Source organism: Streptomyces sp. NPDC031100 (assembly GCF_055570785.1).
Genome location: NZ_JBVIGN010000020.1, coordinates 12,738 through 128,080, shown reverse-complemented (window position 1 = coordinate 128,080; position 115,343 = coordinate 12,738). Strand labels below are relative to the sequence as shown.

The following is a 115,343-nucleotide window of genomic DNA, read 5'->3' as shown; positions in this document are numbered from 1 at the left end:
CGTAGGTGTACGTGTTCGACGAGGCGCCGGTGACTCCCGTCGTCGTCTTCGACGTCAGGTTGTCGTTGTCGTCCCATCCGTAAGCGAGGGACGCCAGCACCTTGCCGGTGGGCGAGGTCAGCTTGTCGCTGGTGAGCCGCTCCAGAGCGTCGTAGGAGAAGTCACGCTTGGACTTGCCGGTGCCGTAGTCGATCTGCTTGACGTTGCTGTTGACGTCGTAGCTGTAGGTCATCGAGGAGCCGGTGGCCCCGTCGCTGACCGTCTTCAGCCGGCCGGCCGTGTCGTACCCGTAGGTCGACGTGCCCGACGCGTCCGTCCGTGAGGTCATCGCCCCGTCGCCGTCGTAGGCGAAGGACGAGGTGCCCGACGGGCCGGACGTCGACAGCAGCAGACCGCGGTCGTCGTAGGAGAAGGTGTCCAGCGTCGCATCCGCACCCGCGACCGACGTGATGCGGTCATCGGAGTCGTACGCGTAGGTGTGGTCGACCGTGGCGGCCTCCGCACCCGTACCGGCCTGCTTGGTCAGCCGGCTCTTCGCGTCGTACGTGTCGGTGACGACCACGCCGCCCGGGGAGCGCTGCTCCGCCACCCGTGCGTTCGCGTCGTACACCGTGGTGAAGGTGCGGTCGACGGCGTTGGGGTGGGCCGGGGTGGACGGCTCGATCAGTGACTCGGGCAGCCCCCAGGTGTTGTAGGTGGTGATGAACGGGTTGCCGCGGCCGTCGGTGAAGCGCGTACGGTTGCCCGCCGCGTCATAGCCGTAGGTCGTGGTGATCGACTCGGTCGCCGAGACCGGCTCCACCGCCTTGGTGACCAGACCGGAGGCATCCACCGTCAACGTGGTGGTGTGGCCGCGGTAGTCGGTCACCGACAGCGGGTTGCCCGCCCGGTCGTACGTGGAGCTGCTGGTGCGCAGCACCGCGCCGGTCGCGTCCAGGTCCTGGGTGGTGGCCAGCCGGCCGAAACCGTCGTAGGTGTTCTTGGTGACCGTGTTGTCGGGGTCCTTCGCAGTGAGGACCTCGCCGTCCATGTTGTAGGTGAACGTCGACACGTTGCCCGCGGGGTCGGTCACCTCGGTGACCTCGCCGAGAGCGTTGTACTTGTACGACTCCGCCACACCCGTCGGGGAGACCGTCCGGGACAGGTCACCGCCGGGCGCGTTGTACTCGTTGATCGCCGTGTACGCGCGCTGCGTCGGCTGACGCACGATGTCCGTGCTGGTCAGCTCGTTGCCGAGGTAGTCCCAGGTGGACTCCTCACGGGCGCCGTTCGGACGGGTCGTCGACAGCAGGTCGCCGTTGGTGTCGTACACGAACGTCGACTTGTCGCCGCCCGGCTCCGTGACGGAGGCCAGGTCGCCGAGCTGCGTGTACGCGTACGTCGTGCGGTTGCCCAGCGGGTCGACCTCCGCCGTGACCTGGCCGAGCTTGTTGTACTCGTTCCAGGACGTGGCCGTGATCGGTGTCGCGGCCCCCGGCGCGGTGTAGTTCGGCAGCTTGGTCGAGGTCTCCTGGCCCTCGGCGTCGTAGGCGGTGACAGTGACATTGCCGTTCGGGTCGGACGACTCGGTCGCCTCGCCGAAGGTGTTGTACCCCGTCATCGACACCGGACGGATGGCCGTGGCCGTGCCGCCGTTGGTCTCGGCGTTGACGACCGGCTCGGTGACGGTGGTCTGCTGGGCAGCCTCGTCGTACCCGTAGTCGGTGGTGTTGCCGTTGGGGTCGGTCGTCGACACCGGCAGACCGCGCTGGTCCAGCTTCCACGTGGTGGTGTGGACCGAGCTGCCGCTCGCGGGCAGTGTGCCGCCGTAGAGCGACGACACCTGCGAGGCGGTCAGGGCCTCACCGTAGACCTGGACGTCGGCGATCGAACCGTTGGCGTTCTCGGCGTACGTCCCGTTGTAGAGCCGTCGCCCGATCTGCAGCGGGCCGGTGGCCTCCCAGGGAGAGGTGAAGGCGGTCGTGGTCCCGGACTGGGAGCCGTTGACGTACAGCTTCAGCGACGCGGTGGCCTGGTCGTAGACACCGGTGAGGTGGGTCCAGGTGCCGGTCGTCACCGCCGACGTGCCGGAGTAGGTCCGGATGGTCGCGGCACTCGTGGTGTCCGAGCCGTGCCGGTTGAACGTCCAGCCGTACGTCGTCGAGTAGTACAGCTGGAAGCCGCTGGCCACCTTGCCGTCCTGCCCGAGGAAGGTGCTGTTCGCGGCCGTGGAGCCGAGCTTGACCCACGCCGAGACGGTGAAGCTGCCGCTGGTGTTCACCGCGGGGCCGTCCGCCTGGCCGTAGGCGTTGGTGGTGCCGTTGAAGACCGCGGAGCCGCCGTGCTCGGTGGAGCGGGTGACGGCGCTGCCCAGCGTCACCTTGCGGTTGCCGCCGGAGGAGTCGTCGGCCGTGAGGCCGCTGGTCTCCGACAGCTTCCAGCGGGCCACCGGTGCGGTGGTCCCGTCGTGCTCGGTGGTCGCGGTGACGTTGCCCAGGTTGTCGTAGAGCGTGTCCGTGGTGTCGACGTCACCGGTCGCCGGGTCGGTCTCCGTCTCCTGGACGGCGTTGTCGTCCGGGTCGTAGGAGACCTTCGTGGTGCGGTTGGCCCCGGTCGGGTCGAGCACCGACGACGTGACGCGGTCGGCCGCGTCCACCGTGAAGGTGTTCGTGGTCTGGCCGTCGTTGGACACCTGCTTGATCAGGTTCCCGGCCATGTCGTAGGTGTTGGACTCCTCGACGAACTGCTTGCCGTTCGCCGGGTCCTTGCGGGTGACGGTGGCCGGCAGGCCGTCGTCGGTGTAGGTGTACGCGGTCACCCAGCCCATCGCGTCGGTGATCGACGCGAGCCGGCCCGCCGGGTCGTACGCCCGGGACTCCTGGACCAGCGTGGTCGGCGCCGACGGGTTGTTCGGGTCGCCGGTGTAGTTGACCAGGTTGGTCGTCAGCGGCCGGCCTTCGCCGTCGAAGGTGTAGGTGTTGACGTTCCCCTCGGGGTCGGTCTCCTTCACCTTGTTGCCGTAGACGTCGTACTCGAACGACGTGACATCGGTGCCGCCCGCATCCGTCCGCGAGGCGAGACGGTTGTAGGCGTCGTACGTCATCGACGTCGTCCGCGAGGCGTCACCACCGGTGAGGTCGGCGACGGTCTGCGAGGTGACGTTGCCGTCGTAGTCGTACGCCGTGGTCGTCTTCGCCTGGTGCACCGCACCGGTGACGCGGTTGGTGACCGCGGGGGCGGTCTCGGTGAGGACCTGGTCGTTCTTGTCGTACGTCCAGGACGTGGTCAGGCCGCTCGGGTTGGCGTCGGATATCTCCTTCTTCGAGGTCTGCCGACCGAGGTTGTCGTACGTGTACGACACCTTGGCGCCGTTGGCGTCGGTGACCGAGGCCAGGTCGCCGTTGGAGAAGTAGACGTTCTTCGTCGTCTTGCCGCCCGGCGTCGTCACCGTGTCCACCAGACCCGCCGGCGTGACCGCCGGACTGCCCTCGGCCGCCGTGGTCGAGGAGGTGGTGTAGGTGGTGGTGGCGGTGCGGCCGTTCGGGTGGCCGGCCACCGGCGGGCCGGTCACCGACAGCAGGTTGCCGCCGCCGTCATAGGTGTAGGTGGTCAGGTACGTGTTGTCCGTGGCGGACGCGGAACGGGCGTCCCGCTCGGTGAGGAGCAGGTCGTTCCGGGCGTCCATCGTCGGGAACGCGGTGGTCGCGTCCGGGTAGTACGTGTAGTACTCGGTGGCGCACTTGTTCGCCGCCGTGTCCTGGCAGTCGGTCTGGGAGACCGTGTTGCCGCGCACGTCGTGACCGGTGATGCTGCGGTTGCCGTTGGCGTCGGTCACGGTGCGCAGGAAGCCGCCCGTGTCGTAGCCGTAGGTCGTCCGCTTGCCCTCCGTGTCGATCGCGGCCAGCAGACGGTTGCCCATCTCCGCGTCGTACACGTACGTCAGCGTCTTGTTGGTCGGGTCGGTGAGCGTGACCGTGCGCACCGGCGCGACGCCGGAGGACGCCTTGTACGCCGACCAGTGCTGGTCGACGTCGTCCGCGCTCAGGGCGTGGTCGTACGCCGCGACCTCGGCGATGGAGCCGTTGAAGAAGCTGACGTCGGCGGGCTGCTGGTACCAGCCCTTGCCGAAGCCCGCGCCGACGAAGGTGCGGGTGTTGGACTGGTCCTTGGCCTCGCCGCTGAAGTCGGCCTGCTTGGCACCGTCGAGGTACAGGGTCTGGGTCGTACCCGAGGCGGACAGGACCGCGTGGTGCCACTGGTTGTTGTTGACGGTGCCCGTGGATCCGAAGGCGGTGCCGCCGGAGCCCGAGACGCTCCACCAGTGACCGTGCAGCTTGCCGTCGGCGCCCACGTACAGCAGCGGGTTCCAGCTGCCGGTCGGGGTCGCGCCGGTCGGCAGGTTCTGCTGGTCGGAAAGGATCACACCGGGGCTGCTGGTCTTGAACCACAGTTCGACTGCGCGGGAGGACGAGCCGTGCCACGGGGTGAACGGGATCTCGGCGTACGACGACGTGCCGTTGAAGGACGCCGCGGTCGCGTCACCGGTGCCGAACGGACCCGCCACACCCTGGGTGACGGTGTTGTACGTGCCGAAGCCGGTGTGGATCTCGTTGGCGGCCTGCGCGGCGCCGAGGGTGTCGGCCATCCGCCAGTAGCCGGTCGGGGCGGAGCCCATCACGGCGGAGCGGTAGACCTGCGAGGAGCCGGTGACGGTCGGCGGGTTGAGCTTCCAGGTGCCGCCGTCGCCGTCCGTGGCCTGCGTGACCAGGTCGTCGGTGGGGCTGTAGGTGACCTGCGACTGGGTCTTCAGGCCGGGCGTGGTGATCTTGCTGAGCAGACCGGCGGACCGCTTCGCGGCCTGGTACTGCGCGGTGATCACCGACGGGTCGAGGGGCTCGGTGTAGATGGCGACCTCGGCCATCTGACCGGTGTAGTGCCCGAGCTGGTCGTTCGGGTTCATCGCCGGCCAGCCCTGGGTGTTCACACCCGCGCCGAGCGAGATGTAGGGCTGCTCCCAGTCGTTGATGGTGCCGGAGAGGGAGCCCTGGGACACGCCGTCGAGGTAGAGGGTCTGGCTGGTGGCCTGACCGGAGAGGACCGCGTTGTGCCACTGGCCGTCGGTGACGGTGGCGGTGGAGACGACGGTCGGGTTGCAGCTGGGCGACATGGCCAGGCAGCCACGCAGCTTGCCGTCGGTGCCGACGTACACCGCGGGGGTGTTCTTCGTCGTGTTGGCCACCGGGTTGGCGTCGCTCAGCGGCTTGTCGCCGTAGTAGAACAGCACGCCGCCGGCCGTGGTCGTCTTGAACCACAGCGAGACCGTCGTGTACGACGGCGTCGCGCCCGGCGCGGACGGCATCTCCACGTACGACGTGGTGCCGTTGAACGTGGCCGTCGTCTGGGTGGAGCCCGCGAGTACGGACGAGCTGCCCAGGGTCACGTTGTGGTAGAGGCCGTTGTAGCGGCCCTGGTTGGTGTCCACCGTGTCCGTGGCGACGGTCGCCCCGGCCGCCTCGCCCAGACGCCAGTAGGCGTACGGGTCGGCGTCCAGCACGGTGGTGCGGTAGTGGTTGCCGGTGGCGTAGGTGTACGTGGTGCAGTGAGTCCAGTCCGCCGGCGGGCAGACCTTGGTCAGCTGGTCACCGGAGTAGCTGTACTGCCAGGTCTGCACCGAGTTCGCGTCGCCGACCGTGGCCTGGTCGGTGAAGACCGTCTCGACGTGCGCGGTGGTGGCCCCGGCCGGGGTCACCCAGGTCATGCCCAGCGACCTCTTGGACGTCTCGTTGTAGATCTTGGTGAGCTGCTTGGAGGCGTTGTACGTGAACGTCTCGTTGCGGCCCGCGTAGTCCTTGATGCTGGATATCGCGTACGTGCCGGCCTTCGCGGTGGCCTGCTTGAAGGCGTACTCCGTGAAGTCCTTGTCCGTCAGCGTGTAGCCGCCGGTCGCCGACTGCAGGCGGGCGTAGCGGCCCAGCGGGGGCTGGAACGTTCCGTCGCTGTTGCGGCCGAAGGCGACCTGCTCACCGCCCGGGTAGGTGACGATGACGCTGGTGACCGTGCCCGCCGGGTCCTTGACCTCGGCAGCCTCCATGTCGGCGACCGTCGACCAGCCGGCGCCGAACGCGCCGTCGATCCGCGGGTCGAGGCTGTTGTACGAGCGGTCGATCTCCAGCGAGGGGCCGACCACCTCCACGTCGGCGTCGCTGTCGTCGGTGGTGTAGTTCGCGTCCGAGGGGTCGAACTCGTGGCCGTCGGTGTTCTGGGCCAGGCCCGAGGTCACCGGCGGCTGCGGCACGGCGGTGGTGAAGCGGCTGGAGTACGTGACCTCCTCGTAGCCGTCGCTCACCCCCACGTACCAGACGTAGTTCTTGGACCAGGTGAGCTTGCCCGCGGGGATCTTCCAGTTGCTCTTGGACAGGGCACCGGAGGTGGCCACCGGCGTGGAGCTGCCGGAGTCGGCGTCGTAGACCTCGTAGCTGTAGGTCAGGGCCGCGTTCGGCCACTTGTCCGCGTCGCTCGCGTAGACCAGCAGCTCGGGCTGCAGAGTGTGGGCCTGGAAGTTCTCCGGCGGGTACTGGGCGTTGACCTGCGGCTTGGTGTTGGGGGCGTAGGTCAGGTCCAGGGACGGGCGCCAACCGGCGGTGGCCGACTCGTCGGAGTGGAACTTCTTCCAGTGCAGGCCGTCGCTCGTCGGCGCGGCCATGGCCAGGCCGTAGTTGGCGCCGCCGGTGGCGACCTGGGTGAACCAGGAGGTCGACAGCGGCACCGGCATCTTCACGCCGACGCCGGTGCTGCCGCTGGTGTTGGTGCAGGAGGCGCCGGGGTCGACGGTGGCGGAGCCGATGGAGGAGCCGTACGTCGGACCGGGGTAGGTGGTGGTCGTCGTCGGCGACCACGACTGGGTCACCGGGTAGACGGAGAACGCCTCGGGGGTGCACGTCGAGGACCACATCGCCCAGACGTTGAGGGTCGCCGCGGAGACCTTCTGGCCGGCGAGCGTCGTACCCAGCGAGGAGAACTGCAGGAAGGAGTTCGCCTTGTTGACGCCCGAGTCGTAGGAGCCGACCTTGATCTGGTTCTCGGCGGAGCGGTCGGCGGCGTAGTCGCTCTGGACGTACGTCGCCTCGCTCGCGAGGACCGTCGTCGGGTCGACGGTGACCGGGTAGACCCGCTTGGGGTCGTCCAGCCAGGCCCGGTCGGCGGTCATCCGCAGCGCCGGCTCGCCGTCCACGGTGGTCAGCTCGTAGTGGACCTTCGCGGAGCGGGTGCCCTCACCGGAGCGCCGGCCGATCTTGGAGTCCTCCATGTAGGCATGGGGGACGGTGGCGGTCACCTTGCCGTCGGCGTCGGTGAACTGCACGTCGCCGTTCTTGGCGAGGCGCGGCGTCAGGCCCTTGGCGTCCAGCCGGAAGACCCAGGAGTTGGCCGCGTCCCGGGAGTGCAGGACGAGGTTCTCCTTGAAGCCGTCGGCGATCGGGACGAGGTGGACATCCGTCTCGGGCAGCACGTCGGCGTAGCGGACCGTGCCGTTGTCGTCCTTGGTCGCCGCCGTCTTGTGCGCGCCGTGCAGCGCGTACGCGACGGTCCGGCCGGCGCCGAAGTCGACGGAGGCCAGCTGGTCGTCGGCGGAGTTCGGGGCGAACGCGACGTCGAGGGAGTTGGCCTTCTGCTCGAACCGGCCGTCCTTGCCCTTGACCAGGCTGGTGTCGATCGGCTTCCACGTGCCGTCGGCCGCCTTGAAGTTGGCGCGGCTGTTGTAGTGGCGGATCGTGGTGGAGCCGTCGGCGTTGACGTAGTAGTCCGACGTGGCCGTGGACTTCTTGGCGTTGCGCTTGCTGGTGGCCGGGCTGAAGCTCTTCGCCGTGCCCGCGGCCTTGCCGGTCGTGACCGTCTTGGTCGGGTCGGAGGGGCGCTTGTACGGGTCGAGCTCGCCCTTGCCCTTGCCGGGCTTACGACCGCGACCGCCGTCGGCGCTGGTGGCCGCGGCCGAGGCGTGGTGACTCTTGCCGCGGGCGGTGCCGCCCTTCTGGTCCGGGGTGTCCAGCGGAGACTCGCTGGCCCACTTCCACAGACCGGACAGGGACAACTCGGGCATTTTCAGAGGCGGCAGGGTGGCCCCGGTGGCCTCCGCCGTCTCCGTGGTGAGCATGAACGAGAAGGAGATCAGGACAGAAAGAGCCGTAGCCCTCGCTCTGCGCCTGCCGGTTCTACCCGGCGGGAACAAGCGAGGGCTACGGTCCCAGCGAACACGCATGGGCAAGCCTTTACTCGAGAAGCGTCAGACAAAGCTTCGAAAGCTTGCACTTTGCGGAGTCATAAGTTCCACGTAAGAGCGGCTTTAGGCCGGCGTTGTTAGCCGATCTTTATCGAACATGCGGAACCATCTGTACTTTTGTCACGTCTTGGCCGCGCGCACGGCCTGCCGGATCGCGTCCGCCACCGTCTCCTCGAGCTCGTCGCCGGGCTTTGCAACGGTGACGTTGCCGGCTCCGGCCGCCTTGCCGTCCACCACGACGAAGCGCACGTCGGGGTGCTTCCCCGCGGCGGCCCGCGTGACCTGGACCTGCGAGGAGCCGACGGCCAGGACGACCTCGCACCGGCGCTGGATCAGGCTGTTGAAGAACGGCCGGGCATTGTCCACCGACTGTGGCCCCACGACCGGCACGTAGTTGACCCGGGCCCGCGTCTCGAGGGACGCCTTCTGCATGCCCTCCCACACGGGAGCGGCGGGCGTGCCCGGAGCGATGCCCTTCTCGCCCGTCAGCAGGCAGGCGTCGACCTCGTTGTACTGGCGCGCACGCGGATCAGGGGGTCCGTCCTGTTCGCCGCCGAACAGCCACACGCCCACCAGCGCGAGCGCGACGACAGCCGCACCGCCCGCGGCCGCCCAGCCTCTGCGGCCCCGCAGCGCACCCGCTGCCGCGGCCGTCGCACGAGCGACGAACGCTCCGAGCCGGGGGTTGCCGGACTTGCCCTTCTTGTCGTCGCGCTGGTTCTCGCGCCAGGTACGCCGGAGCTTCATCGCGGCTTGCTCTCGGACGATCTGCGCAGCAGACAGTGCAGCGCGGCGCCGACCGCGGAGACGAGCAGCAGCAGCACATCGGCGGCGAACTGCAGGCCATGGGTGTCCGTCGGGGTGAGCAGCGCCTCGGCCAGCCAGGCCACGTTGACGGCGGTGAAGACCACCGCCGCGAGCCAGTCGGCGCGCGTACCCCGCCGGGAGGCCAGCACCAGCGACGGCACCGCCCCCAGCAGCCCCAGACTCACCACCGGTACGGCCGCCAGTGCCGCCCTGGGGAGCGGCCCGGGCACTGTGCCGGTCCCCGTTCGAGCCGCGACCGCGGCATCAACGTCGTGCTTCACGGCGACTTACCTCTGCTCTCGGGATGTGCGTACGTTTGCGCAAATGCGGAAGCGACGCCGTAGAGTACATCCCTCGTCGACCGATGCCCGCGCCGGGACCCCGGGAGGCGGGCCGAGCCGGTGGTCAGCTCACAGAGGGTGGCGCATCCACACGTTGGGTTCGACGTAGACGGCGTACCCGCGCTCCGGTTCGCAGCGGACCGGGACCAGCGCGCCGGGCACCTCCACGTCACCCGGGGTGTCGAAGGGCAGCCCGGTCCAGCCGCGCCACTCCTCCAGCGAGGCGCCCACGGTCATGGAGGCCGGGGCGATCGAGTCGATGGTGGCGCCGGCGCGGGCGTGGACCCGCAGCCACGGGTCTTCCGGCAGGCCGTCGGGTCGGACCCGGTAGGCGTACTCGGTGATCGGGGTGTGCGGTTCGCGGTGCTTTGCGCTGGGGCGGACGGGGGCGACGACCTCGCGGAAGCCGCGGGCGCGGGCGCCCGCCCGCATCGCCGAGAGCATGACGGCGGACAGGCCGTGGCCCTGGGCGTGCGGCGCGATGACGACGGAGACCGCACTGACCGTGTCGGGGCGGGTGCCGCGGCGCAGGTCGGCGAAGGCCCACAGCAGGATCTGGTCCCATCCCCGGGCGGGCAGGGTGCCGCGGCCCTCGGCGGCGAGGGAGAAGGGAACGCTGAAGGCGTGCGCGACGATCTCGCCCCGCTCGTCCTCGGCGAACAGCGCGTACTCGGGCAGTTCGGTGGGGATGCGGCCGTAGTGGGCGCTGCCCACCGGGTCGTTGGTCACGAACTCGGGCCATGTGTCGGCCATCTCGAACACCGCCGGCAGCCGGTCGGGCCGCTCGGCAAGGCTGCTCACCTTTACGTCCATGCGGTCACCGTAGGCAGTACGGGCTCGGATAGGAAAGCGAATTAGCTGGTCACCGGGCCCGGAACCGCTCCGGGGCCTTTGTCGGGTTGCCGCCCGTGGGCAGTTTCTGGTTCGGGCAGGTGGCGAGGACCTGCTTCATCGCGGCCTGCTCGGCGGCGGTGACCCACAGGCCGTACTTCTTCTTCACGGCCACCTGGGCGGCCACATAGGTGCAGCGGTAGGCCTTGTTGGGCGGGACCCAGGTGGCCGTGTCCCCGTCGCCCTTGCCGCGGTTGGTGCTCGCGTCGACGGCGAGGAGGTTGAGCGGGTCGTTGGCCAGGGCTATGCGCTTGCTCGCGTCCCAGTACTTGGCGCCCTTCTGCCAGGCGTCGGACAGGGCGACGACGTGGTCGATGTCGACCTGGCTGCGGCCGCGCCGGTAGGTGATGTCCTTGCCGGAGTAGGGGTCGGGCTCCAGGAGGCCGTGGGAGACCTTGCAGGTGCCGCCGGTGAACTTCACCTCCTTCAGGTCGCGCTTGAGTATGTCGTCGCGGGTGTCGCAGGAGTTGGAGTCGGTGTCGGCCCAGGCGGTGCCGAAGCGGGCCCGGGAGTAACCGGTTTTCGGGGCCCGGCCCTTGACGGTCAGTGAGTCGACGGCGGTCAGGGCACCGCCCCCTCCCCCGCCCCCTGTCCCTTCGGGTCCGGAAGAACCCTTGCCCTGCTCGGCCGTGCAGCCGGCCACGGCGACCGTCATGACGACCACAGCGGTGACCGCCCCGCCCCTCAGACGCGTCACGTTGCGTCCCCCTTGCTCGCCCTGGTCCGCGCCGGCCATGCGGGCGGAACGTTCTTGCCCCCCAAGGTAATGGGCGTACGCCGTCCGGCAGACGACACCTCAGGGGATTGTCAGGGGCAAGCAGGACTCGACTCGGGGTACGCGGTGCCCCGGAGGGGGAGCCCGGCGGGCGGGTCCGTGCGCCCGCTCACACCTTGCCTATGCCCAGGGTGGATTCCGAGGGCAGCAGTCCGGAGGACACGACGGCGACCCAGTAGTCGCCGAGGAGATCGGCGAGGCGTTCGGTGGCGCCGAGGCCGAGGCTCTGCCAGGGGCCTACGGCGAGCCGGTCGGTGTGCTCCTCCACGCCGCGGCGCAGGGCGCGGCCCGCCTCCGTGGCCGTGCCGTCGGCGTCGACCAGGCCCCGGGTGGCCAGGCGGGCCCGGGCGGCCGCCCACTCGTCGCCGCTCCAGCCGCGGCTCTCGAAGCGCTCGACGGGCGCGGCGCCTATCGCAGCGAAGGACACCAGGGACTCGGCGGGGTCGAGGTCGGCGAGGAGCAGGGCTGCTACGTGGCCGTCGCCGCGGTGTTCGCGCAGGATCGTGGCCGCCTGCCACAGCTGGAGGTGCGGAGCCTCGGGCCAGGGCAGTTCGGCGTTGGCCGCGGCGAGCGGGCGGCCCGCGGTGCCGGCCGCCTCCGCCGCGCGTCGGGCGAGGGCGGCGGTCTCGGCGAGTTCGGGGCTGTCGATGCGGTCGCCGAGCAGTGCGTGGTAGGTCCGGTCGATGCCGCGCAGGCGCGCCGCCAGCACCTCGTGCGGGCTCGCCGTGTTCCAGGCTGTGCCGATGTGCTCGGCGACCATGCGGGGGCTGAAGCTGTAGAAGGCGGAGGCGACGCGTTCGGTGCCGGCCGGGCCCAAGGGGGCGGCGCGCAGCGGGAAGTAGCTGGGCCAGCGGTCCGCCGTGGCGTATCCGAGCGTGGCCGCTTCCTCGAACACCTCGGGCGCGTAGTACAGCACCGCGTGCAGGGGTTCCAGCAGGTGCCAGAGCCGGCGTGCGCGGGCCGGTTCCACGGGGTCCCCGTGTACCGCCTTCCCTCCGGCGGCCTTGCCGATGTGCTCGGACATGACGCGACCCTCCCCGTTATCCGGTCCCACGCGCGACCGCGCGGAACGTGACTCGGACAAGACTGCCCGAACCGGCCCGTACTTGCTCCCTCGTCCGCGCGCCGAGCGCGCCCCCCTTCGTCGGCTACGACCCCAGGATCGAGGCGAGGAACTCGCCGACCCAGCCCAGCAGTTCGCGGCCGACCAGCGGCTTGCCGCCCACCTTCGCGGTCTTCGGGCGCGGGACCAGCACCTGGTGCACGGCCGGCTTGATGACCGTGCCCGGGTACAGCCGCTTGACCCGCAGCTCCTGCGACTCGCGCAACTCCACCGGTGCGAAGCGGATGTTGGTGCCCTGCAGGACGATCTCGCCGACGCCGCACGCGCGTGCGAGCATCCGCAGCCCGGCGACCAGCAGCAGGTTCTCCACCGGCTCGGGCAACTTGCCGTAGCGGTCGGTGAGTTCCTCGCGGACGGCCTTGATGTCCTCCTCCGAGTTGGCGGAGGCGATGGCCCGGTAGGCCTGCAGGCGCAGTCGCTCGCCGGGCGCGTAGTCGTGCGGGACGTGCGCGTCGACGGGCAGCTCGATCTTGACCTCGAGCGGCGGCTCCTCCTCGATCTCGCCGGTCTCCAGCTGCCGCCGGTAGTCCGCGACCGCCTCGCCGACCATGCGGACGTACAGGTCGAAGCCGACGCCCGCGATGTGGCCGGACTGTTCGCCGCCGAGCAGGTTTCCGGCGCCGCGGATCTCCAGGTCCTTCATCGCCACATACATGCCCGCGCCCATCTCGGTGTGCTGGGCGATGGTCGCGAGACGCTCGTGGGCCGTCTCCGTCAGGGGCTTCTCCGGCGGGTACAGGAAGTACGCGTAGCCGCGCTCCCTGCCCCGGCCGACCCGGCCGCGCAGCTGGTGCAGCTGGGACAGGCCGAAGGTGTCGCCGCGCTCCACGATCAGCGTGTTGGCGTTGGAGATGTCGATGCCGGACTCGACGATCGTGGTCGAGACCAGGACGTCGAACTTCTTCTCCCAGAAGTCCACGACGACCTGCTCCAGCGTGGACTCCGACATCTGGCCGTGGGCCGTCGCGATGCGCGCCTCGGGGACGATCTCGCGCAGGCGGGCCGCGGCGCGATCGATGGACTCGACCCGGTTGTGGATGTAGAAGACCTGGCCCTCGCGCAGCAGTTCGCGGCGGATGGCCGCGCCGATCTGCTTCTCCTCGTACGGCCCGACGAAGGTCAGCACCGGGTGCCGCTCCTCGGGCGGGGTGGTGATCGTGGACATCTCGCGGATGCCGGTGACCGCCATCTCCAGGGTGCGCGGGATCGGGGTGGCGGACATGGTCAGCACGTCGACGTTGGCGCGGAGCTTCTTCAGCTGCTCCTTGTGCTCGACGCCGAAGCGCTGCTCCTCGTCCACGATGACCAGGCCGAGGTCCTTGAACCTCGTCTCCGAGGAGAACAGGCGGTGGGTGCCGATGACGACGTCCACCGCTCCCTCCTTGAGGCCCTCCAGGGTCGCCTTCGCCTCGGTGTCGGTCTGGAACCGGGAGAGCGCCTTCACGCTCACCGGGAACTGCGAGTACCGCTCGGAGAAGGTGCCGAAGTGCTGCTGCACCAGCAGGGTCGTGGGGACGAGGACGGCGACCTGCTTGCCGTCCTGTACGGCCTTGAAGGCGGCGCGGACCGCGATCTCGGTCTTGCCGTAGCCGACGTCGCCGCAGATCAGGCGGTCCATGGGGACCGACTTCTCCATGTCCTCCTTGACCTCGGCGATGGTGGTGAGCTGGTCGGGGGTCTCCGCGTACGGGAAGGCGTCCTCCAGCTCGCGCTGCCAGGGCGAGTCGGAGCCGAAGGCGTGGCCGGGGGCGGCCATGCGGGCGCTGTAGAGCTTGATCAGGTCGGCGGCGATCTCCTTGACCGCCTTCTTGGCGCGCGCCTTGGTCTTCGTCCAGTCCGCGCCGCCGAGGCGGTGCAGGGTGGGCGCCTCGCCGCCGACGTACTTGGTGATCTGCTCCAGCTGGTCGGTGGGGATGTAGAGGCGGTCGCCGGGCTGGCCGCGCTTGGCGGGGGCGTACTCCACGACCAGGTACTCGCGCGTGGCGCCCTGGACCGTGCGCTGCACCATCTCGATGTAGCGGCCGACGCCGTGCTGCTCGTGGACGATGTAGTCGCCCGGTTCCAGGGTGAGCGGGTCGATGGTCTTGCGGCGGCGGGCCGGCATCCGGGCGCCGTCCTTGCCTGCGGCCTTCTGGCCGGACAGGTCGGTCTCGGTGAGGACGGCGAGCCGGAGCGCGGGGTCCACGAAGCCGTAGTCGATCGAGCCGCAGGAGACGTGCACCAGGGCGGGGCTCAGGTCGCCGAGGTCGGCGTCCAGGCGGGCCGCGATGCCCTCGCCGCCGAGCACCTCCGCCGTGCGGGCGGCCGGGCCGTGGCCCTCGGTGACGAAGACCGTGCGCCAGCCGTCGGCGAGCCAGCCCTTGGTGTCGGCGAGGGCCTTGGCGGTGTCGCCGCGGTAGGTCTCGGGGGCGTGCATGCCCAGCTTGAGGGTGTCCGCGTCGAGCTCTTCGTCGGCCGCGAACGGGGACACCGACCACCACATCATGTCCAGCTCGCGCGCGCGGTCGCGGACATCGGCGATGGACCACAGGGAGGCGGCGCCGACGTCGATCGGGGCCTCGCCGCCGCCCGCCGTGGCCGCCCAGGAGGCCTGCAGGAACTCCTGGGAGGTGGCGACGAGGTCGGCGGCGCGCGTGCGGACCCGCTCCGGGTCGCACACGACGGCCATGGCGCCCTTGGGCAGGACGTCGAGCAGCAGTTCCATGTCGTCCACCAGGACCGGCGCCAGGGACTCCATGCCCTCCACCGCGATGCCCTCGGCGATCTTGCCGAGCAGTTCGCCCAGTTCCGGGTGCTGTTCGGCGAGGGCACGCGCGCGTGTGCGGACGTCCTCGGTCAGCAGCAGTTCGCGGCAGGGCGGGGCCCACAGGCCGTGCTCGGCGACTTCGAGGGAGCGCTGGTCGGCGACCTTGAAGTAGCGGACCTCCTCGACGTCGTCGCCCCAGAACTCGATGCGCAGGGGGTGTTCCTCGGTGGGCGGGAACACGTCCAGGATGCCGCCGCGTACGGCGAACTCGCCGCGCTTCTCGACCAGCTCCACGCGCGCGTAGGCGGCGGCCGCGAGGGCTTCCACGATCTCGTTCAGGTCGGCCGTCTGGCCCGTCCGCAAGGCCACCGGCTCCAGGTCGCCGAGGCCCTTGACCTGCGGCTGGAGCACGGAGCGTACGGGCGCCACGACGACGGAGACCGGGCCGGTCTCGGGGTCGTCGGGGCTGGGGTGGGCGAGGCGGCGCAGGACGGCGAGGCGGCGGCCGACGGTGTCGCTGCGCGGGCTGAGGCGCTCGTGCGGCAGGGTCTCCCAGGAGGGGTACTCCACGACGCCCTCCGGGGGCAGCAGCGAGCGCAGGGCTGCCGCCAGATCCTCGGCCTCGCGGCCCGTCGCCGTCACCGCGAGCACCGGGCGGGCGGCCTCGCGGGCGAGGGCGGCGACCGCGAAGGGACGGGCGGCGGGCGGGCCGACCAGGTCGACGTGCATGCGGTTGCCGTCCGCGGCCGCCGTGATCGCTTCCGCGAGGGCGGGGTCCTTGACTACGGCGTCGAGCAGACCGTGCAGGCTCATGGAGAGGCTTTCCGTCCGGGTGTGGGCAACGCGAATAGCCCGACGCGGGTGGCGACCGGGGGTGTCCAGCGTACGACGCTGTCGGCGTCGCCGTCGGAGCCTGTGGACAACCAGGGGGCTTACGCCCGAACGCCGGAGCGGCACAAAGCCCGGTGCCGGGAAGCCTCCCAGGACTTCCCGGCACCGGGTCTTCCCCCGCAACCCCCGTATGCGGTGGTCCTGTGCTCGGCCTCTGGTCCGTCAGTCCGTCGCGATGGCGTTCAGGACGTTCATCCGGCCCGCCCGGAACGCCGGGATCAGGGCGGCGAACAGGCCCACGAAGGCCGAGCCGATGAAGACGGTGATGATCGTCGGCCAGGGAATGTCCAGGATCTTCAGTCCCTCCAGGGCGAGGAGCTTCTGGGCGGTCGCGCCCCAGCCCATGCCCAGGCCGAGGCCCAGCAGGGCGCCGAAGACGGCGATCACCACGGACTCCAGGCGGATCATGCGGCGCAGCTGGCGGCGGGAGAGACCGATCGCCCGCATCAGGCCGATCTCCCGGGTGCGCTCGACCACGGACAGCGCCAGGGTGTTCACGACCCCCAGGATCGCGACGATGATCGCGAGGGCCAGCAGGCCGTAGATCATGTTCAGCAGCTGGCCGATCTGGTCCTTCAGCGCCTTCTTGTAGTCGGTCTGGTCGCGCACGGTCAGCTCCGGGTGGCTGTCGTGCAGGGCCGCCTTCAGCGCCTTGTAGGCGGCCGCCTGCTGCCCGTCCTCGGCGGTGGCGAAGACCAACGCGTCGAGCGTCTTGTCGGCGGGCGCGTACTTGGCGAGCGTGGCGAGGGAGGTGTACTTGGCGCCCTGGTCGATCACCTCGTCGCTGCTGGTGATCGCGCGGACCGTCAGGTGGGCGGTGGAGCCCTCCTTGAAGGCGACGGTGATCTTCGAGCCGAGGTGGATGCCGTGGGCCTTGGCGAACTTCTCGTGGACGGACATCGAGTCGGGCAGGTAGGCGTCCTTGAGGTTCCCGGCGACGGTCTTCTTGTGCAGGTCGGTCGCGTACGTCGGGTCGGCCGCCGTGATGTCGGTGTTCTTGAGCGTCTGGCCGTCCGGGGTGGTGAAGTCGGCCTGGGTCGGCCGGTACTCGGTGACCCGCTTGAGGCCCGGCGTGTCCTTGATGGTCTTGACGGCCTGCGGTGCGATGAGACCGTTCTGCGGGTTGTCCGGCTGGATGATGAAGTCCGTACCGACCGTCTTGTCGAGCTGGTCGGTGGCGGAGGCCACCATGGAGGAGCCGACCACCGACAGGCAGGCCACCAGGGCCAGGCCGATCATCAGGGCCGCTCCGGTGGCGCCGGTGCGGCGCGGGTTGCGCAGTGCGTTGCGCTCGGCCATCCGGCCGACGGGGCCGAAGACCCGCAGCATGACGGCGCCGAGGACGCGGACCAGGCCGCCGGCGAGGAGCGGGCCGATGACGACGAACCCGATCAGGGTGAGGACGACGCCGAGGCCCAGCCAGGACGAGCCGGCCTTGGCCTTGTCGGCGGTGGCGGCCACGTACAGGCTCGCGACGCCGGCGCCGGTGAGGACCAGGCCGATCAGGGCTCGTACGACGCCTGCCTTGGCGTCGGCCGGGGCACCCGCGTCGCGCAGGGCGGCCATCGGGGAGATCTTGCCGGCGCGCCGGGCGGGCAGGTAGGCCGCCAGGACGGTGACCACGACACCGAGGAGCAGGCCGGTCACTGGGGTCGTCCAGGCGACCGTCAGGTCGTCCGTGGACAGGTGCATGCCCATGGTGCCCATGAGCTTCATCAGGCCGACCGCGATGCCGACGCCCGCGCCGACGCCGAGCACGGAACCGATCACGCCGAGCAGCAGCGCCTCGATCAGCACGGACCGGTTCACCTGCTTGCGGGAGGAGCCGATGGCACGCATCAGGCCGATCTCGCGGGTGCGCTGGGCGACCAGCATGGAGAAGGTGTTGATGATCAGGAAGATGCCGACGAGGAAGGCGATCCCGGCGAAGCCGAGCATCGCGTACTTCATGACGTTCAGGAAGCTCGCGACGCTCTTCTGGTTGGCGTCGGCGACCTCCTTGGCGGTCTGCACCTTGTAGCCGTGGCCGAGGGCGGCCGTGACGTTCTTCTTCAGCTGGTCGTCGGTCACGCCCTTGGCGGCGGTGACGTTGACGTTGGTGTAGACGCCGGTCCGGCCGACCAGGGTCTGCTGGGCGGTCTTCGTGTCCAGGTAGAAGATGGCCGCGCCCGGGTTGGTGACCTTGAAGGCGGCGATGCCGGACACGCGCGCGTGGTGCGTGCCCACGACCGAGATCATGCCGATCTCGGAGCCGATCTTCAGGTGGTGCTTGTCGGCGGTGTCCTCGTCGACCATGACCTGGTCCGGGCCCCTGGGCGCCGTACCGGAGGTGATCTTCATGGTGCGGGCGTCGTTGCCGTTCCAGCTGCCGACGATGGTGGGCGCGCCGCTGGACGGCGACAGCTTGTCCTTCTTGGCGTCGATGACGGTCACCGAGGTGGAGAACACCGTGCCCTCGGCCTTCTGCACGCCCTGGGCCCCGCGGACCGTGCCGACGACGGAGGCCGGCAGGACCGGGGGCTTGCCGGTGCGGGAGGTCGTCTGGCCGGTGTCGGAGGAGCCCTTCGCGGTGACCGTCACGTCCGAGGCGGTGGCCTGGAAGAGCTTGTCGAAGGTGGTGTTCATGGTGTCGGTGAACACCAGCGTGCCGCAGACGAAGGCGACCGACAGCAGCACCGCGACCGCCGACAGGGCCATGCGGCCCTTGTGCGCGAAGAAGTTGCGCATCGAGGTCTTCAGGACGGTCATGACGTACGCCCCCGGGCGTCGAAGTCCTTCATGCGGTCCAGGACCTGGTCGGCCGTCGGCTGGTACATCTCGTCCACGATCCGGCCGTCGGCGAGGTAGAGCACGCGGTCCGCGTAGGAGGCGGCGACCGGGTCGTGGGTGACCATCACGATGGTCTGGCCGAGTTCGTCCACCGAGCGGCGCAGGAAGCCGAGGACTTCGGAGCCCGCGCGCGAGTCGAGGTTTCCGGTCGGCTCGTCACCGAAGATGATCTCCGGGCGGGCGGCGAGGGCACGGGCCACGGCGACGCGCTGCTGCTGGCCGCCGGAGAGCTGGGTGGGCCGGTGCTTGAGCCGCCCGGCGAGGCCGACGGTCTCCACGACCCGGTCCAGCCACGCCTTGTCCGGCTTGCGCCCGGCTATGTCCATGGGCAGCGTGATGTTCTCGAGCGCGTTCAGCGTCGGCAGCAGGTTGAACGCCTGGAAGATGAAGCCGATCCGGTCCCGGCGCAGCTGCGTGAGCTTCTTGTCCTTCAGGCCGGTGATCTCGGTCTCGTCCAGGTAGATCTGACCGCTGGTCACGGTGTCGAGCCCGGCGAGGCAGTGCATCAGGGTGGACTTGCCGGAGCCCGAGGGGCCCATGATCGCGGTGAACTGGCCGCGGGCGATGTCCACGTCGACGTGGTCCAGGGCGACGACGCGGGTCTCGCCGGACCCGTACGCCTTCACGACCTGCCGCGCCCGCGCGGCAACGGCCGTACGCCCTCCAGTGCCCCCGTGCCTGGGAATGGTCACAGCCGATGTCACGGTTTGTCTCCTATGTCGGTCGGCAAGTCGGTGCATGCGCCGCGGTGTTCCGTGGCGTCGTTCGGGTACGTCGCTGAGTCTCGCGTGCGGCGGGCGTGCCGCGCGCTGGTGCGAAGCCCCCTCTTGTACGGGGGAAAACCCCACCCCCGCGGGTTCGGTCAGCCGCCCCCCAGCGGCGTAAAGCCAGGTTAAGGAGCGCACCGGGTCCGTCTCCTCCTCCGCCGGTACGAACCCTCCCCGGGCCGTAGTACGGAGAGACCCCTAGGGGAGATCCACCGCCGGGTGGAGTCCGCCTCGGGGTCTCCTCCACCCTCCGGCCCAGCAAGGCTCCACCCTCACGTCGCGTCAGGGTCAAGTTCCACGTCCCGTGGGAAGCTGTCCTGGCGGAATAGGTGCAAGGGACACGGGGTGGGTCCGGGTGGGGACCCGAGGAGAGGGGATCCGGTGGGGAGCACGACACCCGCGATACGGGGCGGCGCCGCGACGGACCAGGGCACCCGCAGGAGAGGCGCGGTCGTCGCGGCGCTGATGCTGTCGATGGCGCTGCCCGCGCTCGACACCACCGTCGTCTCCACCGCCGTACCGCAGATCGTCGGCGACCTCGGCGGGTTCTCCGTCTTCTCCTGGCTGTTCTCCGGCTATCTGCTCGCCGTCACCGTCACCCTCCCCGTCTACGGCAAGCTGTCCGACACCTTCGGCCGCAAGCCGGTCCTGGTCGCGGGCGCCACCGTGTTCCTGCTGGGCTCGCTGCTGTGCGCGGGCGCCTGGAGCATGGGGACGCTGATCGCGTTCCGGGTCGTACAGGGGCTGGGCGGCGGGGCGTTGCAGGGGACGGTGCAGACGCTGGCCGCCGACCTGTACCCGCTGGCGGAGCGCCCGAAGATCCAGGCCAAGCTGTCCACGGTGTGGGCGGTGTCCGCGGTGGCCGGTCCGGGCCTCGGCGGGGTGCTGGCCGCGTATGCCGACTGGCGCTGGATCTTCCTGATCAACCTGCCGATCGGCGCGGCAGCGCTGTGGCTGATCGTCCGTCATCTGCACGAGCCCCAGCGGGAAAAGGCCGCACGCGCGCGCGTGGACTGGGCGGGCGCGCTCGCGGTGTTCGCGTGCGGCGGGGCGCTGCTGACCGGGCTGGTGCAGGGCGGGGTGGCCTGGGCCTGGCTGTCGGCGCCCTCGCTCGCCCTGTTCGGCACCGGGCTCGCCCTGGTGGCGGTCGTGGTGTGGGTGGAGCGGCGGGCGGCGGAGCCGATCATTCCGGGGTGGGTGTGGCGGCGCCGCACGATCGCGGCCGTCAATCTGGCGCTCGGCGCGCTGGGCCTGCTGATGGTGGCGCCGTCGGTGTTCCTGCCGACGTACGCCCAGTCGGTGCTCGGGCTCGGCCCCGCGGCCGCCGGCCTGGTGCTGTGCGTGTGGACGCTGACCTGGTCGGGTTCGGCGGCGGTCAGCCAGCACGTGTACCGGCGCATCGGCTTCCGCGACACCGCGCTGCTCGGCATCGGGCTGGGCGCGCTGATCCTGCTCGCGTTCCCGTTCCTGCCGTATCCCGGGTCCTGGTGGCAGCCGGCCCTGCTGATGCTGCTGCTGGGCGGGGCGCTGGGGCTGTTCCAGCTGCCGCTGATCATCGGGGTGCAGTCGACGGTGGGCTGGTCGGAGCGGGGCACGACGACCGCGTCGGTGCTGTTCTGCCGGCAGACCGGGCAGACCGTGGGCGCCTCGCTGTTCGGCGCGGTGGCGAACGGGGTGCTGGCCGCGCGGCTGGGCGGGGCGGGCGACCTGGAGTCCGTCACGCGCGCGTTGGACGCCGGTACGGCCCCGGAGGCGACACGGCGGGCGATCGCCGCGGCCGTCCACGCGGTCTACGTCGGCGCGTCCTGCGCGGCCGCACTGGCCTTCCTGGTGCTGCTGGTGGTGGCGCCCCGGCGGTTTCCGGTGCGGCAGGAGTAGCCGCGCGGCCCGGTACCGGTAGGGCGTTTCCTTGTCACCGGTGCCGCACCTGTCCACGGTTAACGCGGGTAACACCCGAGGTCAGACCCGTTTTTCCGTAGTAAGCGCATACCGACCGGCCAGTTCGGTGAAAACGCCACGCGGCCCGGGAACCCGCGAGTAGCGTGCGTGGACCCGCCCACCCCCCACCTCCCTGCGGTCCGCCGCCACGGACCCGAGCCACGCAAGGAGCCCCGGGATGTCCTACGACCCGCCGCACGAGCCGTCGTACCTGACCTACCCCTGGCAGCCCCCACCCCCCGAACCGCCCCGCCCGCGCCGCACGCCGACCCGCGAACCCCTCGGACACCACAGCGACCTGCGCGTGCTGCGCGGCGCCTACCGCTGGCAGCGCCGCACCGCCACCCTCACCGCGCTCGGCTACTTCACCCTGTTCCTCGTCCTGTCCGCGTTCGCCCCCGACGTCATGACGGCGACCGTCGCCGACGGCATCCCGGCCGGCCTGCTGCTCGCCCTCCTCCAACTCCCGGTCACCTGGCTGGCGATCGCCCTGTACGAGCACACCGCGCGCCGCCACGTCGACCCGCTCGCGGACCGCATCCGCAAGGAGGCCGAACTGGACGCACGGCGAGGAGCGGGCCGATGAACAGCACCCTTGGCGCCCCCGGTCTCACCGGCTCGGCGCAGACCATGTCGCTGGTCGCCTTCTCCGCCGTCGTCGCGCTGACCCTGCTGCTGTGCGTGATGACCGGCCCGGACCGCGACGACCTCGACGAGTTCTACACCGGCTACGGCTCCCTGTCCCCGCTGCGCAACGGCCTGGCCATCGCCGGCGACTACATCTCCGCCGCGACCGTCCTCGCCACCAGCGGGGTGATCGCCCTGTGCGGCTACGACGGTGTCGTGCTCGCCCTCAGTACGGCGCTGTCGCTGATGCTGCTGATGTTCCTGCTGGCCGAACCGCTGCGCAACGCGGGCCGGTTCACCATGGGCGACGCGCTGGCCCGCCGGATGCCGGGCCGCAGCGTGCGGATCGCTGCCTGCGCGGTGACGATCGCCTCGCTGCTGCCGATGATGCTGGTCCAACTCGCCGGCACCGGACAGCTGATGGCGTTCATCCTCGGCTTCTCCAACGAGTCGCTGAAGACCGGCTGCGTCGTCGGACTCGGCGTGCTGATGATCAGTTACGCCGCGATCGGCGGCATGAAGGGCACCGCGCTCGTCCAGATCCTGAAGATCGTCATGCTGCTCGGTTCCGGTGCCGCGGTCGCCGTACTGATCCTGCGCCGCTTCGACTGGGACCCGGGCGCCCTGTTCGACGCGGCGGCGCGGCAGAGCGGGGCCGGGCCGGCCTTCCTGCACTCCGGACTCCAGTTCGCCGGGCACCCGGGCGCCCGCCTGGACATGATCACCTCGGAGCTGACCATCGTGCTCGGTGGCGCCTGCCTGCCCCACATCACCATGCGCATGTACACCGCCTCCAGCGCCCGCCAGGTACGCCGCTCGCTGTCCTGGGCGGTGTCGCTCGTGGCACTGTTCGTGCTGGTCATCACGGTGATCGGGTTCGGCGCCACGGCCCTGGTCGGCCGCAGGGCGATCACCGCGGCCGACCCGCAGGGCAACACGGCCTATCTGCTGGGCTCGCGCGCCGCGTTCGGCCGCGAGGTGTCGACGGCGGAGTCCTTCCTGTTCACCATGGTGACGACGGCGATCTTCCTGACCGTGCTCGCCTCGGTCGCCGGGATGATCCTCGCCTGCGCCAACTCCCTGGCCCACGACGTGTTCGCGACCCGCGTCCGGGAGATGCCGGCCCGCCGGGAAATGGCCCTCGCCCGCCTGTCGGCCCTCGCCATCGGCATCCCGACGATCCTGCTGGCCGCCCTGGTGCAGCACCACAGCCTGCAGCCCCTGGCGACGCTCTCCTTCTGCCTGGGCGCCTCCGCCCTCGCGCCCGCCCTGGTGTACGGCCTGTTCTGGCGCCGCTACACCCGCAGCGGGCTCATGGGCACGCTGCTCGGCGGCTCGCTGACCGTGCTGCTGCTCATGCCGGGCACCAACCTCGTCTCCGGCTCGCCCGTCGCGGCCTTCCCGGACGCCGACTTCAACTGGTTCCCGTTCACCACCACCGGGATCGTCTCCATCCCGGCCGGCTTCTTCTTCGGCTGGCTGGGCACGGTCGCCTCGGGCCGCCGGGAAGCGGAGGAACAACGGCGGCAGTACGAGGCGGTGGAGGGGCGGATCCTTGCGGGGGCGGTGCGCAAGGGTGGTTGAGGACGCCGTCGGTCGGGCAGGACGGCCGCTGCTCCGGCGCCGCACGCCACTCCAGGACGGCTCCGCCGCTCCAGGGCGGCTCGGCTACTCCAGGGCCGCTCGGCCCTGCAGCGAGATGAGGCTGCTGCGTACGTAGTCCATGTGCGCCTGGACGTCGTCCCAGGTCTCGCTGTGCTCGCGCAGCAGCCGCTCCGTGTCCTGGGCGATGCACTCCTCGCGCACGCGGGCCTCGGCGAGGAGCTCGGCGGCACGCGCGTCTGCCTCCTCCTGGCAGCGGCGCGCGGACTCCTCGGCCTCGCCCAGGGCGCGTTCGGCCTCGGACAGGGCCTCCTCGGCCCGGGTGATCCGCTCGGCGTGGTCGGCCTCGAACGCGGCCGAGCGTTCGGCCTCCTCGCGCTCGGCCTCGGCCCACTGCTCGGCGTGCTCCCTGGTCTGCTCGGCGAGCATGGCGGTGGTGCGCTGCCGTACCTCGCGCAACGCGGCGAGCGCTCCCGCGCGCTCTTCTTTCACTTCGTGCCGGGTGACGACGCGCAGGTCGTCGGCCTCGGCGCGCGCCGCGAGGAGGCACTGGCGGGCGCGTTCCTCAACCTCCGCGTAGAGCGCATCCGCTGCGTCCCGCGCCGCCTGGCGTACACCGAGGGCGTACGCCTCGGCCTGCGCGACCCGCTCGTGCGCTTCGCGCTGCGCGCTCTCGCGGATGTCCGCCGCCTCCCGCAGCACGAGCTGGTAGATGCGCTCCGCCTGCTCCCCGAGGGTCTCGTACGTCTGCGGCGGGAGCTGCGCGACCACCTCACGCAACCGCGCGGCCTCCGCGCCCATGTCCTTGGCGAGCACGGTCAGCCGCGCGGCGCGCTCCCACGCGGCGTCCCGGTCCCGCGACAGCGCCTCCATGTACGCGTCGACCTGGTCGGGGCGGTAGGCGCGCCCCCGGACGGTCGGGAAGCCGTGCGGCGGAATCGATGCGCTGCTCACCCTGGGAACCCCTCTCCACCGGACATACACGACAGGATGATTTCGCGCACATCTTGATGGATCGGACGCAAGCGTGCATAACGCGACACTCCACAGAAACGTCACGCCCGAAATCCCGCCCCGCTGCCGCACTTCCCGACCCGCGCGTGTCCCCGGGGCCGCGGGCAGGCCCCGCTACAGCACGTCCTCCTCCAGGGTGACGATCATGCTGCGGACGGGCGCGAGCTGCTGGAGGTACGCCCGGACAGGGGGCGGGGAAGCGGACGGTCATCGCCCCGCCCGCCGGTGCCGCGTCGGGACGGCCGCGCCGACCCGTTCGGCCGACAGGCATTCCAGCTCGGCGGGCGGACTTCCGGCGGGGAACAGCCGCCCTGGCCCAACACGACCGGGAAGGTCAGCAGCCGCGAGTCGGACCACGCCGACAGGTCGGGCGCGGTGCGGGAGGCGACCAGCTTCGGCACGGCGTTCATCCGCTTGGCTGGGGGTCCCCCCGCTTGCGCAGGAGGATCGTCCCGCCCGGGCCACAAGGGAGCTGGGCGGAGGGGGCGCGAACGCGGCCAGCACGCGCGGCTCCGCGAACACCACGTTGCGCGCGACCCGGCCGCCCACGACACTCCAGGACCGCGTCCTCGGTCAGCAGCCTTACGAGCGCAGGGACATCGGTGGCCTCGAAGGCGCGCACATACCGCTGCACCACCGCCCGCACCTCCGGGTCGTCCGGCTCGACGACCTCACCCGCGCCGCCCCGCGCGCAAGAGCGGCGCGTGCCCGCTGCAGCGCGCTGTTGACGGCGGCCACGGACGTCCCCAGCCGGCCGGCGACCTCGGCGGCGGAGAACTCCAGCACCTCGCGCAGCACGAGGACGGCCCGCTGCCGCGGCGGGAGCAGCTACAGCGCCGCCACCAGCGCGAGCCGGAGGTCCGCGCGCCTCCACATCGGACCGCGCCTCGGGGAACGGCTCCAGCCAGGGGATGTCGAGCGCCGGCGTGAGCGGCGCGTCCGGATCCTCGCTCGGCGCCCCGAGCCCGGCGGCAGCGGGCGGCGGGCGCGGCCCTGAAGTGCCGTCAGGCAGGCGTTGGTCGCGATCCGGTACAGCCAGGTCCGCACGGACGCGCGCGCGGGGTCGTAGCGGTCCCGGGCCTTCCAGGCCCGCAGCATCGTCTCCTGCGTCACGTCCTCGGCCTCGTGGAACGAGCCGAGCATGCGATAGCAGTACGCCACCAGCTCACCCCGGAACGGCTCGAAGTCCACCCGCCCGTCATGCCCTTCACGCGCGCGTGAAGGGCATGACGCGAGATCGGACTCCAGGGGCGCGGGCTACAGCAGCCCGTCCCACATCTGCTCCAGCAGCACCGACCACCAGCTCTCCGGCGAACCGAGCGCCGCCGGGTCCAGGGCGGCCAGCTGAGCCTGGAAGTCGACGGTCCAGCGGCCCGCCTGCTCCTGGTTCAGCCCGTACCGCAGCCGCCACATCCGGCCCAGCAGCGCCAGGCACCGCGCGAACTCCGGCAGCCCGGTGTTCACGAACTGCGGCGGCACCGGCGCACCGCCCGGCCCCGCCTCCACGGGCACGGCCACGATGTTCGCCGTCCCGTACTGCACACAGATCGCCCTGCCGAAGTCCGTACCCATCACGAGGTACGAGCCCGCGTCCGAGGCCGGCTGCACCCCGCGCTCGGCGGCCAGCTCCGCCAGCGTCGGCACCGGACGGCCCGGCTGTGCCTGCGCCCAGAAGAACGGGCCCAGGTCCACCGGCAGCCCGGCCACCACCAACGTGTGCGCGACGACCGGCGGCACGCCCTGCCGGGACACCGCCTGCTGCTCGAACCGGAAGATCCCCGGCCCGAACACCGCCGCCAGCTCCTGCCCGATCCCCTCCGGCGGAATCGGCGGCACGGCCTGCACCGGCAGCAGCGGCGCCCGCACCGGCGCGGGCCGCGCGGGCCCGTCCGCCACCTGGTGCAACTCGCCCTGGTGCGCCAGCAGCTGCTGCATGCCCTGCTGCCGGCTCGCGTGGTCCGTGCCGTACGGCGCGATGCTCGTGATGCGCGCCTGCGGCCACTGCTCCCGGATCATCCGCGCACAGTACGCACCCGGCAGCTCGCACGACTCCAGCTCCGTGTGCAGCTCCAGCACCTGGTCCGGCGGCACGTTCATCGCCCGCAGCTCGTGGAAGATCTGCCACTCCGGGTGCGGCGTACCCGGCGCCGAACGCCGGATCAGCTGCTGCTCCGAACCGTCCTGCGCGCGGTAGCGCAGCACGGCCTGGTAGCCGGGGCCCACCGTCGGCTGCCCGGTGGGCTGCTGCGGATAGCCGTACGCCGGCGGCTGACCCGGCATCGGCCCGCCCGGCGGCGGCATCGCACCCGGCGGCATCGGCTGTGGGGCGCCCGGAACACCCGGCGGCATCGGCTGCGGGGCGCCCGGGACACCCGGCGGCATACCGGGAGCGCCCGGCGTACCGAGTGCGCCGGGGGCGGGCGGCGGAGGAGGCGCGCCGGGACCGCCCACGGGAGGCGCGGCCAGCACGGTCTCCGCGTGGTGCACGGCGCCCCGCGCGCCACCGGGGGCGCCGGGAGCGCCAGGAGCGCCGGGAGGCTGGGGTGCGCCGAGGGCGCTCGGGGGCTGAGGCGCGCCGGGCGCGGGGGGCATGCCAGAGGCGCCGGGAGCCGCGGGAGCGCCAGGCGGATTGGGCATGCCCGGGGCGCCCGGAGCAGGCTGCACACCCGGCGTACCCGGGGCGCCCGGGGCGCCCGGTGGCTGCGGCGCGCCCCCTCCCATCTGACTCGGGTCGGCCAGCACCGTGGCCGCGTGGTGCACGTTGCCCGGAGGCGTACCGGGAACACCCGGCGCGCCAGGCGGGTTGGGGGCGCCCGGACCATTGGGCGCGCCCGGCGCCGGCGCCAGCCCCGCGCCCCCAGCACCACCCGGAGCACCCGGAGCACCCGGAGCACCCGGAGCACCCGGAGCACCCTGCCCCTCAGGTCCCTCGGGGCCGAGCGCCGACACGAGCTGCGTCGGCACGTACCCACCGGGAGGCGTGCCCGGCGTACCCGGGGGCGGCGGAGGCATGCTCCCGGGGCGCGCGCCCGGCGCACCAGGGACGCCCGGCGGAGGGGGCGGCGTGCCCAGCCCACCGCGCGCCTTGCGCGGGGGCGGTGCGGCCTTGCTCGTCGCGGCGTCCGCGATGTCACTGGCGTTCGGCGGGAGCGGCCGCCCAGGCGCGGCCGGACCGGCCGGAGGCTGCGGCGCGTTCGGGGCAGCGCCCGGCGCCTGCGGATAGCCGTAACCGGGGGCGCCCGGCGCGCCCGGGCCCTGCGGGTAGCCGTACTGTGCGGCGCCCGGAGGCGGCGGAGGAGGCGTGCTGCCCTGCGGGGCACCCGGCGCACCAGGGGGCGCGGGCGGCGTGGCGGGCGCCGGACTGTAGCCGGGCGCTCCCGGTGGGGGCGTGCCCGGTGCCACCGGCGCCTGCGGGTAGCCGTACTGAGGGTCACCCGAAGGCGGCGGAGGAGGTGTGCTGCCCTGCGGAACGCCCGGCGCACCAGGAGCAGCGGGCGCCCCGGGTGCACCCGGCACGCCCGGCGCGTACACGGCGCCAGGCGCCCCCGGCGCACCACCCTGCGCACCACCCTGCGCACCCGGCGGGAAGTTCTGCGCTCCCGGCGCGTTCGACGCATCGAGCGCCGGTGCGACCGCCGTGGGCGGCAGCTGGCTGCCCCCCGACATCAACGCCGTCTTCGCGTCCGGCGTGGCCGCCGGCGGGCGGGGAGCCCCGTTGCCCGGGTCGCTCAACGGCGGCGCGAACACCGTCGCGGGCAACGGCACCGAACGGTCTTCACCGGCATCCGCGTTCGTGTCCGTACCGGCCCACGGCGTAGCCCCGGCAGGCACCTCCGGCGCACTCGGCACACCCTGCGCCCCACCGGGCGCCCCAGCAGCCGGCCACGACGCACCACTGCCGGACCCAGCGGCCGCACCCGTACCCGGACCAGTACCGCCGGCTCCAGCCGGCGCACCCCAAGCCGGAGCAGGAGCATCCGTCCCCGCGGGCACCCCTGCCTGCGTCTCGGCAAGCACCCCGCTCCCAGCGGAACCCCCACCGACCGCACCAGCACCAGCACCAGCACCAGAGTCAGCCGCAGCCGACGCGCCCGCGACCTCCCCCTGCCCCGACGCAGACGCGGACGCCACCCCTGACGTCGCCCCCGCCCCGGACCGCCGATCCGGAATGCCCAGCTTGTCCGCCGCCTCCTGCAGCCACTCCGGCGGACTCAAAAGGAACGACGTCTGATTCAGATCCACCCGAGCGGCAGCAGGCGCCGGCACCGCGTCCTCGACCTCGCCGGCACGGCCGTACTCCTCCTCGTACCGGCGGATCACCTCACCCACCGGCAGCGCGGGCCACAGCGTCGCCTCACCGCTGTCCCGGGCGATCACGAGCCGCTGCGCACCAGCGTCCGAACGCGGGCCCTCCGCACGGTCCTCGCCCCACACCACGAAACCCAGCTCGAACTCCCGCACCCGCACCTCACGATGCTGGTACGCCGGGACATCCCCGTTGATCCACTCCTCGGCGCGCTCCTGCGCCTGCGCGAAAGTCACCATCGCTCGCAGCTCACTCCCCCACCGGCACGGAAGACACCGGGACGGCACGCGCGAAACCGCCGTCCACCATCAGGTTCGCCACCGTCTCCAACTCCGGCGGATTGCCCGCGAGCCGCGACAGGAAGGCGTCGAAATCGTCACCGCACGGCAGCAGCAACCGCTCCACCCGCTCGGCCGGCGACCACGACGGATCCACATCCCGCACATCGTCGTACGCGCAGAACCACACCGAACCGATCCGCGCGCCCTTCACCTTCACCGCGAGCAGACCACCCTGCACAAAACCGACGCCCAGGTAATCCTTCGTCAGATGGTCGCGCAGGCACTTGTTGACGTACACCAGGTCATTGACCGCCGCCTCGTCCCGCACCGTGAAGAACGGCTGGTCCAACAGCAACCCCAACTCGGCATCCAGCGCGGCACCCACCGGCGCACAACCACCCGCGGCCTTCAGGAACGAACGGTAGGCACCCGGCAGCCGATAGCCCAGGTCCTCCTCGACGCCCTGCACCTGCGACTCCGTCACCGCCACACCCGACTTCGGCAGCCCGAAGTGCGCCGGACGCGTCTCCTGCAACGGCCGCGTACCACGCTTGCCCTGGTCCACCCGGGCCGTCGCCACCCCACCGTGATGCCGCAGCAACGCCTTCACCTCGACCGGAACCAGCTCCAGCCGCCGCGAACCCACCACGTGATGCCACGTCCAGCCGTGCGGCGTCGCCACATCCGGCACCGTGTCCCACAACTCGTGCCCCGACGCCGCGAGCGCCGCGTTCGCCGACACATAGTCCGTCAGCCGCAGCTCGTCGACGCCGAAACCCTCCGGCGGATCGGCGATCTCCGCCGCCGCGCGCGCGTACGCCGAGAAATCCGGGTAACCGCGCTCGTCGATCCGTACCCCTCTCGGGTGACGTGCCGCCCGAACCGGATCCGGGAAGTGCACGACCTGCCCGGCATAGGCCGCGTTCGGCGGCGCGGCTTGCTGCCCGAGCCGACCTGTCGTCATGGCGGTTGCCCCCTGCGGCGTTCTCTCTGGCCTGAACGGCGGTGTCGATCGCGGATGGCGACAGCCTATGCGGTACACGAACCACGGTCACCGGCCCACCACCCCACCCCTCCACTTCCCGCCTCCGCTTTCGTGACCAGCCGTCACCCCGCCGTGACAGCCCGCCCAAACCCGGGCGTGTCGCACCGCCCCAGCTTCCGCACCAGCCACGGCATTTGGCACTCTGTGTCCTTCGGGGGACGCCCGGGGGAGGGGAAGACGATCATGAATACCTTGCAGACCGGAGGTAACGACGTGCGGGCCGGCGACCCTCGCATCGGCTGGAGCGGCACCGACACACCCCCCGCCCCCACCCTCCTCCACCGCCGCGACGGCATCCTGCCCACCGTCGCCGCCGCCCTCTCCGTCCGCGGCACCACCCTCACCGGCACCGCCGCCCGCGGCGACCAGCCCCCGCCCCTCCACCCCCTCGTCCAGGACTTCCTCGACACCCTCACCAGCGCCCAACGCGACCGCTTCACCGGCCGCTGCGCCGAAACCATCCTCATCTCCCGGCACATCGCCGCCGCCGACGCCGCCCGCAGCAAGCGCGCCGCCCGCAAACCCATGACCAACGGCGAAGCCCGCAAAACCCTCAAACAGGCCAAACTCACCGCCCGCCGCATACGCGAGGACGGCGACCCCCTCCACGGCAGCTTCGCCACCCCCTGCCGCACCTGCACCGCCCTCAGCGCCCACTTCGGCGTCCGCATCGTCGACTCCACCGCAGCCGACACCTGACACCCCGCCGCACCCGGCACCCACCACAACCACCACAACCACGGCAAGCACGACGATCGAAGGGCCGATGCACCCCGACCGCCAGTCCACCACGCGCTTCCCCGTACCCGTCGACGCCACCCTGCGCACAGCAGGCTGGCAACCCGGACGCTGGGACATAAAGCAGGCAGAGATCTGGGCCGACACCCTGCGCGACCACACCTCACCCGCCGGACACCGGCACACCGTCTTCCCCGCCGCCGTCGAAGCCTGGGCCGAATTCGGCGGACTCCGCATCACCCCCACCGGCCCCGGCCGCCAGGTCGCCCCCGCCACCCTCCACCTCGACCCCCTGCACGGCCTCCACCTCGCCCGCACCCTCGGCGACCTCGGCCGCGCCCTCGGCACCGAGGTCAGCCCCCTCGGCGCGGAAACCGAAACCGCAGCCCTCCTCGCCATCGACACCGACGGCCGCGTCTACACCCTCGACCACACCGGCGACTGGTACGTCGGCCCCGACATCGACCACGCCCTGTCCACCCTCATCGGCGGCACAGAACCGGTACGCCTCACCGTCGCCTGACCCACCCCATACCTCCGGATACCTCGGGCTACGCCGCCGGAATCACCGCCGACACCCGGAAACCCCCCGCATCCGTCGGCCCCGAAACGAACACACCGCCCAGCGCCACGACCCGCTCCCGCATCCCCACCAAGCCATTGCCACCCGACGGCAACCCCGCCGCCGACGCGGACGCCGGCTCCGGCGGCGGCTCGTTCTCCACCTGCATCGCGATCTCCACCCCCCGATGCGCCAACCGCACATGCGTCTTCGCACCCGCCGCATGCTTGTGGACGTTCGTCAACGCCTCCTGCACCACCCGGTACGCCGTCTGCTCGACCTCCGCCGCATACGACCGCACCTCCCCCTCGACCGACAGCGCCACCACCATCCCGGCCGCCGCCGACTGCCCGACCAACTCCTCCAGCTCCGCCAGACACGGCCCGTCCACAGCCGCCTCCTCGACAGCCGCCTTCGACGCCGCCTCCGCAGCCGCCACCCCCACCGCGACCAACGGCACCGACGCCGCACGCCGCTCCAGACCGTCCCCCGACCGCAGCACCCCGAGCATCTCCCGCAACTCGGTCAACGCCTGCCGCCCCATGTCCCCCACCAGAGCCGCATTCTTCACGGCCTTCTCGGGATCCTTACGGGCAACCGCCTGCAACGCCGCCGCATGCACCACCATCAGACTCACCCGATGCGCGACCACGTCATGCATCTCACGAGCGATCCGAGTCCGCTCCTCACCCCGCGCCCACTCGGCCCGCTCCTCCGCCCGCTCCGCGAGCAACTGAAGCTCCCGCTCCAGACTGTCCGCCCGCTCCCGCAGACTCTCCATCAACCGGCGCCGCGCCCCCACATACAGACCCAGCAGCACCGGCGGAGCCGTCAGCCCCAGGGACGTCGTAATCGAGGCGAAGGGCACAAACCAGTCCCCGAGGGTCAGATCCCCCCGCGCCATGTCCTGCCGCACCCGCACGAACGTCACGATCATCGTGCCCAGCAACGACATCCCCGCCAGCGCCGCGATGATCCGGCGCGGCAGCTCGCACGCCGCCAGCGTGTACAGACCGACGATGCCCATCAGGAACCCCATCTGGGCCGGCGTGATCGCGATCGCGACCAGCACGACGGCGATCGGCCACTTCCTGCGCACCAGCAGAACCGAACCGGCGATCAAACCGAACACGATCCCCACCGACACCGGTATCCCGGCGTCCCGGGCGAACGGAACACCCTCCGCGCCGCACTCCACGGCGGACACCACCGCGAGACTCCCGTCGAGCACCGCACTACGCCACCTGGCCCACCACCATGGGCCGGTCAGGGCCCTGGCGTGCTCTTCCCCCGTCGTGGTCATGCCTCCAGCCTACGGGCGCGGGCAACGGCATTTCCGGTGACTTTCACCTACCGGCGCGGACCACACTCCGTAATCGAATGACCTCGAAACCAGCTGGTATCCCTCGAACTGCTGAACGTCACCCGTTCACACCCGGAAGCGAACATTCCGCCCGGACGGTATCCATATGACACATGCATCCGGCAAGAGCGGCAGGTACGGGGACTTCGAGGGGTTGCGGGAGCGAGCGGTCGCGTTGCGGCGCGAGGGCTACAGCCTCCGGCAGATCCGGGACGAGCTGAAGATCTTCAACAACGACATCCTGAACCGGCTGGTGAAGGGGGAACCGCCGCCGGAGTGGACCAAGCGACCGAGGGCCAAGGACGAGCTGCGCGAGAGGGCGCGGGAGCTACGGCTGCAGGGGTGGACGTACGACCAGATCCAGGTCGCGCTGGGCTGCTCCAGGAGTTCGGTGTCGCTATGGGTCAGGGACCTGCCGAAGCCCGAACCCAGGTACACGCCAGAGGAACAGCGGGCACTCATGCAAGAGGGACTCGCAAGGCGCCGCGCCGCAGAGCACGACAAGCGTAAGGAGTCCAAGATCGCAGCTCTCCAGGACATCGGAGAACTGACGGATCGCGAGCTCTTCATGGCGGGGGTCGCGCTCTATTGGGCGGAGGGTTCGAAGAGCAAGCCCTACGACCGACGCGAGCGAGCGATCTTCGTCAACAGCGACCCCGGCGTGATCCAGACCTACCTGGCGTGGCTGGACCTGCTCGATGTGGACCGGGAGCGCCTGACCTACCGAGTACTCATCCACGAGTCGGCGGACGTGGATGCGGCCCATCGCTTCTGGGCGGCCGTCGCCGACGTGGACGTGTCCGTCTTCGCCAAGCCGACCCTGAAGAAACACAACCCCAAGACGGTCCGCAAGAACACCGGCGACGACTACCACGGCTGCCTGGTCATCGGCGTAGCCAGGAGTGCCCACTTGTACAACCGCATCGAGGGCTGGTGGAGCGGAATCGTGGCTCAGGCGCAGGCACGTCTCGGGTAAGGTCTGAAGCGCTGTCCCCCGTGGTGTAACTGGCAGCACACTAGATTTTGGATCTAGCAGGACAAGGTTCGAATCCTTGCGGGGGAGCCACAGCACACAAGACCCAGGTTCGGGCCCTGACTGCCACCGTCAGGGCCCACTCTCATATCCCCCCAACCCCACCCCGGTATCCTTCGGCTGTCACCACCCACCCATCCAGAGCCGAAGGGCAACCCCGTGAGCGCCATTCGCCCGGCAGCCGTCGTCGTTCTTGCAGCGGGTGAGGGCACCCGTATGAAGTCGGCCACACCGAAGGTCCTGCACGAGATCTGCGGTCGTTCCCTGGTGGGTCATGTGCTCGCCGCCGCCCGCGAGTTGGACCCCGCGAACCTGGTCGTCGTCGTGGGTCACGCCCGTGAGCAGGTCACCGCGCACCTGACCGAGGTCGACCCGGGCGTGCGGACTGCCGTGCAGGCGCAGCAGAACGGGACCGGTCACGCCGTGCGGATGGGGCTGGAGGAGCTGGGCGGGGCCGTGGACGGGACCGTGGTCGTCGTCTGCGGGGACACGCCCCTCTTGACCGGCGAGACGCTCACCCGGCTCGCCGCCACTCACCAGGCGGACGGCAACGCCGTGACTGTCCTCACGGCCGAGGTGCCCGACGCCACCGGTTACGGCCGTATCGTCCGCGACGACGCGACCGGTGCCGTGACGGCGATCGTCGAGCACAAGGATGCCACCGACGCCCAGCGGTCGATCCGGGAGATCAACAGCGGGGTGTTCGCCTTTGACGGGCAGTTGCTGGCGGACGCGCTGAAGAAGGTGCGGACGGACAACAGTCAGGGCGAGGAGTACCTGACGGACGTGCTCGGGATTCTGCGGGAGGCCGGGCATCGGGTGGGTGCGTCGGTCGCGGGTGACCACCGGGAGATCGCCGGTATCAACAACCGCGTGCAGCTCGCCGAGGCCCGTCGCATTCTCAACGACCGCCTGCTGACGCGCGCGATGCTCGACGGAGTGAGCATCGTCGACCCGGCGACGACCTGGGTGGATGTGACCGTCTCCTTCGAGCAGGACGCCATCGTGCACCCGAACACGCAGCTCACCGGTTCGACGCACATCGGTGAGGGTGCCGAGGTCGGGCCGAACAGCCGGCTGAAGGACACCCGGGTGGGTGCGGGGGCGCGGGTGGACAACACGGTGTCGGACGGGGCGCGGATCGGTGACCTGGCGTCCGTGGGGCCGTATGCGTATCTGCGTCCTGGTACCCGTCTGGGGCTGAAGTCCAAGATCGGTACGTACGTGGAGACGAAGAACTCGTCCATCGGTGAGGGGACGAAGGTTCCGCACCTGTCGTATGTGGGTGATGCGACGATCGGCGACTTCACGAACATCGGTGCCGCGAGTGTGTTCGTGAACTACGACGGTGAGAGCAAGCACCACACGACCGTGGGGTCGCATTGCAAGACGGGTTCGGACAACATGTTTGTGGCTCCTGTCACGGTCGGGGACGGTGCGTACACCGCTGCCGGGTCCGTGATCACGAAGGATGTGCCGCCCGGTTCGCTGGCCGTGGCCCGTGGTCAGCAGCGGAATATCGAGGGCTGGGTGGCTCGGAAGCGTCCTGGGAGTGCGGCTGCGAAGGCGGCCGAGGCGGCGTCCCGGCGGGGCGAGGGCGAGGACTGACCGGAAACGGGTGCGTCAAACACGGCGTACCGTGATAAGTGCACATCCGCACGAGTGCATACCTGCTGCTGAGACACCTCTGAGGAGACAGTGCTGTGACCGGGATCAAGACGACCGGCGAGAAGAAGTTGATGTTCTTCTCCGGCCGCGCCCACCCCGAGCTTGCCGAGGAGGTCGCCCAGCAGTTGGGTGTCGGGGTCGTCCCGACGAAGGCCTTCGACTTCGCGAACGGTGAGATCTACGTCCGTTACCAGGAGTCGGCTCGTGGTGCGGACTGCTTTGTGATCCAGAGCCACACGGCTCCGATCAACCAGTGGATCATGGAGCAGCTGATCATGATCGACGCGCTGAAGCGTGCGTCGGCGCGTTCCATCACGGTGATTGTGCCGTTCTACGGTTACGCGCGGCAGGACAAGAAGCACCGGGGTCGTGAACCGATTTCGGCGCGTCTGATCGCCGATCTGATGAAGACGGCGGGTGCGGACCGGATTCTGACCGTGGATCTGCACACGGATCAGATCCAGGGCTTCTTCGACGGGCCCGTCGACCACCTGTTCGCGCTGCCGCTGCTGGCGGACTACGTGGGCGACAAGGTGGACCGGGAGAAGCTGACGGTGGTGTCGCCGGACGCGGGTCGTGTGCGGGTGGCGGACCGGTGGTGTGACCGGCTGGGGGCGCCGCTGGCGATCGTGCACAAGCGCCGTGACAAGGACGTGGCGAACCAGGTGACCGTCCACGAGGTCGTGGGTGAGGTCAAGGGCCGGGTGTGTGTCCTGGTCGACGACATGATCGACACGGGTGGCACGATCTGTGCGGCTGCGGACGCGCTGTTCGCGCACGGTGCGGAGGATGTCATCGTGACGGCGACGCACGGTGTGCTCTCCGGTCCTGCCGCGGACCGGCTGAAGAACTCGCGGGTGAGTGAGTTCGTGTTCACGAACACGCTGCCGACGCCGTCGGAGCTGGGCCGGGATCTGGACAAGATCACGGTGTTGTCGATCGCTCCGACGATTGCGAGTGCGGTGCGTGAGGTGTTCGAGGACGGGTCGGTGACCAGCCTCTTCGACGAGCAGTGAGGTTTCTGCGGGCCTGCTCCGCGGGCTAGCTGAAGATCCTTTTGGGTGCGGCCTCCCTTGCCGAGTAGACTGCTGCAGTTGCTCGGCGAGGGAGGCCGTACCTGTTTCCGCGGGTATCGGTGGTCCGTTATCGACGCGCTCTTCGTAGCAGGCCGTTCGTGGCCGGGTGACCCGTCCGTTCGCGATTCCTACGAGGAGTGATCCATATGTCCGAGGTGAAGCTCGCCGCCGAGACGCGCACCGAGTTCGGCAAGGGTGCCGCCCGTCGCATCCGCCGTGACAACAAGGTGCCCGTCGTTCTGTACGGTCACGGTTCCGACCCGCTGCACCTGACCCTGCCGGGCCACGACCTGCTGATGGCGCTGCGTACGCCGAACGTCCTGATCTCCCTGGACATCGACGGCAAGACCAACGAGCTGGCGATCCCGAAGGCCGTGCAGCGCGACCCGCTGAAGGGCTTCCTGGAGCACGTCGACCTGCTGCTGGTCAAGCGTGGCGAGAAGGTCACGGTCGAGGTTCCGGTGCACGCCGAGGGCGAGCTGGCCCCGGGTGGCAACCTGCTCGAGCACGTGCTGAACGCGCTGCCGGTCGAGGCCGAGGCCACGCACATCCCCGAGGCCGTCACGGTCTCCGTCGAGGGTCTGGAGGCCGGTGCCTCCGTCCACGCCAAGGACATCACCCTGCCGTCCGGCGTGACCCTGGCCGTCGAGGAGGACGCGGTCGTCCTGCAGGTCCTGCAGGCGCAGGTCGAGGAGGCCGTCGAGGGCGAGGAGACCGAGGCCGCCGAAGAGACCGCCGAGGCCTAAGCTTCGATACGGCAGCCGTATCCACAGCGGTAGCTGTTTCGCTCCAGCCGCTGCTTCCCTCGAGGGGGAGCAGCGGCTGTTGCACGTGAGGAGAGTTGGACGTGACCACCCCCGCAAGCGCCCCCTGGCTCGTCGTCGGGCTCGGCAATCCCGGGCCGGAGTACGCCATGAACCGGCACAACGTCGGGTTCATGGTGGTGGATCTGCTCGCGGAGCGGATCGGGGGGAAGTTCAAGCGGGCGGGCAAGGCGCAGGCGCAGGTGCTGGAGGGGCGGATCGGTCCGGTCGGGCCGGCGAACCGGCGGGTGATCCTGGCCAAGCCGATGTCGTTCATGAACCTGTCCGGTGGTCCGGTGAACGCGCTGCGGGACTTCTACAAGGTGCCGGTGGCGAACATCGTGGCGGTCCATGACGAGCTGGACATCGACTACGGCACGCTGCGGCTGAAGCTGGGCGGTGGCGACAACGGGCACAACGGTCTGAAGTCGATGACGAAGGCCATGGGCGCGGACTACCACCGGGTGCGGTTCGGGATCGGGCGTCCTCCGGGCCGTATGCAGGTGGCCGACTTCGTGCTGAAGGACTTCTCGTCCGCCGAGCGCAAGGAGCTGGACTATTTCGTGGACCGTGCGGCGGACGCGGTGGAGTGTCTGGTGACGGAGGGGCTGGAGCGGGCGCAGAGCGCGTACAACTCCTGAGCGTGCGAGGCCGTCGTACAACTCCTGACTTGTCCGGCCATGGTGCCCGCGGGAGTTGACCGGTCGCAGGCGTATGGCCAATGATCCCGGCCATGCCTGCCACAGCAACCGCCTCTCGTCAGGCCTCGGTGACCGCGCTGCGCTTCGGGCGGGTCACCGCCATGGGTGCGATCGCCGCGCTGATCCTGTTCGCCGGGGTGTGGGGTTCCTGGGGGACCGCGCAGCACGTGATGCTGACGAAGGGCCGCGAGCGCGGCACGATCGAGGTGACCCGGTGCGACGGGGACACGTGCAGGGGCCCGTTCACGCCGGTGTCCGAGGGGGCGAGGGCACGCCGGAGCGTGGAGATCGCGAACTCGGTCGCGGTGCGCAAGGGGCTGACGTACGCGGTGGTGGTGAAGCCGGGGACCGATGAGGTGGTGCGGTCGGGGCCGGCGGGAATCCTGTACGCCTGGATTCCGCTGGGTGGTGCGTTGCTGCTGGCGTCGGTGGTCGTGGCGGGTGGTCTGCGGCTGACCCGTGCCGCGTGGGTGCTGGCGGGGTCGGGGATCGTGCTGCTGACAACGGCTTTCGTGACCTTGTGAGGGGCGTGGGCGTTCTTCACGTCTGTGGGGGGCCTGTGTGTTGTCTGTTCGTGATTGACCGGCGGCCTGGCGGGGCCGGAAGCTGAACCGCCCCCTCCACATCTTCCCCGTTCGCCACTCGAAGATGGACCAGCCTCATGCGTACCCCCTTCCGCGCCGGCGCGCTGATCGCCGGTGTTTCGGCGGCGCTGCTGTGCGCCCCCACCGCTCACGCGACTGCTCCCGGTGACAACGGCACCGTCAAGATCCACGATGCCCGCACCGGCGAGGAGCTGCGCCGCAACGAGCCGCACGTCTGCACGTTCTACCTGGACGCCTTCGGCTTCGACGGCGTCCAGCAGGTCGCCTGGCACATCGAGGCCTGGGCCCCTACGGCCGCCACCAAGGGTGAGACCGTGAAGTCCGGTGCCCTCACCCTGGACGTGGACGGTCACGGCCGCACCGAGGACCTGTCGCTGCCGGACGGTCACTACAAGCTGTTCTGGAACTTCGCGGGCGAGAAGGGCGCGGCCAAGCACAAGGTGTTCTGGACGGACTGCGCCGGCTCGCAGGGCGGCGGGGGAGGTGCGCCGGCCCCGTCCGGTTCGGCGTCGCCGTCGTCGTCCGGTACGACGGCTGGGGCGTCCTCGGCGCCGTCGGGGACGCCGTCGTCGGCTCCGTCCTCCTCTCCCTCCGCGCAGGGCGCCGGCGGTGACCTCGCCGAGACCGGTAACGGTGCCCCGGTGGGCCTGCTGTCTGCCGCCGCTGCCGCGCTGGTCGGTGCGGGCGGCTACCTGGTGGCCCGGCGCCGCAGGGCCCGGCAGGGCTGAGGCAGCCGTACACATGAGGGTGCCCCCGGGGTCGTACGGACCTCGGGGGCACCCTCGTTGCGGCGTGGCCGTCAGCCGGTGTTGCGCAGGCCTGCTGCCACACCGTTGACGGTAAGGAGCAGGGCGCGGGAGAGCAGCGGGTCGGGCTCGGCGCCGGCGGCAGCGGCATCGCGCTGGCGCTTGAGCAGGGTGACCTGGAGGTAGGAGATCGGGTCCAGGTAGGCGTCGCGGATGGTGAAGGTCTGGCGGAGTGCGGGCTGGGCGTCGAGGAGTTCGCTCTCGCCGGTGACGCGCAGGACCTCGCGGACGGTGAGTTCGTGCTCGGCCTTGATGGTGTCGAACACGTGCTTGAGGTCGTCGGGGACGAGGGTGTCGACGTAGTGCTGGGCGATCCGCAGGTCCGTCTTGGCGAGGGTCATCTCGACGTTGGACATGAAGTTGCGGAAGAAGTGCCACTGCTCGTGCATCTCGTCGAGCACGGTGTCCCCTTCATGCCGCAGGCCCGCCTCGCGGAGAGCCTTGAGGCCGGAGCCGACGCCGAACCAGCCGGGGACGATCTGCCGGGACTGGGTCCAGCCGAACACCCACGGGATGGCGCGCAGTCCGTCGAGTCCGGCGCCCGAGTCGGGACGCCGTGACGGCCTCGACCCCAGGTGCAGGTCGGCGAGCTGGTCCACGGGCGTGGAGGCGAAGAAGTACGCGGGCAGGTCGGGGTCCTCGACCAGCTTGCGGTACGCGGCGTGGGCGGCGTCGGAGACGACGTCCATGGCGGCGTCCCAGCGGGCGAGGGCCTCGTCGGACTGGCGGGGGGCGGTGTGCAGGGCGGAGGCCTGCAGGGTGGCCGCGACGGTCAGTTCGAGGTTCTCCCGGGCCAGGGACGGGATGAGGTACTTGTCGGAGATGACCTCGCCCTGCTCGGTGACCTTGATCTCGCCCTCCAGGGTGCCCCAGGGCTGGGCGAGGATGGCGTCGTGGGAGGGGCCGCCGCCGCGGCCGACGGTGCCGCCGCGGCCGTGGAACAACCGCAGCCGCACTCCGTAGCGGTGCGCCACGTCGCGCAGTCGGCGCTGCGCGCGGTGGATCTCCCACTGCGACGTGGTGATGCCGCCGAACTTGGAGGAGTCGGAGTAGCCGAGCATGACCTCCTGGACGTCGCCGCGCAGCGCGACCAGGCGCCGGTAGGACGGGTCGGAGAGCATGTCCTCGAGGATCGTGTCGGCGGCGCGCAGCTCGTCGGTGGTCTCCAGGAGCGGGACGATGCCGATCTTGGCCCAGCCGGCGTGCAGGTCGACGAGTCCGGCTTCGCGGGCGAGGACGGCGGCGGCGAAGACGTCGTCGGCGCCCTGGCACATGGAGATGATGTAGGACTCGATGACCTCGGGTCCGAAGACCTCGAGGGCGCGCTTGACGGTCTCGAAGACGCCGAGGGTCTTGGCGCCGGCCGCGTCGACGGGGGCCGGGGTGGGCGCGAGCGGGCGGCGGGAGCGCAGCTCCTTCGCGAGGAGCTTGGCCCGGTAGTCGCGGGGCATGTCGGCGTAGCGCCAGGACTCCTCGCCGAGGCGGTCGAAGAGCTGGCCGAGGGCGTGGTGGTGGGCGTCCGCGTGTTCGCGTACGTCCATGGTGGCGAGCTGGAGGCCGAAGGCGGCCAGGGTGCGGATGGTGCGGTTGAGGCGGCCGTCGGCGAAGAGGGCACCGCGGTGTTCGCGCAGGGAGGCCTGGATGATCCGCAGGTCCTTGAGCAGCTCGCCGGTGCCGAGGTAGTCGCGGCCGTCCTCGTGCGGGATGCCCTTGGCGAGGCGCTGCTTGGTGTTCTCCAGCTTCTGCCGGATGCAGGTGGCCTTGAGCCGGTAGGGCTCCTCGGCGTTGAGGCGCTTGTAGCGGGGGCTGATCTCGGGGAGGCGTTCGAGGTCTTCGCGCAGGGACTCCAGCAGCTCTGGCGTCGCTCCGGCGTAGCGGATGGAGTTGGAGAGCAGGCCGCGCAGTTCGTCGATCATCTCCAGGGCGTCGTTGATGCCGTGTTCGTGCTGGAGGATGAGGACGTCCCAGGTGACCTGGGGGGTGACGTTGGGGTTGCCGTCGCGGTCGCCGCCGATCCAGGTGCCGAAGGTGAGGGGGCGGGTGTCGTCGGGGAGCTTGACGCCGACGCGCTCGAGTTCGGCGGTGAGGTCTTCGAGGACGTCGCCGACGGCGTCGGCGTGCAGCTCGTCCAGGTAGTAGATGGCGTTGCGGGCCTCGTCGGCGGGTTCGGGGCGGACGACGCGGAGCTCGTCGGTCTGCCAGACGAGGTCGATGTTCTCGGCGAGGCGGACGTCGTGGCGGCGGCGGTCGGAGTCGAGGACGGGGGTGTCCAGGAGTGCGGCGATGCGCCGGAGCTTGTTGAGGACCGACCGGCGTGCGGCCTCGGTGGGGTGTGCCGTGAACACCGGGCGAACGTTGAGGTGCTCGACGGTCTGCCTCAGGTGCTCGGGGTCGGCGTCCTTGAGGCGGTCGGCGGTGCGGGCGAGCAGGCCGCCCTCGGCGGCGCGCCTGGCGCGCAGCTCGCGTCCGCGGTGTACCTGTTCGGTGACGTTGGCCAGGTGGAAGTAGGTGGAGAAGGCGCGGACCAGCTGGGCGGCGGTCTGCAGTTCGGTGCCGCGCAGCAGCTCGGCGGCGGCCTCGCCGTCCTCGCGGGTGAGGCGGCGGACCTTCTCGACCAGTTCGAGGAGTTCGGGGCCTTCCTGCCGGACGAGGGTCTCGCCCAGGAGGTCGCCCAGGCGCCGGATGTCGGCGCGCAGCTCGCTGCTGGTCGTGGTGGTCTGGTCGTCGGCACTGCTCACAGGTGCGGCTCCTTGCAGTGTTGAAGCTCGTCTGGGAGGGAACCCGGGGCATCGATCCACCACGCGGCGGGTGCCGCATACGGGCCGGAGCGTCCGGGAAGGATTCAGAGCGGACCGCGCTGTCCGACCGAGTCCCAGGATAGGTGTCCGTGGGGACGCGCAGGGTCTGGGGCTCTTGCCGCGGCACGACACGCTGCCATACTTACGTCGCCGTAGGTTACGGAACCGTAGGGAAGCACCGCCTGAGTCCCGCCCGGTCCCGGCGGCCCGGCACCTGCCCCGACCCTCGAACCCCACAAGGGGACACGCATGACCTCACGTTCCGATGTGATCGAAGAATCCCGTACGGCCGACGACACTCCCCTCTCCTCCGCCACGCTGGGCGGCGAGCAGAAGCGTTCGATCGAGCAGATCACGCTGCTCCTGTTCATCATCGTGCCGTTCCTGGCACTGGTGGCGGCCGTGCCGCTGGCCTGGGGCTGGGGGGTGAGCTGGCTCGACCTGAGCCTGCTGGTGTTCTTCTACTACCTGGGGTGCCACGGCATCACGATCGGTTTCCACCGGTACTTCACCCATGGTTCGTTCAAGGCCAGGCGGCCCCTGCGGATCGCGCTCGCGATCATGGGGTCGCTGGCGGTCGAGGGCCCGCTGGTGCGCTGGGTGGCCGATCACCGCAAGCATCACAAGTTCTCCGACGCGGAGGGCGACCCGCACTCGCCGTGGCGGTTCGGCGAGACGGTCCCGGCGCTGATCAAGGGCCTGTGGTGGGCGCACATCGGCTGGATGTTCGACGAGGAGCAGACGCCGCAGGACAAGTACGCACCGGATCTGATCAAGGATCCGGCGATCCGGGCGATCTCGCGTCAGTTCATCGTGTGGACGGCCGTGTCACTGCTGCTGCCGCCGCTGGTCGGCGGTCTCGTGACGATGTCCTGGACGGGCGCGTTCACCGCGTTCTTCTGGGGTTCACTCGTCCGCGTGGCGCTGCTGCACCATGTGACGTGGTCGATCAACTCGATCTGCCACGCGGTGGGCAAGCGGCCGTTCAAGTCGCGGGACCGCTCGGGCAACGTGTGGTGGCTGGCGGTGCTGTCCTGCGGGGAGTCCTGGCACAACCTGCACCACGCCGACCCGACCTCGGCGCGGCACGGGGTGGAGCGCGGGCAGATCGACTCCTCCGCGCGGATCATCCGCTGGTTCGAGATGTTCGGCTGGGCGTACGACGTGCGCTGGCCGTCACGCTCGCGTATCGATTCGCGCCGTAACACCGGGGAAGGCGACTCTCGGCGCCGGAAGGAGGCGGCGAACGCGGCATGATTGACGCCGTGGCGACCGATCCCAGCAGCAATCCCGGCAATGACAAGCAGCGGCGGACCCGCCGTACCCGTATGACCGGTGCGGAGCGCCGCCAGCAGCTGCTGGAGATCGGTCGCACCCTCTTCGCGGCGAAGGGCTTCGAGGGCACCTCGGTGGAGGAGATCGCGGCGAAGGCCGGGGTGTCCAAGCCGGTGGTGTACGAGCACTTCGGCGGCAAGGAGGGCCTGTACGCGGTGGTGGTCGACCGCGAGATGCGCCGCCTGCTGGACATGGTGACCAGCTCTCTCACGGCCGGCCACCCCCGCGAACTGTGCGAACAGGCGGCCTTCGCCCTCCTCGACTACATCGAGGAGTACACGGACGGCTTCCGCATCCTGGTCCGCGACTCCCCCATCCCCCAGTCCACGGGCTCCTTCGCCTCGCTGATCTCGGACATCGCCACCCAGGTGGAGGACATCCTGGGCCGCGAGTTCAAGAGCCGGGGCTTCGACCCGAAGCTGGCCCCGCTGTACGCGCAGGCCCTGGTCGGCATGGTCGCGCTGACGGGTCAGTGGTGGCTGGACGTACGCCGCCCGAAGAAGGCGGAGGTCGCAGCGCACCTGGTGAACCTGGCGTGGCACGGTCTGGACGGGTTGGAGCAGAAGCCTCGGTTGATAGGGCACCGGAAGAGCTGAACCGGCCAGCGGTACGCGTGATCTTGCGGGAGCATGCCGTCGTGACCGAGATCGAGATCAACGCAGCCGGGCCCCGCCTCGAAGAACTGGTCCGCCGCGTGGCGTACGACGGTGAGACCATCGCCCTCACCGACCATGGGCACGTCGCAGCTCTCCTCGTATCACCACGCGTCATCGAGGACTTCGAAGACACCCTGGCGCTGGCCGAGTACCAGCGGCGCAAGGCAGAGGGCACGCTCGAACCGGGCATCCCGCACGCGGAAGTCAAGCGCATGTTGGGGCTGCAACCGTGAGCGTGCACATCATCCGGCTCCGTGGGGCCGCGCACTGCGGCCGTTCGGGACTCCTTCGGGATACCCCGGTCGGTGTGGTGCAGTCCTCGTCACCCACCTGCAGCTCCCCCTCCGACCCGGGCGGAGCCGCCAGCTGGACGTGGTCGACGGCGACCAGCATGCTCATGCCCCCTTCACGGCCACCGCGAACAGCCTGCGGAACGGCAGGACCGTGCCGTACGGCGCGGTCGGGTAGGCCTCGCGGAGCAGGTCGCGGTATTCGGTGAGGAACGCGTCGCGGGCCTCGGGGTCGTCGGCGAGGGCGGTCAGGGCGGGGCGCAGGCCGGTGCCCTTGACCCAGTCCAGGACCGGGTCCTCGCCGGCCAGGACGTGGAAGTACGTCGTCTGCCATACGTCGCTGTCGCAGCCGAGGCGGGCCAGCCGGTCCAGGTACACCCCGGGTGCGTGCACGGAGTCCGTGTGCCGCAGGACCTCGGCGAGGCGGGACTTCCAGCGGGGCGTGGCGGCCAGGTCACGCATCAGGGCGTGCAGCGGGGCGTCGATGTTGTCCGGGACCTGGAAGGCGAAGGTGCCGCCGGGCTTGAGGGCGGCGATCCAGTCGGCGAAGCGGTCGGCGTGGCCCGGCACCCAGTGCAGGGTGGCGTTGGAGACGATCAGGTCGTACGGCTCCTCGGGCATCCAGACGCGGGCATCGGCGTGGGCGAAGTCCAGGCGGCCGCCGCCGGGCGTGGTGCCCTCGTGGTCGACGTGCGCCTTGTCGAGCATCTCGGGCGAGTTGTCGTAGCCGGTGATGTGCGCGGTCGGCCAGCGTGCGGCGAGCAGGGCGGTGACGTTGCCGGGGCCGCAGCCGAGGTCGGCGATGCGCGGACGCCCTGCGGGCGGTTCCGCCGGGAGGGCGGGGATGCGGGCGACCAGGTCGGCGAAGGGGCGGGCGCGGTGGCCGGCGTGGCGGAGGTACTGGGCGGGGTCCCAGGTGGGCGTCGTCATGTATCCACTGTCCCGCCTCGATTATCTTGATGTCAAGAGACTCGAGATCAAGAGACTTCATGTCGACACAACCACTACACTGATCTCCATGGAGGACGAGGTCGATCGGCTGGTCGCAGCGTGGCGCCGGGAGCGTCCGGACCTCGACGTGGAGCCGCTGGAAGTGCTCAGCCGGGTGAGCAGACTGGCCCGGCACCTGGACCGCGCACGTCGGCTCGCCTTTTCCGAGCACCAGCTCGAACCCTGGGAGTTCGACGTGCTGACCGCGCTCAGGCGCGCGGGAACGCCGTACCAGCTCTCCCCCGGGCAGCTGCTGACACAGACCCTGGTCACCTCGGGCACGATGACCAACCGGATCGACCGGCTCGCGAAGAAGCGCCTGGTGGAGCGGCTGCCCGACCCGAGCGACCGGCGGGGCGTGCTGGTGCGGCTCACCGACACGGGCCGGGATCGCGCGGACCAGGCGCTGGCGGGCCTGCTGGACCAGGAGCGGGCGATCCTCGCCGAGCTGTCCCGCGCCCAGCGCGCCGAACTCGCCGGTCTGCTACGCCAGTTGACCGCCCCGTTCGACAACATCCCCGGCTAGGGGCAGGTCGACCGGACCCACCCCGGCCCGGCGGGCCAGTGCCACCGCGGCCAGCGTGGAGTGGACGCCCAGCTTGCCGAGGACGTTCTGCATGTGGGTGCGCACCGTGTGCGGGGAGAGGAACAGCCGTTCGGCGACGGCCTTGCGGCCCAGGCCCGCGACCATGCAGCGCAGCACCTCCCGCTCGCGCGGGGTCAGCGACTCCACCAGCCGCTCGCTCTCGGTGCGGTGCTTGCGCGCGGCCGTCAGCTCCTTGAGGACGCCGGTGAGCAGGGCCGGCGGCAGATGGGTCTCGTCGCGCAGCACACCCCGTATCACCGTCAGCAGCCGGGACAGCGAGCAGTCCTTGGCGACCCAGCCGGAGGCGCCGGCCTGCAGCGCGAGGGCCGCGCGGCGGGGGTCGTCCTTCTCGGCGAGGACCACCGTCCGCACCGCGGGCTGCGCCGAGCGGACGCCCGCGACCAGCGAGATCCCGTCGACCAGCCCCTCCTCGTTGCCCTCCTGCACGGGCACCGCCGGGCGTATGCCGGGCAGGTTGCCGCCCAGGTCGGCGTCGACGAGCAGCACGTCGTAACGTCGGCCCTCGGCGGCCGCGCGCTCCAGGCAGCGCAGCGCCGCCGGGCCGCTGCCCGCGGCAAAGACGTCGACGTCGGGCTCGGCGGCCAGTGCCGCGGCCAGCGACTCGGCGAAGATGCGGTGGTCGTCCACGACCAGGACTCGGATACGAACCACGAAACCCCCTTCCCCAGGCTCCGCGCGGAGCAGGGGACATCCAAGGTCCGGAGAACGACGACCCGCGCGGGCACGACACCAACGGAAGGAACGCCGACCGCACGGCCGCCGCCGTTGCGGAAACTGCTACCCCCACCGCAGGCGCCGTACCCGCCTGTCTCGCCCCCTGATCAGCACCGGCCCCCACCGGTGCTGCTCATCAGAGTACGGATGGGAGCCAGGAGCGGAAGCCGATTTACAGAACTGGCCGTCCGGCACGTTTATCGTGTGCCGCATGTTTCGTATTGAGGCGGAAGTCGACAAAGCCCGACGTGATCTGCTCCGCTCCCGGCTGCGGGACACCAACACGGCGGCGTCCCCGGTGCTGGCGGCCCTGCGCGGCACGCCCGGCGAGCGCGAAGCGCCCCTCCACGTCTGGGCCATGGACGGCTCCGGCGAACTGGCCGGCGGCCTGGTCGGCCACACCTGGACGACCTGGCTGCACGTCACCTACCTGTGGGTCGACGGCCGTCACCGCGGCGCGGGTGTCGGCGGCCGCCTCCTCGCCGAAGCCGAACGCGTCGCCCACACCGACCGCGGCTGCACGGGCTCCCGCCTGGAGACGTGGGACTTCCAGGCCCCGGAGTTCTACCGGAAGCAGGGCTACGAGGTGGTCTGCGTGATCCCCGACTACCCGCCGGGGATCACGGAGTTCACACTGACGAAGCGGCTGGGGTGAACACGCGCGCCTACGACTCCTGAGCGAGCCCCATGTCCTTGGCGCTGTAGCGGGGGAGATCGGTGGTGTCGATCGTCCAGGTGCCGAGTTCGGTGGAGACGGTGACCGGCTTGCCGTACGGGAGGTGGAGCCGGTTCTCGTAGGCAGGCCTGCCCTCGGACCTGCCGATGCCCCATTGGTAGGTCCACGTGCCGTCGCGCGGGTCGAGGATCAGGTAGTGGGGGATGCCCATGGCGGGGTAGTCGCGGGTCTTGACCTCGTAGTCGTTCTCGGGGTTCGACGGCGAGACGATCTCGATCGCGAGGAGGATCTCGTGAGGGTCGAGCGGATCGTCGGTCTGCATGGCCTCGCTGGAGCAGACCAGGATGTCCGGGATGCGCAGTTTACCGAGACCCTCGTCGTCCGTGTCGGTCGCCTCGAACGCAAAGTATCCGTCCGGAAGCTGTTCATCGAGATTCCGCGACACCAGCTTCGACGTGAACTGGTGGCGAGGCCGCGGGCTCATCATCATCACAAGCTGTCCGTCACTGATCTCGGGCCAGGCAAAACCCGGCGGCGGAGTGATGCGATCACGGCGGTCCCGCAACCGCCGGTACAGGGTCTGCTGAGTCATGGGTCCTCCCGCCTCTCAGTATGACGGCGGCGATCCGCCGCTTGCGGGGGATCCGGCACGCATCCCCCGCAGTGGCCCTCAGCCGACCCGCCGCGCCCCCGCCGAAGGCACCGCCTCGAACACCCGCGGAGGTGTGAAGCCCGCTGCGGCGAAGGACTCCTCCACCGCCTTGGTGAGGGTGTCGACGTCGGTGGCCTCTGCGAGGACGATGGCCGAGCCGCCGAAGCCGCCGCCGGTCATCCGGGCGCCGAGCGCGCCGTTCGCCAGGGCGGTGTCGACGACCAGGTCCAGCTCCGGGCAGGAGATGCGGAAGTCGTCGCGGAGGGAGGCGTGGCCTTCGGTGAGGACCGGGCCGATGGCCCGGGTCTCGCCGGCGCGGAGGAGGGACACGACCCGCTCCACCCGCTGGTCCTCGGTGACGATGTGCCGGACCAGGCGGACGACCTCCTCCTCGTCGCCGAGGCGGGCGAGGGCCGCGTCCAGGTCGGCGTAGGCGATGTCGCGCAGGGCGTCCACGCCGAGCAGGGCCGCGCCCTTCTCGCAGCCGGCCCGGCGCTTGCCGTACTCGCCGCCGCTGTGGGCGTGCTTGACCTGGGTGTCCACGACCAGCAGGCGCAGGCCCTCGGCCGCCAGGTCGAAGGGGATCTGCCGCTGGGACAGGTCGCGGGTGTCGAGGAAGAGCGCGTGCCCGGACTCGCAGCAGGCCGACGCCGTCTGGTCCATGATGCCGGTCGGCGCGCCCACGTAGACGTTCTCGGCGCGCTGGCACAGGCGGGCCAGCTGCCAGCGCTGCAGGCCGAGGTCGTACAGGTCGCCCAGCGCGAGCGCGATCACGACCTCGAGGGCCGCGGAGGAGGACAGGCCCGCGCCGGTCGGGACCGTGGAGGCGAGGTGGACGTCGGCACCCGTGACCGGGTGGCCGGCCTCGCGCAGGGCCCAGACCACGCCCGCCGGGTACGCCGTCCAGTTCTCGTCGCTCTGCGGGGCCAGGGGGTCCAGCTGCAGCTCCACGACCGGGCCCTCGATGTCCGCCGAGTGCAGGCGCAGGACGCCGTCGGTGCGGCGGGAGACGGCCGCGGTCGCCCGGTGCGGCAGCGCGAACGGCATCACGAAGCCGTCGTTGTAGTCGGTGTGCTCGCCGATCAGGTTGACCCGGCCCGGCGCCGCCCACACCCCCTCCGGCTCGGCCCCGTACAGCTCGGCGAAGCGCTCCCGGACCTGCTGTGCCCCCACTAGTGCTCCTTTGCGATGTGCTGCGTGAACTCCCACGCGTCCGCGACGATCCCGGCGAGGTCCGCGCGGGACGGGTTCCAGCCCAGCTTCTCGCGGGCCGTGTCCGCCGAGGCGACCAGGACCGCCGGGTCGCCGCCGCGGCGCGGGGCGACGACCTCGGGGATCGGGTGCCCGGTGACCTTGCGGGCGGTCTCGATGACCTCGCGGACGGAGAAGCCGCTGCCGTTGCCGAGGTTGCAGATCAGGTGCTCGCCCGGCTGCGCGGCCGTCAGGGCCAGCAGGTGGGCCTCGGCCAGGTCCGCGACGTGGATGTAGTCGCGGATGCAGGTGCCGTCGGGGGTGGCGTAGTCGTCGCCGTAGATCGAGATCGCGTCGCGGCGGCCCTGGGCGACCTGGAGGACCAGGGGGATCAGGTGCGACTCGGGGTCGTGGCGCTCGCCGTGGGCGCCGTACGCGCCGGCCACGTTGAAGTAGCGCAGGGACACCGCGGCCAGGCCGTGGGCGTTGGCCTCGCTGGTGATCATGTGGTCGACGGCGAGCTTGGAGGCGCCGTAGGGGTTGGTGGGCCTGGTCGGGGCGCTCTCCACGATCGGGACCTGCTCCGGCTCGCCGTAGGTGGCCGCCGTGGAGGAGAAGACCAGCTTGCGGACGCCCGCCTGGCGCATGGCGCCGAGCAGGGCCATGCTGCCGGCCACGTTGTTGTCCCAGTACTTCTCCGGCTTCACCACCGACTCGCCGACCTGCGAGGAGGCGGCGAAGTGCAGGACGCCGTCGTAGGAGGAGTCGAGCCACTTGGTGGCGTCGCGGATGTCGCCCTCGACGAACGCCGCACCGGCGGGCACGCCCTCGCGGAAGCCGGTGGAGAGGTTGTCGAGGACGGTGACCTCGTGGCCGGCCTCCAGCAGGTGCTGGGCGACCACGCTGCCGACGTACCCCGCCCCACCCGTCACCAGGTACTTCATGAACTCGCTACCTCTCGCAGTCGCTCGGCCGCGCGCTCCGGCGGCACGTCGTTGATGAACACACTCATGCCGGACTCGGAACCCGCGAGAAACTTCAGCTTGCCGGAAGTGCGGCGGATGGTGAAAAGCTCGAGGTGGAGCGCGACGTCGTCCCGCGTCACACCGTCGAACTCCTCCAGCGTGCCGAACGGGGCCTGGTGCCAGCCCGCGATGTACGGCGTCGGAGGTTCACCCTCGCCGAAGATACGGTCGAAGCGCCTCAAGAGTTCCAGATAAACCTTGGGGAACTCTGAGCGCGCCGCCTCGTCGAGCGCGAGCAGATCGGGCACGCGGCGCTTCGGGTACAGGTGGACCTCGTACGGCCAGTGCGCCGCGTACGGCACGAAGGCCGCCCAGTGTTCACTCTCAAGGACGACCCGCTCCCCGGCGAGTTCCCGCTTCAGGACCGCGTCGAACAGGTTCTCCCCGCCGGTCGCCTCCTTGTGGGCGGCGAGCGAGCGGAGCATCAGCGCGGTGCGGGGCGTGGTGAAGGGGTAGGCGTAGATCTGACCGTGCGGGTGGCCGAGGGTCACGCCGATCTCCTCGCCCCGGTTCTCGAAACAGAACACCTGCTCGACAGAGGGCAGGTGCGACAGCTCCGAGGTGCGGTCGGTCCAGGCGTCCAGCACCAGGCGCGCCTGCTCCACGGTGAGCTCGGCGAAGGAGGCGTCGTGGTCGGAGGTGAAGCAGACCACCTCGCAGCGCCCGGAGTCGCCGGCCAGCGAGGGGAAGCGGTTCTCGAAGACGACGACGTCGTACGAGGAGTCCGGGATCTCGCTCAGGCGGTCGCTCGTGGATGGGCACAAGGGACACTCGTCGGCCGGCGGGTGGTAGGTGCGGCCCTGCCGGTGGGAGGCGACCGCGACCGAGTCGCCGAGCAGCACGTCCCGGCGGATCTCGGAGGTGGTGACCGTACGGTCCAGCGGGCGGCGGTCGGCGGCGTCCCGCACGGTGTCGTCCCGAAGGTCGTAGTAGATCAGCTCACGACCGTCGGCCAGCCGTGTCGAGGTCTTCTTCAACGCCGGACTCCTCTACGTCCCGCACCCAATCACTCAACACAATCAAACATAACAGACCACAACCCGACAACACCTTTGCCCATCACGATCAAACAAAGAACACCAACAGAAGTGTTCAATAACTGAACGCGGAGGCGTAGGTTCCGCTCTGGATCAGTTCGCGCAACGAAGCGAGTTCTCATGCAAACCCCCACACAAGTCCCCACCTATCTGGCGGCGCAGCTACGGCTCCCCACCAACTGGCTGGACTACACGATCCTGGCGATCTACTTCGTCGTCGTCCTGGGCATCGGATTCGCGGCCCGCCGCTCGGTGAAGACCACGCTCGACTTCTTCCTCTCGGGACGCTCGCTCCCCGCCTGGATCACCGGCCTCGCCTTCATCTCGGCGAACCTGGCGGCCACGGAGATCCTGGGCATGGCCGCGAACAGCGCCCAGTACGGCGCCTACACCGTGCACTGGTACTGGATCGGCGCCATCCCCGCCATGGTCTTCCTGGGCCTGGTGATGATGCCCTTCTACTACGGCAGCAAGGTCCGCTCGGTCCCCGAGTTCCTGCTGCTGCGCTTCGACCGGGGCGCTCACCTGCTCAGTTCGATCCTGTTCGCGTTCGCCGCCATCCTGATCGCCGGCGTCAACCTCTACGCCCTCGCGATCGTCGTCGAGGCGCTGCTGGGCTGGCCGCAGTGGGTGGCCATCGTGGTCGCCGGCGCGTTCGTGCTGGCGTACATCACGCTGGGCGGCCTGTCCTCCGCGATCTACAACGAGGTGCTCCAGTTCTTCGTGATCCTCGCGGCGCTGATCCCGATCACCGTGCTCGGTCTGAAGAAGGTCGGCGGCTGGGGCGGGCTGACCGACAAGCTCACCGCCACCCACGGCCACGACTTCACCACCGCCTGGGGCGGCACCGGCATCGGGCAGGTCAACCCGCTCGGCGCGAACTGGCTGACCATCGTGCTCGGCCTCGGTTTCGTGCTCTCCTTCGGCTACTGGACGACGAACTTCGCCGAGGTGCAGCGCGCACTGTCCGCGAAGAACCTCTCCGCCGGACAGCGGACCCCGCTGATCGCCGCCTACCCGAAGATCTTCATCGTCTTCCTGGTGATGATCCCGGGCCTGGTCGCCGCCGCGCTCATCCCGAAGTTCGGCACCCCCGCCTCCGGCTACCAGTACAACGACGCCATCCCCTACCTGATGCAGGAGCTGCTGCCCAACGGCGTGCTCGGCATCGCGGTCACCGGCCTGCTCGCCGCGTTCATGGCCGGCATGGCCGCCAACGTGTCGTCGTTCAACACGGTGTTCACCAACGACATCTGGGCCAAGTACGTCGTGCGGCACCGCGAGGACGGGTACTACGTGAAGTTCGGCCGCCTCATCACCGCGATCGGCGTGTGCGCCTCGATCGGCACGGCCTTCCTCGCGTCCTCGTTCTCGAACATCATGGCCTACCTGCAGACGCTGTTCTCCTTCTTCAACGTGCCGATGTTCGTCGTCTTCATCGTCGGCATGTTCTGGAAGCGCGCCTCCGCCAAGTCCGGCTTCTGGGGACTGCTCGCCGGCACCACGGCGGCGATGATCAACTACTTCGTGTTCTACAAGAAGGGCATCATCTCCCTCCCCTCCGACCAGGGCGCCAACTTCGTCTCCGCGATCGCGGGCTTCGTGGCCGGCGCGGTCGTCATGGTCGCGGTGTCGCTGTTCACCAAGCCGAAGCCGGCCGAGGAGCTGCAGGGCCTGGTCTACGGCACCCGCTCCCCCGGCATGGCCGAACCGCCCGCCCCCGGCGACGAGGCCTGGTACCGCAAGCCGGCCCTGCTGGGCTGGGGTGCGGTGATCATCGCCGCCGCCTGCTACATCCCGTTCTCGCTCTGACCGCGGGAGAATGGAGAGACCATGACCGAGCACTCCGAGCAGTTCGACTTCTCAGCGTCCACGGAAGAGGAACTCCAGCGCGAAGTCACCGAGCTGGAGCACAAGTCCGCGACCGCCGCCCGCATCTTCGACCTGCGCCGCATCATCGGTGGTCTGTTCGTGCTCTACGGCGTCATCGTCACGATCACCGGGATCACCGACTCCCGGTCCGCCATCGACAAGGCCGAGGGCGTCAACATCAACCTGTGGACCGGCATCGGCATGCTGCTCCTGGGCGTCTTCTTCCTGGCGTGGCTGAAGCTCAGGCCTGCGGCGCCTCAGCCGCTTCCTCCGAAGGGTTCGCCGGAGGAGTAACCGTCGGCCAGGGGACGGTTCCGCCGTAGGGGTGTGGGCCGTCCCGCGGGTGCGGGTTCGTCGTGGCTGATCGCGCCCACGCGGCGGTAGCCGCATGTCAAACACAGCCCCGCGCCCCTCAGGGAGTTGCAGTGCCGTCGGCTTCAGTACCGGTGCCTATTCGGGGCCGGGGTTCAGTGGTCCCGCTCGGTCCAGGAGACCCGTCCTTGCGGCCAAGGCCGCCGCCTCCAGGCGCGACCCCACGCCCAGCTTCATCAGCACCCGCTGCACATGCGTACGCGCAGTGCTCGGCGCGATGCCCATGCCCGCCGCGATCAGCCGGGTGTCCTCGCCGTCGGCGACCCGGACCAGGACCTCGACCTCGCGCGGGGTCAGCATCTGCAACAGCCGCTGCCCCTCGTCATCGGGCTGCGCCGCCGGATTGAGCAGCTCGCCGAAGGCCCCCTGCAGCAGCTGCGGCGCCACCGCCGCCTCCCCCGCCCGGGCCTTCATGATGGCCCGCTCGACCCCCTCGATCCGCTCGTCGTGCCGTACGTACCCCGACGCCCCGGCCGCGAAGGCCGCCGCGATACCGCGCGGCGACGGCACCGGTCCCAGCACGAGCACCGCCACCTGCGGCCGCTCCCGCTTGATCTTCACCACCGGGTCGAAGGCCCCCGGCTCGGCCGGCGCCGCCGTGCCCAGCAGGCACACCTCCGGTGCCCGCGCGATCACCAGATCCGCCGCACCCGCGGCCGGCGCCGCCGCCGCCAGCACCCGGTGCCCGCGCAGCTTCAACGCCGACGCCAACGCCTCCGCCAGCAGGCGATGGTCGTCGACGACCATGAGCCGCACTCCCATAGAGCAACCCCCCAGTCCCCCCCATGGATGCCCCACTATGGACGCCCACCAGCCCACAACGACAGAGGGCCCCCCGGCACCCTGCCCTTTTCATGCCCCCGGAAGCTACACGCTTGTTCGACGTCGCGCTGCCCCTATGCAGGAGAAGTGCCCCGGATCGATGAAATCCGGGGCACTCCCTGGTAATACCTGGCATTCGTCCCCGGGCGCTCTGAAGCGTCCGGGGGCGTGCGATCAGCCGCTCGCGCCGAACGCGAGCACCAGATACTCCTTGCCGTACGTGGCCTTGTGCGCGAACACGGCCGACATGAACAACCGGCCCTGCCCGTACAGGATCTCCGCGAAGTCGGGGAGCATCGTGGCCTCCGCCTGCCGCACGTCCGGCGTGGCCGGGTTCTCCAGCAGCTTGGTCGCCTTGAAGGAGTCGCCGTCGATGGTGACGATCTGGCCGCCCTTGTCGAACGGCGGATGCTTGTAGACGAGCAGGTTGCCGCCGTCCATGCGCAGCGGGGTGATCGTGTAGCCGTCGCCGGCCTCGGCGCGCTGGCCGGTCTGCTTGCCGGTGGCCAGGTCGAAGGCGATGACCTCGTTGGTCTTGTTGAACTGGCCGCTGCCGTCGTGCTCCTCGGTCGGCACGTACAGCTTGCCGCCGCCGACGACGATCCCCTTGCAGGCCTCGATGCGGGAGATGCCGTCGCAGCGGCCCGCGTAGGTGTCACCGGGCGCGGAGATACGGGTGATCAGCTTGCCGGTCTTGTCGTCGACGGAGAAGTAGTCCGAGATGTTGCTGCCGTCGCCCGCGCTGTCACCGACGTCGGCGGCCACCACGAGCGGGTCGGTCGAGACGACGCTGGCGTACTCGATGCCCGAGGCCATCTGGTAGTCGGAGATCACCTTCCCGGACGTCGGGTCGATGGTCTGGATGTGCAGCTGGCGGTTGCCGTAGGTGCCGCACTTGCGCACCGCGACGAGCTTGGCGCCGCCGCCGTAGCCGGCGTCGTAGCAGGTGTCCCCCGGCTTCGGCTGCCACCGCACCTTGCCGGAGTCGAGGTCGAACGCGGCACCGCCGTTGGTGCTGCCGACCGCGACGGTGTGCTGAGAGACCGTCACGTTGTCGAGGTTGATCGGGGTGTCACCGGCCTTGACCGTCTTCGTCCACAACGTGGTGCCCTTGGCGAGGTCGACGGCCGCGACCTGGCTGCATCCCGCGGTGGAGTTCTTCGGCGGCATCTTCGGCTGGAAGACGATCGCCGTCCTGCCGTCCGCAGTGACGTGCTTGCTGGCCGTGCACACCGGGCCGGGCAGCTTGAGCGTCCACAGCTTGCTGCCGCTCGCGGGGTCGTAGCCGACGATCTCCGCGATCCCGCTCTTGGCGTACACCTTGCCGGTGAGCCAGGAGCCCGCGGTGACGACGGTGTCGTCCGTCTTGGGCAGCGGCACCTGGAAGAGGACCTTGGCGGCGGGGTTCGCCGGCACCTTCTCGTCGCCGTGGGACGACGTGCCCCCGGAGCCGTCCTTGCCGCCCGTGCCCCCGCTCGCCTGTGCGGTGTCCTTCTTGCCGTCGTCCCCGGAGGACTTGGCGTACCAGACACCACCGCCGACGATCAGGCCGATCACGACGAGCGCCGCGACGATGATGAGGGCGACGGGGTTCTTCCCGCCACCGGGCTTCCCGGGCTGCGGCGGCATCGGCGCGACGGGGGCGCCCGGGTAGCCGTAGCCCTGCTGCTGGGTGTAGGGGCCCGCGGGCGGGACCGGCTGGGTGTACGGGGTCTGCTGGGCACCCGGGTAGCCGTAGCCAGGCTGGGGCGGCTGCGGGCCCTGGGGCGCCTGGGGATAGCCGTAGCCGGACTGGGGCGGCTGCGGGCCCTGGGGTGCCTGGGGATAGCCGTAGCCGGGCTGGGGCTGGGGCGGCTGAGGTGCCGGGGGCTGCTGCGGGTAGCCGTAGCCGGGCTGAGGGCTCGTCTGGAAGCCCGGCGGGGTCGCGGGCGCCGGCGGGGCCGTGGGCGGCTGGTCCTGGGGCGGGCCGAAACCGCCCTGCTGCGGGGGCTGGTTCGGCGGCTGGCTCGGCGGCGGGGGCGGCTGGGTCATGACAGAGGTACCTCGGTGAAGCTCTCGGGGCCGGACGGCGGGCGGAGGACGGGAGACGGACCGGGGCTCACTTGCCGAAGGCCATCATCAGCTTCTCCTTCGCGTCGTCGTTGCCGGTCAGCCGGGAGGAGGAGATGAAGAAGCGTCCGTCGGCCCACTCGATGTCACCGTCGAAGAAGCCGTTCTCGATCCGGGCGGCGCCCGCCGGGTTCTGCAGCAGCTTGGTCGTCGTGTGCGAGCCGCCGGTGGTCGGGACCGACACGATCTGGCCGCCCGCGTCGTACGACGGCTGCACATACGCGATGAGCTTGCCGCCCTCGGTCTTCATCGGGGACATCGGCTCGTCCGCCGGAGACTTGACGCGCCACTTCTCCTTGCCGTTCGCCAGGCTGATGGCGACGATCTCGTTGGCGCTGGTCGTGGTGTCGGTGGGCAGGTAGAGCGTGTCCGCGTCGACGGCGACGCCCTGGCAGCCCTGGAGGTCGCGTTCGAGGATCGCCCAGCCGCAGTGCGGGGCGAACTTCTCGTCGACCTTGACCTCCGAGCGGAACTTGCCGTCCTTGGTGAAGGTGGAGATGTTCCAGGCCTTCTTGCCCTCGTTGGTCAGGTAGACCACGAGCGGGTCGAGGGAGTACGTCCGCGCGACCTTCCAGCCCTTCTTGACCGGCTGGGTCCACTTGACCTTGCCGGTGGCCGGGTCGAGTTCCTGGATCTCGTCGTGCTCGTTGCTGCCGCCGGCCCCGCAGGAGGCCACCTGGACCAGCCGGCCCGAGCCGCCCGCGAACGCGCTCGGGAAGCAGGCCGAGCCGTACTTCTTCTTGTCGTACAGCTTGCGGCCGGTGGCGAGGTCGTATGCCGTGCCCGACTGCGAACGGCCCACCATCAGCGTCTTCCCGCTGGTGGTCAGCTCGATGCTGAGCGCGCTGTCGAACAACGCGCCGTCGGCGACCTGGGCGGTCCAGCCCTTCTTGCCGGTGTTCAGGTCGATCTGCTGGAGCTGGTTGCACTTGGCGCGGTCGGTGACGCCGCTCATGTACGCCACGACGACCTTGTCGTCGGCCGACTTCTGCGGAGTGACCGCGCAGATCTTCTGCGGGAACGTGATCGGGTCCCAGGCGGGGTTGCCGTCGCCGACGTTGTAGGCGAAGACCTGCTTGTACGCCGCCTTCACCGCCGTCTTGCCGGTGATCCACATGCCGGGCGCATCGGCGCCGGAACCGGGGGCGTCGGGCGCGGTCTTGTACCAGAGCACCTTCGCCTCGCCGGACTTGCGGCCCTCGTTGAGGTTCTCCGGGTCCGCACCGCCGTTGCCGCTGCCGTCACCGGGGTTGACCGGCGCGCCGGAGGACTGCTTGCCGTCGTCACTCTTCTGGGCGACCGGCTTCTTGCCGCTGCCGTCATCGCCACTCGTGACCGCGTAGACGGTGCCACCGATGACGGCCAGCGCGGCCACCGCGGCACCGATGATCAGCGCAGTCCTCCCCTTGGACGCGGGCTGCCCGCCGGGCGGGGTGCCGGGCGCGCCCGGGAACTGGGGCGGCTGCTGCGGGTAGCCGTAGCCGGGCTGGGGCTGCGGGGCGTACGCGTTCGGCTGGCCGTATGGTCCCGGCTGCTGGCCGTAGGGGCCCGGCTGGGCGGGCTGGCCGTACGGGCCGGGCTGCTGGGGGTAGCCGTACCCCGGCTGCGGCGGGGTCTGCGGAGGCCCCTGCGGAGGCGGCGGGTTCTGCGCTGCGCCGAAGGCGCCGCCCGTCGGCGGCTGGTCCTGCGGCGGTCCGAAGCCGCCCTGCGGCGGCTGGTTGGGCGGCTGAGTCATCAGCGCGTTCCCCCGTTCGATCACTGATTTTTAGCCACGCCCTGAGGTTCGTGATGACCCAGAGCCGTACTCAGAAAGTTCTCAGACGGCTCTTTCTATCACTCACAACTGACAAGGCACGGGGCCGGTTCAACCCCTGTTCCCAAGGGAGGACCGGCCCGTGATGCCCTCGTTATGCGCCTTCACGCACCCTTCACGCGTCCTCGGCCATTTCCAGCCAGCGCATTTCCAGTTCCTCGCGCTCCCCGGCCAGATCGCGCAACTCCGCGTCCAGTTCGGCGACCTTGGCGAAGTCCGTGGCGTTCTCGGCGATCTGGGCGTGCAGCTTGGACTCCCTCTCGGAGATCTTGTCCAACTGGCGCTCGATCCGCTGGAGTTCCTTCTTGGCGGCGCGCTGGTCGGCGGCGCTCTTCTCCGCCGCGGCCGGCTTGGGCGCCGTGGCGGCGGCCTTCTCGGCGACCGCCTCCTCCATCCGCTGCCGCCGCTCCAGGTACTCGTCGATGCCGCGCGGCAGCATCCGCAGGGCGCCGTCGCCGAGGAGGGCGAACACCCGGTCCGTGGTGCGCTCCACGAAGAACCTGTCGTGGGAGATGACGATCATCGAGCCCGGCCAGCCGTCGAGGACGTCCTCGAGCTGGGTGAGGGTCTCGATGTCGAGGTCGTTGGTGGGCTCGTCGAGGAAGAGGACGTTGGGCTCGTCCATGAGGAGGCGCAGGAGCTGCAGGCGCCGGCGCTCACCACCCGACAGGTCACCGACCGGCGTCCACTGCTTCTCCTTGGAGAAGCCGAACGTCTCGCACAGCTGCCCTGCGGTCATCTCGCGCCCCTTGCCGAGGTCGACGCGCTCACGGACCTGCTGCACGGCCTCCAGGACCCGCACGGCGGGGTCGAGTTCGGCTACCTCCTGGGAGAGGTAGGCGAGCTTGACGGTCTTCCCGACGACGACCCGCCCGCCGACGGGCTGCACCTCGCCCTCGGTCCGCGCCGCCTGGGCCATGGCCCGCAGCAGCGAGGTCTTGCCGGCGCCGTTGACGCCGACCAGGCCGATGCGGTCGCCGGGGCCGAGCTGCCAGGTGACGTGCTGGAGCAGCACCTTGGGCCCGGCCTGCACGGTGACGTTCTCCAGGTCGAAGACCGTCTTGCCGAGGCGGGAGGAGGCGAACTTCATCAGCTCGCTGCTGTCCCGGGGCGGCGGCACGTCCGCGATCAGCTCGTTGGCGGCCTCGACCCGGAAGCGCGGCTTGGAGGTGCGCGCGGGCGCCCCGCGCCGCAGCCAGGCCAGCTCCTTGCGGATCAGGTTCTGCCGCTTGGCCTCTTCGGTGGCGGCGATCCGCTCGCGCTCCGCGCGCGCGAAGACGTAGTCGGAGTAGCCGCCCTCGTACTCGTACACGTCGCCACGCTGAACGTCCCACATGCGGGTGCAGACCTGGTCCAGGAACCACCGGTCGTGCGTCACGCACACCAGTGCCGAGCGCCGGTTCTGCAGGTGCCGGGCGAGCCAGGCGATGCCCTCGACGTCGAGGTGGTTGGTGGGCTCGTCGAGGACGATCAGGTCCTGTTCCTCGATGAGCAGCTTGGCGAGCGCGATGCGGCGCCGCTCGCCGCCGGACAGCGGCCCGATGACGGTGTCGAGCCCCTTGGGGAAGCCGGGCAGGTCGAGCCCGCCGAACAGCCCGGTCAGCACATCGCGGACCTTGGCGTTGCCGGCCCACTCGTGGTCGGCCATGTCGCCGATGACCTCGTGGCGGACGGTGGCGGCGGGGTCCAGGGAGTCGTGCTGGGTGAGCACGCCGATGCGCAGCCCGCCGGAGTGGGTGACGCGCCCGGTGTCCGCCTCCTCCAGCTTGGCGAGCATCCGGATGAGGGTGGTCTTGCCGTCGCCGTTGCGCCCGACGACCCCGATCCGGTCCCCTTCCGACACGCCGAGCGAAACGCCGTCGAGCAGGGCACGGGTGCCGTACACCTTGCTGACGTTCTCGACATTGACCAGGTTGACGGCCATTTCACTCCTGTGCGCGGGGGTCGGTCAGCCTTCTAGCGTAGGCCCTGGTTGGTGAGGGGCGGGGCGCGAGGGGGTTGTCACTCTTTGTGATGACGTGATCGGGAACAGGCCGCTACCGTTGAGGTCAGGCAGCAGGATCCCGTCCATGGGAGGAACCATGACCGCCGAGTCCGTAGACCACCACGTCCACTGGCCGGTGCCACCGCAGGACGGCTACACCGTGGACGACCTGTTCACACTGCCGGATCTCCCGCCGCATACCGAGCTGATCGACGGGAGCCTGGTTTTCGTGAGTCCGCAGCGCATCTTTCATGCCGATGCGATTGACATGCTGATCAGCGGCCTGAGGCGCACAGCACCGCCGGAGATCCGGGTCAAACGGGAGATGACCGTCGTGCTCGACAAGCGCAACGGCCCCGAACCGGACATCTCCGTGGTCCTTGCAGAAGCTGTCACCGACCGGCGCCAGACCCACTTCAAGGCGGCAGATGTCGTGCTCGCCATCGAGGTCGTATCGCCGGACTCCGAGGCTCGCGACCGAGACGCGAAGCCTCACAAGTACGCGGCGGCGGGGATCCCCCATTTCTGGCTCGTCGATATGGCAGGCCAGGACGACCACCCTGCCGTCCAGGTCTACGAGCGCGGCGAGGCCACAGGCACCTACACACTGACCGGCATCTACCACGACCACCTCAAGGTCAACGTCCCCTACGACATCGACATCGACCTGACCGCCATCGACAACCTCTGAGGCCTGCCCTCAGAGAACCGTCGCCCCCGCCACCGGCCCCACCGCCATCCGCACCGCCCTGTACGTCCCCGACGCCCGCAGGGCCTCGGCCACCTTCTCCGCCGACTCCGCATCACGCGCGAGGAACGCCGTCGTAGGCCCCGATCCGGAGACCAGCGCGGCCAGCGCACCCGCCCCTCGCCCCGCCTCCAGCGTGTCGGCCAGCTCCGGGAACAGGGACAGCGCGGCGGGCTGAAGGTCATTGGACACGGCCGCCGCCAGCGCCTCCGCGTCCCCCTTCGCCAGGGCCTCCAGCAGCTCCGCCGAGGCCACCGGCTCCGGAATCTCCCGTCCCTCCGCCAGCCGGTCGAACTCCCGGAAGACCGCCGGGGTCGACAGCCCCCGCTCGGCCATCGCGAACACCCAGTGGAAGGTGCCGCCGGTCTCCAGGACCGTCAGCTGCTCCCCGCGCCCGACCCCCAGAGCCGCCCCGCCGACCAGGCTGAACGGCACATCGCTGCCCAACTCGGCGCAGATGGCGAGCAACTCGGCCCGGGAAGCACCCGTACCCCACAGCGCATTGCAGGCGAGCAGCGCGCCCGCGCCGTCCGCGCTGCCGCCCGCCATACCGCCGGCGACCGGGATGTCCTTGGCGATGTGGATGTGGACGTTGGGCTCGATGCCCCGGCGCCCGGCGAGGGCGATGGCCGCGCGCGCGGCGAGGTTGGTGTCGTCCAGGGGGACCTGGTCGGCGTCCGGGCCCTCGCAGGTGATCCGGAGTTCCTCCGCGGGGGTCACCGTCACCTCGTCGTAGAGGCCGACGGCGAGGAAGACGTTGGCGAGGTCGTGGAACCCGTCGGGGCGGGCGGCGCCCACCGCGAGCTGGACGTTGACCTTGGCCGGGACCCGTACCGTGACGCTCACTCGCCGCTCTCCTTGTGTTCCGCGATCCGCACGAACTCCTCCACCGTCAGCGACTCCCCGCGCGCCTGCGGCGAGACCCCGGCGGCGACCAGGGCCGCCTCGGCGGCAGCGGCGGACCCGGCCCAGCCGGCGAGGGCGGCCCGCAGGGTCTTGCGGCGCTGGGCGAACGCCGCGTCGATCACCGCGAAGACCTCCCGCTTGGAGGCCGTCGTCTTGATCGGCTCGGCCCGCCGCACGAGGGAGACCAGCCCGCTGTCGACGTTCGGCGCGGGCCAGAAGACGTTGCGCCCGATGGCACCGGCGCGCTTCACGTCGGCGTACCAGTTGGCCTTCACGGACGGGACGCCGTACACCTTGTTGCCGGGCGTGGCGGCCAGCCGGTCCGCGACCTCGGCCTGGACCATTACGAGCGTGCGTTCGATGCTCGGGAAGGTGTCGAGCATGTGCAGCAGCACCGGTACGGCCACGTTGTAGGGCAGGTTCGCCACCAGGGCCGTCGGTGCGGGGCCGGGCAGTTCGGCGACGTGCATCGCGTCGGAGTGCACCAGCGCGAACCGGTCGGCGCGCTCCGGCGCGCGCGCCGCGATGGTCGCGGGCAGTGCGGCGGCCAGCACGTCGTCGATCTCGACGGCGGTGACCCGGTCGGCGACCTCCAGCAGCGCGAGCGTGAGGGAACCGAGCCCCGGGCCGACCTCGACGACCACGTCGTCGGGGCGGACCCCGGCGGTGCGGACGATCCGGCGGACCGTGTTGGCGTCGATCACGAAGTTCTGGCCGCGCTGCTTGGTGGGACGGACACCGAGCGCTGCCGCCAGCTCGCGGATGTCGGCGGGGCCGAGGAGGGCGTCGGGGGTGGGGCTGCTCACGGGACAAGGGTACGGGGCTGCCGGGGGCCCTTCGTCCGGCTCCCGGTGCTCACCCGCGCAGCCGTGTCCCGCAGTGCGGCCAGGGGCTCGCGCCCTGGCGCACGTACAGCTTCTTCGCGCGGAACGTCTGCTCCTCCGCGGACGCGTCCTGCGGGCGTCCGCTGCCGCCGAGGCTGTGCCAGGTGCGCGCGTCGAACTGGTAGAGCCCGCCGTACGTCCCCGAGGGGTCCACGGCGTGCGGGCGGCCGCCGGACTCGCAGGCGGCGAGTCCGTGCCAGTCGAGGTGGTCGGCGCCCTTCACGGAGTGCGGCCGGGGCTTGGTGCCCACCTTCACCACCTGCTTGCGCGGCTCGCGCACCACCTCGGCCGTCTCCCGGCGCGGTTTCTCCCGGACGCCGTTGACGGTGCGCAGGAAGTAGGTGACGCGCCGCAGCCCGGGCTGTCCGGGCCGTTCGACGACCTCGGTGCCCTTGAAGAGGGAGGGGTCCTCGATCCGTTCCACCTCGAAGGGGATCTCCTCCTCGCGCACCTCCCTGACGCCGGTCACCCGCAGCACGGTCACCGTCTGCCCGTCGCGCGGGAAGCTGTCGGGCGGGACGGAGGTGGTGTCCTGGCCGTGCAGGGTGACGCCGGCCTCCTCGACTGCTTCGCGGACGCTGGCCGCGTTGGTGCGGATGGTGCGGGTGCGGCCGTCCGCCATGACCGTGACGGCACGCTCGGTGCGCACGTCGAGCGCGAGCCCGGTGCGTCCGATGCCCTGGGAGCGCGAGGTGGACAGATACGCGCCCTCCGCGCGCACCCCCAGCTCCCTGAGCGCGCCGTCCACCGTGTGCGCCGTCGTCCACACCTCGTGCTGCTGACCGTCCAGCGTGAGCCGTACGGGGCGCCCGTAGTGCACCGCGACCTCGTCGCCGCTCGCGAGCGGCACGCCACGGGCGGGCGCGACCACGTCGTGCTCGCCCACGCGTACGCCCTCCTCGGTGAGCAGCTCGGACACGTCGTCGGCGAAGGTGTGCAGGGACTGCCGCCTGCCGTCGACGTCCAGCTCGACCGCCTTGTCCTTGGCGACGAAGGCGGTGGTGCCGCCGGCCAGGAACGCGACGACCAGCGCCTGCGGCAGCAGGCGGCGCACAGCGGACTCCGGGCGCTCGGCGCAGCGCGCCTTGCGCCGGCGCGCAGCACGCCCGCTCACCCCGGCGTGCACATCCAGGTCATCCGCCCCCACGTGCACATCCGGCTCGCCCACCCCCGCGTGCTCACCCGGCTCCTCCACCCACGCGGGCGCCTCGGCCTCCGGCAGCACCCCCTCGGGCATGCTCGCCGGCTGCCTCGGCAGCGGCAGCTCCGGTTCGGTGACGAAGTACGCCTCGGCCTCGTAAGCGGGCCGGTAGGTGTCCCCGTACATTCCGTACGGCAGCGTCTCCGTGGTGTGTACGAAGGAGTCGTGGCCGTACGGGTCGTACATCTCGAATTGCGAGTTGCTCACGCCGACACGCTCCAGAGGGCCAGAGGGGTCCGGATCGGGCCCCCAGAACCTAGCGGAGCGCCAGTCACTCTCCAAAGCGCCACGACTACACACGGTCGCGACCGGCCTCAGTAGAGCCCCTGTGGGCGTTATCGGCCAGTTATGAACGACATACTGTCAGTAACCGAAGGCGCGAGCCGTGTTCGCGCCCAGCGCCGTCGCCAGCGCGTCCTCGTCGATGCCCCGCACGGCGGCCATCGCGCGCACCGTGACCGGAACGAGATACGGGGCGTTGGGCCGTCCGCGGTACGGCGCCGGGGTGAGGAAGGGCGCGTCGGTCTCCACGAGGACCAGGTCCAGCGGGGCGACGGCGAGGGCGTCCCTGAGGTTCTGGGCGTTCTTGAAGGTGACGTTGCCGGCGAAGGACATGAAGTAGCCCTCGCGGGCGCAGATCTCGGCCATCTCGGCGTCGCCGGAGTAGCAGTGGAAGACGGTGCGCTCGGGGGCGCCCTCCTCCTTCAGGACGCGCAGGACGTCGGCGTGGGCGTCGCGGTCGTGGATGACGAGGGCCTTGCCGTGCCGCTTGGCGATCTCGATGTGGGCGCGGAAGGACCGCTCCTGGGCCGCCTTGCCCTCGGGGCCGGTGCGGAAGTAGTCCAGCCCCGTCTCGCCGACGCCCTTGACGTGGGGCAGCCCGGCCAGCCGGTCGATCTCGGCGAGGGCGTCGTCCAGCGCGGCATTGCCGCCCGGCTGCCGGGCGCCCTGCCGGGACCAGCCGTCGGGGTCGCCGTGGACGATGCGCGGGGCCTCGTTCGGGTGCAGGGCGACGGTCGCGTGCACGTTCTCGTACGCGGCGGCCGTCTCGGCGGCCCACTGCGACCCCTTGATGTCGCAGCCGACCTGCACGACCGTCGTCACGCCCACCGACGCGGCCTTGGCGAGGCCCTCCTCGACGGTGCCGGACTGCATGTCGAGATGGGTGTGGGAGTCGGCGACGGGCACCCGGAGGGGCTCCGGGAGCGGCGGTGCGGCGCTCTTGTCGTTCTTGTCATCCTGGGCGGCGCGGCCGGCGTTCGAAGGCATGGCTCCGATCCTACGAAAGGGGCATGCGTTCGAACGCCGGTGATCCGCTCAGCTCGCCCGGCGCTGGAAGGGGTGCAGGAGATCGGACAGGTGCCAGTGGTGGTCCCTGGCCGCGGAGGCCTCGGGGCTCACGGCCGTCCCGTCGGGCACCGTGGGGACCTCCACCGGCCCGGCCGCCGGGACACTGCGGTGGTGGTGGCCGGCCGCGCTGCGCACCGCCGAGACCTGGCCCGCGCGCATGATCCGCACGACGTGACCGTCGCAGTTGTGGCATGCGGGGCGGCTCAGCGGGGACGGCACGATCCGCCCGTCGGCCACGTACATCACGAACTCGTGGCCGTCGGCGTCCGTGTGGTGCTCTATCTCGTACGACTGCTCCCAGCCGTGCCCGCATCGCATGCACGCGAACGCGTACGACTCGTGAACGACGGCTGTGGCCGTGCCGCGGAGGCCGGACTGCCCTGCGATCTCACTCATGCCAGCTCCTGTTGTCCGCTGGACAAGCGCCCCGCCGCGGGGGTTCCCCCCGGAATCCCCTGGGGCGCGGGACGGGTGCGTCCCTTTGACCAGTGGACGCCTGCGCCGCAGCGAATGCAGCAGGCCTGTCGAGTGTTGGAGGCGTTTTGGACGTTCCTTGCCCCAGCGGCCTTGGCCACGGGGCTGCGCTTTGCCTTCGGCGTCCGCCTTTTGCCCTCCCATGGGGCGCCCGCTCAGTCGAGAACGCCCCTGCTCAGAGGGCCTGTTTCCGCAGGCCGGGGGACGCGCCCGAAGGGGCGCGGGCTGTATCGATATGCGGCTCCGCCGCGTGGGCGCGACCAGCCACACCCGACCCGCACCCCGCCGGCAAGAACAACCCCGACGGTGCTAGCCGGAACCCGCCTACTCAGAGGAGCGCTTCGCCGCCACCACCGCGTCGAACACGACCCTCTTCGGCAGCCCGGCCTCCGCCGCCACCGCCGCGATCGCCTCCTTGCGCCGCTCGCCCGCCTCCTCCCGGATACGCACCCGGCGGACCAGTTCCCCGGCGTCGAGTTCCTCGGGCCCGGACTCGGGAGCACCCTCCACGACGACGGTGATCTCTCCGCGGACGCCCTCGGCGGCCCACTGCGCGAGCTCCGCGAGGGGACCGCGCCGCACCTCCTCGTACGTCTTGGTCAGCTCGCGGCAGACGGCGGCGCGCCGGTCCGCGCCGAAGACCTCGGCCATGGCGGCGAGGGTGTCGTCGAGCCGGTGCGGGGCCTCGAAGTAGACCAGCGTCCGCCGCTCGTCGGTGACCTCCCGCAGCCGCGACAGCCGCTCCCCCGCCTTGCGCGGCAGGAAGCCCTCGAAGCAGAACCGGTCGACGGGCAGCCCGGACAGGGCGAGGGCGGTGAGCACGGCGGACGGCCCAGGTACGGCGGTGACCCGGATGTCCTTCTCCACGGCGGCCGCGACCAGCCGGTACCCCGGGTCGGAGACGGACGGCATGCCCGCGTCCGTCACCAGCAGCACGCGCGCGCCGCCGAGCAGCTCCTCGACCAGCTCGGGGGTGCGGGCGGACTCGTTGCCCTCGAAGTACGACACCACGCGGCCCTTGGGGGTCACGCCCAGCGCCTGGGTGAGCCGGCGCAGCCGCCGGGTGTCCTCGGCGGCGACGACGTCGGCGCCGGCCAGCTCCTCGGCCAGCCGGGGCGGCGCGTCCGCGATGTCGCCGATGGGGGTACCTGCCAGGACAAGGGTTCCAGTCACGCCCCCATCCTCCCAGGGCGCCGAGCAACCCGGGAAAACGACCGCATCCCCCGGCCGGTACCGCCCATGCACGGGACTCACACAGAACGGTTCCCTACGATGGCGCGGTGACCAGTACCGCGTCCTCCACGGACCTCCGGCAGGGCCAGGCACCGCACGACCAGCGGCCGTCGTGGCAGCAGCGGCTGCGCCGATTCGGCTACACGCCCGCCAAGGATGCGCCGGCGGGCGACGCACGTGACCGGCTGGTGCCGCCGTACGCCGAGCCGAGCCCGCGCCTGTGGCAGGTGCTGGGCGTCCCGCCGGTCCTGGCGGAGCGGATCGCGCGCTGGTCCGGCTGGGGCGGTCCGCTGCTGGTCACGCTGATGGCGGGCCTGATGCGGTTCTGGAACCTGGGCAGCCCGCGCGCGGTGATATTCGACGAGACGTACTACGCCAAGGACGCCTGGGCGCTCGTCCACCGCGGCTACGAGGTCAACTGGGACAAGAACGCCAACGACCTGGTGCTGCAGACCCACGGCCATCTGGCGATCCCCACGGACGCGGCGTATGTCGTGCACCCGCCGGTGGGCAAGTACGTCATCGGCCTCGGCGAGCTGATGTTCGGGTTCAACCCGTTCGGCTGGCGCTTCATGACGGCACTGCTGGGGACCCTCTCGGTCCTGCTGCTCTGCCGGATCGGCCGCCGTCTGTTCCGCTCCACGTTCCTGGGGTGCCTGGCGGGCGCGCTGATGGCGGTGGACGGCCTGCACTTCGTGATGAGCCGGACCTCGCTGCTGGACGGCGTGCTGATGTTCTTCGTGGTGGCCGCGTTCGGCTGCCTGATCATCGACCGGGACAGGTCCCGGGAGAAACTGGCCGCCGCGCTGCCGGTGAGCCCCGACGGCCTGGTCCGCCCGGACCTGCACGTCGGCGACACGTTCCGCTTCGGCTGGCGCCCCTGGCGCTGGGCGGCCGGTCTGATGCTGGGCCTGGCCCTCGGCACGAAGTGGAACGGCCTGTACATCCTGGCCGCGTTCTGCGTGATGGCGGTGCTGTGGGACGTCGGCGCCCGCAAGGTGGCCGGCGCCCGGCACCCGTACATCGCGGTGCTCAAGTACGACACGGGCATCACGTTCCTCGCGACCGTCCCGGTGGCGATCGCCGTCTACCTCGCCTCCTGGACCGGCTGGATCCTTTCCCCCGCCGACGGCACCGGCGGCTACTACCGCAACTGGGCGGCCACCGACGGCAAGGGCGGCAGCTGGACCTTCCTGCCGGACTGGCTGCGCAGCCTGTGGCACTACGAGCACGAGGTCTACAAGTTCCACATCGGGCTGTCGTCCCCGCACACCTACCAGTCCAACCCGTGGAGCTGGATCGTGCTGGGCCGCCCGGTGTCGTACTTCTACGAGTCCCCCTCCCCCGGCGCCGACGGCTGCCCGGCCGACGCCGGCCAGAAGTGCGCGCGGGAGGTGCTCGCCATCGGCACGCCGCTGCTGTGGTGGGCGGCCTGCTTCGCGATCCTGTACGTGCTGTGGCGGTGGCTGCTGCGCCGAGACTGGCGGGCCGGTGCCATCGCCTGCGGGATCGCGGCCGGTTACCTGCCCTGGTTCATGTACCAGGAGCGGACGATCTTCCTGTTCTACGCGGTCGTCTTCCTGCCGTTCCTGTGTCTCGCGGTGACGATGATGATCGGCGCGATCGTCGGCCCGCCGGGCTCCGGCGACACCCGCCGGGTGGTCGGCGCCTCGGCGGCGGGTGTGCTGGTCCTGCTGATCGCCTGGAACTTCATCTACTTCTGGCCGCTGTACACCGGAACGGCGATCCCGATCGACTCCTGGCGGTCGCGGATGTGGCTGGATACCTGGGTATAAGCGCTCTGTCCACGGCTGGACGCCTGAGTACAAACACTCTGTTCACAGAAATCACCCCTGCATACTGTTCCCCGTGAGCATTTTTTGAACATGTTCATCAAACGGGGAGGAGCGCTCGATGCGCAGCGCAGTCAAGGGGGCCGTCATAGGCGGCGTGTGCGTGGTGGTGCTGGGCGGGGCCGGGTACGGGGCCTACAACATCGTGTCCGCGTTGAGCGGTGACGGGGGATCGGGCGGGGGCGGTCCCGCGGTCGTGAAGAGCGGCCCGCCGGGCACCGACGAGGTCGGGGCGACGACCGGAAAGTTCTTCGCCGCCTGGGAGAAGGGGGACGCCTCGACCGCGGCGGCCTACACCAACTACCCGGAGGCGGCCGAGCAGTTGCTGACGGCCTACGGCCGGGACGCGCACATCACCCATGTGCACATCACGCCCGGCGCGGCCACCGGCACGACCATGCCGTTCACGGTCAAGGCAACGGTGTCATACGGCGGAAAGACCCGACCGCTCACCTACGAGAGCCGCTTGTCGGTCGTGCGCGGCAAGACCTCCCACCGGGCGCTGGTCGACTGGCAGCCCTCCGTCGTCCACCCGCGGCTGCGCAAGGGGGACACGCTGATGACGGGCGGGTCCGCGACCCCGCAGATCGAGGCCGTGGACCGCGACGGGACGGTACTGACGCCGGAGAAGTACCCGTCCCTCGGCCCGGTCCTGGACGAGCTGCGCAAACGGTACGGCGACAAGACCGGCGGCCGGCCCGGCGTGGAGCTGGTGATACGCCACGGCGCCACGACGGGTGAGGAGAGCGCGGCCGACACCACCCTCCTCACCCTCGCCAAGGGCAGGCCCGGCAGGCTGCACACGACGCTCAGCGCGAGCGCGCAGGCGGCGGCCGAGACGGCCGTACGGAAGTACACCGATGCCTCCGTGGTGGCCGTGAAGGCCGGCACGGGCGAGATCCTGGCCGTGGCCAACCACCGCGACGACGGCTTCGACGCGGCCCTCCTCGGCGAACGCGCCCCCGGCTCCACCATGAAGATCATCAGCGCGGCGACCCTCATCGACAACGGCCTGACCACCGCGAACGGCCCGGCGCCCTGCCCGCCTTCCGCCGTCTGGCAGAGCCAGACCTTCCACAACCTCAAGAACCTCGCCCCGGACGACCACGCCACCCTCTCCGACAGCTTCGCCCGCTCCTGCAACACGGCGTTCGTGAAGTTCGCGGACGAGGTGAAGGTGGACACCCTGACCAAGGAGGCCCAGGAGCGGTTCGGGCTCGGGCAGAACGACTGGCAGATCGGCGTCCCGTCCTTCGACGGCCGGGTCCCCGCCTCCGGTGGCCCCGACACGGCGGCCGCCCTGATCGGCCAGGGCCAGGTCCAGATGAGCCCCCTGAACCTGGCCTCCGTGACGGCGACCGCGATGACCGGCGCCTTCCGGCAGCCGGTGATCGTGCCGCTGGACCTGGACCACCGCGCACCGGCACGCGCGCGTGGGCTGTCGCAGAGCACCGTCCTGCAGCTGCGCGCCATGATGAACCGCACGGCTCGCAGCGGCACGGCGGCCACCGTCATGTCCGGGCTCGGTGGGAACATCGGCGCGAAGACCGGCTCGGCCGAGGCCGACGGGCTGGCGAAGTCCGACAGCTGGTTCGCCGGGTACCGCGACGACGTCGCCGCCGCCGCGATGGTGCAGGACGGCGGACACGGCGTCGACGCGGCCGGACCGATTGTCGCAACCGTGCTACGGACTGCCCGCTGACATCACCCTCAAAGGCGGGGACCTTAATGTGGTTGGCGTCGTTGGGGAGTGTGAGGGCCGCGGGGACCCTGGGGAAGGTGCGGAGGAACTGAGGCTGTGGGCAAGAGAAGGCGCGTCGCCGAGCGACGGAAGACCAGACCCGCCGTGCTCGGCGGGATGATCGCCGTGGTCGTCGTCGGCGCCGGGTTCGGCGTCTACGCGCTGTACGACGGCGGTGCGGCGGCCGAGGACCGGACGGCCACGTCCGGGCACCGGGCCGTCAAGACAGGCCCGCTCACCGCAGCCGAGGTCCGCACCGCCTCGACGCGCTTCCTCACCGCCTGGCAGCAGGGCCGGGTCGGCGAGGCGGCGGCCGCCACCGACGACTCGGCCGGCGCCACCACCCTGCTCACCGGCTACTCCAAGGACGCCCATGTGAAGGACGTCACGGTCACCGCGGGCAGGGGCACCGGCGCCAAGGTGCCGTTCTCCGTGAAGGCGACGGTGTCGTACCAGGGCCTCAGCAAGCCGCTCGCGTACGGCAGTTCGCTCACCGTCGTGCGGCGGGCGAGCGACGGCAAGCCGCTGGTCGACTGGCACGCCTCCGTGGTCCAGCCGGACCTGAAGGACGGCGACACGCTCGTCACCGGCGAGTCCGGCACGCCGCCGATCAAGGCGCTGGACCGGGACGGCGCGGAGCTGACGGCCGCCAAGTACCCGTCACTGGGCACGGTTCTGGACGGGCTGCGGGAGAAGTACGGCAAGGAGGCGGGCGGCAAGGCGGGCGTGGAGCTGCGCGTGGTGCGCGGCAAGGCGTCGAAGACGGCGAAGCTGTCCGACAAGACGCTCGTGGAGCTGAGCAAGGGCACTCCGGGCACGGTGAAGACGACGCTGAGCCCCACGCTGCAGGCGGCCGCCGAGCAGCAGGTGGCCAAGCAGGCGCGCGCGTCGGTGGTCGTGATGCGCCCGTCGACCGGCGAGATCCTGGCCGTCGCGAACACCTCCCACGGCTTCAACGTCGCCTTCCAGGGCTCCCTGGCGCCCGGCTCCACGATGAAGATCGTGACGTCGACGATGCTGTTCGAGAAGGGGCTCGTCACCCCGGACGCGTCGCACCCCTGCCCCAAGACGTACAAGCTCGCCGGCTGGACGTTCCACAACGACGCCGACTCCGAGATCAAGAAGGGCACGTTCAAGCAGAGCTTCGGGGCCTCCTGCAACAACGCCTTCATCAACTTCGCGCCGAAGCTGTCCAACAGCGACCTGACGCAGGAGGCCCAGCAGGTCTACGGCCTCGGCCTGAACAACTGGTCCATCGGCGTCCCCACGTTCGACGGCGCCGTCCCGGTGCAGAGCGGCGCACAGATGGGCGCCTCGCTGATCGGGCAGGGCGGGGTACGCATGAACCCGCTGAACATGGCATCGGTGGCGGCGACGGTGCGGACCGGCGTCTTCCACCAGCCGTACCTGGTGTCCCCCACGGTGGACCACCGCACGCTCGCGAAGGCCTCGCGCACCATGTCGTCGAAGACGCAGGCCGAGCTGAAGGACGTCATGCAGTACACGGCGACCTACGGCACGGCAGCCAAGGCGATGGCGGGCCTGGGCTCGGACTACGGCGCGAAGACGGGCTCGGCGGAGGTCGACGGGCAGAAGAAGCCGAACGGCTGGTTCACGGCGTACAAGGGCGATCTCGCCGCGGCGGGCGTGGTGCAGGCGGGCGGCCACGGCGGTGACACGGCCGGGCCGATCGTCGCGACACTGCTGAAGCTGGGGAGCTGAGCGGTCCCCTCGGGAAGCCGAGGGGTCCGGGATGCGTCAGCTGTGCACGGGCTCGGCCGCATGCGTCCGGCGCAGGAACCTGAGCAGCGTCTTCGACTCGAACTGCACCACTTCCACGCCGTGCGCGGAGTGGAACTCGACCACGGCCTGGACGCGTCCGCACGGCCACACCCGTACGTCACCGCTCTCGGCCGGCGCGCGCAGTCCCCGTTCGAGCAGGGAGCGTGCGAAGGTCCACTCGTGCGGTCCGGGCAGCGGCAGGCCGACCCGGACCGAGCGCGGATCGGTGTCGGGGTCGTACCGCAGAACCACCGGTACGGCCCCCGGGTCCTCCTCGTCCGTGACGATGTGGGCGCGCGCGTACTGCTCGACTACAGACATCGGATCGCCCTCTCACGCTCAGTGACCTATGCGGAAGCCGCGCAACCGCTTCCATCCAATGTCGCATATTTTCCGGTTTGCGCCCTATCGAGAGCGAGACCCGGTCTCTCTTGCAAAAGGGTTGCAACAAGCCTCTAAAATCGTCCGGTGCACGTACCTGACGGATTCATCGACGCCCCCACCTCCGCGGTCACCGCAGTGGTCGCCGCCGGCGCCCTCGCGGTGAGCCTGCGCGGCGCCCGCCGCGAGCTCGACGAACGTGCGGCCCCGCTGGCCGGCCTGGCGGCGGCGTTCATCTTCGCCGTACAGATGCTCAACTTCCCCGTCGCGGCCGGCACGAGCGGCCATCTGCTGGGCGGTGCGCTCGCCGCGATCCTCGTCGGCCCGTACACAGGCGTGTTGTGCGTGTCGGTCGTGCTGCTCATGCAGGGCGTGCTGTTCGCGGACGGCGGGCTGACCGCGCTCGGCGTGAACATCACGGACATGGCGATCGTCACCACGGTCGTGTCGTACGCCGTCTTCCGCGGGCTGCTCGCCGTACTGCCCCGCAAGCGGCGTTCGGTCACCGTCGCCTCCTTCGTCGCCGCGCTGGTCTCCGTGCCGGCCGCCGCCGTCGTCTTCACGCTCGTCTACGCGGTCGGCGGCACCACGGACGTCGCCCTCGGCAAGGTGGCGACCGCGATGATCGGCGTCCATGTGCTGATCGGCATCGGCGAGGCCGTGATCACCGCGCTCACGGTGAGCGCGGTCATCGCCGTGCGCCCGGACCTGGTGCACGGCGCGCGCGGTCTCCGGCAGCGCCTGAAGCTGCGCGTGGACGGCGTGCTGGTGGACGCTCCCCCCTCCCCCACGGCGCCCGTCGCGGCGCGCACCTCCCGGCGCACGCTGTGGATCACCGGACTGGTCACCTCGCTGGTGCTCGCCGGGTTCGTGAGCTTCTACGCCTCCGCCGACCCGGACGGCCTGGAGAAGGTCGCGCACGACCAGGGCATCGACAAGAAGACCGAGAAGCACGCGGCGGCCGACTCCCCGCTCGCCGACTACGGTGTCAAGGACGTCTCCGACGCCCGGCTGTCCGGCGGCCTCGCCGGCGTGATCGGTGTGGGCGTCACGGCCGTCGCCGGCAGCGCGGTGTTCTGGGCGGTGCGCAGGCGGCGCAGCGCGGACGTCTCCCCCGTGAACACGGGTCTGTGAGATGGGAGCCGGACACGCGCACCGCCTCTACCGGCACGGACACTCTCCCGTGCACACCCTGCCGCCGCACACCAAGCTCGCGGCCGCGTTCGCCTTCGTCGTGGTCGTGGTGTCGACCCCGCGCGAGGCGCCGTGGGCGTTCGCGGCGTACGCCGTCCTGCTCGGGTACGTCGCGTACCACGCGCGCGTGCCCGCCGGTTTCCTGCTCAAACGGCTGCTGATCGAGGTGCCGTTCGTGGCGTTCGCGGTCCTCATGCCGTTCGTGGCGGAGGGCGAGCGGGTGCACGTGCTCGGGCTCTCGCTGAGCGTGGGCGGACTCTGGGGCGCCTGGAACGTGCTCGCCAAGGGCACGCTCGGCGTCGCCGCCTCCGTGCTCCTGGCCGCCACCACCGAGCTGCGCGAACTGCTGCTCGGGCTGCAGCGGTTGAAGCTGCCGCCGCTGCTCGTGCAGATCGCCTCGTTCATGATCCGCTACGGCGACGTCATCACCGACGAGATGCGCCGGATGCGGATCGCCCGCGAGTCGCGCGGCTTCGAGGCGCGGGGCGTACGGCACTGGGGCGTGCTCGCCAAGTCCGCCGGTGCGCTGTTCATCCGCTCCTACGAGCGCGGGGAGCGCGTGCACCTGGCCATGGTGAGCCGGGGGTACGCCGGTTCTATGCCGGTCATCGACGAGGTGACCGCGTCCCGGGCCGAGTGGCGTCACGCCCTCGCGCTCCCCTGCGCCGCCCTCGTCGTCTGTCTGCTGGGATGGGTCCTGTGAGTACTGCTTCGCTGGAGGTCTCCGGCCTCGCCTTCGCCTACCCCGACGGCCACCAGGCCCTGTTCGGCGTGGACTTCTCGATCGCGCGCGGCGAGCGGGTCGCGCTGCTCGGCCCGAACGGCGCCGGCAAGACGACCCTCGTCCTGCACCTGAACGGCATCCTGGGCGGTGGCACCGGCACGGTGACCGTGGCCGGGCTGCCCGTCGGCAGGCAGCACATGGCCGCCGTCCGGCAGAAGGTCGGCATCGTCTTCCAGGACCCGGACGACCAGCTGTTCATGCCGACCGTGCGGGAGGACGTGGCGTTCGGACCGGCCGCCGCCGGGATCAAGGGGGCCGCGCTGGAGGAGCGGGTGCGCACCGCGCTGGAGCGGGTCGGCATGCAGGACTTCGCCGACCGGCCGCCGCACCACCTGTCCTTCGGTCAGCGCCGCCGGGTCGCCGTCGCGACCGTCCTCGCGATGGAGCCGGAGATCCTGGTCCTGGACGAGCCGTCCTCCAACCTGGACCCGGCCTCCCGGCGCGAACTCGCCGACATCCTGCGCTCCCTGGACGTCACGGTCCTCATGGTCACGCACGACCTGCCGTACGCCCTGGAGCTGTGCCGGCGCTCGCTGATCCTCAGCGACGGCGTGATCGCGGCGGACGGCCCGACCGGCGAGCTGCTCTCCGACGACGCCCTGATGCGGGCGCACCGTCTGGAGCTGCCGTTCGGCTTCGACCCGAAGTCCGTGACAATGGGCGCGTGACGAACGAGGACCCCGCCGTCGAGGGCTCACTGCTGCTGGACGACCAGCTGTGCTTCGCGCTGTACGCCGCGCAGCGCGCCGTGACCGCCGCGTACCGCCCGCTCCTCGACGATCTGGGACTCACCTACCCGCAGTACCTCGTGCTGCTGGTCCTCTGGGAGCGCGGTGAGACCAGCGTGAAGGAGCTGGCGGGCGCCCTGCGCCTGGACTACGGCACCGTCTCGCCGCTGCTGAAGCGGCTGGAGGGGGCGGGTCTGGTGAGCAGGGAGCGCGCGGCGGACGACGAACGCTCGGTGCTCGTCGCGTGCACCGGGCGCGGGGAGCAGCTCAAGGAGCGCGCGGCGCGCGTGCCCGGCGCACTGCTCACGGCCACGGGGCTCGGCGCGCAGGAGGTCGCGCGGTTGCGCGAGGAGTTGTGGAGGCTCACCGAGCGCGCCGGCACGGCGGCCGGCCGACGCTGATCTCGGGTTACCTGCGGTTGCCACCCCCTGGCGACTCCTGCTGACCTACCGGCCAGTACCTTGTGCACGATGTACTTGTGCGCCACTTGTCCCGGGGGAGGCCGGCCATGACCGACACCACCGCAGTCGACTCCGCTGTCGACGCAGCTCTCGACACCCGTCCGACGAAGATCATGTACGTCGCCGAGGCCACCGCCCACGGCGGCCGGGACGGCTATGTCACCAGTCAGGACGGCCAGATCGAGCTGAAGGTCGCGATGCCGCCGGAGCTGGGCGGCGCCGGCAACGGCACCAACCCGGAGCAGCTGTTCGCGGCCGGCTACAGCTCCTGCTTCCACAACGCGCTCATCCTGGTCGGCAACCGCGCGGGCTACGACCTGACCGGTTCCACGGTGGCGGCGAAGGTCGGCCTCGGCCCGAACAAGTACCGCGGCTACGGCCTCGCGGTCGCCCTCAGCGTCTCCCTGCCGGTCCTGGACCCGGACATCGCGGCGAAGCTGGTGGACGCCGCCCACGAGGTGTGCCCGTACTCGAACGCGACGCGCGGGAACATCGACGTGACGATTCTGCTGGGCTGAGCCGCGCCCGGGTGAGCGCACCCCGACCCGGGTACAACGCCGGTGTCGCCCGTGTGGGCGGGGCAGGGGGGCCGCCGTGCACTGGTTGATGCCGCGCAGGGTGACCGCACGCGCGCGGGAGCGGAAGCTGGGCACGTACGTCGAGTGCGAACGCACCACCCCGGAGCTGGTGCTGCTTTTCCTGCAGGTCACCAGCCCGTTCTGGTTGGTCATGCCGCTCGTCGTGCTCATACGCCTGTGCATGGGGTACTGGGACGAACGCACCGTCACGGGCGGCCTGTACGCGCTGGCCGGACTGCTGCCGGTCGTCCTCGGCTTCCGTATCGGCTGGTACCGGGGGGCGCTCTACCGCTTCCGCCGGGGCGTCGTGCTCCGGAAGTTCTGGACCTACCGCGCCTACACCTGGGCCGAACTGACCACCGAGACGCACGGATACTGGGCGGACGAGGGGGACAAGTTCGAGTACCGGGTCTGGCGCGAGGAGCTGGAGCTGCGCACTCTCGACGGGTCTCGTGTCTACCGGTACGAACGGAACCCGTCCGGGATCGAGGAGCTCGTCCGGTCGGCGCGCGAGCCGCAGGACACGGTCCCGGCCGGGTACGAGGACGGGCCCGAGGACGCCAGACCGTAGCGGACATCACCATCTGCCGAGGAATCCAAGGCCACACACCCGTGTTTCACTCATGGTCGAGGGCGAGTGGAGGGACCGGGCGTGGATGTGGACGTGAACGGCACGGTGGCCGACGGCTTCGAGCCGGTCAGGGAGGCGTTCGCAGCGAACTTCGCGCTGCTCGGGGAGCACGGCGCGGCCGTCGCCGTGTACCGGGACGGCAGGAAGGTCGTCGACCTGTGGGGCGGCACCAGGGACGTGGACGGTACGGCCCCCTGGGAGCCCGGTACCGCGCAGATCGTGCGCTCCGCGACGAAGGGCGTCGCCGCCGCCGTACTCCTGCTGCTGCACCAGCGCGGCGAACTGGACCTGGACGCCCCGGTCGGCGCGTACTGGCCCGAGTACAAGGCGGCCGGCAAGGAGCACACGCTCGTCCGGCACCTGCTCGCGCACCGCGCCGGCGTGCCCGTCCTGGACCGCCCGCTGACCCCCGAGGAGGCGGCCGACCCCGACCTCGGCGCGGCGGCCGTCGCCGCGCAGGCGCCGGTATGGGAGCCGGGCACGGACCACGGCTACCACGCACAGACCTTCAGCTGGCTCACCGGCGAGCTGATCCGGCGGATCACCGGGCGGCCGGTCGGCGCGTGGATCGCCGACGAGATAGCCGCGCCCGTCGGCGCCGACCTGTGGCTCGGCCTGCCCGAAACGGAGCACGCGCGCGTGGGGCGCGTCGGCCCCGTGGAGGCGCCCGACACAGCCGGCGCGCTCAGGACTCGCCCCAAGCGGGCGGTCACCGAGGCCTACGCCGACCCCGGCTCCCTCACCCGGCGCGCCTTCGCCGCGATCACCCCGCTCCCGGACGAGAACGCGCCCAGCTACCGCGCGGCCGCCCTGCCCGCCTCCAACGGCATCGCCACCGCCGACGGCCTGGCGCGCTTCTACGCCTCGCTCATCGGTGAGGTGGACGGCGGCACGCGTCTGTTCACCCCGCAGACCATGGAGCTGGCCCGCGCGGAGCAGTCCGCCGGGCCGGACCGGGTGCTCGTGGTGGGCACCCGGTTCGGCCACGGCTACATGCTGCACGGCAGCGCGTCCCCGCTGCTCTCCCCCGGTTCCTTCGGCCACCCGGGCCGGGGCGGCGCCCTGGCGTTCGCCGACCCGGAGACGGGCATCGCCTTCGGCTATGTCACCAACGGCTTCAGGAAGAGCGTGACGGCGGATCCGCGGGCGCAGGCGTTGGTGCGCGCGCTGCGCACGGCGCTCGCATAGGGCGCGCCGCGCCAACACGCCCCCGTTGGCGTCACACGTTGATCGGATGCGAGGTCCGGCCGGACGCCGCGTCGATCTCCCCGTGAGCCTTGGTCAGCAACTGCATGGCCAGTTCGTTGAGCGCGCGGGCGCCCGCTATCTCCTCGCCGACGCGGGGCTGATTCGCGTCGACGCGGTGACGGCTGGCGGAGCCGTGCGCCCGGACCTCGGTGCCGTCGGGCAAGCGCACCAGAGCGACCGCGCGCGTGTGCGTGTCGTCTTCCTTGAATTCCAGCTCGACGTGCCATCCCACAGCGGTGTGCATCATGTCGACCACCTCCGGAGTACCACTGGTTCCAGGGTGCTCCCGCGCGCGCGGAACGTCACGTGGAGGCCGGATCTCAGCCGGCCGGCTTCTCGTCGAAGCTGGCGAAGTAGGCGGCGACCATGTCCTCGTCGGCGTGCCCCTGCGCGGCGGCCCGTTCGAGCCGTTCGGCCGTCGCGGCGGCGACGTCGAGCCGGACGCCGCCCCGCTCGCCCGCCCGGACGATGAGCCGTGCGTCCTTCGCCGCGGTGGCCACGGCGAACGACGCCGGGGTCAGCTGCTCGTTCAGCACCAGAGCGGACTTGGCCCGCAGGTACCCCATGTCGAGCGGCCCGCCCTCGATCAGGTCGAAGAAGTCCTGCGGGTCGACGCCGAGGGCCTGGGAGAGGGCCAGCACCTCACCGGCGGCCGCTGTGGCCGCGAGGACCCAGCTGTTGGCGACCAGCTTCAGCCGGCTCGCGCTGCCCGCGGCCCCGTCCTCACCGGTCCACACGGTCTTGGCGCCGACCGCGTCGAAGACGGGCGTGACCGTCGCCCGGCCCTCCTCCGGACCGGCGGCCAGCACGGTCAGCTGACCTGCCTCCGCGGGCTGGCGGGTGCCGAGGACGGGGGCGTCGTAGAACACCAGCCCGTGCTCGCGGGCGAAGTCGGCCAGCTCGGCGACCAGTTCGACGCCGGCGGTGGTGCACTGGGCCCACACCGCGCCCGGACGCAGCGCCGGGGCGGCCTCGCGCATGACGTCCAGCACGGTGTTGCCGTCGTACAGCATGGTCAGCACGACATCGGCGCCCTCGACGGCCTCGGCCGACGTGCCGGTGACCCGGATCCCGTCCGCGGCCAGCGGCTCGGCCTTCTCCCTCGTACGGTTCCAGGCCCGGACCGCGAGCCCGGCGCGGGCGAGGCTGCGGGCCATGGCGGCACCCATGATGCCGGTGCCCAGGACGCTGACGGTCGGCTTGTCGGTCATTGGGGCTCCCTGTCCTACGGTTCCTGTCCTCCTGCTCCTTGGTCATCTTCGTACGGACGTCGTCAGCTTCGTTGGAAGAACTCCACCTCCGCCAAGGCCAGGTGACGGCCCGGGGTCAGACCGACGGGCGAGCGGAGCACCAGCCGTACCGTCCTCGCGTCGCTGATCCCGGTGGGGATCGTCTGTGGGCCCGGTTTGTCGCTGAGGGTGACCTGTTTGTGGTGCTTCTCGCCGTCTTGGGTCGTCACCTCCACGTCCAGCTGGAGCGCACGTGCCTGGCGGGCGTACTCCTGCGGAGACGCGGACGCGCCGTTGGTGATGATCAGGTCGACGAGCCGGAACGGCTTGCGGAAGGTGTAGGTCACCGAGGCGCCCGGCCCGGGCGCGCCCCAGTAGCGGTTGCTCAGCCCGTCCGTGGTGTCGGTCGCCGGATGCCCGCGCACCTCTGCGCTCGCCTTGACGTCGGCCGGGGTCACGGGCTTGGCCTTGCCCAGTTTGTCCCGGGTGTCCTCGAACAGGGCGCGGCCGGCCGGCAGCAGCAGGAAGCCGCCCGCGCACAGAGCCAGCAGCACGGCCAGGATCACGAAGAACCGGAACGCCCGGCCCGAGCGCGCCCGCGTCCGGCGGCGGAACGGCCACACCGTCCGCCACCACGGCAGCGGTGCGGGCCGCTCGGCGGGCGTCAGCTCAGCCGCGCAGCGTCGGCAGAACCGGCGTCCCGGCTGGTTGAGCGTCCCGCACGCGGGGCACGGACGCCCCGCCTCTACGTCCGGCACCGCCACGGGTCGTACGACGGGGCGGGGGGCCACCGGCTTCGCGGGGCGTACGGGCACGATGGGGTCCGGTGCCGGAGCCTGCGGCGTGCGGGGCGGGATGGTCGTCGAAGCAGGTGGGGTGGGGGGTACGGCGGCCTCGGCTTCGCCTTCGGCCGGGTTGTTCCCACCCGCACCACCTGTGCGGAATGCGCCGTCGGGTGCGGGTGGCCCCTGTGGTGCGTCCTCGCCATCGGCGGCTGCCGGTTCGATCCTCGTGGCGGCGGTGGGTCCTGGGGCTGCTGCGGCCGGTTCGTCTGCTGCGGCCCGGGGCGGAGGGGTCGTCCCGGGCCGGCCGGGGTCGGCGCCGGGGCGTGGGCCCCCGGCGTCCGTGACGCGCGGCCCCCTCCCCTCGCCGCGGCCACGGCCGGTCAGCCGGCCGCTCAACGACGAAGTGCGGCCGCGCGGGGCAGACGCCATCTCGTCCGCCGGACGTGAGGCGGGCGCCGGGGTGGGGGCGGGAGCGGGCGGGGGCTCCGGGGACGAGGCCGACGGCTCCGACGCCCGGGGTGTGCTCGGGACCGGCGGGTCCGGCGTTGTGGGCGAGGGCCTGCTCGGGGCCGGTGTGGAGTCGGACCAGCCCAGGTACGCGCCGCAGTTGCCGCAGAAGTCGTCCGTGGGGTCGTTGGACGCCCCGCACGCGGGACACGCGCGCATGACGTCATCTCCCTTCGTCGGCGGGCGGGGCGGGCAGGACCTCCACCCGGAAAGCCGTGTGCACCGGACACATGGCCCGGGCGATCTCGCGGACCCTGTCCACGTCCACTCGCGCCTCACGGGCCGGCCGCACCCGGACCAGGATCTCGGCGGCCGGCTCGGGCGGCAGCTCGGCACCGGCGGTGCTCGACCACGTCGCCCCGCCGTCGCCGGTCACCTCGGCGTGCACCCCGAGCGCGAGGTGCAGGGCCTCTACCAGCCCGCGCCTGGTGCCGCGCCACCGATGCAGCTCGACCGCGCGGACGACCGCCTCGCGGCGCAGTTCCACGGGCCACTCGGGGTCGTCGGCGGCGCCCACCCACGACGCCAGCCAGGCCAGGAAGTCGGTCGGCGTCAGCCGGGGGTCGAGGTAGGCGGGCAGGTTGTCGAGGGTCGCGAACACCGGGGCGAGGACGGTGTCGAGACCGGCGGTGAAGCGCTGCGCGAACTCGTCGTCGGCGTACAGGGCGGGCAGCTGCTCGCCGATCGGGTACCTGCTCGGCAGGCCGGGCACGGCGGCGCGGCTCATCCCCGCGCCTCCGGATCGACGGCCGTGACGACCACCTGGTGCTGGTAGGAGAAGACCAGCGCGCCCGGGGCCACGTCGATGCGGTCCGACGGGGCTCCGCGCCGGCCGGTGATCGGGTCGGCGGGGAACAGCCGGATCTCCTCCACCAGCGCGTTGCCGGTGGCGCGTTGGAGGATGCCGAAGATCTCGCCGTACTGGACGGGCCGGCCGAACGGCCATCCGGTGCCGTCCGGGCCGCCGTTGAGAGGGTTGACGTGGCGGAACAGGGCGTCGAGGGCGGCGTCGCGGACCCGGTCGGTGTCGCCGGGTGCCGTCGCGAGCCGGGCCACCACGGTGACGCCCTGGTACACCGGCGGCTCCACCACGAGGCGGGTGCCGATCAGGCGTCGTTCGTCGAGGCGCGCGGTGATGGCCTCGAGCACCTGGTCGGAGGGGATCAGCTGCTCGAAGCGGAGACGGTCGTCGCCCTCGTCGGCCACCGCGTCCGGCACCACCAGGACCCGTACCGCGCCCGGACCGTCCGCGGCGGGCAGACAGCGGACCCGGCGTACCGAGGGCGCCGCCTGGCGGCTGATGATCTCGTAGTCCTCGGCGGTCACCGCGCGCTCCTGCATCCGCAGCACTTCCGGCGCCCGCAGCTTGGCGTTCTCCACCGTCTCGCCCGCGACGCCGCCCCGTGCGGCCTCCCGGTTGGTGACCTGCGCGATGTACGGAACGGAGCTGAGCAGCACGGAGATCGCGCCGCGGGCGACATTGCCCGCTGGGCCGCCGCCGGTGCGGTAGCGGGCCACCCGTATCTCGGCGCCCTTGGGCGGTACGGCGCCGCACTGCCGCAGCGTGCCGTCCGGCTCGCGCAGCACCGGGGGGAAGCTGAACTCGCCGGTGGTGGCGTCCACGCGGACGTGCCGGTCGGCGGGGCCGGACCGGCCGAAGTGGTCCACGATGTCCCAGCGTTGCCAGCCATCGGCCGAGGAGACCTCCACCACCGGGGGCTCGCCGTCGAGGAGGACCGGCGGGCGGCCGAGCCGGAACGTCTGTCCCGCGACGCCCTCCGAGGTGCCGAGCGGCACGTCGGTGACGGTCTCGGCGTGCTCGACGGACATGGTGCCGCCGACGGTGAACACCTCCGCCTCGCGCACCGTCGGGGACTCCGAGTAGAACGGCTGGCCCGGTTCCGCCTCCGTGACCCGGCAGCGCAGCCAGCCGGCCCGGGTCCCGCCGATCACCGACGCGGCGTGCACGGCCGGTACGTGGACGATGACCTCGCCCGGCCGGTTCAGACCGCCGGTGGTGTCCGTGCTGGTCTCGCACAGCTGCCAGCCGCCGCCGTCCCACGCCTCCCACACGAGCGGGGGCTGGCGCGGGTCCACGCCGACGCCCTCGACGCGGCTGTCCAGGCGCACCGCGACGATGCACCGCGGCACCGCCGTCGGCAGGCCGAACAGCAGCGCGTCGCCCGGCTCCGGTGCCGCCTGGAAGCAGGGGATGTCGTGGCCTTCGGCGAGCATGCCGGTGCGGTCGGCCTGCTCGCCGGTGCGGGGCGCGGTCACCAGGCGGATCAACTCGCTGGGAATGATGCGCAGTTCGTCCGTGGTCGCGAACACCACGGCGTCGTCGCTCTCGCCGCTCGCGGTGGTCACCTCGGTGCTCGCGGGCAGTGCGACGGTGTCGGGCTGCGGTGCCGACAGCCAGAAGTCGACGTCGGCCCCGGCGGCGGCGGGCGGGAACAGGCCGATGCCCAACAGGTCCAGGAACGCGGTGTAGTTCTTGTCCGGGACCCGGTTCAGCCGGTACAGCAGCTGGTCCACCATGTAGGCGAACGTCTCGATCAGGGTGACGCCCGGGTCGGAGACGTTGTGGTCGGTCCACTCCGGCGTGCGTTGCTGCACATACCGCTTCGCCTCGTCGACGAGCTGCTGGAACCGTCGGTCGTCCAGGTTGGGGGAGGGCAGGGCCATCAGTCCGCGACCAATTCCTCGGCCCCCTCCTCGGAGGGGATCGTGTAGAAGGGAAAGACCAGGTTGCGCCGGTCGTTGGTGGAACGCAGGGTGTAGTGCACGTCGATGTAGAGGGTGCCGTCCTCGATGGCGTCGAAGGCGACGACCACGTCGTCCACCGCGATCCGCGGCTCCCACCGCTCGAGAGCCTCACGCACCTGCTGTCCGATACGTCCGGCGGTGGCGCCGTCGCCGGGGGCGAAGACGTAGTCGTGGATGCCGCAGCCGAACTCGGGGCGCATGGGGCGCTCGCCGGGCGCGGTGCCGAGCACCAGGCGGATCGCCTCCTCGATCTCCCGCTCCCGTTCGACCATGGCGATCCCGCCGGTCGGCCCGACCCGCAGCGGGAACCCCCAGCCGCGGCCGATGAACCGCTCGCTCATCACACGCCCCCGATCAGGACGTTCATGGCGCCCACCACGATCTTCGCACCGCACGTGGACTCGTCCCGCTGCCGTGCGGCCGGCACCCCGCCGATGAGGACCTGGCTCTTGGTGAGCGAGCTCGGGTCGGGCTTGATCACGTTGGCGGGTCCCAGGGCCGCGTGCGGCGGGATCGGACAGACGACCAGGCTGCCCACGACGGCGGCGGGCTTGCCGCCGATCAACACGGTCGCCACGGCCCTGGCGGCGACGGGCGGCGGGGTGCCGACCGTGCCGCCGTGGCTGGTCTGGTCACCGGTACGGGCTGCGGCCGGCATGCGGCGCTCCTTGTGGCAGGTAGGGGACAGGGATCAGTTGATCTTGATGAGTCTGGCCTTGAGGACGCCGAGCAGACCGCCGTCGACGGTGACGCCCGAGCGGCCCTTGATGTTCACGTTCTGGCCGCCGTCGATGTTGACGTTGCGGCCGCCGATCTTCACCCCGACCCTGCCGTTGATGTCCACGTTCCGGCCCGAGACGCTCACGTTCCCCCGCCCCGCGTCCAGGGTGATGCCCTTCTTGTCGAGCACGACGGAGCTGAGCGGGCTGCTGCCCTTCCTGGCGTACACCGTCAGCTCGATCTTGCCCTTCCGTTGGTCGACCTTTATTTCGAGGCGCTCGTCGGCGGATGCGAGCCTGAGCCCGGACAGACCCGGTGTCCTCGCGTCCAGGAGCTCCAGCCGGTGCCCCGAACGCGACACGATGGAGCGGCGGTTGACCTTCCCGGTGGTCTTGTCGATCAGCGGGACCTTGTGCGGCGACGGCTTGTCGACGCCGTTGTAGAGACCGCCGATGACGTACGGGCTGTCCAGCAGGCCCTGTTCGAAGCCGACCAGGACCTCGTCGTTGACCTCGGGGCTCACCACGCCTCCGCCGCCCTTGCCGCCCCACTGCACGGTGCGCACCCAGTCGGTGGTGTACGTGTCGTCCAGCCAGGGGAACTTCAGCTTCACCGCACCGTTCTGGGCACCGCCGGGCTCGCGTACGTCCGTCACCACGCCGATCGCCAGGCCCGGCATGCGCGGGCCGCGGGAGGGCGCGTTGGCGCCGGTCACCAGACCGGTCAGGGAGCGGTCGGGGCTGGCGCTGACCCACACCGTGGTCCGGTATCCGCCGTGCGGTTCGAGGACGTGCTGCACCGCCGTCGCCGTGTACTTGCCGGAGAACGCCTGTCCGACGTTGCCGAGCGTCACGGGCTTGCCGGCCCGCAGCAGCGGGTTGCCCTCGGCCTCCACCTCCAGCTCCCCGAAGCCCGCGCTGACCTGATCGGCCACCGCGTCCGCGACCGCCTTCGTCTCGGCCTGGGTGCGGTACGGGGTGTCGGTGACGGTCAGCTTCGACGTTCTGCCGAACCGGGCGGCGAGCGCCGGGCTCAGGCCCGGCACCACCGTGTCACTGTTCACCGACGGCATCCTGGCCACCAGCGGCCGCTTCGTGGTGACGTCCCAGCCGCGCACCTCCACCTGCTGCGCACCGTCGGCGGCGGACAGGGAGGCCCGCAGCGCCAGCAGGTTGCGGCCGTACTCCAGCACCATCGGGTTCTTCGTGGCCGAGGTCGACGGCGCGGGCGCGCCGGACGCCTTCTGCGGCTTGGTGAACTGCAGCATCCCCTTGTCGTCGACGCGCACCTGCGCGCCGCTCTCGGCGGCCAGGAACTGCAGGAAGTCCCAGTCGGACACGTTCGCCTGGGAGAGCTGCTTGTAGGTGACCGGCGCGGCCTGCACGGTGCCGCAGGCAAGTCCGGCCCCGGCGGCCACCTTACGGACGATCGCCGACGCCGTCATGTTCCGGTACGCCACCACCTTCCGGCCCCGCTGCAGGCGGTGCGCCTTGGAGTAGGCGCGGACCACCGTGAACGAGCCCGTGCGGTCCCGGTCCACCTCCAGGGCGGTCACCTCGCCGTTGAACAGCCGCTCGCGGGCCTGCCCGGTCGCGGTCATCACCGAGACCTTCAGCGGGGTGCCGATGGTGATGCCGGTCTTCTTCAGGAATTCGTGGTCGGGGTCGCGGAAGGTGAGCACCGCCGCGTCCGGCAGGCCGACGTTCTCATCGACCACGCAGCTCACCAGCTGGGCGACCCAGGCCGGCGGAAGTTCGCCGGGCGCCTCCACGATGGGGTCCGCCGCGAACGACCGGCCGTCCCGTGCCCCGCCTGTCACTGCTCCTCCTCAGCGCCCGCGTCGCTCGTGGCCGGCACCACCAGTTCGGTGCCGGGTACGAGCGCCATCGGGTCGTCTATGCCGTTGGCCTCCGCGATGACCCGCCAGGCCGTCGCGTCGCCGTACTCCCGCCAGGCCAGCAGGGCCAGGCTGTCGCCCGCCACGACGGTGTGCGTGCTGCGGGCGGTGCGCGCGCCGGACGTGGGGTTCTGTCCCGCCGGGCCGACGCTCGCCTCCTCGATCGACAGCCGGCAGGTGGCCCGTAGCGGCTTGCCGTCCACGTCGAACAGCGTGTACGTCACGGACAGGCTGGAGAGCACCCCGTCGAACGAGGTCGTCCGCGCGGTGCCCCACTCGAACCGCACCCACGGGCTGGCCGGCTTCTTGCGGCCCAGGCTGGCCTTGGTCGGCACGCAGGCCTTCATCAACTTCTCGACCGCCTGCTCCACGGAGTTGTCGTGTTTGGCGGTGGCGTCCAGGAACACCTCGAGGCTCAGCTCGCGCGGCCCGCTGCCGACGAACTCGGGCAGCGCCGACTCCTCGGCCATCCGCGACGGGGAGCGCCGCCACTCGGTGGTCTTGCGCAGCTCCAAAGAGGAGGGATTGAACTGGAGGTTGATCCGCGCGAGCGTCCCGCCGGGCTTCGCGCCGACGGAGGCAGGGGGCTCCTTCAGGGTCAGCTGGGCCCTGGCCCGACTGGTGCGGGACGCTTTGAACATGCCGGGACTTCCTTTCCGGGACGATCACATGGGCGGCGGACGGTTCATGAGGGTGGGTCAGGAAGGGCTCAGCCCCTCGTGGGCGATCTCCAGCGTCTCCACCGCCGCCTGCGAGCTGCTGGGGTCGAATGACGGGCCCTGCCAGCGCACCGGGACGATCCCGAACACCTGCCAGCTGATGATCCGGGTCAGGTCCGGCTTCAGCGCCACGATCTCGCCGTCCTTGGGCTCCACCCGCTTCAGCGTCTCGTCGAGCCAGCGGGCGATCTTCGCCGTGTCAGCGGTCACCGGCCGGGTGAGCGTGATGTTCGACCAGGTCACGCGGCCGGGCAGGTTATGGGTGAAGCCGTTGTTGCCGCCCTCGGCATAGGTCTCGATCTCCACCTCGGCGCCCATGCCGGAGCAGGTGTGGAAGGCGCCCAGGTCGTTGCCGCCGATCGCGAGCCGGAAGAACACGCTCGTCGCGAAGATGTTGTCCGTCATTCGTCCGTCATCCGTCCGATCCGTTCCGTGCCCTCAGCGGCGTCCGTCGTAGGGGCGGCCTGTGCGTTCCCGGCCGCGCCTCAGCTCGGTGCGCAGCAGCCTGGCCATCGGGTCCAGCAGGCGGCGCGCCAGGTCGTCCAGGTCGATGCCGGGGTGTTGCGGGTTCTCGGCGGCCCGGTGGGCGGTGCGCTTGCCGGTGGCGGAGGTCGCGGAGGCTGACCGCGACCGGCCGCGCACCGGATCCGACGTGGCCGGTTCGGCGAGGTCACCGGCGGCGGAGGCCGGCTGCCGCCGACCGCTCGACGGCCGCTCCTTGGCCAGGTCCCCCGGGAGTACGGAATCGTCCGCGCTGTAGGGCATGCGCTGGACCGGGGCCGCCGCGCCGCCGGTCCGGCCACCCGGCGCCGCGGTGCGGAGCCGGACCACGGGTACGTCGGCCGCGGGTGCCGACGCCGACGGGGCCGACGGGCGGTCCGCGAGCGGCGGGGTCTGTGGGGCGGTCACCGGGAGGGACCGTGCCGGTGCGGCGGCGGCCGGGCCGCGCGTCCCGGGGGTCTCGGGGTGAGGCGACGCAGGCCGGACGACCGGGACGCGCTGGACGGCGACGGAGGAACCAGCCGTCCGTACGCCCGAGTTGTCGGGTCCGGGATGCGCGTTCACGGCCCGTTGGACCTGCGGTGTCGCCGGGGCCGCCGGTCCGGGATTCGGGGTCGCGGCCCGCTGCACGTGGGACGTCGCCGGTGCGGCCGCCGGGCGTGCGGACCTCCCGGTGTCGCCCTGGCCCTGGGAGCCGGCCGGTTCACCCGGCCGGCGCATCGGCACCACGGGACGGGTGGCGGAGGGCGCGGCGGCGGGCTGTGCCACGCCTTCCGGGGCCCGGGTGTTGAGGGTCAGCGGGCGCGCGTGGAGCAACTGGAGGGTGCGGGGTGCCGCCGGTGCGGAGTCCGCTCCGGAGCGGGTCGCGGTGAGCACGCGCGGGTCGGCCGCGCCGGGGGCCCGGGCACTTGCGGTGCCGAGGGGGCTCTGACCGCCTTCGGTGCCGAGGGGACGGGGTGCCGCCGTTACGGGCGCCGGGCCGGCGGCAGGGGTCCGGCTGCCTTCGGTGCCGTCGGCCAGGGAACGGGCCACGACGACCGGGCCCGGGATGCCGGGGTCCTGGGGCCGTTGCCCGCCCGCGCCCGGCGCGCCGGAGGTCACGCCCGGGCGTGGCGCATTGCCTGCCTGGCCTGCCGAGCCTTGTGTACCCGCCGAGCCTTGCGTACCGGCTGTGCCTTTCGGCACCGCGGCCGGGGAGGCCGTCACCAGCGGTGTGGCCGGCCCGCTTCCCTGGCCCGTGGGACCGGGCGCCGTGGTGCCCCCGGTGGTGGGCCGGTCCGCGAGGCTGCGCTGGACTTCGACGGCCCCCAGCAGCGGCGCGTCCGTTCCGCGCTCCCCCCGCTCGCGGGGCGCGGCGTCGGCGGGCGCCCGGTCGGGATCCGCAGGGGACGGTGCCGGAGCGGATCCGGCATCCCGGTCCTGCCGGGCCGTGACGCGCTGGACGTCCGCGCCGGGCGCGGTGCGAGCGGCGCGGACGCCGGACGCCGCTGAACCGGCCAGGTCGGCACTCGGCGGCAACGCGGGCAGCGGCGCGCCCAGACCACCGCGCGCACGTGCGCCGCTCCGGCCCAGACCCGGAGTCCGGCGCGGCTCGGCGGGGCCGTCCGGGGCGCCGTGGCCCGTCCCTTTCCCTCCGCTGCCGACCGGGCGCGGGGCGCCGTGATTCGTCCCGCTCGCGCCGCTGCCGACCGGGCGCGAGGCGCCGGCTGCGCCTTCCGCTGTGCCGTCGGGACGGCGCTGGACGACGGGAAGCGCCCGACCGGACACGGATCCGGCGCCGGGCGGGGGCTGCGGGGCGGGGGCGGCCTGCGGCGGCGGTGCTGCTGTGGCGGGAAGCTCGCTCAGCGGGGCACCGAGGGGTGCGCGGCTCGCCGTGCGGGTGGCGGCGCGCTGTACGGGTGCGGTCGAGGGCACCCCCGCACCGGCCTGTGCCGTTTCGGCGGAGGCGGGACCGGGTGTGCCGGGGACGGCGCTGCCCGCGGTCGCCGACGGGGCGGCGGGCCGCAGGGCGGGGATGCGGCGCACGGGTCCGGCCGGGCGCCGGGCGACGGTCAGCCGAGGCCCCACCGGCCGAAGCCGGACGGCAAGGTCGAACGCCTCGGCGCCCGAGGCGCGGGGCGCTGACGGCTGTCCGCCTCCCCGGGCGGACTGTGCCCCTGTCGCCCCCGTCGCACCGCCTCGGACGGCGGGGCCGGAAGGCGTAGGGACTGCTGAACCTGCTGACGAACGGGACGCGCTCCCGGAGTCCGGCTTGGTCCCGTCGGCGCGGGTCTCCGAGGCGGACCCGTCGGAGGCGGACCGTGCCACGCCCCCGTCGGCGGCCGCGCCCGGGAGCACCGACACACGTCGTACCAGCGGAATCTCCCGAGCAACCGGCGGGCGGCCGGTGTCGGCGGGGGTCACGAGCGGGACCGTGCCAGGCGCCGCGGCCCGTTGGACAGGGGAAGGCGACGAGGAGAGCACGGCCGGGGAATCCCCGGACGTGAGGCCACGGGTCCGCGGAGCACCGCTCGAATGCCCCTTCCCCGCAGTGCTGTTGTCGCTGTCACCGCCGGGACGCGCCCCCACGGGCTCGGGCCTTGAGCCCGCTTCCGCCGCTCCCGTACCGCCGGACCCGCCAGAGGTGGCCCGTACAGCAGGTGTGGAGGCCAACAGGCCGGACGGACCGGCCGACTCCGATCCGGCCGATCCGGCCGACCCCGAACCGGCTGGCGCAGGACCTGACGGCCGTGCCCCCGGACTCGCCCGACGCCGGACCTGCGGTGTCCGGCCGTCCGGCGTCCGCGCCGTGCCGTCCGAGGTCCTTGCATCCGGGGTTCCGTCGGCCTGCCGCCCCTCCGCCCCCTCCGGGCGCAGTGCGCGAAGCAGCAGCGGCCCCCCGCCGGTGTGGGTGGGCTGCGGGGTGGCCGGGCGCGTGACGCCCCCTACGAGGCCGGTCGGGGCCGTGGGCTGCAGGGCGTGCCCCAGGCCGTTGTCGAACGACGGGTTCTGCCAGGCGGCGAGGCCCGCGCGGAAGGTGAGGCCGTCGCTGACGCCGAGCGGAGCGCGGGAGAGGGTCAGTTCGGGCGCGGCGGTACGGCGCCAGCCGCCGTCCCAGTCGTGCGGCACGGAGGGAACCGGCGCGGCGGAACCCGAGCCGCCGGGCGTGCTCCCGTCCGGGCCCTCGCCGGACGGACCTGCCGCCGGGGCGCCGGTGCGCCCCGTGCGCCGCGGACGCTCCGCCGTGTCCGGTCGTCCGGCGGCCCGGCGGCGCAGCAGCCTGTCCCGCCATGCCATGTACTCAACCGCCTTCGTTCATGCGGGTGTTGATGCGGGCGATCTCGGCCACCCACTGGCGGCGCTCGCCATGGGTCAGGTCGAGGATCTCCTCGCGTTGCCAGTGGAAGTGATAGGCGATGTACGCGATCTCCTCCCGGAGCCGGGGAAGGGCGTACGTCACGATTCCCCCAGGCGCCCACCCGAGAGGTCGACCTCGAAGCCGCCGTCGCAGTGCGGGCAGGTCACGGCCGCACGGGTGTGGCCCTCACTGTTGACGCGGCGGTAGAAGTCCTGGAGGAAGGCGACGTCGGTGGCGTACATCCGTTCCACGATCCCGGCGTGTACGTCGGTGATGGTGCCGAGCCGGGTGATCACCTGGCTCAGCAGCACGACGCTCAGGTACGCCGGGTTCTCCTTGACCCGCAGATCGATCTGGGGCCGCAGCTCGTCCCGGGCCGTGGCCAGGCGCATCGCGCCATGGCGATGCACCGTGCCCGCCTCGTCGACGTATCCGCGCGGCAGCTCGAACTCGAACTCGGTGCGCAGACCGTGATCCCCGTGGGGCGCCGGGGCGGGGGCGGCCGGGGCGGCCGCCGCCTGCTCCGGCGCCGCGGCGGGTGCCGTGACCTGGAGTATCTCCTCCAGGTTGCCCGCCGTCACCGTGCGACGCCTCATTCGACGACGATCTCCTCGAACACGATCGTGACGGTCTCGGTGGCCGGGGACGAGTCGCCCGCCTTCAGGGACGGGCCTTCCCACTTGGAGGCCCAGCCCTGCATCAGCTGGATACGGCGGACCGTGTTGCCCTCGGTGTCCTTGATCTCGATGGTGAGGTTCTGCCGCGCGGAGTTCACGGCCCCGTTGTTCAGGGTCTCCTTGATCCACTTGGTGAACTCGCTGCTCTGGTCGAGTCCCCGGGTGATCGTGATCTCGCCGGCTTGCCGGGCGCCCGGCTGCTTGCGGATGATCTGCTTGCCCTCCGAGGTCACCTGCTTGACCTCGACGACATCCTCCTCGACGGTGAACCCGCTGATCTCCTGGATCGACTCGACCAGGTAGCCGCCGAGCTGCACGCCGAAGACATGGGTGGAAAGAGCATCGCCCGTTGCCATGACTGTCCGTCAACCTTTCCTTGCAGACCCGCGGGTCACTCGTCGATGAGGCTGGTGCTGTCGGAGAACTGGGCCAGCCGGAAGACCACGAACTCGGCGGGCTTGACCGGCGAGACGCCGATCTCGCAGACGACCCGGCCCTGGTCGATGGACTCCTGCGGGTTGTTGTCGCGGTCGCACTTCACGTAGAAGGCCTCTTCGGCGGTGCGGCCGAACAGGGCGCCCCGGCGCCACTCCTCGCTGAGGAACGCCGTGACGTTGCGCCGGATGCTCGACCACAGCCGGTCGTCGTTCGGCTCGAAGACGACCCACTGGGTGCCCAGGAGGATCGACTCCTCCAGGTAGTTGAAGAGACGGCGCACGTTCAGGTAGCGCCAGGCCGGGTCGGAGGAGAGGGTGCGGGCGCCCCAGATCCGGATGCCCCGGCCGGGGAAGGCCCGGATGCAGTTCACCCCGATCGGGTTCAGCAGGTCCTGCTCGCCCTTGCTGAGCCGGAGTTCCAGGTCGACCGCGCCGCGGATCACCTCGTTGGCGGGCGCCTTGTGCACGCCGCGCTCGGCGTCGCTGCGCGCCCACACACCGGCGACGTGACCGCTCGGCGGGACGACGGTGTTGCGTCCGGCGGCCGGGTCGAAGACCCGCACCCACGGGTAGTAGAGGGTGGCGTACCGGGAGTCGTAGCCCGCCTCGTCGTTGCGCCAGGTGCGCACCTGCTGGGCGGAGAGCCCGGGCGGGGCGTCCAGGACCGCGACCCGGTCGCCCATCTGCTCGCAGTGCGAGATCACGGCGAGCTGCACGGTGCGCACGCCCTCGGCGTCGATGTCACCGCGCTGGTAGGCGCTCATCAGGTCCGGCACCGCGACCATGGTGATCTCGTCGATGGTCTCCAGGCCGCCGAACCCGGTGCGGGCCCCGGCGTCACCGACGTACTCGGCCGGGTCGAGGCGGGACACCGCGCCGGAGCCGGAAGCGACCGGCGCGGCCGGGGCGTCGGCCAGCGCCACGGTCTGGTTGGCGGGCCTGCTCTGGGTGGCACCGCGCTGTTCGGTGACCTCGATCAGTTTGGAGGCGCGGGCCTGGGTGACCAGGTAGCCCTTGACGTTCTTGCGGGCGGAGGCCTCGTACGTCTCCGCCACCTGGTCGCCCTGTCGGACCAGGATCTTGAAGCGGTCCTCCGGCGGGTTCTCGCCGTCCGCGTCGGCGACCTCCACCGACACCCCGGAGGCGCCGGGCTTGGCCGTGACCAGGAATCCGCCGAGCTCCGCCGGCTCCACGGCCTTGGGCTCCTGCCGCTTGGCGTCCTGGGCCGCCGGCGCGGAGGCGCCCTCGGCGGATCCGCCGATCCGCACGATGTACGCGGCGCCGCCGCCGTTGGCGAAGTAGCCGTAGACCGCGTGGGGCAGGTAGGCGCCCTCGGTGAAGCCACCGAACAGCTGGGTGTACTGGTCCCAGCTGGTGACCAGCGTCGGCGCGTGGAACGGGCCGTTCTCGGCGAAGCCCACGAACGCGGCGACGGCGGTACCGACCCCTTCGATCGGCCGGGCACCGGACTGCACCTCCTCCACGTACACGCCCGGGGTGAGGTACGTCGGCATGCTCGCTCCTTCGCGTCCTTACGGGTCAGTCACCTGTGTCCAGGGCGAGTCTGCGTGGCAGCTGCACGGGACGACAGGGACCCACGGACCCGGACAGGGGCAAGGCCGCTGCCTTTCCGGACGCCCGCGCGGACCGCCCGGGCGTCGCCCCGCATTGCCCTCACGCTGCCCGCACGGACCTGGACGAGGCGTCTGCCCGCGCGGTCCACTGGGGCCGCCCAGAGTCGCGCCGACGAGGAGGCAGCAGGTGCAGACAGGCAAGCCGCGCACCGAGCGGACCGAGATCCGGCAGTCGACGCGTGGCCGGACAGCCGCCCGGCAGGAGACGCCCGGGGGCGGTGCCGCCGTGCCGCCCCCGCTCACCGCCGACGCGCTCCGGGCGGCCCAGAGCGGTGCGGGCAACGCCGCCGTGACGGGCATGATCGCCCGCCGTGCGCGCACCACGGCCGCCGCGGAGCAGCCCGACACCGGGGTGCACGAGGTCCTGCGCTCGGCCGGCAAGCCGCTCGCCACGCCGGTGCGCCAGGAGATGGAGTCCCGTTTCGGAACCGACTTCTCCGGCGTGCGGCTGCACACCGGGGCCGAGGCCTCCCGCTCGGCCCGCGCCATCGGGGCGCGCGCCTACACCTCCGGCAGCCATGTCGTACTCGGCGACGGCGGCGGCGACAAACACACCCTGGCGCACGAACTCACCCATGTGGTGCAGCAGCGGAACGGGCCGGTGGCGGGCACGGACCACGGAGACGGTCTGGGCGTGTCCGATCCTTCGGACCGGTTCGAGCGGGAGGCGGAGGCGAACGCGCACCGGATCATGGCGGGCCCCGCTCCCGTGCAACAGGCGAGCCATGAGGGCCCCCGGGGGATTCACCGTACCGGGGGCACGCCGGTACAACGCGTCAGCACCCCTGGCCAGTCGGGGGCCAAACGGCTGGAGGATGTGCTGCCCCGCGAGGAGTGGTACCGCGCCTACCTCGACCCCCTGCACCACGAGGAGGCACGCCAGAAGCACCCGGACAACCCCGGGGAGTTGTACGACCACCAGCAGTCGCCGGGATTCCAGGGCAGCATGACCGCCGCCTACGACCGCTACCTGAACGACCCGGAGACCATCGGCGACCGCGTCGACTTCCGCACGTACGAGGCCATGCACGACGCCGTGGGCTCCCAACTGAAGGAGAAGACGGACAAGTCCGGTGCGGCTGGATATGCCACCAACTATCCGCTCCGTGCCGACTCCCCGACGCCCTCGGTGCTCAACGAGGAGATCGGCGGCAGGAAACTCATGGTCAAGGCGGACCCGCTGCTGCCCTTCGGCATCCGGCCCGACGCGCTCACCTGGACCGGCCACTTCGAGCGCGGGGTGGACGTGATGCTCAACCAGACCCTCTACAAGGACTCCGAGGTCGAGGGGATCGTCACCGAAGTCCTCGACCGCTTCTACGGGAAACTCGACGCGGCTGACACCCCCCGCGAGCGGTTGAAGGCCATCGGCTGGGTGGTGCGGACCATCCACATCATCCACCCGTACGACGACACCAACCGGCGGCTCAACGTCCATGTGCTGCTGCCCCGGCTGCTCCTGGCGGCGGGGTTCAAGCCGGTGATCTTCAAGGACATGGAGGAGCTGTTCCAGGGCGGGCGGTCCCTGGAACAAATCGCCGACGCCCTGGAGTCCGGCCAGGCCATGGATCTGCTGTCCGATCAGATCGGAGCGACCGCCCCCCAGTACGAGTCCGACTGGTACCGGAGGAACAAACCTGCGCCCAGGCAGACCACCGGCACGATCAAGATCCCGAGCTTCAAGTCGATGGGGTCGCCCGATTTCACGCCCTCCCAGCATTTCGGACAGCAGGCCCCAGACCTCGACTTCTTCATCGAGGGCCTGGGCGGTCCCGGCCCGGAGGTCTCCCACGACTTCTTCGTCGAGGGCCTGGGCGGTCCCGGCCCGACGGTCATCAGCGAGCCCGGCGGCCAGCGCCAGGAGTTGCAGGAGTACCTGACCCAGTCCCTGCGACAGGCGCAGGAGGAGGCCGCACAGGACCCCGGCCTGGAGGCGGCCAAGTGACCTGGATGCGGCAGCAGTCGATGCGGCCGGGCGGCATCGATGTCGGCAAGGCCCGGGGGTGGCACGCCTCCTGACACGACGTCGGCGGCCCGCCCCTCAGGCGTCGAGGGCCTCCGCGAGGTACGGCCCGAACTCGCCCTCCAGGACCAGTCGTCCGAGCTTCCGGTACTCCTGGGCGACCGCCGTCACCACCTGCCGCATGGTGAGCGGGCTGCCGGACTCCGCCGCCAGGTAGGCCGCCGTCACCGCGCAGGCCCGGATCGAACCGCCGGCCAGTTCGAAGCGGTCCGCGCAGAAGCCGAGGTCCAGGTCCTCGGCGCGGGGCAGTCGGTAGCCCAGGCACCGCTCCCACAGGGCGCGGCGCTGGCCGGCGTCGGGCACCGGGAAGTCCGCCACGACGTCCAGCCGGCGGGTGAACGCCTCGTCCAGGTTGGCCCGCAGGTTGGTGGTCAGCACCGCGATCCCGTCGAAGGACTCCATGCGCTGCAGCAGGTACGCCGACTCGATGTTGGCGTGCCGGTCGTGCGCGTCCTTCACCTCCGAGCGCTTGCCGAAGATCGCGTCGGCCTCGTCGAAGAGCAGCACGGCGTTGACCGCCGACGCCTCGGTGAAGATCCGCTCCAGGTTCTTCTCGGTCTCCCCGACGTACTTGTCGACGACCGTGGACAGGTCCACCACGTACAGGTCCATGCCCAGGTCCGCCGCGACGACCTCGGCGGACATGGTCTTGCCGGTGCCCGACTCACCGGCGAACAGCGCGATCACTCCGCGTCCCCGGCCGCCGCCGGGCCGCATCCCCCACTGCCCGAGCACCTGCTCGCGGTGGCGGGCACGCAGCGCGAGTTCGCGCAGCCTGCGGTGCGTGGGCGCCGGGAGCACCAGGTCGTCCCAGCCGACGCCCGGCTCAACCCGGCGGGCGAGCCGGGCGAGCCCCGCACCGTTCTGGGCCCGCACGGCGGTGCGCAGGTCGTCGGGGCCGACCTGGCGGCCTGCGAGGGCGGCCGTGCGCACCGCCGCGTCGGCGGCGCGGCGCACCTGCCCGGAGTCCAGGCGATGCGCGGCGACCGCCAGGGCGAGCGCCGCGGCGTCGCCGGTCATGGAGCTGTCACCGGCGGCCCGCTCCAGGGCGTGCCGCCAGCGCGCGGCCTGCCGCTCCGGAGACGGCGCGGGCACGGTCAGGACAACGGGGGCGTCGGCGGCCCACACCGGATCCCAGCCGATGGTGCCGTGCGTGATCAGGGGGATCCCGCGCAGCGCCGCGCACAACGCCGTGAGTGTACGGGCCCGTTCGGCGGGTTCCTCGGGCAGCGCCTGCAGCGGTCCGAGGACGACCCCGGCGCCGGTCAGCCGGGCTTCACGGGCGGCGGTCCGGGCGAGTTCCGGCACGTCGCACGAGCGCCGGGCGAGTGCCGCCGCGTCCAGGGCGAGGGCCCGCAGCCCGGCCTCGCGCAGGGCGGAGGCCGCCAGCCCCTCGGCGTCGCCGCCCCGGCTGAGCAGGTGGACGAGGCCGCACCCGGTTCCGGCCGCGGCCGCCGTCCGGTGCACGTCCGCCGCCTGGGCGGTCGGGTCCTCCCGAGCCTCGCCGAGCACCCCGGCGAGCCGGGCGTCGGGCCGCGCGCTGCCCAGGAGGTGCGCGGTGACCCGGTCGGGGACCGCCAGGACGCGGGAGAGCGGCGGCCGTTCCGGCTCGGTGATCTCCACCAGGCCGGCCTCGGTGAGCGGCGCGCCGGGGGCGAGCCGGAACCGGGCGGATGACGCGCCTCCCAGCCCGCACAGCTCCAGGGCGAGCCCCACCGTGGGCCGACGGCGCGTCAGGTCGTCGTTGAGGTAGCCGTAGAGCCGTTCGAACCGCGCGTCCAGGTCCGGTGCCACCGCGACCAGCAGCAGGTCCATGTCCAGTGAGGACAGGCCGAACCGCCGGGCCAGGCCGTCGAGGACGGAACCGGCCGGCGGGTGCCAGGGCTCGTGGGCGGACACGTCGAGGCCGCCCGGCTCGTCGAGGATGCGGGCCGCCGCCTCGGGAGTGAGGTACTGGCCCCGGTACGGGTCGTCGGGGTCGGGGTCGCCGGCCCGGCGGGCCGCCACCGCGTGCCGCACCCGCCCCTCGACCACGGCGAGCCGTGCCCACAGGTGGTCCACGTCGGCGGGAGCGGCTTCGGCAGCACGTCGGACGTCGGTTCGGGCAGCGCTTCGGGCGGCCACGCCGGCTTCGGTACCGGAGCGGCCGGCCACGTCGGCTTCGCTTTCGGCTGGGGCGTCCGCGACATGTTCGGCGGTGTCTGTCACGGCTGGCGGTCCCCCCTGCGGCGGCGTCGGGCGGGGGCGGGCGGGCGCTCGCGCGGGCCGGTGAAGCCCTCCGGCCCCGGATCGCTGACCTCCGTGTAGCGCAGCCTGCGCCCGGGCGTCGCTTCTTCGCCCTCGCGCCCGGCCGCGGAGCGGATGACGAGGCCTTCGGTGACCGGTGGTGCGGCGGCCGTGGACATGCCGGCGAGCGGTGCCCGCACCTGCACCCCGAGCGAGGCCTTCATCTCCCCGCCGAGCGCGGACCACACATCGGAGGCGGCCGGTGCGTCGAGCCCGGCCCCGGCGGTGTCCAGTCCCACGGACAGGCCGAGCCTGGCGAGCGTGCCGGTGAGCAGCCCCGCCGGAAGCGTGTCGTGGGCCACCAGACAGGTGAGCACCTGCGAGAGCAGCCGGTGTTCGTCCAGCGGGCGGTTCGCCCACGCCGTGACCATGTACGTCAGCTCGAACCAGCGCGGCGGGCTGCGCCGCGCCACCAGATGCCCGTCCGCGTCGTACACCTCCCCGGCGCCGCTGCCGCGCCGGGTGGCGTCCTCGCGGATGTGGTACAGGAAGACGCAGACCGTCGGGGCGCTGCGGCGCGCCGCCCAGTCCCGGGTGGGGGCGTCGAAGACGACGTCGACGCCCGATGCCTCCAGGCCCGACTCGCCGAGCAGACGGCGCAGCCCCTCGTCGACCTCGTGGATCACCGGCGGGTCACCTCGTCGGGCGGCTGCACGCTGCCGTTGACCACCAGGAAGTCGGTGGTCACCGGGGAGAATCCGGGTCCCTTGGCGGTGATGATGCGCGGTCCGGTCTGGTCCTTGGCGAGGATGAGCAGCTGGCCGATGAACGTGCCGTCCGGCTTCGGAACGGTGGGCGCCGCCGCCGCGGTGATCCCCGGCTTCCAGGTGAACCGCACCGGCACGCCCGGCGGGAAGTCCTTGCCGCGCACCGAGGTGACGAACCCGGGCTTGCCGATCTCCGGCACCGCGATGATGCGCGGCTGCAGGATGCGCAGCCGCTGCCGTGCGGTGTTGTCGCTTTTGTCGGCGTCCGTCCCGGTGGTGGTGAGGACGCCGGTGACACGGCCGGTCAGCGCCTTGTCGGGGCTGAGCACGGCGCGTACGACGGTGCTCGCGCCCGGCTCCAGGTCCGGCAGCGCGCACACCCAGGAGCGGTCGCAGCCCTCCGGCGGCCCGCTGTTCGGGATGCCGTCGGGCAGGCCGATGCGCAGCCGCAGCCCGGTCGCGAGCGCGTTGCGGCCGTTGCGCACCGTGTACGTGACGACCACGCGCCCGCCGACGTAGCCGGGGTTCGGCTGGGCCGTGACGCGCACCCCGGGTCCGGCCTTGGGCTCCTCCGGCTCCGGGGGCACGGTGGGCGGCGGGGTCCGGGTCGGGGTCGGGGACGGGGTCGGCGTGGGCGGCGTGGCCTCGCGCACCGGCACCACGGTCCGGCCCGCGTTGTCGCTGGGCTGCGGATCCAGGACCGCGCCGGTGACCGACCAGTCGACCGGCGCGTCACCGGGCGTGACCCCGGTGAGGGTGACGTCCACCGGGACGGTCGTGCCGGGCGGTACCACGCCGACGGTGCACTGGAGGGAGGCGGCGTCGCAGGTTCCGCCGGGCCAGGTCATCCGGGTGATCCGCACGCCGGTCGGCGGGGCGGCGGTCAGCCGGGTGCCGGGGGAGGCCGCGGGGCCGTGGTTCACGAGGTCGACACGGACCGTGGTGGAGTCGCCGACGGTGACCTCCGGGGCGGTGCCGGGCGCCCGGACGGCGAGGTCCACGGACTGCTGGACACTGGGTTCCTTCTGGCGGCCCGGGAGATCGTTGGTGATGTGGGTGAGCTCGCCGGACGCGATGTCCAAGAGCTGCAGCTTCTCGGGCGAGTCGACCTCGCGTTGGGGACGGGCGCTGAGCACCAGACCCGTGCCGTCGGCGGTCCAGGCGGCGTCCCGTGGCTGGAACGGGCCGGTGTTCTCCGGCAGTTCCCGGCCGCAGGCGCCGGGCAGGTCGCGGGCGGCGGTGGGCAGCAGCACCTGGCAGTCGTCGCCCGACAGCGACGTCAGGAGGATGCCGTTCTGCTCGTCGATGCGGCCGGCGCCGTTCTTGCGGTTGAAGGCGATCCTGAGACCGTCCGGGGAGAACGCCGGGCTGTCGTCGATGACCTGGCAGCTGCCCGGGCAGTTCGTGGCACTCAGGTCGCGCTGCTGGGACAGGTTGTTCACCGGCACGGTCCAGATGTGCTTGTTGCCGCCGCCCCCGTTGATCTCCATGGTGCGGGTGAAGGCCAGGGTGGTGCCGTCGGAGGACCAGGTGGGCTGGGCGTCCTTGCCCTGGAGCTGCCCGGCCGGCGGGGTGATCTCGCCGGTGATCGCGCCCGTGGCGACATCCGCGATGAGGATACGGCTGGGCCCCGCGCCCTCCCCGACACCGCCTGGCGAAGTCCGGGTGAAGGCGAGGTACTTGCCGTCCGGGGAGAACGTCGGATCGGTGTCCCAGTCCGTCGGGCCGCGTCCCGCGAGCGGCATGGGCGCCGCGTGGGAGCCGTCGGCGTCCGTCGCCCAGATCCGCTCGATCCGCTTGCCGTCGGCGTTGTTCTCGAAGCGGGTGACGACGATCCGGCGGCCGTCGGGCGTGTAGTTCTGCCGCTCGGTCCACGGGTCGTAACCGGCCGCGGGCTGGAACAGCGGGTCCTTGGCGGGATCGGTGTTGGTGTCGGCCGCCGGGTCCTCGTCGAGGATGGTCAGCCCCAGGTCGCGGGGGTCGGCCCCGTCCATCCGGACGTCCTGCAGCGTCACCACGTGCGGGGTGGCCGCCGACGTGCGCTCCACGACCACACCGCCGCCGTCGAGCGGCCCGAGCCAGGTGGGCGAGTGAACCTCCCGGTTCTCATTGAGCACCAGCGAGGGGACTTGGTCGGAGTGGGCGGTCGACCGGAACACGTGGTCCCAGTCGCCCTCGCACTCACAGGTGATTTCAGGGCTCAGGAACAGCACACCGTCCCCGTCGGGCAGCCACGCTGCCCCGTGGGCACGCCACTGTGCCCGCGCGCCCCCGAGGAGCGGCTCGTCGCCGGTGCCATCCGCGTTCGTCACCCGCAGGCGGGGCACGGACTTGCCATCGGCGGTGGTCGTGGCGGTGTACGCGATCCAGTTCCGGTTCTCGGCGTCGTCGACCGGGTTCCACGCAGGCTCGGTGGCCGTGCCGTTCGCCGGGTCGGTGACCCGGGTGGCGGTGCCGCCGTTCAGGGGCCGGACATAGATCTGCCGGCCGGCCGCCGGGTCGCTGTCGCTGGAGTACGCCAGGCGCTGCCCGTCCGGGGACACGGTCGGGCACTCCTCATCGGCGGGCGTGTCGGTCAGCCGGGTCAGGCCGGTACCGTCGGTGCGCACCAGCCACAGGTCGCGCTGGGTCCCGCCGTCCGGGCCGCCGGGTGCGGCCGAGTCGAACACCACGGTCCGGCCGTCCGGTGTCAGCCGGGGGTGTGCCGCGTCCAGACCGCTGGTGAGACGGCGTACCGAACCGTCGGCGGCCCGCAGGTAGATCTGCGGTTTCCTCTCGTCGCGGCGGCCGGCGAAGACCATCTGGTCGCCGAGAGCGGACGGCTGGACGTCGTAGTGGGCCGGGCCGGCGCCGAACAGCGGTGTGCTGGAGGTGGTGGTGGCGACCCGGCCGAGACTGCGGTGCCGGGTACCGGCGTACGCGACGCGGGTGGCCGCGGCGTCGGCCGGCTTCGCCTGGGGCTCGGCGCTGCCCGGCCCGGCGGCCGCGGCCACCCCGAGCAGCGGGATGAGCAGCAGCAACGACGACCCGAGTCTCCCCAGGCGGTACCGCCCGCCGGGGCCAGCGGTTTCCATCACGGTCCCCTTCGCAGTCTGGTGCGGCATCTGGATGTGCCCCCGCCACCCTGCGCCGACCGCGCGCGGCGCGGCAGGGCTGCGGGGCCGTACCCGGGGGAAGCGTGCGGTGCGCTTTCGGGCAGTGCCGGGTTCCCGGCCGCCGTCGGGCCGGCTGTCCGGCCGGCCCGCGGCCGGCCCGACGGCCCCGTCCGTCAGATCAGCCCGTTGCGCAGCGCGTAGCCGACCGCGTGGGCCCGGTTGCGCAGCTGCAGCCGGGTGATGATCTCGTGCAGGACGTTCTTGACGGTTCGTTCGGAGTACGCGGTCTTGCGGGCGATCTCCGCGGTGTCCAGGCCCTCCGCCACCAGGCGCAGCATGTCCGCCTCGCGCGTCGTCAGGGTGGACAGCGACAGGCTCCCCGGGTCGAGCGCCGAGCGCTGCATGCTGCCGACGTGGGTGAGCAGCTTGCCGAGCAGGTCGCCGGGCAGTACACCCTCGCCGTTGGCTATCGCCATGACCAGGCGCAGGAGTTGGTCCTGATCGGCCTCGGCGCGGCGCAGCACCGCCGCCACGCCGCACTCGATGACGCGTTGCAGCCCGCCGGTCCCGAGTCTGCCGACCACGAGGCCCGTTCGGGTGGCGTTGTTGTGGCGCAGCCGGTTGAGCAGGGCGGCCACGTCGTCGTCGACGCTGTCCACGACCACCAGCGACACCTGGGCCCGTTCCGCGTCGGTCTCATCGACCAGGTCGATCTCGGGGCGCTGGCGCAGCTGCTGGACGATGCCGACGCGCAGCACCGGATCGGCAGCGTAGACGGTTACGGTCACCCGGTTCGGGCGAGCGGAGCGGGAGGTCCGGTGGGTCGAGCCGATCTGAGCGGACGTATGTGACGTGACGTCGGACATAACGGGGCCATACTCCTCAACTCTCAACATCAGGTACCTGTTTCATGAGTCTGTGGGGGTAAGGGGTGCCACTTGAGGCGACCACGGCAGGGGGGCGTGCTGGACGAGGCGCGCCACACCGACAACCAGACGTCACAAAGGCGTTCGATTTGACTTCCGGGGCACCGTGACTGCCCAGGTGTTGCCCTCGCGTTCCTCGCCGCGTTCAGGGGTGCTCTCCTAGCGTGCTGGCGTGACGCCTTCCGCAGCCTCTTCCGGACCCGGTGCACCCGGCCTCGACATCCCGGCCGTGACGGTGACGCCGGGTGACACCGCCACCACCACCCTGACCGTGCGCAACGACAGCGACATCGTCGAGGCGTACCGCCTGGAGGTCGTCGGCGACTGCACCCCCTGGACCACGGTGGAACCCGCGCGTGTTTCGCTGTATCCCGGCACCTCCGAGACGGTGACGATCCGTCTGGCACCGCCGCGCTCTCCGGAGATCCGGGCCGGCGACAAGCCGCTCGGCATACGGGTGCTGCCGACCGAGCACCCGGAGTCGGTGCGGGTCCTCGAAACCGTCGTGCATGTCACGGAGTTCCACGAGCTGCGGACCGAGCTGGCCCCGCGCCGTCGGCGCGGCTGGCTGCGCGGCCGCTATCGGCTGGCGGTGCGCAACCAGGGCAACACCCCGGTGCAGATACGTTTCACTCCAGGCCAGGCCGGCGAGGAGCTGGGGTTCGCCTTCACCCCTGTGGAGCCGAAGCTGGAGCCCGGGGAATCGACGGAGGTCGTGCTGCGGGTCCGCACGGCCAAGCCGGTGTGGTTCGGCAATCCCGTGGTGTGGCCCTTCACCGTGGACACCGCCGAAACCGGGGACCAGGAGGAGACGGCCGAGCGGCGGGACGAGCCCGTCGTACGGGCACCGCTGGACGCGGAGTTCGTCCAGATCCCCATCTTCCCGAAGTGGCTGCTCGCGCTGCTCGCCGCGCTGCTCGCGCTGTTGCTCGCCTGGTTCGCACTGGTCCGTCCGGCGGTGCGCAGCGCCGCCAAGGCAGCGGCCACCGAAGCGGTCCAGCCGCGCCCCACACCCCCCGGGGGCATGGGCGACGGGAGCTCTCCGGGCACCGGTTCGGGCAACAAGCCCGGTGGCCAGGCGTCGGGGGCACCATCCGGACCCGGCGGTGGCGGCACCTCGGGCGACGGCACCTCGGGCGACGGCACCTCGGGCGACGGCACCTCGGTGGGCGGCGGTCAGCAGAGCTCGGCGACCATCGACCTGAAGACGCCCGGCGGCGAGACCAAGACCGGTACCTACAAGGTGCCCGAGGACAGTGTCTTCGGGGTCACGGACATCGTCGTCGCCAACTTCCAGGGCGACGAAGGGGTGCTGACGATCACGTTCGGCGAGCGCAAAATCACCACGATCGCGCTGGAGACCTTCCGGAACCAGGACTACCACTGGGTGACCCCCATCAAGATCCCCGCGAACGACAGCGTGACCATCAACGTGACGTGCGCGAAGCCGGGTACACCGGCCACCGGCCGTCAGGCACAGGGGTGCCACGAGGTCCTGAACGTCAGCGGAGTGCTCAGCCGTACCAGGTAATGAACCGGGCCTTCCGAATTCCGGGACATTGTCGATCGATGCCGACGGCTTATGTAAAGAGTTAGATTTTGTTCCGGCCTGAAATCGACATTCCCAGGCCAGAAACGACACCCGGACCGGAGACGGAAACCGGAGACGGAACAGGCCGCGACCGTGCGCCGGGGCGTGCGCTACCCCGCGTAGAGCATCAACCCGATCCCCACGACCAGCAGACCCGCCGCCGCGAGCCGGGGCACGCCGAAGCGCTCCTTGAAGAACAGCGCGCCGATGGCCGCGCCGACGATGATCGAGGACTCGCGCAGGGCGGCGATGGGGGCGAGTGCGGCGCGGGTCTGGGCCCACAGGACGAGGGCGTACGCGGCGGAGGACAGGGCGGAACCGAGGAGACCGAGGGTGGCGTACGGCCGGAGCAACCGGACCGTGTCGCCGCGCACGCGCGCGTACATGTACGCCGGGATGACGACTCCCTGGACGGCCAGCAGCCAGGCGATGTAGCCGAGCGGCGAGTGGGAGGCGCGCACGCCCAGACCGTCGATCACCGTGTACGCGGCGATCGTCAGCCCGGTCGCCAGGGCGGCACCGATCGCGGCCCAGTTGGGCCGGTGCCCGCGCAGCCCCCACAGGCTGACACCGGTGAGCCCGAGGCACGACACGGCGATGCCGGCCGCCGACCACGCCCCGGGCACCTCGTGCGCGAACACCGCCGCCAGCACGGTCACCACCAGCGGCGCGCTCCCCCGCGCGATCGGGTACGCCTGCCCGAAGTCGCCCAGCCGGAACGAGGTCATGAGCAGCGTCATGTAAACGACGTGCACACCCGCGGAGACGAACAGGTACGGCCAGGCCGGCCCCGCCGGAAACGCCACGAACGGCGCCACCGCGAGCCCGACGAGCACGCCGCCGCCGCAGATCAGCGTGAACCCGACCAGCTTGTCGGTGATCCGGTGCGCGATGGCGTTCCAGCTGGCGTGCGTGACCGCGGCGAACAGCACCGCCGCGGCGACCAGCGGCGTCACGCGGTCTGCTCGCGGACGTCCACCAGGTCGGCACCGGCATGGGCCACGAGCGCCTTCGGCTCGATGGGGAAGACGGTGTGCGGCGTACCGGCCGCCGCCCACACCACGTCGTGCACGAGCAGCGAGCGGTCGGCGAGGACCCGGGTGCGGGTACGGTGCCCGAAGGGCGGTACGCCGCCGATGGCGTACCCCGTGGTCTCCCGTACAACACCGGCGTCGGCCCGGCTCACCTTCCCGGCCCCCAGCTCCTCCCGCACCCGCTCCACGTCCACGCGCGAGGCCCCGTCCATCAGCACCAGCACGGGCACCCCGTCGGCGGCGAAGATCAGCGACTTGCAGATCTGGCTCAGCTCGCACCCGATCGCTGCGGCGGCCTCTGCCGCGGTCCGGGTGGCCTCCGGGAACCGCCGGGTACGGGCGAGGACGTCCTCCAGCCCGAGCGCGCGGAGGGCTTCGGCGAAACGGGGGTGGGCTCCGGATTCGTCGGCGTCAGTGGCGGCTGTCGTCGTCATGGAGGGCACGGTAGCGGTGGGTGTACGGCGCAGGCGACCGAGTTACCCGAGCGTGAGTTCCCCGAGCGAACGGCGCTTCCGCGAGCGGCGCTTCCTGGTGACCGTGGGGCCGCCCGCTTCTTGGCCAGTGTCGTGCTTCCGCGAGGCTGTGCTGAGCCATGACTGGTGCATCTGTCCCACTCCGCCGGACGGGATCATGCGCCTGACCTGCGACTTTCCTTCGACCTCCTGGCACAAATCCACCAGTTGCTGCCTGAGAGGGTGGGGTGAGGTGGGTGAGGTGCGCGTGTGTGTCACCTGTGACGCCTCCCCCACCGGCCGTCAGCCGCCAAGCGGACCCGGCGTGCTGGCGAGGCGCGACCGCGCCCGCCGGCAGAGGGTGCCGTCACAGCCGACCGTTGCTCGCGAACCCCGGCCGGGACCCCGCCTTTCCGGGCCGCTCGCTCGCTTCTTACCCGTGCTGGAGCGGCCCGGGTCAAGGGTGGCCCGGAGGGCCATCGCCGAAGGCGACGCGAAGCGCCCTTGAGGCGGGCCGTGGAAGCACGACAATGCCGAGAAGCGGGCGGCCCCTACGGTCACTTCGCAGCGTGGGTGAGGAAAACGGCCCAGGCGGAGGGGGTCAGCTTCAGCTGCGCGGTGTCGGGGGTCTTGGAGTCGCGGATGTGGATGGTGGCGGGGGTGGTGGCCACTTCGACGCAGTCGTTGCCGTTGCTGCTGTCGCTGTAGCTGCTCTTGAACCAGTCCAGGGCCACTTCGACGCAGTCGCCGGGTTCGCCGCTGTCGCTGTAGCTGCTCTTGAACCAGTGGAGTTCAGCGGTGCTCATAGTCTCCCCAGCACTTGCTCGATGAAGGTCTGCGACTCCCTCGGCGTGAGAGCCTGCGCCCGGATCATGCCATAGCGCAACTCAAGGATCCGGAGATCCTTGGGGTGTGAGACCGGGCGGCCGTTGAACGCACCGCTGGAACGTCCGATCGCCGTGCCATCGGCAAACTTCAGCACCTGGATCAGGCCCTGCGATCCTGCGTGCTCCTCCCGATCGGTCGGCATGACCTGAAGCATGACGTTCCGCAACTGCGCTACCTCCAAGAGGTGTTCGAGCTGTCGGCGCAGCACCATCTTCCCACCGTATGGGCGTTCGAGCGTCACCTGTTCTTGGACGAAACTGAGCGTCGGGGCAGGCTCGCGCTCGAAGACGGCCTTACGCGCCATGCGCGCCGCGGTTTCCCGCTCCATGACGTCTTCACTGAGCGCGGGCTGCGTCATCTCGAACAGCGTTCGCGCGTACTCCGGTGTCTGCAGCAGGCCATGGATGTTGTGACTGCCGTACAGCAGCATCTCCACCGCCCGCCCCTCCAGCTCTGCCAGCTCCCGAACCTTCTTCGGATACCGAGCCTTCCTCATGTCCTCCATGAACGCCCGCAAATGCCCCTGCGCCTTCAGCAGCTGGTCCGCCCTGTCCAGGAACTCCGGCCGAGGAATACGCGCCCCGCGCTCGATCTTGCGGATCATGTCCTCGCCGTAGCCCAGAACCTCGGCCAGCTCGGACACGCTCATCCCGGCTGCCTCCCGGCACACCTTGAGCAGGCGCCCCACCGCCTGTACCACCGGCTCGATCTCGTCCCCCGGCTCGACGTCCCAACCCGCCTCGTCCACACCGTCGTTCATGACTCCTCCTCCGACGCGCACTCGTACCCGTACAACGCCCGAGACAGCCAAGACAGCCGAGACAAAGCCGGGGACAGTCACGCTACGCACCTAAACCATCACTCACTTACGTAAGCAGAACCGGCCACGCTGAGTAACGTGAATCAAGAAACCCCCGTCATCCCCCACTTCACCATCCGCCTCTCCCCCACCCCCCAAGGCGCCCGCCGCGCCCGCCTGCTCGCCACCGAGCAACTCCGCATCTGGGGGCTCCCGTTGGACCGGGCGCCCCAGATCGTCGCCGAGCTCGCCGCGAACGCGGTCAGCCACGGCCGAGTGCCCGGGCGCGACTTCCGCCTGACGCTCTACGTCGTCGCCGACACCCTCCGTATCGAGGTCACCGACACCCGCGGTGACCGTCTCCCCCACCTCGAACGCCCCTCCCCCGAGGGCGAGTCGGGTCGCGGCCTTCTCCTCGTGGCGGCGCTGGCCGACCGTTGGGGCGTCGCGCACGGCCCACGCCCGCGCAAGACGGTGTGGGCCGAGGTTCAACCGACCTGAACCCACGACCACAGCGCGAGGCCGGTCGGCACCGGGCAGGCGAGGGCGCCCAGCAGGAGCAGGCGGGTGAGCGGGGTGAGGCGGCGGACGCCGGGGGCGAAGGCCAGCGCGACCAGGGCGATCGCGGCACCGGCGACGGTCATGGCGTACGGCAGCACGAAGGCCCGGGTCTCCGCCCAGGACACACCGTCCGCCAGACCCCACAGGGCCGTCATGCCCACGAGGAACGTCAGCCAGCCGAGCGAGGCGAGGGTGAGCATCCAGAGCAGGCCGGCCAGCAGGCCCACCACCGTCTCGCCACGGCTGTTCCGCGGTGCCGGCCGCGCGGGGCCGTACAGAGTCGCATACGTCTCAGGGTTCACGGGGACGATCCTGCGTGGAGGGCCGCCGGTGCGGCATGGGCGCGGATACTCAGCGCGTACCCCTCGGGTACTCAGGCACGAAAGAAGCCGGTGAGGGCGCCCCGTCCCCACGGATCCCTCACCGGCGGTCTTTCAGCGGCGGTACGTCAGACGCGCACCAGCTCCCGTTCCTCGTCGGGGTCGGCGTCCTTGCGGTCCGCGGAGGACTGTGTGCGCAGCCCCTCGCCCTCGACGTCCACGTTGGGCAGGGCGCGGTCCAGCCACCTCGGCAGCCACCAGGCCTTCTTGCCGAGCAGCGCGAGCACCGCCGGGACGATGGCCATGCGGACGATGAACGCGTCGAAGAAGACGGCGACGGCGAGGCCGAAGCCGATCATCTTGACCATCGACTCGCTGGAGCCGATGAAGCCGGAGAAGACGGCGATCATGATGATCGCGGCGGCCGTGACGACCCGGGCGCCGTACTTGAAGCCGGTCACGACGGCCTGGCTGGGCTTCTCCCCGTGGACGTAGGCCTCCCGCATGCGGGTCACCAGGAAGACTTCGTAGTCCATCGCGAGGCCGAAGACGACACCCACCATGAAGATCGGCATCATCGACATGACCGGGCCGGTCTCCTCGACGTTCATCAGGCCCGACAGCCAGCCCCACTGGAAGACCGCGACCACGGCGCCGAGGGCCGCCATCACGCTGAGCAGGAAGCCGAGGGCCGCCTTCAGCGGGACGAGGATCGAGCGGAAGACCACGATCAGCAGCAGGAACGCGAGGCCCACCACCAGCGCCAGATACGGCAGCAGGGCGTCGTTCAGCTTCTGCGAGACGTCGATGTTCATCGCCGTCGAGCCGGTGACCAGCAGCTTCGCATCGGTCGCGGAGGTGATGTCCGCGCCCTTGCCGCGGATCGCGTGCACCAGGTCCTCGGTGGTGGTCGAGGACGGCTTGGAGTCGGGGATGACGGTGATCGTCGCGGTGTCGCCCGCCTTGTTGGGCGCGGCCGGGGTGACCGTGACGACGTCCTTCAGGCCCTTGATCTCGTCGCCGACCTTGGTGAAGGCCGCCTTCGGGTTGTGGCTGTCCTTGGCGTCGACCACGACCATCAGCGGGCCGTTGAAGCCCGGTCCGAAGCCTTCGGAGAGGAGGTCGTAGGCGCGGCGCTGGGTGGTGGAGACGGGCTGGGAGCCGTCGTCCGGCAGGCCCAGTTCGAGGGAGGCGGCCGGGACCGCCGCCGCGCCGAGGCCGATCACACCGAGGAGGAGGACGGCGACGGGGCGCCGGACCACGAAACTCGCCCAGCGGGTGCCCATGTTGGGGCGGTCCGCCTTCCTGGGCTTGCGGCCGCCGCCGAGCAGCTTGCTCTTCTCACCGGCCGGCTTGATCTTGCGGCCCGCGTAGCCGAGCAGCGCGGGGATGAGCGTGAGCGCGATCAGGACCGCGATGGCGACCGTGCCGGCGGCCGCGATGCCCATCTTGGTCAGCATCGGGATGTTGACCACGGACAGGCCGACCAGGGCGATGACGACGGTGAGACCCGCGAAGACCACCGCCGAGCCCGCCGTGCCGACGGCCCGTCCGGCCGCGTCCTCGCGCTCGCGGCCCTCGGCCAGTTCGGCGCGGTAGCGGGAGACGATGAAGAGGGCGTAGTCGATGCCGACGGCGAGGCCGATCATCGACGCCAGGGTGGAGGTGGTCGTGCCCAGGTCAAGGGCGTTCGCCAGCGCGGTGATCGTGGAGACGCCGATACCGACGCCGATGATCGCGGTCAGCAGCGGGAATCCGGCCGCGAGCAGCGATCCGAAGGTGATGACGAGGACGACGGCGGCGACCGCGAGGCCGATGACCTCGCTGGAGCCGGTTTCGGGCGTCGCCTGCAGGGCGTCACCGCCGATCTCGACCGTGAGCCCGGCGTCCCGCGCGTGCTGCGCGGCCTCCTTCAGCGCGTCGCGGGAGGAGTCCTCCAGCTCCATGCCGGAGACCTTGTACTTCACCGAGGCGTACGCGATCGTGCCGTCCTTGCTGACGGCGTGCCCGGTGTACGGGTCGGCGACGGAGGTGACCTCGGAGCCGGACTGCAGCTCCTTCACCGTCTTGCGGACGGTCGCCTTGTTGTCCTTGTCCGTCATCTTCTCGCCGCTCGGCGCCTTGAAGACGACCCGCGCGGTCGCGCCGTCGGCGCTCATCCCGGGGAAGCGCTGTTCCAGCAGGTCGAAGGCCTTCTGCGCCTCGGTGCCGGGGATGGAGAAGGACGAGTTGCCGGCGGCCGGCGCGGAGGCGGCGCCCACCCCGGCGAGGGTGAGCAGCGCGACCCATATGAGGGCGACGAAGTGCCGTCGCCTGAAGGCGAGCCGGCCGAGTTTGTACAGGAACGTGGCCACGAGGGCGTCTCCCGGTCAGGTCGTGGGGTTCATCTGGGCAGGGGCGATCAGCCCGACGACGTGAGCGGTGACGTCAGGTGGTGGGCTTGCTGGGGAGAGGTTCAGCCGGTGGTGACGCCGAGGGCGGGGAGGACCACGGCGTCGATGTACGAAAGGAGGAAGGCCTGCGTCGGCGGCTGCTCGTCGATCAGCGAGCGGGCGGCGAATCCGCCGATCATCATGTGCATCACGTAGTCGAGCGCCGGGTTGTCCGCGCGGACCTCACCCCGGTCGACCGCCCGTTGCAGCACACGACGGAAGGCCGCCATCTCCGGATCGATCAGATGGTCCCGGAACGCCCGCAGGAGATCCGGGTTGCCGTGCATCGCCATGGCCAGGCCCCGCATCAGCGCGGAGTTCTGTTCCATCTCGCAGTCGTCCGAACGCATCGTGAGGGCATGCAGGTCGCCCCTGAGCGACCCGGTGTCGATGTCCTCGAGCGAGGGGCCCGGTTTGTTGTGCCGCACGGCCTTCGCCACCAGCTCGGCCTTGCCGCCCCACTGGCGGTAGAGCGTGGCCTTGCTGGACCGGGTGCGGGCGGCCACGGCGTCCATGGTGAGGGCGTCGTAGCCGACTTCCCGGAGCAGGTCGAGCACGGCCTCGTACAACTCGGCCTCGCGCTCGGGCGTGATCCGACTGCGACGCGCGGTGGCGGCCTCAGCCATGTCTCTCACCTTCCCGATGCGGTTGCCCGCTCCGAACGACACGGTTTCGTACGTGACGAATGTACCGCAGCAGCAAGCGAAACGAAACTGTTTCGTACGTGCGCTGGGTCACGCCTGTCGGTTTTCCATAAGTTGCTGGGCCACCTTCCCCGGAAAAGCATGGGGAGGTGAGCTATCTGCGCCTTCCCCACCTCAACGGCGACCTGTTGTGCTTCGTGGCCGAGGACGACCTGTGGCTGGCCCCCCTCGACACCCCGGGCCGCGCCTGGCGGCTCACCGTGGACCGCACCAAGGCGGGCCACCCGCGCTTCTCGCCCGACGGCCGGCACATCGCCTACACCACCTGGCGCAGCCTCGTACCCGAGATCCATCTCGTCGGCGTCGACGGCGGACCCGCGCGGCAGCTGACGTACTGGGGCAGCGCCGACACGCAGGTCTGCGGCTGGACGCCCCCGAACGGGGACGGCGGCAGCGACATCCTCGCCGTCGCCTCCCACGGCGAGCCCTTCTCCTACTTCACCTGGGCCTACAAGGTGTCCACCGACGGCGACCCAGGGCGCAAGCTGCCCTGGGGCCCGGTCTCCGACATCCAGGTCGCCGACATCGACGGCGTGCACATGACCCTGCTGCTCACCGGCACCCCGCCGCACGAACCGGCCTCCTGGAAGCGGTACCGGGGCGGCGCCATGGGCCGGCTGTGGCTGCACGGGCAGCGGTTGCTGGAGGGCATCGGCGGCCATCTGGCCTCCCCCATGTTCGTCGGCGGCCGGATCGCCTTCCTCTCCGACCACGAGGGCGTCGGCAACCTCTACTCGTGCGCCTACGACGGCTCCGACCTGCGCCGTCACACCGACCACGACGCCTTCTACGCCCGCAACGCCTCCAGCGACGGCACCCGGGTGGTCTACCAGTGCGCGGGCGACCTGTGGCTGGTCGACGACCTCGCCCCGGGCGCCGTACCGCGCAAGCTCGACATCCGGCTGAGCGGCCCGCGCGCGGGGCGCCGCAGCTACCGGGTGCCGGCCGCCCAGCACGTCGACGGCATCTCCGTGGACGAGACCGGGCGGGCCAGCGCCGTCGTCGTCCGCGGGAGCCTGCACTGGCTCACCCACCGGGACGGCCCGGCGCGCAGCATCACCGACACCCCCGGCGTACGGGTCCGGCTGCCGGAGATGCTCGGCTCGACCGGGCAGGTGGCGTACGTGACGGACGCCGAGGGCGAGGACGCCATCGAGATCGCCCAACTGCCCCGTGCCACCGGCGACCGCACCCCGCGCCGGCTGGCCTCGGGGAAGCTGGGCCGGGTCCTGGAGATGGTGTCCGACCCGCTGGGCGAGCGGTTGGCGATCGCGTCGCACGACGGGCGGCTGCTGTTGATCGATGTGGCGGAGGAGGGTGGTGGGGAGATCGCCGGGGAGGGTGCCGAGGAGGCTGCCAGGGGCTCGGAGGGCTCTGGCGACTCAGGTGACTCTGGAGGCCCAGAGAGCTCAGAAGGCTCTGGCGACTCCGGAGGCTCGGAGGGCTCCGGCGACTCCGCCGGCTCCGGTGGTGAAGGCGCCGTAGCCGCGAACGGGCAGGTCACCGAGCTCATCCGGTCGCTCAACGGGCCCGTCCGCGATCTCTCTTTCTCCCCGGACGGCTCCTGGCTCGCCTGGTCCCACCCGGGCATCGGCCGCTCGCTGCGGAAGATCAAGCTGGCCCGTATCAAGGACCGGCTCATCGTGGAGGTCACCAACGGCCGCTTCGAGGACGAGAACCCGGTCTTCACCCGGGACGGCCGCTACCTCGCCTTCCTGTCCTGGCGCGGCTTCGACCCGGTGTACGACGTCCACACCGGCGACCTGTCCTTCCCGCTGGGCTGCCGCCCGTACCTGGTCCCGCTGTCCTCCGCGACCCCGTCCCCGTTCGCCCTGAACCCCGAGGGCCGGCCGGCGGCGGGCGGGCTGGACCCCCTCGAGGACGAGGAGACCGGCGAGGGCGGAGCGGTGACCGTGGAGGTGGAGGGCCTGGAGAACCGGGTGACGCCGTTCCCGGTCATCGCCTCGAAGTACTCCGCGCTGTGCCCGGTGGCGGGCGGCGGCCTGGTCTGGCTGCGCTGGCCCATCTCCGGCGCGCTCGGCGAGACCTTCGTCAACCCGGCCGACATCAGCGGACGCCCGACGCTGGAGTACTTCAACATCACCAAGGCGAAGAAGTCCGAACTGGTCGGCCATCTGGACTGGTTCGCGGTGAGCGGGGACGGGACCCGGCTGGTGGTGGTCGACGAGGGCGAACTGCGGGCGGTGCCGTCGACCGAGTCCGGCGACGCCGACACGACCGTGTGGATCGACCTGCGCCGCATCCTGCACGAGGTCGACCCGGGTGCCGAGTGGCGCCAGTCGTACGAGGAGGCCGGCCGGCTCATCCGCGCCTACTACTGGGATCCGGGCATGTGCGGCATCGACTGGGCCGCGGTGCTCGACCAGTACCGGCCCCTGGTCGAACGGGTCGCCTCCCCCGACGAGTTCGCCGACCTGCTGCGCGAGGTCCTGGGCGAGCTGGGCACCTCGCACGCCTACGTCACCCCCGCCCGCCGCAACGAGGGCCCGCCCCACTACCAGCGCTGGCAGGGCCTGCTCGGCGCCAACTTCGTACGCCGGAACGGCGGCTGGACGGTCAAACGCATCCTGCCCGGCGACTCGTCCGACTCCAAGGCACGCTCCCCGCTGGCCGGGACGGGCATCCGCCCGGGTGCCGTGCTGACCCACGTGGACGGCCGTCCGGTCGACCCGGTGGCGGGACCGTATCCGCTGCTCGCGGGCTCGGGCGGGACGACCGTGGAGCTGACCTTCACCCCGGGCGAGGGCGAGGCGGGGCCGGCCCGGCGGATCGCCGTCGTCCCGCTCGTCGACGAACGCCCGCTGCGCTACCAGGACTGGGTCGCCAAACGCCGTGCCGTCGTCCGGGAGTTGAGCGGCGGCAAGTGCGGCTACCTGCACATCCCCGACATGGGCGGCTCGGGCTGGGCCCAGTTCAACCGGGACCTGCGCATGGAGGTGTCCCGGCCGGCGCTGATCGTGGACGTGCGCGGCAACGCGGGCGGGCACATCAGCGAACTCGTCATCGAGCAGCTCACCCGGACCATCCTGGGCTGGGACCTGACCCGGAACGCCCAGCCGGTGTCGTACACCTCGAACGCCCCCCGGGGCCCGGTGGTGGCCCTGGCCGATGAGGCGACCTCCTCCGACGGCGACATGATCACCGCCGCCTTCAAGCTGATGAAGCTCGGGCCGGTCGTCGGGCAGCGCACCTGGGGCGGAGTTGTCGGCATGACCGGCCGGCACCGCCTGGGCGACGGCACGGTGATCACGGTCCCGATGAACGCCGCCTGGTTCGACGCCTACGGCTGGTCCGTGGAGAACCACGGCGTCGCCCCCGACCTGGAGATCCTGCGCACCCCCCTGGACTGGGCCGAGGGCCGGCACGCCCAACTCGACGACGCCGTACAGCTGGCCGTGGAACTGCTCGACACCAACCCCGCCGCGGTCCCCCCGGACTACAGCGACGTACCGAACCGCTCGCGGCCGAAGCTGCCGCCACGCAAGACGCGCTAGCGAAGCGGGGGGGGGGGGGGGGGGGGGGGGGGGGCGGGGGGCAGGGGGGGGGGGGGGGAGGGAGAAGGGGGGGGGAGCGCCGACCCACT

Annotated in this window: 93 protein-coding genes and 1 tRNA gene (1 of these 94 only partly in view); 35 read left to right on the top strand and 59 right to left on the bottom strand. The window is 71.4% G+C overall.

What is annotated here, in order from left to right; genetic code table 11:
• The 9 genes from ACZ5DS_RS39575 to ACZ5DS_RS39535 form a co-directional block, all read right to left on the bottom strand.
• Positions 1-8,128: the 5' portion of a LamG-like jellyroll fold domain-containing protein gene (locus ACZ5DS_RS39575; RefSeq protein WP_468248568.1), read on the bottom strand. The gene continues 2,465 nt to the left of window position 1, outside the view; only the first 8,128 of its 10,593 coding nucleotides appear in the window; its start codon is at positions 8,126-8,128; its stop codon lies beyond the left edge, outside the window.
• Between the two features lie 246 nt (positions 8,129-8,374).
• Positions 8,375-9,001 carry a BMP family ABC transporter substrate-binding protein gene (locus tag ACZ5DS_RS39570; RefSeq protein WP_468248566.1) on the bottom strand — a complete coding sequence of 209 codons (627 nt, stop codon included), beginning with the start codon at positions 8,999-9,001 and terminating at the stop codon, positions 8,375-8,377.
• Positions 8,998-9,342, bottom strand: a complete 345-nt coding sequence (locus ACZ5DS_RS39565; RefSeq protein WP_468248564.1) for a hypothetical protein — start codon at positions 9,340-9,342, stop codon at positions 8,998-9,000. Before ACZ5DS_RS39565 ends, ACZ5DS_RS39570 begins: the two co-directional genes overlap by 4 nt.
• 129 nt (positions 9,343-9,471) lie before the next feature.
• On the bottom strand, positions 9,472-10,215 hold the full coding sequence (locus ACZ5DS_RS39560; protein ID WP_468248561.1) for a GNAT family N-acetyltransferase: 744 nt from the start codon (positions 10,213-10,215) through the stop codon (positions 9,472-9,474).
• Between the two features lie 49 nt (positions 10,216-10,264).
• Positions 10,265-10,990, bottom strand: coding sequence for an HNH endonuclease family protein (locus tag ACZ5DS_RS39555; RefSeq protein ID WP_468248559.1), 726 nt, complete (start codon positions 10,988-10,990; stop codon positions 10,265-10,267).
• Positions 10,991-11,177: 187 nt separating this feature from the next.
• Positions 11,178-12,092 (bottom strand): SCO6745 family protein, encoded by a 915-nt coding sequence (locus ACZ5DS_RS39550; protein ID WP_468248557.1) that lies wholly within the window; start codon positions 12,090-12,092, stop codon positions 11,178-11,180.
• Positions 12,093-12,216: 124 nt separating this feature from the next.
• Positions 12,217-15,750, bottom strand: coding sequence for a transcription-repair coupling factor (gene mfd, locus ACZ5DS_RS39545; RefSeq protein ID WP_468248554.1), 3,534 nt, complete (start codon positions 15,748-15,750; stop codon positions 12,217-12,219).
• Between the two features lie 240 nt (positions 15,751-15,990).
• On the bottom strand, positions 15,991-18,576 hold the full coding sequence (locus tag ACZ5DS_RS39540) for an ABC transporter permease (RefSeq protein ID WP_468248552.1): 2,586 nt from the start codon (positions 18,574-18,576) through the stop codon (positions 15,991-15,993).
• Positions 18,573-19,361, bottom strand: a complete 789-nt coding sequence (locus ACZ5DS_RS39535; protein ID WP_468248551.1) for an ABC transporter ATP-binding protein — start codon at positions 19,359-19,361, stop codon at positions 18,573-18,575. The genes ACZ5DS_RS39540 and ACZ5DS_RS39535 overlap by 4 nt, the downstream gene beginning before the upstream one ends.
• 444 nt (positions 19,362-19,805) lie before the next feature.
• Here ACZ5DS_RS39535 and ACZ5DS_RS39530 point away from each other — a divergent pair, with 444 nt between their 5' ends.
• From ACZ5DS_RS39530 to ACZ5DS_RS39520, 3 genes are all read left to right on the top strand, one after another.
• The gene (locus tag ACZ5DS_RS39530) at positions 19,806-21,302 is read left to right on the top strand and encodes an MFS transporter (RefSeq protein WP_468248548.1); all 1,497 of its coding nucleotides are present in this window, start codon (positions 19,806-19,808) and stop codon (positions 21,300-21,302) included.
• Positions 21,303-21,540: 238 nt separating this feature from the next.
• A complete protein-coding gene (locus ACZ5DS_RS39525; RefSeq protein ID WP_468248546.1) occupies positions 21,541-21,948 on the top strand; it encodes a DUF485 domain-containing protein in 408 nt (135 codons plus the stop codon).
• Positions 21,945-23,573 carry a sodium/solute symporter gene (locus ACZ5DS_RS39520; RefSeq protein WP_468248544.1) on the top strand — a complete coding sequence of 543 codons (1,629 nt, stop codon included), beginning with the start codon at positions 21,945-21,947 and terminating at the stop codon, positions 23,571-23,573. The genes ACZ5DS_RS39525 and ACZ5DS_RS39520 overlap by 4 nt, the downstream gene beginning before the upstream one ends.
• Positions 23,574-23,657: 84 nt before the next feature.
• Here the strand turns inward: ACZ5DS_RS39520 and ACZ5DS_RS39515 are convergent, their stop codons facing one another.
• The 5 genes from ACZ5DS_RS39515 to ACZ5DS_RS39495 all read right to left on the bottom strand — a co-directional run bounded on the left by ACZ5DS_RS39515 (position 23,658) and on the right by ACZ5DS_RS39495 (position 30,156).
• Positions 23,658-24,545 carry a cellulose-binding protein gene (locus ACZ5DS_RS39515; RefSeq protein ID WP_468248541.1) on the bottom strand — a complete coding sequence of 296 codons (888 nt, stop codon included), beginning with the start codon at positions 24,543-24,545 and terminating at the stop codon, positions 23,658-23,660.
• Between the two features lie 642 nt (positions 24,546-25,187).
• Positions 25,188-25,391, bottom strand: coding sequence for a sigma factor-like helix-turn-helix DNA-binding protein (locus ACZ5DS_RS39510; RefSeq protein ID WP_468248584.1), 204 nt, complete (start codon positions 25,389-25,391; stop codon positions 25,188-25,190).
• Between the two features lie 42 nt (positions 25,392-25,433).
• Positions 25,434-25,796: a sigma-70 family RNA polymerase sigma factor gene (locus ACZ5DS_RS39505; protein ID WP_468248539.1), complete on the bottom strand. Its 363-nt coding sequence runs from the start codon at positions 25,794-25,796 to the stop codon at positions 25,434-25,436.
• Between the two features lie 66 nt (positions 25,797-25,862).
• Positions 25,863-29,150 carry an SUKH-4 family immunity protein gene (locus tag ACZ5DS_RS39500; protein WP_468248537.1) on the bottom strand — a complete coding sequence of 1,096 codons (3,288 nt, stop codon included), beginning with the start codon at positions 29,148-29,150 and terminating at the stop codon, positions 25,863-25,865.
• 10 nt (positions 29,151-29,160) lie between these two features.
• Positions 29,161-30,156, bottom strand: a complete 996-nt coding sequence (locus ACZ5DS_RS39495; RefSeq protein WP_468248534.1) for an SMI1/KNR4 family protein — start codon at positions 30,154-30,156, stop codon at positions 29,161-29,163.
• A gap of 264 nt (positions 30,157-30,420) precedes the next feature.
• On the opposite strand from ACZ5DS_RS39495, the gene ACZ5DS_RS39490 reads away from it, so the two are divergent.
• Entirely contained in the window at positions 30,421-30,936 is a 516-nt protein-coding gene (locus ACZ5DS_RS39490) for a YwqJ-related putative deaminase (RefSeq protein WP_468248533.1), read from the top strand.
• Between the two features lie 67 nt (positions 30,937-31,003).
• On the top strand, positions 31,004-31,498 hold the full coding sequence (locus ACZ5DS_RS39485; protein WP_468248530.1) for an SUKH-3 domain-containing protein: 495 nt from the start codon (positions 31,004-31,006) through the stop codon (positions 31,496-31,498).
• A 28-nt stretch (positions 31,499-31,526) separates the two neighbouring features.
• Here the strand turns inward: ACZ5DS_RS39485 and ACZ5DS_RS39480 are convergent, their stop codons facing one another.
• Positions 31,527-32,840, bottom strand: a complete 1,314-nt coding sequence (locus ACZ5DS_RS39480) for a sensor histidine kinase (protein ID WP_468248528.1) — start codon at positions 32,838-32,840, stop codon at positions 31,527-31,529.
• A gap of 166 nt (positions 32,841-33,006) precedes the next feature.
• Between ACZ5DS_RS39480 and ACZ5DS_RS39475 the strand changes: the two genes are divergently transcribed.
• From ACZ5DS_RS39475 to ACZ5DS_RS39440, 8 genes are all read left to right on the top strand, one after another.
• On the top strand, positions 33,007-33,876 hold the full coding sequence (locus tag ACZ5DS_RS39475) for a hypothetical protein (protein ID WP_468248526.1): 870 nt from the start codon (positions 33,007-33,009) through the stop codon (positions 33,874-33,876).
• Between the two features lie 14 nt (positions 33,877-33,890).
• Positions 33,891-33,966: transfer RNA gene (locus tag ACZ5DS_RS39470), tRNA-Gln, on the top strand.
• A gap of 126 nt (positions 33,967-34,092) precedes the next feature.
• The gene (gene glmU / locus ACZ5DS_RS39465; RefSeq protein ID WP_468248523.1) at positions 34,093-35,541 is read left to right on the top strand and encodes a bifunctional UDP-N-acetylglucosamine diphosphorylase/glucosamine-1-phosphate N-acetyltransferase GlmU; all 1,449 of its coding nucleotides are present in this window, start codon (positions 34,093-34,095) and stop codon (positions 35,539-35,541) included.
• A 95-nt stretch (positions 35,542-35,636) separates the two neighbouring features.
• A complete protein-coding gene (locus ACZ5DS_RS39460) occupies positions 35,637-36,617 on the top strand; it encodes a ribose-phosphate diphosphokinase (RefSeq protein WP_468248521.1) in 981 nt (326 codons plus the stop codon).
• A gap of 206 nt (positions 36,618-36,823) precedes the next feature.
• Complete coding sequence (locus tag ACZ5DS_RS39455; RefSeq protein WP_468248519.1) at positions 36,824-37,423, top strand: 50S ribosomal protein L25/general stress protein Ctc; 600 nt, start codon at positions 36,824-36,826, stop codon at positions 37,421-37,423.
• A 95-nt stretch (positions 37,424-37,518) separates the two neighbouring features.
• Positions 37,519-38,121, top strand: a complete 603-nt coding sequence (gene pth, locus ACZ5DS_RS39450; RefSeq protein WP_468248516.1) for an aminoacyl-tRNA hydrolase — start codon at positions 37,519-37,521, stop codon at positions 38,119-38,121.
• An 80-nt stretch (positions 38,122-38,201) separates the two neighbouring features.
• Entirely contained in the window at positions 38,202-38,705 is a 504-nt protein-coding gene (locus ACZ5DS_RS39445) for a hypothetical protein (protein WP_468248515.1), read from the top strand.
• 137 nt (positions 38,706-38,842) lie between these two features.
• Positions 38,843-39,514, top strand: a complete 672-nt coding sequence (locus ACZ5DS_RS39440) for an LPXTG cell wall anchor domain-containing protein (RefSeq protein WP_468248513.1) — start codon at positions 38,843-38,845, stop codon at positions 39,512-39,514.
• Positions 39,515-39,585: 71 nt separating this feature from the next.
• On the opposite strand, the gene ppc is transcribed toward ACZ5DS_RS39440, so the two are convergent.
• Positions 39,586-42,330, bottom strand: coding sequence for a phosphoenolpyruvate carboxylase (ppc, locus tag ACZ5DS_RS39435; protein WP_468248510.1), 2,745 nt, complete (start codon positions 42,328-42,330; stop codon positions 39,586-39,588).
• Positions 42,331-42,639: 309 nt separating this feature from the next.
• Between ppc and ACZ5DS_RS39430 the strand changes: the two genes are divergently transcribed.
• The 3 genes from ACZ5DS_RS39430 to ACZ5DS_RS39420 are packed head-to-tail and all read left to right on the top strand — an operon-like array spanning position 42,640 to position 44,614.
• Positions 42,640-43,647, top strand: a complete 1,008-nt coding sequence (locus ACZ5DS_RS39430) for an acyl-CoA desaturase (RefSeq protein ID WP_468248508.1) — start codon at positions 42,640-42,642, stop codon at positions 43,645-43,647.
• Entirely contained in the window at positions 43,644-44,321 is a 678-nt protein-coding gene (locus tag ACZ5DS_RS39425) for a TetR/AcrR family transcriptional regulator (protein ID WP_358641792.1), read from the top strand. Before ACZ5DS_RS39430 ends, ACZ5DS_RS39425 begins: the two co-directional genes overlap by 4 nt.
• 41 nt (positions 44,322-44,362) lie before the next feature.
• Positions 44,363-44,614, top strand: coding sequence for a type II toxin-antitoxin system prevent-host-death family antitoxin (locus ACZ5DS_RS39420; RefSeq protein WP_468248505.1), 252 nt, complete (start codon positions 44,363-44,365; stop codon positions 44,612-44,614).
• Between the two features lie 162 nt (positions 44,615-44,776).
• Here the strand turns inward: ACZ5DS_RS39420 and ACZ5DS_RS39415 are convergent, their stop codons facing one another.
• On the bottom strand, positions 44,777-45,601 hold the full coding sequence (locus tag ACZ5DS_RS39415) for a trans-aconitate 2-methyltransferase (RefSeq protein ID WP_468248503.1): 825 nt from the start codon (positions 45,599-45,601) through the stop codon (positions 44,777-44,779).
• Between the two features lie 88 nt (positions 45,602-45,689).
• Here ACZ5DS_RS39415 and tamR point away from each other — a divergent pair, with 88 nt between their 5' ends.
• Entirely contained in the window at positions 45,690-46,187 is a 498-nt protein-coding gene (gene tamR, locus ACZ5DS_RS39410) for a MarR family transcriptional regulator TamR (protein WP_468248501.1), read from the top strand.
• On the opposite strand, the gene ACZ5DS_RS39405 is transcribed toward tamR, so the two are convergent.
• On the bottom strand, positions 46,146-46,919 hold the full coding sequence (locus tag ACZ5DS_RS39405) for a LuxR C-terminal-related transcriptional regulator (protein WP_468248499.1): 774 nt from the start codon (positions 46,917-46,919) through the stop codon (positions 46,146-46,148). The two genes, tamR and ACZ5DS_RS39405, sit on opposite strands and share 42 nt — an antisense overlap.
• A 274-nt stretch (positions 46,920-47,193) precedes the next feature.
• Here ACZ5DS_RS39405 and ACZ5DS_RS39400 point away from each other — a divergent pair, with 274 nt between their 5' ends.
• Entirely contained in the window at positions 47,194-47,637 is a 444-nt protein-coding gene (locus ACZ5DS_RS39400) for a GNAT family N-acetyltransferase (RefSeq protein ID WP_468248496.1), read from the top strand.
• Positions 47,638-47,647: 10 nt separating this feature from the next.
• Here the strand turns inward: ACZ5DS_RS39400 and ACZ5DS_RS39395 are convergent, their stop codons facing one another.
• The 4 genes from ACZ5DS_RS39395 to galT all read right to left on the bottom strand — a co-directional run bounded on the left by ACZ5DS_RS39395 (position 47,648) and on the right by galT (position 51,503).
• Positions 47,648-48,250 (bottom strand): Uma2 family endonuclease, encoded by a 603-nt coding sequence (locus ACZ5DS_RS39395; protein WP_468248494.1) that lies wholly within the window; start codon positions 48,248-48,250, stop codon positions 47,648-47,650.
• A 78-nt stretch (positions 48,251-48,328) separates the two neighbouring features.
• Positions 48,329-49,483, bottom strand: a complete 1,155-nt coding sequence (gene galK, locus ACZ5DS_RS39390; protein ID WP_468248492.1) for a galactokinase — start codon at positions 49,481-49,483, stop codon at positions 48,329-48,331.
• Positions 49,483-50,445, bottom strand: coding sequence for a UDP-glucose 4-epimerase GalE (gene galE / locus ACZ5DS_RS39385; RefSeq protein WP_468248490.1), 963 nt, complete (start codon positions 50,443-50,445; stop codon positions 49,483-49,485). Before galE ends, galK begins: the two co-directional genes overlap by 1 nt.
• The gene (gene galT, locus ACZ5DS_RS39380) at positions 50,442-51,503 is read right to left on the bottom strand and encodes a galactose-1-phosphate uridylyltransferase (RefSeq protein WP_468248488.1); all 1,062 of its coding nucleotides are present in this window, start codon (positions 51,501-51,503) and stop codon (positions 50,442-50,444) included. Before galT ends, galE begins: the two co-directional genes overlap by 4 nt.
• A 180-nt stretch (positions 51,504-51,683) precedes the next feature.
• Here galT and ACZ5DS_RS39375 point away from each other — a divergent pair, with 180 nt between their 5' ends.
• Positions 51,684-53,375, top strand: coding sequence for a sodium:solute symporter family protein (locus tag ACZ5DS_RS39375; RefSeq protein ID WP_468248485.1), 1,692 nt, complete (start codon positions 51,684-51,686; stop codon positions 53,373-53,375).
• 21 nt (positions 53,376-53,396) lie between these two features.
• Entirely contained in the window at positions 53,397-53,729 is a 333-nt protein-coding gene (locus ACZ5DS_RS39370) for a hypothetical protein (protein ID WP_468248483.1), read from the top strand.
• 156 nt (positions 53,730-53,885) lie between these two features.
• Here ACZ5DS_RS39370 and ACZ5DS_RS39365 read toward each other — a convergent pair whose 3' ends face one another.
• From ACZ5DS_RS39365 to ACZ5DS_RS39350, 4 genes are all read right to left on the bottom strand, one after another.
• Positions 53,886-54,569 carry a helix-turn-helix transcriptional regulator gene (locus ACZ5DS_RS39365; protein WP_468248481.1) on the bottom strand — a complete coding sequence of 228 codons (684 nt, stop codon included), beginning with the start codon at positions 54,567-54,569 and terminating at the stop codon, positions 53,886-53,888.
• Between the two features lie 234 nt (positions 54,570-54,803).
• Complete coding sequence (locus ACZ5DS_RS39360; RefSeq protein ID WP_468248478.1) at positions 54,804-56,660, bottom strand: outer membrane protein assembly factor BamB family protein; 1,857 nt, start codon at positions 56,658-56,660, stop codon at positions 54,804-54,806.
• Positions 56,661-56,727: 67 nt separating this feature from the next.
• Positions 56,728-58,473 (bottom strand): outer membrane protein assembly factor BamB family protein, encoded by a 1,746-nt coding sequence (locus ACZ5DS_RS39355; RefSeq protein WP_468248476.1) that lies wholly within the window; start codon positions 58,471-58,473, stop codon positions 56,728-56,730.
• Between the two features lie 193 nt (positions 58,474-58,666).
• Entirely contained in the window at positions 58,667-60,475 is a 1,809-nt protein-coding gene (locus ACZ5DS_RS39350) for an ABC-F family ATP-binding cassette domain-containing protein (RefSeq protein ID WP_468248474.1), read from the bottom strand.
• 157 nt (positions 60,476-60,632) lie between these two features.
• On the opposite strand from ACZ5DS_RS39350, the gene ACZ5DS_RS39345 reads away from it, so the two are divergent.
• Positions 60,633-61,226: a Uma2 family endonuclease gene (locus ACZ5DS_RS39345; protein ID WP_468248471.1), complete on the top strand. Its 594-nt coding sequence runs from the start codon at positions 60,633-60,635 to the stop codon at positions 61,224-61,226.
• 9 nt (positions 61,227-61,235) lie between these two features.
• Here the strand turns inward: ACZ5DS_RS39345 and ACZ5DS_RS39340 are convergent, their stop codons facing one another.
• The 6 genes from ACZ5DS_RS39340 to rsmI form a co-directional block, all read right to left on the bottom strand.
• Positions 61,236-62,129 carry a 4-(cytidine 5'-diphospho)-2-C-methyl-D-erythritol kinase gene (locus ACZ5DS_RS39340; RefSeq protein ID WP_468248469.1) on the bottom strand — a complete coding sequence of 298 codons (894 nt, stop codon included), beginning with the start codon at positions 62,127-62,129 and terminating at the stop codon, positions 61,236-61,238.
• Complete coding sequence (gene rsmA / locus ACZ5DS_RS39335) at positions 62,126-62,995, bottom strand: 16S rRNA (adenine(1518)-N(6)/adenine(1519)-N(6))-dimethyltransferase RsmA (RefSeq protein ID WP_468248467.1); 870 nt, start codon at positions 62,993-62,995, stop codon at positions 62,126-62,128. The genes ACZ5DS_RS39340 and rsmA overlap by 4 nt, the downstream gene beginning before the upstream one ends.
• A gap of 49 nt (positions 62,996-63,044) precedes the next feature.
• A complete protein-coding gene (locus ACZ5DS_RS39330; RefSeq protein WP_468248465.1) occupies positions 63,045-64,481 on the bottom strand; it encodes a ubiquitin-like domain-containing protein in 1,437 nt (478 codons plus the stop codon).
• Positions 64,482-64,637: 156 nt separating this feature from the next.
• Positions 64,638-65,543, bottom strand: coding sequence for a TatD family hydrolase (locus tag ACZ5DS_RS39325; RefSeq protein WP_468248463.1), 906 nt, complete (start codon positions 65,541-65,543; stop codon positions 64,638-64,640).
• Between the two features lie 48 nt (positions 65,544-65,591).
• Positions 65,592-66,020: a hypothetical protein gene (locus ACZ5DS_RS39320; protein ID WP_468248460.1), complete on the bottom strand. Its 429-nt coding sequence runs from the start codon at positions 66,018-66,020 to the stop codon at positions 65,592-65,594.
• 402 nt (positions 66,021-66,422) lie between these two features.
• On the bottom strand, positions 66,423-67,271 hold the full coding sequence (gene rsmI / locus ACZ5DS_RS39315) for a 16S rRNA (cytidine(1402)-2'-O)-methyltransferase (RefSeq protein WP_468248458.1): 849 nt from the start codon (positions 67,269-67,271) through the stop codon (positions 66,423-66,425).
• 107 nt (positions 67,272-67,378) lie between these two features.
• Here rsmI and ACZ5DS_RS39310 point away from each other — a divergent pair, with 107 nt between their 5' ends.
• From ACZ5DS_RS39310 to ACZ5DS_RS39300, 3 genes are all read left to right on the top strand, one after another.
• Positions 67,379-69,127 (top strand): dolichyl-phosphate-mannose--protein mannosyltransferase, encoded by a 1,749-nt coding sequence (locus tag ACZ5DS_RS39310; protein ID WP_468248456.1) that lies wholly within the window; start codon positions 67,379-67,381, stop codon positions 69,125-69,127.
• Positions 69,128-69,245: 118 nt separating this feature from the next.
• Positions 69,246-70,886 (top strand): penicillin-binding transpeptidase domain-containing protein, encoded by a 1,641-nt coding sequence (locus ACZ5DS_RS39305; RefSeq protein ID WP_468248453.1) that lies wholly within the window; start codon positions 69,246-69,248, stop codon positions 70,884-70,886.
• Between the two features lie 96 nt (positions 70,887-70,982).
• On the top strand, positions 70,983-72,647 hold the full coding sequence (locus tag ACZ5DS_RS39300) for a penicillin-binding transpeptidase domain-containing protein (RefSeq protein WP_468248451.1): 1,665 nt from the start codon (positions 70,983-70,985) through the stop codon (positions 72,645-72,647).
• A gap of 36 nt (positions 72,648-72,683) precedes the next feature.
• Here the strand turns inward: ACZ5DS_RS39300 and ACZ5DS_RS39295 are convergent, their stop codons facing one another.
• The gene (locus ACZ5DS_RS39295) at positions 72,684-73,028 is read right to left on the bottom strand and encodes an SsgA family sporulation/cell division regulator (RefSeq protein ID WP_468248449.1); all 345 of its coding nucleotides are present in this window, start codon (positions 73,026-73,028) and stop codon (positions 72,684-72,686) included.
• Positions 73,029-73,175: 147 nt separating this feature from the next.
• Between ACZ5DS_RS39295 and ACZ5DS_RS39290 the strand changes: the two genes are divergently transcribed.
• The 7 genes from ACZ5DS_RS39290 to ACZ5DS_RS39260 all read left to right on the top strand — a co-directional run bounded on the left by ACZ5DS_RS39290 (position 73,176) and on the right by ACZ5DS_RS39260 (position 78,652).
• Positions 73,176-74,222 carry an energy-coupling factor ABC transporter permease gene (locus ACZ5DS_RS39290; RefSeq protein WP_468248446.1) on the top strand — a complete coding sequence of 349 codons (1,047 nt, stop codon included), beginning with the start codon at positions 73,176-73,178 and terminating at the stop codon, positions 74,220-74,222.
• Position 74,223: 1 nt separating this feature from the next.
• The gene (gene cbiQ / locus ACZ5DS_RS39285; RefSeq protein ID WP_468248444.1) at positions 74,224-74,985 is read left to right on the top strand and encodes a cobalt ECF transporter T component CbiQ; all 762 of its coding nucleotides are present in this window, start codon (positions 74,224-74,226) and stop codon (positions 74,983-74,985) included.
• Positions 74,973-75,734 carry an energy-coupling factor ABC transporter ATP-binding protein gene (locus tag ACZ5DS_RS39280; protein ID WP_468248442.1) on the top strand — a complete coding sequence of 254 codons (762 nt, stop codon included), beginning with the start codon at positions 74,973-74,975 and terminating at the stop codon, positions 75,732-75,734. Before cbiQ ends, ACZ5DS_RS39280 begins: the two co-directional genes overlap by 13 nt.
• On the top strand, positions 75,731-76,195 hold the full coding sequence (locus tag ACZ5DS_RS39275; protein WP_468248439.1) for a MarR family winged helix-turn-helix transcriptional regulator: 465 nt from the start codon (positions 75,731-75,733) through the stop codon (positions 76,193-76,195). The genes ACZ5DS_RS39280 and ACZ5DS_RS39275 overlap by 4 nt, the downstream gene beginning before the upstream one ends.
• 107 nt (positions 76,196-76,302) lie before the next feature.
• Positions 76,303-76,773 carry an organic hydroperoxide resistance protein gene (locus tag ACZ5DS_RS39270; RefSeq protein WP_468248437.1) on the top strand — a complete coding sequence of 157 codons (471 nt, stop codon included), beginning with the start codon at positions 76,303-76,305 and terminating at the stop codon, positions 76,771-76,773.
• 76 nt (positions 76,774-76,849) lie between these two features.
• Positions 76,850-77,404: a hypothetical protein gene (locus ACZ5DS_RS39265; RefSeq protein WP_468248436.1), complete on the top strand. Its 555-nt coding sequence runs from the start codon at positions 76,850-76,852 to the stop codon at positions 77,402-77,404.
• Positions 77,405-77,491: 87 nt separating this feature from the next.
• Complete coding sequence (locus ACZ5DS_RS39260; RefSeq protein WP_468248582.1) at positions 77,492-78,652, top strand: serine hydrolase domain-containing protein; 1,161 nt, start codon at positions 77,492-77,494, stop codon at positions 78,650-78,652.
• 31 nt (positions 78,653-78,683) lie between these two features.
• Here the strand turns inward: ACZ5DS_RS39260 and ACZ5DS_RS39255 are convergent, their stop codons facing one another.
• The 15 genes from ACZ5DS_RS39255 to ACZ5DS_RS39185 all read right to left on the bottom strand — a co-directional run bounded on the left by ACZ5DS_RS39255 (position 78,684) and on the right by ACZ5DS_RS39185 (position 93,801).
• The gene (locus ACZ5DS_RS39255; protein ID WP_468248434.1) at positions 78,684-78,959 is read right to left on the bottom strand and encodes a DUF1876 domain-containing protein; all 276 of its coding nucleotides are present in this window, start codon (positions 78,957-78,959) and stop codon (positions 78,684-78,686) included.
• A 73-nt stretch (positions 78,960-79,032) separates the two neighbouring features.
• Positions 79,033-79,923, bottom strand: coding sequence for an NAD(P)-dependent oxidoreductase (locus ACZ5DS_RS39250; RefSeq protein ID WP_468248431.1), 891 nt, complete (start codon positions 79,921-79,923; stop codon positions 79,033-79,035).
• A gap of 62 nt (positions 79,924-79,985) precedes the next feature.
• Positions 79,986-80,756 (bottom strand): NADase-type glycan-binding domain-containing protein, encoded by a 771-nt coding sequence (locus ACZ5DS_RS39245; protein ID WP_468248430.1) that lies wholly within the window; start codon positions 80,754-80,756, stop codon positions 79,986-79,988.
• A gap of 640 nt (positions 80,757-81,396) precedes the next feature.
• Positions 81,397-81,960, bottom strand: coding sequence for a phage tail protein (locus ACZ5DS_RS39240; protein WP_468248429.1), 564 nt, complete (start codon positions 81,958-81,960; stop codon positions 81,397-81,399).
• Complete coding sequence (locus ACZ5DS_RS39235) at positions 81,957-83,918, bottom strand: putative baseplate assembly protein (protein WP_468248426.1); 1,962 nt, start codon at positions 83,916-83,918, stop codon at positions 81,957-81,959. The genes ACZ5DS_RS39240 and ACZ5DS_RS39235 overlap by 4 nt, the downstream gene beginning before the upstream one ends.
• Positions 83,918-84,340, bottom strand: coding sequence for a GPW/gp25 family protein (locus tag ACZ5DS_RS39230; RefSeq protein WP_468248424.1), 423 nt, complete (start codon positions 84,338-84,340; stop codon positions 83,918-83,920). The genes ACZ5DS_RS39235 and ACZ5DS_RS39230 overlap by 1 nt, the downstream gene beginning before the upstream one ends.
• Positions 84,340-84,657 carry a PAAR domain-containing protein gene (locus ACZ5DS_RS39225; protein ID WP_468248422.1) on the bottom strand — a complete coding sequence of 106 codons (318 nt, stop codon included), beginning with the start codon at positions 84,655-84,657 and terminating at the stop codon, positions 84,340-84,342. Before ACZ5DS_RS39225 ends, ACZ5DS_RS39230 begins: the two co-directional genes overlap by 1 nt.
• A gap of 33 nt (positions 84,658-84,690) precedes the next feature.
• Positions 84,691-86,538 carry a VgrG-related protein gene (locus ACZ5DS_RS39220; RefSeq protein ID WP_468248419.1) on the bottom strand — a complete coding sequence of 616 codons (1,848 nt, stop codon included), beginning with the start codon at positions 86,536-86,538 and terminating at the stop codon, positions 84,691-84,693.
• A complete protein-coding gene (locus tag ACZ5DS_RS39215) occupies positions 86,535-87,257 on the bottom strand; it encodes a CIS tube protein (RefSeq protein WP_468248417.1) in 723 nt (240 codons plus the stop codon). Before ACZ5DS_RS39215 ends, ACZ5DS_RS39220 begins: the two co-directional genes overlap by 4 nt.
• A 57-nt stretch (positions 87,258-87,314) precedes the next feature.
• Positions 87,315-87,740 carry a phage tail protein gene (locus ACZ5DS_RS39210; protein ID WP_468248414.1) on the bottom strand — a complete coding sequence of 142 codons (426 nt, stop codon included), beginning with the start codon at positions 87,738-87,740 and terminating at the stop codon, positions 87,315-87,317.
• Positions 87,741-87,773: 33 nt separating this feature from the next.
• Positions 87,774-89,903: a hypothetical protein gene (locus ACZ5DS_RS39205; RefSeq protein ID WP_468248411.1), complete on the bottom strand. Its 2,130-nt coding sequence runs from the start codon at positions 89,901-89,903 to the stop codon at positions 87,774-87,776.
• A 1,213-nt stretch (positions 89,904-91,116) separates the two neighbouring features.
• Positions 91,117-91,275, bottom strand: coding sequence for a DUF6760 family protein (locus ACZ5DS_RS39200; RefSeq protein ID WP_167444188.1), 159 nt, complete (start codon positions 91,273-91,275; stop codon positions 91,117-91,119).
• On the bottom strand, positions 91,272-91,769 hold the full coding sequence (locus ACZ5DS_RS39195; RefSeq protein ID WP_468248409.1) for a hypothetical protein: 498 nt from the start codon (positions 91,767-91,769) through the stop codon (positions 91,272-91,274). The genes ACZ5DS_RS39200 and ACZ5DS_RS39195 overlap by 4 nt, the downstream gene beginning before the upstream one ends.
• Positions 91,766-92,206, bottom strand: a complete 441-nt coding sequence (locus tag ACZ5DS_RS39190; protein WP_468248407.1) for a phage tail protein — start codon at positions 92,204-92,206, stop codon at positions 91,766-91,768. Before ACZ5DS_RS39190 ends, ACZ5DS_RS39195 begins: the two co-directional genes overlap by 4 nt.
• Before the next feature lie 35 nt (positions 92,207-92,241).
• A complete protein-coding gene (locus tag ACZ5DS_RS39185; RefSeq protein WP_468248404.1) occupies positions 92,242-93,801 on the bottom strand; it encodes a phage tail sheath family protein in 1,560 nt (519 codons plus the stop codon).
• A 247-nt stretch (positions 93,802-94,048) separates the two neighbouring features.
• Here ACZ5DS_RS39185 and ACZ5DS_RS39180 point away from each other — a divergent pair, with 247 nt between their 5' ends.
• Positions 94,049-95,866, top strand: coding sequence for an eCIS core domain-containing protein (locus ACZ5DS_RS39180; protein ID WP_468248402.1), 1,818 nt, complete (start codon positions 94,049-94,051; stop codon positions 95,864-95,866).
• Between the two features lie 96 nt (positions 95,867-95,962).
• Here the strand turns inward: ACZ5DS_RS39180 and ACZ5DS_RS39175 are convergent, their stop codons facing one another.
• From ACZ5DS_RS39175 to ACZ5DS_RS39160, 4 genes are all read right to left on the bottom strand, one after another.
• Complete coding sequence (locus ACZ5DS_RS39175) at positions 95,963-98,005, bottom strand: ATP-binding protein (RefSeq protein ID WP_468248580.1); 2,043 nt, start codon at positions 98,003-98,005, stop codon at positions 95,963-95,965.
• A 143-nt stretch (positions 98,006-98,148) separates the two neighbouring features.
• Entirely contained in the window at positions 98,149-98,856 is a 708-nt protein-coding gene (locus ACZ5DS_RS39170; protein WP_468248400.1) for a Pvc16 family protein, read from the bottom strand.
• Entirely contained in the window at positions 98,853-102,011 is a 3,159-nt protein-coding gene (locus tag ACZ5DS_RS39165) for a hypothetical protein (RefSeq protein WP_468248397.1), read from the bottom strand. The genes ACZ5DS_RS39170 and ACZ5DS_RS39165 overlap by 4 nt, the downstream gene beginning before the upstream one ends.
• Positions 102,012-102,205: 194 nt before the next feature.
• Positions 102,206-102,898, bottom strand: a complete 693-nt coding sequence (locus ACZ5DS_RS39160) for a helix-turn-helix transcriptional regulator (protein ID WP_468248395.1) — start codon at positions 102,896-102,898, stop codon at positions 102,206-102,208.
• A gap of 232 nt (positions 102,899-103,130) precedes the next feature.
• Between ACZ5DS_RS39160 and ACZ5DS_RS39155 the strand changes: the two genes are divergently transcribed.
• A complete protein-coding gene (locus ACZ5DS_RS39155) occupies positions 103,131-104,489 on the top strand; it encodes a COG1470 family protein (RefSeq protein WP_468248393.1) in 1,359 nt (452 codons plus the stop codon).
• 170 nt (positions 104,490-104,659) lie between these two features.
• On the opposite strand, the gene ACZ5DS_RS39150 is transcribed toward ACZ5DS_RS39155, so the two are convergent.
• From ACZ5DS_RS39150 to ACZ5DS_RS39135, 4 genes are all read right to left on the bottom strand, one after another.
• Positions 104,660-105,505: an EamA family transporter gene (locus ACZ5DS_RS39150; RefSeq protein WP_468248390.1), complete on the bottom strand. Its 846-nt coding sequence runs from the start codon at positions 105,503-105,505 to the stop codon at positions 104,660-104,662.
• The gene (locus tag ACZ5DS_RS39145) at positions 105,502-106,017 is read right to left on the bottom strand and encodes a YbaK/EbsC family protein (RefSeq protein ID WP_468248388.1); all 516 of its coding nucleotides are present in this window, start codon (positions 106,015-106,017) and stop codon (positions 105,502-105,504) included. Before ACZ5DS_RS39145 ends, ACZ5DS_RS39150 begins: the two co-directional genes overlap by 4 nt.
• Positions 106,018-106,592: 575 nt before the next feature.
• Positions 106,593-106,841 carry a DUF397 domain-containing protein gene (locus ACZ5DS_RS39140; protein WP_468248386.1) on the bottom strand — a complete coding sequence of 83 codons (249 nt, stop codon included), beginning with the start codon at positions 106,839-106,841 and terminating at the stop codon, positions 106,593-106,595.
• On the bottom strand, positions 106,838-107,683 hold the full coding sequence (locus tag ACZ5DS_RS39135) for a helix-turn-helix domain-containing protein (protein WP_468248383.1): 846 nt from the start codon (positions 107,681-107,683) through the stop codon (positions 106,838-106,840). The genes ACZ5DS_RS39140 and ACZ5DS_RS39135 overlap by 4 nt, the downstream gene beginning before the upstream one ends.
• Before the next feature lie 138 nt (positions 107,684-107,821).
• On the opposite strand from ACZ5DS_RS39135, the gene ACZ5DS_RS39130 reads away from it, so the two are divergent.
• Positions 107,822-108,223 carry an ATP-binding protein gene (locus ACZ5DS_RS39130; RefSeq protein WP_468248382.1) on the top strand — a complete coding sequence of 134 codons (402 nt, stop codon included), beginning with the start codon at positions 107,822-107,824 and terminating at the stop codon, positions 108,221-108,223.
• On the opposite strand, the gene ACZ5DS_RS39125 is transcribed toward ACZ5DS_RS39130, so the two are convergent.
• From ACZ5DS_RS39125 to ACZ5DS_RS39115, 3 genes are all read right to left on the bottom strand, one after another.
• Positions 108,211-108,585 carry a hypothetical protein gene (locus tag ACZ5DS_RS39125; RefSeq protein WP_468248379.1) on the bottom strand — a complete coding sequence of 125 codons (375 nt, stop codon included), beginning with the start codon at positions 108,583-108,585 and terminating at the stop codon, positions 108,211-108,213. The two genes, ACZ5DS_RS39130 and ACZ5DS_RS39125, sit on opposite strands and share 13 nt — an antisense overlap.
• Positions 108,586-108,731: 146 nt before the next feature.
• Positions 108,732-110,957: an MMPL family transporter gene (locus tag ACZ5DS_RS39120; protein WP_468248377.1), complete on the bottom strand. Its 2,226-nt coding sequence runs from the start codon at positions 110,955-110,957 to the stop codon at positions 108,732-108,734.
• Positions 110,958-111,058: 101 nt separating this feature from the next.
• Positions 111,059-111,661 carry a TetR/AcrR family transcriptional regulator gene (locus ACZ5DS_RS39115; protein ID WP_468248376.1) on the bottom strand — a complete coding sequence of 201 codons (603 nt, stop codon included), beginning with the start codon at positions 111,659-111,661 and terminating at the stop codon, positions 111,059-111,061.
• A 167-nt stretch (positions 111,662-111,828) separates the two neighbouring features.
• Here ACZ5DS_RS39115 and ACZ5DS_RS39110 point away from each other — a divergent pair, with 167 nt between their 5' ends.
• A complete protein-coding gene (locus ACZ5DS_RS39110; RefSeq protein WP_468248373.1) occupies positions 111,829-115,254 on the top strand; it encodes a S41 family peptidase in 3,426 nt (1,141 codons plus the stop codon).
• The last annotated feature ends 89 nt before the right edge of the window (positions 115,255-115,343 follow it).

Bases quoted from the DNA above. Each gene is read 5' to 3' on its own strand.
- ACZ5DS_RS39570 (WP_468248566.1), bottom strand. From the start codon at position 9,001: ATGAAGCTCCGGCGTACCTGGCGCGAGAACCAGCGCGACGACAAGAAG.
- ACZ5DS_RS39560 (WP_468248561.1), bottom strand. From the start codon at position 10,215: ATGGACGTAAAGGTGAGCAGCCTTGCCGAGCGGCCCGACCGGCTGCCG.
- ACZ5DS_RS39550 (WP_468248557.1), bottom strand. From the start codon at position 12,092: ATGTCCGAGCACATCGGCAAGGCCGCCGGAGGGAAGGCGGTACACGGG.
- mfd (WP_468248554.1), bottom strand. From the start codon at position 15,750: ATGAGCCTGCACGGTCTGCTCGACGCCGTAGTCAAGGACCCCGCCCTC.
- ACZ5DS_RS39540 (WP_468248552.1), bottom strand. From the start codon at position 18,576: ATGACCGTCCTGAAGACCTCGATGCGCAACTTCTTCGCGCACAAGGGC.
- ACZ5DS_RS39525 (WP_468248546.1), top strand. From the start codon at position 21,541: ATGTCCTACGACCCGCCGCACGAGCCGTCGTACCTGACCTACCCCTGG.
- ACZ5DS_RS39520 (WP_468248544.1), top strand. From the start codon at position 21,945: ATGAACAGCACCCTTGGCGCCCCCGGTCTCACCGGCTCGGCGCAGACC.
- ACZ5DS_RS39500 (WP_468248537.1), bottom strand. From the start codon at position 29,150: ATGGTGACTTTCGCGCAGGCGCAGGAGCGCGCCGAGGAGTGGATCAAC.
- ACZ5DS_RS39495 (WP_468248534.1), bottom strand. From the start codon at position 30,156: ATGACGACAGGTCGGCTCGGGCAGCAAGCCGCGCCGCCGAACGCGGCC.
- ACZ5DS_RS39490 (WP_468248533.1), top strand. From the start codon at position 30,421: ATGAATACCTTGCAGACCGGAGGTAACGACGTGCGGGCCGGCGACCCT.
- ACZ5DS_RS39485 (WP_468248530.1), top strand. From the start codon at position 31,004: ATGCACCCCGACCGCCAGTCCACCACGCGCTTCCCCGTACCCGTCGAC.
- ACZ5DS_RS39480 (WP_468248528.1), bottom strand. From the start codon at position 32,840: ATGACCACGACGGGGGAAGAGCACGCCAGGGCCCTGACCGGCCCATGG.
- ACZ5DS_RS39475 (WP_468248526.1), top strand. From the start codon at position 33,007: ATGACACATGCATCCGGCAAGAGCGGCAGGTACGGGGACTTCGAGGGG.
- ACZ5DS_RS39455 (WP_468248519.1), top strand. From the start codon at position 36,824: ATGTCCGAGGTGAAGCTCGCCGCCGAGACGCGCACCGAGTTCGGCAAG.
- ACZ5DS_RS39445 (WP_468248515.1), top strand. From the start codon at position 38,202: ATGATCCCGGCCATGCCTGCCACAGCAACCGCCTCTCGTCAGGCCTCG.
- ACZ5DS_RS39440 (WP_468248513.1), top strand. From the start codon at position 38,843: ATGCGTACCCCCTTCCGCGCCGGCGCGCTGATCGCCGGTGTTTCGGCG.
- ACZ5DS_RS39430 (WP_468248508.1), top strand. From the start codon at position 42,640: ATGACCTCACGTTCCGATGTGATCGAAGAATCCCGTACGGCCGACGAC.
- ACZ5DS_RS39425 (WP_358641792.1), top strand. From the start codon at position 43,644: ATGATTGACGCCGTGGCGACCGATCCCAGCAGCAATCCCGGCAATGAC.
- ACZ5DS_RS39415 (WP_468248503.1), bottom strand. From the start codon at position 45,601: ATGACGACGCCCACCTGGGACCCCGCCCAGTACCTCCGCCACGCCGGC.
- tamR (WP_468248501.1), top strand. From the start codon at position 45,690: ATGGAGGACGAGGTCGATCGGCTGGTCGCAGCGTGGCGCCGGGAGCGT.
- ACZ5DS_RS39400 (WP_468248496.1), top strand. From the start codon at position 47,194: ATGTTTCGTATTGAGGCGGAAGTCGACAAAGCCCGACGTGATCTGCTC.
- ACZ5DS_RS39395 (WP_468248494.1), bottom strand. From the start codon at position 48,250: ATGACTCAGCAGACCCTGTACCGGCGGTTGCGGGACCGCCGTGATCGC.
- galE (WP_468248490.1), bottom strand. From the start codon at position 50,445: ATGAAGTACCTGGTGACGGGTGGGGCGGGGTACGTCGGCAGCGTGGTC.
- ACZ5DS_RS39375 (WP_468248485.1), top strand. From the start codon at position 51,684: ATGCAAACCCCCACACAAGTCCCCACCTATCTGGCGGCGCAGCTACGG.
- ACZ5DS_RS39370 (WP_468248483.1), top strand. From the start codon at position 53,397: ATGACCGAGCACTCCGAGCAGTTCGACTTCTCAGCGTCCACGGAAGAG.
- ACZ5DS_RS39365 (WP_468248481.1), bottom strand. From the start codon at position 54,569: ATGGGAGTGCGGCTCATGGTCGTCGACGACCATCGCCTGCTGGCGGAG.
- ACZ5DS_RS39360 (WP_468248478.1), bottom strand. From the start codon at position 56,660: ATGACCCAGCCGCCCCCGCCGCCGAGCCAGCCGCCGAACCAGCCCCCG.
- ACZ5DS_RS39355 (WP_468248476.1), bottom strand. From the start codon at position 58,473: ATGACTCAGCCGCCCAACCAGCCGCCGCAGGGCGGCTTCGGACCGCCG.
- ACZ5DS_RS39350 (WP_468248474.1), bottom strand. From the start codon at position 60,475: ATGGCCGTCAACCTGGTCAATGTCGAGAACGTCAGCAAGGTGTACGGC.
- ACZ5DS_RS39345 (WP_468248471.1), top strand. From the start codon at position 60,633: ATGACCGCCGAGTCCGTAGACCACCACGTCCACTGGCCGGTGCCACCG.
- ACZ5DS_RS39325 (WP_468248463.1), bottom strand. From the start codon at position 65,543: ATGCCTTCGAACGCCGGCCGCGCCGCCCAGGATGACAAGAACGACAAG.
- ACZ5DS_RS39320 (WP_468248460.1), bottom strand. From the start codon at position 66,020: ATGAGTGAGATCGCAGGGCAGTCCGGCCTCCGCGGCACGGCCACAGCC.
- ACZ5DS_RS39305 (WP_468248453.1), top strand. From the start codon at position 69,246: ATGCGCAGCGCAGTCAAGGGGGCCGTCATAGGCGGCGTGTGCGTGGTG.
- ACZ5DS_RS39295 (WP_468248449.1), bottom strand. From the start codon at position 73,028: ATGTCTGTAGTCGAGCAGTACGCGCGCGCCCACATCGTCACGGACGAG.
- cbiQ (WP_468248444.1), top strand. From the start codon at position 74,224: ATGGGAGCCGGACACGCGCACCGCCTCTACCGGCACGGACACTCTCCC.
- ACZ5DS_RS39280 (WP_468248442.1), top strand. From the start codon at position 74,973: ATGGGTCCTGTGAGTACTGCTTCGCTGGAGGTCTCCGGCCTCGCCTTC.
- ACZ5DS_RS39270 (WP_468248437.1), top strand. From the start codon at position 76,303: ATGACCGACACCACCGCAGTCGACTCCGCTGTCGACGCAGCTCTCGAC.
- ACZ5DS_RS39255 (WP_468248434.1), bottom strand. From the start codon at position 78,959: ATGATGCACACCGCTGTGGGATGGCACGTCGAGCTGGAATTCAAGGAA.
- ACZ5DS_RS39250 (WP_468248431.1), bottom strand. From the start codon at position 79,923: ATGACCGACAAGCCGACCGTCAGCGTCCTGGGCACCGGCATCATGGGT.
- ACZ5DS_RS39240 (WP_468248429.1), bottom strand. From the start codon at position 81,960: ATGAGCCGCGCCGCCGTGCCCGGCCTGCCGAGCAGGTACCCGATCGGC.
- ACZ5DS_RS39235 (WP_468248426.1), bottom strand. From the start codon at position 83,918: ATGGCCCTGCCCTCCCCCAACCTGGACGACCGACGGTTCCAGCAGCTC.
- ACZ5DS_RS39230 (WP_468248424.1), bottom strand. From the start codon at position 84,340: ATGAGCGAGCGGTTCATCGGCCGCGGCTGGGGGTTCCCGCTGCGGGTC.
- ACZ5DS_RS39225 (WP_468248422.1), bottom strand. From the start codon at position 84,657: ATGCCGGCCGCAGCCCGTACCGGTGACCAGACCAGCCACGGCGGCACG.
- ACZ5DS_RS39215 (WP_468248417.1), bottom strand. From the start codon at position 87,257: ATGTTCAAAGCGTCCCGCACCAGTCGGGCCAGGGCCCAGCTGACCCTG.
- ACZ5DS_RS39210 (WP_468248414.1), bottom strand. From the start codon at position 87,740: ATGACGGACAACATCTTCGCGACGAGCGTGTTCTTCCGGCTCGCGATC.
- ACZ5DS_RS39195 (WP_468248409.1), bottom strand. From the start codon at position 91,769: ATGAGGCGTCGCACGGTGACGGCGGGCAACCTGGAGGAGATACTCCAG.
- ACZ5DS_RS39190 (WP_468248407.1), bottom strand. From the start codon at position 92,206: ATGGCAACGGGCGATGCTCTTTCCACCCATGTCTTCGGCGTGCAGCTC.
- ACZ5DS_RS39185 (WP_468248404.1), bottom strand. From the start codon at position 93,801: ATGCCGACGTACCTCACCCCGGGCGTGTACGTGGAGGAGGTGCAGTCC.
- ACZ5DS_RS39165 (WP_468248397.1), bottom strand. From the start codon at position 102,011: ATGGAAACCGCTGGCCCCGGCGGGCGGTACCGCCTGGGGAGACTCGGG.
- ACZ5DS_RS39160 (WP_468248395.1), bottom strand. From the start codon at position 102,898: ATGTCCGACGTCACGTCACATACGTCCGCTCAGATCGGCTCGACCCAC.
- ACZ5DS_RS39145 (WP_468248388.1), bottom strand. From the start codon at position 106,017: ATGACGACGACAGCCGCCACTGACGCCGACGAATCCGGAGCCCACCCC.
- ACZ5DS_RS39140 (WP_468248386.1), bottom strand. From the start codon at position 106,841: ATGAGCACCGCTGAACTCCACTGGTTCAAGAGCAGCTACAGCGACAGC.
- ACZ5DS_RS39135 (WP_468248383.1), bottom strand. From the start codon at position 107,683: ATGAACGACGGTGTGGACGAGGCGGGTTGGGACGTCGAGCCGGGGGAC.
- ACZ5DS_RS39115 (WP_468248376.1), bottom strand. From the start codon at position 111,661: ATGGCTGAGGCCGCCACCGCGCGTCGCAGTCGGATCACGCCCGAGCGC.